This is a genomic window from Mesorhizobium sp. P2_A12 (assembly GCF_056405075.1).
In genome coordinates this window covers 731,779-846,063 of record NZ_JBFUCU010000001.1, presented here as the reverse complement: position 1 = coordinate 846,063, position 114,285 = coordinate 731,779, and the positions used below count along the sequence as shown (strand labels likewise).

General features: G+C 63.6%; 108 protein-coding genes (2 of these 108 cut by a window edge). 58 read left to right on the top strand and 50 right to left on the bottom strand.

Features of this window, described 5'->3' with window-relative positions; genetic code table 11:
- The 8 genes from AC1DZU_RS04010 to AC1DZU_RS03975 form a co-directional block, all read left to right on the top strand.
- A protein-coding gene (locus tag AC1DZU_RS04010; protein WP_477281927.1) for a formate dehydrogenase beta subunit crosses the window boundary here: on the top strand, positions 1–194 show its final stretch. Its footprint begins 1,363 nt before the window's first position; 194 of the gene's 1,557 nt are visible here — the last part of the coding sequence; the start codon falls outside the window, past its left edge; it ends in the stop codon at positions 192–194.
- A gap of 10 nt (positions 195–204) precedes the next feature.
- Complete coding sequence (gene fdhF, locus AC1DZU_RS04005) at positions 205–3,117, top strand: formate dehydrogenase subunit alpha (RefSeq protein WP_477281925.1); 2,913 nt, start codon at positions 205–207, stop codon at positions 3,115–3,117.
- Positions 3,118–3,119: 2 nt separating this feature from the next.
- The gene (gene fdhD / locus AC1DZU_RS04000; protein ID WP_477281923.1) at positions 3,120–3,950 is read left to right on the top strand and encodes a formate dehydrogenase accessory sulfurtransferase FdhD; all 831 of its coding nucleotides are present in this window, start codon (positions 3,120–3,122) and stop codon (positions 3,948–3,950) included.
- Positions 3,940–4,251 (top strand): formate dehydrogenase subunit delta, encoded by a 312-nt coding sequence (locus AC1DZU_RS03995; protein WP_457151683.1) that lies wholly within the window; start codon positions 3,940–3,942, stop codon positions 4,249–4,251. Before fdhD ends, AC1DZU_RS03995 begins: the two co-directional genes overlap by 11 nt.
- 111 nt (positions 4,252–4,362) lie before the next feature.
- On the top strand, positions 4,363–5,916 hold the full coding sequence (locus AC1DZU_RS03990; RefSeq protein WP_477281920.1) for an alpha/beta fold hydrolase: 1,554 nt from the start codon (positions 4,363–4,365) through the stop codon (positions 5,914–5,916).
- 109 nt (positions 5,917–6,025) lie between these two features.
- Positions 6,026–6,505, top strand: coding sequence for a carboxymuconolactone decarboxylase family protein (locus AC1DZU_RS03985; RefSeq protein ID WP_095082637.1), 480 nt, complete (start codon positions 6,026–6,028; stop codon positions 6,503–6,505).
- An 87-nt stretch (positions 6,506–6,592) separates the two neighbouring features.
- Positions 6,593–6,955 (top strand): nuclear transport factor 2 family protein, encoded by a 363-nt coding sequence (locus AC1DZU_RS03980; protein ID WP_477281917.1) that lies wholly within the window; start codon positions 6,593–6,595, stop codon positions 6,953–6,955.
- 7 nt (positions 6,956–6,962) lie between these two features.
- Positions 6,963–7,277, top strand: coding sequence for a hypothetical protein (locus tag AC1DZU_RS03975; protein ID WP_477281915.1), 315 nt, complete (start codon positions 6,963–6,965; stop codon positions 7,275–7,277).
- A 52-nt stretch (positions 7,278–7,329) separates the two neighbouring features.
- Here the strand turns inward: AC1DZU_RS03975 and AC1DZU_RS03970 are convergent, their stop codons facing one another.
- The 7 genes from AC1DZU_RS03970 to AC1DZU_RS03940 form a co-directional block, all read right to left on the bottom strand.
- Entirely contained in the window at positions 7,330–7,815 is a 486-nt protein-coding gene (locus tag AC1DZU_RS03970; RefSeq protein WP_477281913.1) for an ester cyclase, read from the bottom strand.
- A 38-nt stretch (positions 7,816–7,853) separates the two neighbouring features.
- Positions 7,854–9,281, bottom strand: coding sequence for a gamma-aminobutyraldehyde dehydrogenase (locus tag AC1DZU_RS03965; protein ID WP_477281911.1), 1,428 nt, complete (start codon positions 9,279–9,281; stop codon positions 7,854–7,856).
- 29 nt (positions 9,282–9,310) lie between these two features.
- On the bottom strand, positions 9,311–10,126 hold the full coding sequence (locus AC1DZU_RS03960; RefSeq protein ID WP_477281909.1) for an ABC transporter permease: 816 nt from the start codon (positions 10,124–10,126) through the stop codon (positions 9,311–9,313).
- Positions 10,116–11,084, bottom strand: coding sequence for an ABC transporter permease (locus AC1DZU_RS03955; RefSeq protein ID WP_457154419.1), 969 nt, complete (start codon positions 11,082–11,084; stop codon positions 10,116–10,118). The genes AC1DZU_RS03960 and AC1DZU_RS03955 overlap by 11 nt, the downstream gene beginning before the upstream one ends.
- Positions 11,081–12,091, bottom strand: a complete 1,011-nt coding sequence (locus tag AC1DZU_RS03950) for an ABC transporter ATP-binding protein (protein ID WP_477281907.1) — start codon at positions 12,089–12,091, stop codon at positions 11,081–11,083. Before AC1DZU_RS03950 ends, AC1DZU_RS03955 begins: the two co-directional genes overlap by 4 nt.
- 191 nt (positions 12,092–12,282) lie before the next feature.
- Complete coding sequence (locus AC1DZU_RS03945) at positions 12,283–13,437, bottom strand: ABC transporter substrate-binding protein (RefSeq protein WP_477281905.1); 1,155 nt, start codon at positions 13,435–13,437, stop codon at positions 12,283–12,285.
- A 216-nt stretch (positions 13,438–13,653) separates the two neighbouring features.
- Positions 13,654–14,544 (bottom strand): class I SAM-dependent methyltransferase, encoded by an 891-nt coding sequence (locus AC1DZU_RS03940; RefSeq protein ID WP_477281903.1) that lies wholly within the window; start codon positions 14,542–14,544, stop codon positions 13,654–13,656.
- Positions 14,545–14,575: 31 nt separating this feature from the next.
- Between AC1DZU_RS03940 and AC1DZU_RS03935 the strand changes: the two genes are divergently transcribed.
- On the top strand, positions 14,576–15,058 hold the full coding sequence (locus AC1DZU_RS03935) for a helix-turn-helix domain-containing protein (RefSeq protein WP_477281901.1): 483 nt from the start codon (positions 14,576–14,578) through the stop codon (positions 15,056–15,058).
- A gap of 4 nt (positions 15,059–15,062) precedes the next feature.
- Here the strand turns inward: AC1DZU_RS03935 and AC1DZU_RS03930 are convergent, their stop codons facing one another.
- A complete protein-coding gene (locus AC1DZU_RS03930) occupies positions 15,063–15,968 on the bottom strand; it encodes a LysR family transcriptional regulator (RefSeq protein WP_457154613.1) in 906 nt (301 codons plus the stop codon).
- Positions 15,969–16,068: 100 nt separating this feature from the next.
- On the opposite strand from AC1DZU_RS03930, the gene AC1DZU_RS03925 reads away from it, so the two are divergent.
- Entirely contained in the window at positions 16,069–16,371 is a 303-nt protein-coding gene (locus AC1DZU_RS03925; RefSeq protein ID WP_477281898.1) for an ATP-binding protein, read from the top strand.
- A gap of 78 nt (positions 16,372–16,449) precedes the next feature.
- Here AC1DZU_RS03925 and AC1DZU_RS03920 read toward each other — a convergent pair whose 3' ends face one another.
- The gene (locus tag AC1DZU_RS03920; protein WP_095082659.1) at positions 16,450–17,226 is read right to left on the bottom strand and encodes a DeoR/GlpR family DNA-binding transcription regulator; all 777 of its coding nucleotides are present in this window, start codon (positions 17,224–17,226) and stop codon (positions 16,450–16,452) included.
- Between the two features lie 430 nt (positions 17,227–17,656).
- Here AC1DZU_RS03920 and AC1DZU_RS03915 point away from each other — a divergent pair, with 430 nt between their 5' ends.
- Both AC1DZU_RS03915 and AC1DZU_RS03910 read left to right on the top strand, forming a co-directional pair.
- Positions 17,657–18,544: a phosphotransferase gene (locus tag AC1DZU_RS03915; protein ID WP_477281896.1), complete on the top strand. Its 888-nt coding sequence runs from the start codon at positions 17,657–17,659 to the stop codon at positions 18,542–18,544.
- On the top strand, positions 18,541–20,982 hold the full coding sequence (locus AC1DZU_RS03910; RefSeq protein ID WP_477281894.1) for a GcvT family protein: 2,442 nt from the start codon (positions 18,541–18,543) through the stop codon (positions 20,980–20,982). Before AC1DZU_RS03915 ends, AC1DZU_RS03910 begins: the two co-directional genes overlap by 4 nt.
- Before the next feature lie 7 nt (positions 20,983–20,989).
- Here AC1DZU_RS03910 and AC1DZU_RS03905 read toward each other — a convergent pair whose 3' ends face one another.
- Positions 20,990–21,664: a class I SAM-dependent DNA methyltransferase gene (locus AC1DZU_RS03905; protein WP_477281892.1), complete on the bottom strand. Its 675-nt coding sequence runs from the start codon at positions 21,662–21,664 to the stop codon at positions 20,990–20,992.
- A 69-nt stretch (positions 21,665–21,733) separates the two neighbouring features.
- Between AC1DZU_RS03905 and AC1DZU_RS03900 the strand changes: the two genes are divergently transcribed.
- Complete coding sequence (locus tag AC1DZU_RS03900) at positions 21,734–22,651, top strand: phosphotransferase (protein ID WP_477281890.1); 918 nt, start codon at positions 21,734–21,736, stop codon at positions 22,649–22,651.
- A gap of 5 nt (positions 22,652–22,656) precedes the next feature.
- Here the strand turns inward: AC1DZU_RS03900 and AC1DZU_RS03895 are convergent, their stop codons facing one another.
- The 3 genes from AC1DZU_RS03895 to ilvD all read right to left on the bottom strand — a co-directional run bounded on the left by AC1DZU_RS03895 (position 22,657) and on the right by ilvD (position 27,146).
- The gene (locus AC1DZU_RS03895; RefSeq protein ID WP_477281888.1) at positions 22,657–23,580 is read right to left on the bottom strand and encodes a DMT family transporter; all 924 of its coding nucleotides are present in this window, start codon (positions 23,578–23,580) and stop codon (positions 22,657–22,659) included.
- A 178-nt stretch (positions 23,581–23,758) separates the two neighbouring features.
- Positions 23,759–25,051 (bottom strand): amidohydrolase family protein, encoded by a 1,293-nt coding sequence (locus AC1DZU_RS03890; RefSeq protein ID WP_477281886.1) that lies wholly within the window; start codon positions 25,049–25,051, stop codon positions 23,759–23,761.
- A 250-nt stretch (positions 25,052–25,301) separates the two neighbouring features.
- The gene (ilvD, locus tag AC1DZU_RS03885; protein WP_477281884.1) at positions 25,302–27,146 is read right to left on the bottom strand and encodes a dihydroxy-acid dehydratase; all 1,845 of its coding nucleotides are present in this window, start codon (positions 27,144–27,146) and stop codon (positions 25,302–25,304) included.
- 197 nt (positions 27,147–27,343) lie between these two features.
- Here ilvD and AC1DZU_RS03880 point away from each other — a divergent pair, with 197 nt between their 5' ends.
- The 3 genes from AC1DZU_RS03880 to AC1DZU_RS03870 all read left to right on the top strand — a co-directional run bounded on the left by AC1DZU_RS03880 (position 27,344) and on the right by AC1DZU_RS03870 (position 28,799).
- A complete protein-coding gene (locus AC1DZU_RS03880; protein WP_477281882.1) occupies positions 27,344–27,688 on the top strand; it encodes an ArsR/SmtB family transcription factor in 345 nt (114 codons plus the stop codon).
- Between the two features lie 73 nt (positions 27,689–27,761).
- Positions 27,762–28,289 (top strand): SRPBCC family protein, encoded by a 528-nt coding sequence (locus tag AC1DZU_RS03875; RefSeq protein WP_477281880.1) that lies wholly within the window; start codon positions 27,762–27,764, stop codon positions 28,287–28,289.
- Between the two features lie 39 nt (positions 28,290–28,328).
- Positions 28,329–28,799: a VOC family protein gene (locus tag AC1DZU_RS03870; protein ID WP_477281878.1), complete on the top strand. Its 471-nt coding sequence runs from the start codon at positions 28,329–28,331 to the stop codon at positions 28,797–28,799.
- A 45-nt stretch (positions 28,800–28,844) separates the two neighbouring features.
- On the opposite strand, the gene AC1DZU_RS03865 is transcribed toward AC1DZU_RS03870, so the two are convergent.
- The 3 genes from AC1DZU_RS03865 to AC1DZU_RS03855 form a co-directional block, all read right to left on the bottom strand.
- The gene (locus AC1DZU_RS03865) at positions 28,845–30,437 is read right to left on the bottom strand and encodes a peptide chain release factor 3 (RefSeq protein ID WP_477281876.1); all 1,593 of its coding nucleotides are present in this window, start codon (positions 30,435–30,437) and stop codon (positions 28,845–28,847) included.
- A 99-nt stretch (positions 30,438–30,536) separates the two neighbouring features.
- Positions 30,537–31,466, bottom strand: coding sequence for a haloalkane dehalogenase (locus AC1DZU_RS03860; RefSeq protein ID WP_477281874.1), 930 nt, complete (start codon positions 31,464–31,466; stop codon positions 30,537–30,539).
- Positions 31,463–32,059 carry a TetR/AcrR family transcriptional regulator gene (locus tag AC1DZU_RS03855; protein WP_477281872.1) on the bottom strand — a complete coding sequence of 199 codons (597 nt, stop codon included), beginning with the start codon at positions 32,057–32,059 and terminating at the stop codon, positions 31,463–31,465. Before AC1DZU_RS03855 ends, AC1DZU_RS03860 begins: the two co-directional genes overlap by 4 nt.
- Before the next feature lie 120 nt (positions 32,060–32,179).
- Here AC1DZU_RS03855 and AC1DZU_RS03850 point away from each other — a divergent pair, with 120 nt between their 5' ends.
- On the top strand, positions 32,180–33,253 hold the full coding sequence (locus AC1DZU_RS03850) for an NAD(P)/FAD-dependent oxidoreductase (protein WP_477281870.1): 1,074 nt from the start codon (positions 32,180–32,182) through the stop codon (positions 33,251–33,253).
- Here AC1DZU_RS03850 and AC1DZU_RS03845 read toward each other — a convergent pair.
- The 3 genes from AC1DZU_RS03845 to AC1DZU_RS03835 form a co-directional block, all read right to left on the bottom strand.
- Positions 33,247–34,620 (bottom strand): amidase, encoded by a 1,374-nt coding sequence (locus tag AC1DZU_RS03845; RefSeq protein ID WP_477281868.1) that lies wholly within the window; start codon positions 34,618–34,620, stop codon positions 33,247–33,249. The two genes, AC1DZU_RS03850 and AC1DZU_RS03845, sit on opposite strands and share 7 nt — an antisense overlap.
- Before the next feature lie 206 nt (positions 34,621–34,826).
- A complete protein-coding gene (locus AC1DZU_RS03840) occupies positions 34,827–35,627 on the bottom strand; it encodes a class II glutamine amidotransferase (protein ID WP_477281867.1) in 801 nt (266 codons plus the stop codon).
- Between the two features lie 15 nt (positions 35,628–35,642).
- Positions 35,643–35,891, bottom strand: a complete 249-nt coding sequence (locus AC1DZU_RS03835) for a DUF6356 family protein (protein WP_477281865.1) — start codon at positions 35,889–35,891, stop codon at positions 35,643–35,645.
- A 115-nt stretch (positions 35,892–36,006) separates the two neighbouring features.
- Here AC1DZU_RS03835 and AC1DZU_RS03830 point away from each other — a divergent pair, with 115 nt between their 5' ends.
- The 6 genes from AC1DZU_RS03830 to AC1DZU_RS03805 all read left to right on the top strand — a co-directional run bounded on the left by AC1DZU_RS03830 (position 36,007) and on the right by AC1DZU_RS03805 (position 40,679).
- On the top strand, positions 36,007–36,477 hold the full coding sequence (locus tag AC1DZU_RS03830) for an Lrp/AsnC family transcriptional regulator (RefSeq protein ID WP_477282224.1): 471 nt from the start codon (positions 36,007–36,009) through the stop codon (positions 36,475–36,477).
- 129 nt (positions 36,478–36,606) lie between these two features.
- Positions 36,607–37,092 (top strand): dUTP diphosphatase, encoded by a 486-nt coding sequence (gene dut, locus AC1DZU_RS03825; protein ID WP_477225252.1) that lies wholly within the window; start codon positions 36,607–36,609, stop codon positions 37,090–37,092.
- Complete coding sequence (locus tag AC1DZU_RS03820; protein WP_477281862.1) at positions 37,092–37,757, top strand: HAD family hydrolase; 666 nt, start codon at positions 37,092–37,094, stop codon at positions 37,755–37,757. The genes dut and AC1DZU_RS03820 overlap by 1 nt, the downstream gene beginning before the upstream one ends.
- Positions 37,758–37,929: 172 nt before the next feature.
- The gene (locus AC1DZU_RS03815; protein ID WP_477281860.1) at positions 37,930–38,784 is read left to right on the top strand and encodes a hypothetical protein; all 855 of its coding nucleotides are present in this window, start codon (positions 37,930–37,932) and stop codon (positions 38,782–38,784) included.
- Between the two features lie 80 nt (positions 38,785–38,864).
- Positions 38,865–39,668, top strand: coding sequence for an isocitrate lyase/PEP mutase family protein (locus tag AC1DZU_RS03810; RefSeq protein ID WP_477281858.1), 804 nt, complete (start codon positions 38,865–38,867; stop codon positions 39,666–39,668).
- Between the two features lie 12 nt (positions 39,669–39,680).
- Positions 39,681–40,679, top strand: a complete 999-nt coding sequence (locus AC1DZU_RS03805; protein WP_477281856.1) for a proline racemase family protein — start codon at positions 39,681–39,683, stop codon at positions 40,677–40,679.
- 7 nt (positions 40,680–40,686) lie between these two features.
- On the opposite strand, the gene AC1DZU_RS03800 is transcribed toward AC1DZU_RS03805, so the two are convergent.
- Positions 40,687–41,397 carry a sulfate transporter family protein gene (locus tag AC1DZU_RS03800; protein WP_477281854.1) on the bottom strand — a complete coding sequence of 237 codons (711 nt, stop codon included), beginning with the start codon at positions 41,395–41,397 and terminating at the stop codon, positions 40,687–40,689.
- A gap of 135 nt (positions 41,398–41,532) precedes the next feature.
- Entirely contained in the window at positions 41,533–42,417 is an 885-nt protein-coding gene (locus AC1DZU_RS03795; RefSeq protein WP_477281852.1) for an EamA family transporter, read from the bottom strand.
- Positions 42,418–42,741: 324 nt separating this feature from the next.
- Here AC1DZU_RS03795 and AC1DZU_RS03790 point away from each other — a divergent pair, with 324 nt between their 5' ends.
- Entirely contained in the window at positions 42,742–43,734 is a 993-nt protein-coding gene (locus AC1DZU_RS03790) for an adenosine kinase (RefSeq protein ID WP_477281850.1), read from the top strand.
- Positions 43,735–44,074: 340 nt separating this feature from the next.
- Positions 44,075–44,788 (top strand): antitoxin Xre/MbcA/ParS-like domain-containing protein, encoded by a 714-nt coding sequence (locus AC1DZU_RS03785; RefSeq protein WP_477281848.1) that lies wholly within the window; start codon positions 44,075–44,077, stop codon positions 44,786–44,788.
- 11 nt (positions 44,789–44,799) lie between these two features.
- On the opposite strand, the gene AC1DZU_RS03780 is transcribed toward AC1DZU_RS03785, so the two are convergent.
- Complete coding sequence (locus AC1DZU_RS03780; protein WP_477281846.1) at positions 44,800–45,891, bottom strand: GGDEF domain-containing protein; 1,092 nt, start codon at positions 45,889–45,891, stop codon at positions 44,800–44,802.
- Between the two features lie 248 nt (positions 45,892–46,139).
- Positions 46,140–48,419 carry an NADP-dependent malic enzyme gene (locus AC1DZU_RS03775; protein ID WP_477281844.1) on the bottom strand — a complete coding sequence of 760 codons (2,280 nt, stop codon included), beginning with the start codon at positions 48,417–48,419 and terminating at the stop codon, positions 46,140–46,142.
- A gap of 213 nt (positions 48,420–48,632) precedes the next feature.
- On the opposite strand from AC1DZU_RS03775, the gene mutS reads away from it, so the two are divergent.
- Positions 48,633–51,362, top strand: coding sequence for a DNA mismatch repair protein MutS (gene mutS / locus AC1DZU_RS03770; protein WP_477281842.1), 2,730 nt, complete (start codon positions 48,633–48,635; stop codon positions 51,360–51,362).
- Here the strand turns inward: mutS and AC1DZU_RS03765 are convergent, their stop codons facing one another.
- From AC1DZU_RS03765 to AC1DZU_RS03755, 3 genes are all read right to left on the bottom strand, one after another.
- A complete protein-coding gene (locus AC1DZU_RS03765) occupies positions 51,363–52,208 on the bottom strand; it encodes an aldo/keto reductase (RefSeq protein ID WP_477281840.1) in 846 nt (281 codons plus the stop codon).
- Between the two features lie 92 nt (positions 52,209–52,300).
- Complete coding sequence (gene copM / locus AC1DZU_RS03760) at positions 52,301–52,693, bottom strand: CopM family metallochaperone (protein WP_477281838.1); 393 nt, start codon at positions 52,691–52,693, stop codon at positions 52,301–52,303.
- Positions 52,694–52,735: 42 nt separating this feature from the next.
- Positions 52,736–55,099: a heavy metal translocating P-type ATPase gene (locus tag AC1DZU_RS03755; protein ID WP_477281836.1), complete on the bottom strand. Its 2,364-nt coding sequence runs from the start codon at positions 55,097–55,099 to the stop codon at positions 52,736–52,738.
- Positions 55,100–55,183: 84 nt separating this feature from the next.
- Here AC1DZU_RS03755 and AC1DZU_RS03750 point away from each other — a divergent pair, with 84 nt between their 5' ends.
- The 6 genes from AC1DZU_RS03750 (at position 55,184) to AC1DZU_RS03725 (ending at position 63,185) form a co-directional block, all read left to right on the top strand.
- Complete coding sequence (locus AC1DZU_RS03750; RefSeq protein ID WP_477281834.1) at positions 55,184–56,152, top strand: glycosyltransferase family 25 protein; 969 nt, start codon at positions 55,184–55,186, stop codon at positions 56,150–56,152.
- Positions 56,153–56,185: 33 nt separating this feature from the next.
- On the top strand, positions 56,186–58,987 hold the full coding sequence (locus tag AC1DZU_RS03745; RefSeq protein WP_477281832.1) for a [protein-PII] uridylyltransferase: 2,802 nt from the start codon (positions 56,186–56,188) through the stop codon (positions 58,985–58,987).
- Between the two features lie 46 nt (positions 58,988–59,033).
- Positions 59,034–60,641, top strand: a complete 1,608-nt coding sequence (murJ, locus tag AC1DZU_RS03740; protein ID WP_477281830.1) for a murein biosynthesis integral membrane protein MurJ — start codon at positions 59,034–59,036, stop codon at positions 60,639–60,641.
- 118 nt (positions 60,642–60,759) lie between these two features.
- Complete coding sequence (gene trpS / locus AC1DZU_RS03735; RefSeq protein ID WP_477225234.1) at positions 60,760–61,827, top strand: tryptophan--tRNA ligase; 1,068 nt, start codon at positions 60,760–60,762, stop codon at positions 61,825–61,827.
- Between the two features lie 104 nt (positions 61,828–61,931).
- Positions 61,932–62,423 (top strand): universal stress protein, encoded by a 492-nt coding sequence (locus tag AC1DZU_RS03730; protein WP_184877188.1) that lies wholly within the window; start codon positions 61,932–61,934, stop codon positions 62,421–62,423.
- Positions 62,424–62,615: 192 nt separating this feature from the next.
- Positions 62,616–63,185: a NifU family protein gene (locus tag AC1DZU_RS03725; RefSeq protein WP_477218388.1), complete on the top strand. Its 570-nt coding sequence runs from the start codon at positions 62,616–62,618 to the stop codon at positions 63,183–63,185.
- A 196-nt stretch (positions 63,186–63,381) separates the two neighbouring features.
- On the opposite strand, the gene AC1DZU_RS03720 is transcribed toward AC1DZU_RS03725, so the two are convergent.
- Entirely contained in the window at positions 63,382–63,999 is a 618-nt protein-coding gene (locus AC1DZU_RS03720) for a L,D-transpeptidase (RefSeq protein ID WP_477281826.1), read from the bottom strand.
- Positions 64,000–64,212: 213 nt separating this feature from the next.
- On the opposite strand from AC1DZU_RS03720, the gene cueR reads away from it, so the two are divergent.
- Positions 64,213–64,635 (top strand): Cu(I)-responsive transcriptional regulator, encoded by a 423-nt coding sequence (gene cueR, locus AC1DZU_RS03715; protein ID WP_477281824.1) that lies wholly within the window; start codon positions 64,213–64,215, stop codon positions 64,633–64,635.
- Between the two features lie 99 nt (positions 64,636–64,734).
- On the top strand, positions 64,735–65,112 hold the full coding sequence (locus tag AC1DZU_RS03710) for a hypothetical protein (RefSeq protein WP_477281822.1): 378 nt from the start codon (positions 64,735–64,737) through the stop codon (positions 65,110–65,112).
- Between the two features lie 143 nt (positions 65,113–65,255).
- On the opposite strand, the gene AC1DZU_RS03705 is transcribed toward AC1DZU_RS03710, so the two are convergent.
- Positions 65,256–65,420, bottom strand: coding sequence for a hypothetical protein (locus AC1DZU_RS03705; protein WP_477281820.1), 165 nt, complete (start codon positions 65,418–65,420; stop codon positions 65,256–65,258).
- 271 nt (positions 65,421–65,691) lie between these two features.
- A complete protein-coding gene (locus AC1DZU_RS03700) occupies positions 65,692–66,258 on the bottom strand; it encodes an NADPH-dependent FMN reductase (RefSeq protein WP_477281818.1) in 567 nt (188 codons plus the stop codon).
- A gap of 356 nt (positions 66,259–66,614) precedes the next feature.
- Here AC1DZU_RS03700 and AC1DZU_RS03695 point away from each other — a divergent pair, with 356 nt between their 5' ends.
- On the top strand, positions 66,615–67,115 hold the full coding sequence (locus tag AC1DZU_RS03695) for an MmcB family DNA repair protein (protein ID WP_477281816.1): 501 nt from the start codon (positions 66,615–66,617) through the stop codon (positions 67,113–67,115).
- A 32-nt stretch (positions 67,116–67,147) separates the two neighbouring features.
- Here the strand turns inward: AC1DZU_RS03695 and nhaA are convergent, their stop codons facing one another.
- The 5 genes from nhaA to AC1DZU_RS03670 all read right to left on the bottom strand — a co-directional run bounded on the left by nhaA (position 67,148) and on the right by AC1DZU_RS03670 (position 74,364).
- On the bottom strand, positions 67,148–68,344 hold the full coding sequence (gene nhaA, locus AC1DZU_RS03690) for a Na+/H+ antiporter NhaA (RefSeq protein WP_477281814.1): 1,197 nt from the start codon (positions 68,342–68,344) through the stop codon (positions 67,148–67,150).
- Between the two features lie 233 nt (positions 68,345–68,577).
- On the bottom strand, positions 68,578–69,141 hold the full coding sequence (locus tag AC1DZU_RS03685; protein ID WP_095082767.1) for an ActR/PrrA/RegA family redox response regulator transcription factor: 564 nt from the start codon (positions 69,139–69,141) through the stop codon (positions 68,578–68,580).
- Between the two features lie 85 nt (positions 69,142–69,226).
- Positions 69,227–70,552 (bottom strand): ActS/PrrB/RegB family redox-sensitive histidine kinase, encoded by a 1,326-nt coding sequence (locus AC1DZU_RS03680; RefSeq protein ID WP_477281811.1) that lies wholly within the window; start codon positions 70,550–70,552, stop codon positions 69,227–69,229.
- Between the two features lie 411 nt (positions 70,553–70,963).
- On the bottom strand, positions 70,964–73,426 hold the full coding sequence (gene hrpB / locus AC1DZU_RS03675; RefSeq protein WP_477281809.1) for an ATP-dependent helicase HrpB: 2,463 nt from the start codon (positions 73,424–73,426) through the stop codon (positions 70,964–70,966).
- Between the two features lie 47 nt (positions 73,427–73,473).
- Positions 73,474–74,364 (bottom strand): DMT family transporter, encoded by an 891-nt coding sequence (locus AC1DZU_RS03670; protein WP_477281807.1) that lies wholly within the window; start codon positions 74,362–74,364, stop codon positions 73,474–73,476.
- Between the two features lie 28 nt (positions 74,365–74,392).
- Between AC1DZU_RS03670 and AC1DZU_RS03665 the strand changes: the two genes are divergently transcribed.
- The 14 genes from AC1DZU_RS03665 to dhaK all read left to right on the top strand — a co-directional run bounded on the left by AC1DZU_RS03665 (position 74,393) and on the right by dhaK (position 87,176).
- Positions 74,393–75,082 (top strand): PIG-L deacetylase family protein, encoded by a 690-nt coding sequence (locus AC1DZU_RS03665; RefSeq protein WP_477281805.1) that lies wholly within the window; start codon positions 74,393–74,395, stop codon positions 75,080–75,082.
- A 275-nt stretch (positions 75,083–75,357) separates the two neighbouring features.
- Positions 75,358–76,689: an ABC transporter substrate-binding protein gene (locus AC1DZU_RS03660; protein ID WP_477281803.1), complete on the top strand. Its 1,332-nt coding sequence runs from the start codon at positions 75,358–75,360 to the stop codon at positions 76,687–76,689.
- 108 nt (positions 76,690–76,797) lie between these two features.
- Positions 76,798–77,745, top strand: coding sequence for a carbohydrate ABC transporter permease (locus tag AC1DZU_RS03655; protein ID WP_184873362.1), 948 nt, complete (start codon positions 76,798–76,800; stop codon positions 77,743–77,745).
- Positions 77,742–78,692, top strand: coding sequence for a carbohydrate ABC transporter permease (locus AC1DZU_RS03650; protein ID WP_095082780.1), 951 nt, complete (start codon positions 77,742–77,744; stop codon positions 78,690–78,692). Before AC1DZU_RS03655 ends, AC1DZU_RS03650 begins: the two co-directional genes overlap by 4 nt.
- Positions 78,689–78,895 carry a hypothetical protein gene (locus tag AC1DZU_RS03645; RefSeq protein WP_457150034.1) on the top strand — a complete coding sequence of 69 codons (207 nt, stop codon included), beginning with the start codon at positions 78,689–78,691 and terminating at the stop codon, positions 78,893–78,895. Before AC1DZU_RS03650 ends, AC1DZU_RS03645 begins: the two co-directional genes overlap by 4 nt.
- 2 nt (positions 78,896–78,897) lie before the next feature.
- Positions 78,898–80,010, top strand: a complete 1,113-nt coding sequence (locus AC1DZU_RS03640; RefSeq protein ID WP_477281800.1) for an ABC transporter ATP-binding protein — start codon at positions 78,898–78,900, stop codon at positions 80,008–80,010.
- The gene (locus AC1DZU_RS03635; RefSeq protein WP_477281798.1) at positions 80,003–81,016 is read left to right on the top strand and encodes an ABC transporter ATP-binding protein; all 1,014 of its coding nucleotides are present in this window, start codon (positions 80,003–80,005) and stop codon (positions 81,014–81,016) included. Before AC1DZU_RS03640 ends, AC1DZU_RS03635 begins: the two co-directional genes overlap by 8 nt.
- A gap of 80 nt (positions 81,017–81,096) precedes the next feature.
- Positions 81,097–82,740: a dihydroxyacetone kinase subunit DhaK gene (locus AC1DZU_RS03630; protein ID WP_477281796.1), complete on the top strand. Its 1,644-nt coding sequence runs from the start codon at positions 81,097–81,099 to the stop codon at positions 82,738–82,740.
- A gap of 72 nt (positions 82,741–82,812) precedes the next feature.
- Positions 82,813–83,415 carry a dihydroxyacetone kinase subunit DhaL gene (gene dhaL / locus AC1DZU_RS03625; RefSeq protein WP_477281794.1) on the top strand — a complete coding sequence of 201 codons (603 nt, stop codon included), beginning with the start codon at positions 82,813–82,815 and terminating at the stop codon, positions 83,413–83,415.
- Positions 83,412–83,801: a dihydroxyacetone kinase phosphoryl donor subunit DhaM gene (gene dhaM, locus AC1DZU_RS03620; protein WP_184873275.1), complete on the top strand. Its 390-nt coding sequence runs from the start codon at positions 83,412–83,414 to the stop codon at positions 83,799–83,801. Before dhaL ends, dhaM begins: the two co-directional genes overlap by 4 nt.
- A 21-nt stretch (positions 83,802–83,822) precedes the next feature.
- Complete coding sequence (locus AC1DZU_RS03615; protein WP_477281789.1) at positions 83,823–84,125, top strand: HPr family phosphocarrier protein; 303 nt, start codon at positions 83,823–83,825, stop codon at positions 84,123–84,125.
- Positions 84,109–85,725, top strand: coding sequence for a phosphoenolpyruvate--protein phosphotransferase (ptsP, locus tag AC1DZU_RS03610; protein WP_477281787.1), 1,617 nt, complete (start codon positions 84,109–84,111; stop codon positions 85,723–85,725). Before AC1DZU_RS03615 ends, ptsP begins: the two co-directional genes overlap by 17 nt.
- Entirely contained in the window at positions 85,722–86,144 is a 423-nt protein-coding gene (locus tag AC1DZU_RS03605; protein WP_457150028.1) for a hypothetical protein, read from the top strand. The genes ptsP and AC1DZU_RS03605 overlap by 4 nt, the downstream gene beginning before the upstream one ends.
- A 45-nt stretch (positions 86,145–86,189) precedes the next feature.
- The gene (gene dhaK, locus AC1DZU_RS03600) at positions 86,190–87,176 is read left to right on the top strand and encodes a dihydroxyacetone kinase subunit DhaK (RefSeq protein ID WP_477281785.1); all 987 of its coding nucleotides are present in this window, start codon (positions 86,190–86,192) and stop codon (positions 87,174–87,176) included.
- A gap of 283 nt (positions 87,177–87,459) precedes the next feature.
- On the opposite strand, the gene AC1DZU_RS03595 is transcribed toward dhaK, so the two are convergent.
- Together AC1DZU_RS03595 and AC1DZU_RS03590 are read right to left on the bottom strand one after the other, a co-directional pair.
- A complete protein-coding gene (locus AC1DZU_RS03595) occupies positions 87,460–87,726 on the bottom strand; it encodes a DUF2259 domain-containing protein (RefSeq protein ID WP_477282222.1) in 267 nt (88 codons plus the stop codon).
- On the bottom strand, positions 87,696–88,274 hold the full coding sequence (locus tag AC1DZU_RS03590; protein WP_477281783.1) for a DUF2259 domain-containing protein: 579 nt from the start codon (positions 88,272–88,274) through the stop codon (positions 87,696–87,698). The genes AC1DZU_RS03595 and AC1DZU_RS03590 overlap by 31 nt, the downstream gene beginning before the upstream one ends.
- 113 nt (positions 88,275–88,387) lie before the next feature.
- Here AC1DZU_RS03590 and AC1DZU_RS03585 point away from each other — a divergent pair, with 113 nt between their 5' ends.
- Both AC1DZU_RS03585 and AC1DZU_RS03580 read left to right on the top strand, forming a co-directional pair.
- Positions 88,388–90,295 (top strand): propionyl-CoA synthetase, encoded by a 1,908-nt coding sequence (locus tag AC1DZU_RS03585; RefSeq protein WP_477281781.1) that lies wholly within the window; start codon positions 88,388–88,390, stop codon positions 90,293–90,295.
- Positions 90,296–90,386: 91 nt separating this feature from the next.
- A complete protein-coding gene (locus AC1DZU_RS03580) occupies positions 90,387–91,472 on the top strand; it encodes an acyltransferase family protein (protein WP_477281779.1) in 1,086 nt (361 codons plus the stop codon).
- A 250-nt stretch (positions 91,473–91,722) separates the two neighbouring features.
- On the opposite strand, the gene AC1DZU_RS03575 is transcribed toward AC1DZU_RS03580, so the two are convergent.
- The 6 genes from AC1DZU_RS03575 to AC1DZU_RS03550 all read right to left on the bottom strand — a co-directional run bounded on the left by AC1DZU_RS03575 (position 91,723) and on the right by AC1DZU_RS03550 (position 99,424).
- Positions 91,723–94,116 (bottom strand): polysaccharide biosynthesis tyrosine autokinase, encoded by a 2,394-nt coding sequence (locus AC1DZU_RS03575; protein WP_477281777.1) that lies wholly within the window; start codon positions 94,114–94,116, stop codon positions 91,723–91,725.
- Between the two features lie 235 nt (positions 94,117–94,351).
- Entirely contained in the window at positions 94,352–95,248 is an 897-nt protein-coding gene (locus AC1DZU_RS03570; RefSeq protein WP_095082814.1) for a UTP--glucose-1-phosphate uridylyltransferase, read from the bottom strand.
- A 74-nt stretch (positions 95,249–95,322) separates the two neighbouring features.
- Entirely contained in the window at positions 95,323–96,273 is a 951-nt protein-coding gene (locus AC1DZU_RS03565) for a glycosyltransferase family 2 protein (RefSeq protein ID WP_477281775.1), read from the bottom strand.
- Positions 96,263–97,213, bottom strand: a complete 951-nt coding sequence (locus tag AC1DZU_RS03560) for a glycosyltransferase family 2 protein (protein WP_477281773.1) — start codon at positions 97,211–97,213, stop codon at positions 96,263–96,265. The genes AC1DZU_RS03565 and AC1DZU_RS03560 overlap by 11 nt, the downstream gene beginning before the upstream one ends.
- Entirely contained in the window at positions 97,213–98,208 is a 996-nt protein-coding gene (locus tag AC1DZU_RS03555) for a glycosyltransferase family 2 protein (RefSeq protein ID WP_477281771.1), read from the bottom strand. Before AC1DZU_RS03555 ends, AC1DZU_RS03560 begins: the two co-directional genes overlap by 1 nt.
- A 25-nt stretch (positions 98,209–98,233) precedes the next feature.
- Complete coding sequence (locus AC1DZU_RS03550; RefSeq protein ID WP_477281770.1) at positions 98,234–99,424, bottom strand: glycosyltransferase; 1,191 nt, start codon at positions 99,422–99,424, stop codon at positions 98,234–98,236.
- A gap of 185 nt (positions 99,425–99,609) precedes the next feature.
- Here AC1DZU_RS03550 and AC1DZU_RS03545 point away from each other — a divergent pair, with 185 nt between their 5' ends.
- Both AC1DZU_RS03545 and AC1DZU_RS03540 read left to right on the top strand, forming a co-directional pair.
- Positions 99,610–101,106: a lipopolysaccharide biosynthesis protein gene (locus AC1DZU_RS03545; protein ID WP_477281769.1), complete on the top strand. Its 1,497-nt coding sequence runs from the start codon at positions 99,610–99,612 to the stop codon at positions 101,104–101,106.
- 51 nt (positions 101,107–101,157) lie between these two features.
- Entirely contained in the window at positions 101,158–102,180 is a 1,023-nt protein-coding gene (locus tag AC1DZU_RS03540; protein WP_477281768.1) for a phosphoribosyltransferase, read from the top strand.
- A 60-nt stretch (positions 102,181–102,240) separates the two neighbouring features.
- On the opposite strand, the gene AC1DZU_RS03535 is transcribed toward AC1DZU_RS03540, so the two are convergent.
- The 8 genes from AC1DZU_RS03535 to AC1DZU_RS03500 form a co-directional block, all read right to left on the bottom strand.
- Positions 102,241–103,320, bottom strand: a complete 1,080-nt coding sequence (locus AC1DZU_RS03535; protein ID WP_477281766.1) for a glycosyltransferase — start codon at positions 103,318–103,320, stop codon at positions 102,241–102,243.
- A gap of 66 nt (positions 103,321–103,386) precedes the next feature.
- Entirely contained in the window at positions 103,387–103,836 is a 450-nt protein-coding gene (locus tag AC1DZU_RS03530; protein ID WP_477281764.1) for a hypothetical protein, read from the bottom strand.
- A gap of 14 nt (positions 103,837–103,850) precedes the next feature.
- Positions 103,851–105,293 (bottom strand): GMC oxidoreductase, encoded by a 1,443-nt coding sequence (locus AC1DZU_RS03525; protein ID WP_477281762.1) that lies wholly within the window; start codon positions 105,291–105,293, stop codon positions 103,851–103,853.
- A gap of 67 nt (positions 105,294–105,360) precedes the next feature.
- Positions 105,361–106,692: a UDP-glucose dehydrogenase family protein gene (locus AC1DZU_RS03520; RefSeq protein WP_477281760.1), complete on the bottom strand. Its 1,332-nt coding sequence runs from the start codon at positions 106,690–106,692 to the stop codon at positions 105,361–105,363.
- A 67-nt stretch (positions 106,693–106,759) separates the two neighbouring features.
- Positions 106,760–107,623, bottom strand: a complete 864-nt coding sequence (gene exoK, locus AC1DZU_RS03515; RefSeq protein WP_477281758.1) for an endo-1,3-1,4-beta-glycanase ExoK — start codon at positions 107,621–107,623, stop codon at positions 106,760–106,762.
- 145 nt (positions 107,624–107,768) lie between these two features.
- Positions 107,769–108,170, bottom strand: coding sequence for a hypothetical protein (locus AC1DZU_RS03510; protein WP_477281756.1), 402 nt, complete (start codon positions 108,168–108,170; stop codon positions 107,769–107,771).
- 291 nt (positions 108,171–108,461) lie between these two features.
- A complete protein-coding gene (locus tag AC1DZU_RS03505) occupies positions 108,462–109,484 on the bottom strand; it encodes a glycosyltransferase (protein ID WP_477281754.1) in 1,023 nt (340 codons plus the stop codon).
- Between the two features lie 90 nt (positions 109,485–109,574).
- Entirely contained in the window at positions 109,575–110,705 is a 1,131-nt protein-coding gene (locus AC1DZU_RS03500) for a nucleotidyltransferase family protein (RefSeq protein ID WP_477281752.1), read from the bottom strand.
- Positions 110,706–111,222: 517 nt separating this feature from the next.
- Here AC1DZU_RS03500 and AC1DZU_RS03495 point away from each other — a divergent pair.
- The 5 genes from AC1DZU_RS03495 to AC1DZU_RS03475 all read left to right on the top strand — a co-directional run.
- Positions 111,223–111,375, top strand: coding sequence for a lasso peptide (locus AC1DZU_RS03495; RefSeq protein WP_095082854.1), 153 nt, complete (start codon positions 111,223–111,225; stop codon positions 111,373–111,375).
- Positions 111,376–111,507: 132 nt separating this feature from the next.
- A complete protein-coding gene (locus AC1DZU_RS03490) occupies positions 111,508–111,837 on the top strand; it encodes a PqqD family protein (RefSeq protein WP_477281750.1) in 330 nt (109 codons plus the stop codon).
- A 124-nt stretch (positions 111,838–111,961) separates the two neighbouring features.
- A complete protein-coding gene (locus AC1DZU_RS03485; protein WP_477281748.1) occupies positions 111,962–112,339 on the top strand; it encodes a lasso peptide biosynthesis B2 protein in 378 nt (125 codons plus the stop codon).
- On the top strand, positions 112,336–114,258 hold the full coding sequence (locus tag AC1DZU_RS03480; protein ID WP_477281746.1) for a lasso peptide isopeptide bond-forming cyclase: 1,923 nt from the start codon (positions 112,336–112,338) through the stop codon (positions 114,256–114,258). Before AC1DZU_RS03485 ends, AC1DZU_RS03480 begins: the two co-directional genes overlap by 4 nt.
- A protein-coding gene (locus AC1DZU_RS03475) for a phosphoenolpyruvate carboxykinase (ATP) (protein WP_477281744.1) crosses the window boundary here: on the top strand, positions 114,255–114,285 show its 5' end (the start). 971 nt of this gene lie beyond the right edge of the window; 31 of the gene's 1,002 nt are visible here — the first part of the coding sequence; the start codon lies at positions 114,255–114,257; the stop codon falls past the right edge of the window. Before AC1DZU_RS03480 ends, AC1DZU_RS03475 begins: the two co-directional genes overlap by 4 nt.

Genomic DNA, 114,285 nt, shown 5'->3' with positions numbered 1-114,285 from the left:
TCGAGACCATCGACAAGCTCGCCGCGGGCATCGAGCCGGAAAAGAACCTCGCTCTGGTCACCGACCTCTGCAACACGATGAAGTTCGGCTCGCTCTGTGCGCTGGGCGGCTTCACGCCTTACCCGGTCATGAGCTCGATCACCCATTTCCCCGACGACTTCAAGCCGGCGCCCGTGCGCGTGGCTGCTGAATAGGAGCTGGCAGATGAACATCAAGGCCGACTTCCCATCACTCGTCGAAGAGATCGACTACGGAACCCCGCAATCGAAGGCGCAGAAGCAGGTCACGCTGAGCGTAGACGGCCGCAGCATCACCGTGCCGGAAGGCACCTCGATCATGCGTGCCGCGATGGAAGGCGGGGTCGAGATCCCGAAGCTTTGCGCCACCGACATGCTGGACTCTTTCGGTTCATGTCGTGTCTGCCTTGTCGAGATCGAAGGGCGTGGCGGCACGCCAGCGTCCTGTACGACACCTGTCGGCGAAGGCATGGTGGTGCATACGCAGTCCGGGCGGCTTGACGCCATTCGCCGCGGCGTCATGGAGCTTTACGTCTCCGACCATCCGACCGGCTGGAACGAGACGGCCGGAACCGGCGCCAGCGAGTTTGACACGGTGGCGAAGTCGATCGGCTTGACCGAGAACCGCTACGGCATCGAGGGTCGCAACCACGTCAAGCAGGAAAACGGCGTGGCGCCCGGCCATGGCTCGCTGACGGTCGATTACATCGCACGCGACGAATCCAACCCCTATTTCACCTATGATCCCACGCAATGCATCGTCTGCTCGCGCTGCGTGAGGGCCTGCGAAGAGGTGCAGGGCACCTTCGCACTGACTATCGAAGGACGTGGTTTCGAATCCAGGGTTTCGGCGGGAATGCACGAGGCGTTCATCGATTCGGAATGCGTGTCCTGCGGCGCCTGCGTGCAGGCCTGTCCGACCGATGCGCTGCGCGAAAAAACGGTCCTTGCAAAAGGCCTGCCGGAGCGCTCGGTCGTCACCACCTGCGCCTATTGCGGCGTTGGCTGCTCGTTCAAGGCCGAAGCGAAGGATGACGAGGTCATTCGCATGATGCCCTACAAGGAGGGCAAGGCGAACCACGGTCATTCCTGTGTGAAGGGCCGTTTCGCTTACGGCTACGCCACCCACAAGGACCGCATCTTGTCGCCGATGATCCGCGAAAAGATCACCGACCCCTGGCGCGAGGTGAGTTGGGAGGAGGCTATCTCCCACACGGCCCAGGAATTCCGCCGTATCCAGTATCAGTACGGCCGCACCGCGATTGGCGGCATCACCTCGTCGCGCTGCACCAACGAGGAAACCTACCTCGTCCAGAAGATGGTGCGGCAGGGCTTCCGCAACAACAATGTCGACACCTGCGCGCGCGTCTGTCACTCGCCGACGGGCTACGGGCTCGGCCAGACCTATGGCACCTCGGCCGGCACGCAGGATTTCGACTCCGTCGACTACACAGACGTCGCCGTCATTATCGGTGCCAATCCCGTTTCGGCCCACCCGGTGTTCGCCTCGCGGCTGAAGAAGCGGCTGCGTCAGGGCGCCAAGCTGATCGTGCTCGATCCCCGTCGCACCGAGATGGTCAAGTCGACACATGTTGAAGCGGATTATCACCTGCCGCTGAAGCCCGGCACCAATGTGGCGGTGCTGACGGCGCTGGCGCATGTGATCGTCACCGAGGGTCTTTTCAACGAGGCCTTCATTCGCGAACGTTGCGACTGGGCGGAGTTCCAGGATTGGGCATCGTTCGTCGCCTTGCCGGAAAACAGCCCTGAAACCGTCGGCAAACTGTCCGGCGTCGATCCGGAGCTGATCCGCGGCGCGGCGCGTCTCTATGCTACTGGGGGCAACGGCGCGATCTATTACGGCCTCGGGGTGACGGAACACAGCCAGGGCTCAACCACGGTGATGGCGATCGCCAACCTCGCCATGGCCACCGGCAATATCGGCCGGCCGGGCGTCGGCGTGAACCCGCTGCGTGGCCAGAACAATGTGCAGGGCTCCTGCGACATGGGCTCGTTCCCGCACGAACTGCCGGGCTACCGTCATATCTCCGGCGAAGCCGTGCGCGACATCTATGAAAGCCTGTGGGGCGTGAAGCTGGACGACGAACCCGGCCTGCGCATCCCCAACATGCTGGACGCCGCCGTCGACGGCAGCTTCAAGGGCATCTACATCCAGGGCGAAGACATTCTGCAGTCCGATCCCGACACCAAGCATGTCGCCGCCGGTCTGGCTGCCATGGAATGTGTCGTCGTGCATGACCTCTTCCTCAACGAGACGGCGAACTACGCGCATGTCTTCCTGCCGGGCTCGACCTTCCTCGAGAAGGACGGCACCTTCACCAATGCCGAGCGTCGCATCAACATGGTGCGCAAGGTTCTGGAGCCGAAGGCGCGCTACGCCGATTGGGAAGCGACGCAGGAGCTTGCCCGGGCGATCGGGCTGGATTGGAACTACCAGCATCCCTCCGAGATCATGGACGAGATCGCCCAGACGACGCCGAGTTTCGCCGGCGTCTCCTTCGAGTTGCTCGACCGTGTCGGATCCGTGCAATGGCCCTGCAACGAGAAGGCACCGCTCGGCACCCCGATCATGCATATCGATGGTTTCGTGCGCGGCAAGGGCAAGTTCATCCGCACCGAATATGTGGCAACGGACGAAAGGACCGGCCCGCGCTTCCCGCTGCTGCTGACCACCGGCCGCATCCTGTCGCAGTACAATGTCGGCGCGCAGACCAGGCGCACCGACAACATCATGTGGCACAGCGAGGACCGGCTGGAGATCCACCCGCACGATGCGGAGAATCGTGGACTGCGCGACGGCGACTGGGTCCGGCTGACAAGCCGCTCAGGCGAGACCACGTTGCGCGCGCTTATCACCGACCGGGTGTCGCCCGGCGTGGTCTACACGACCTTCCATCATCCGGACACGCAGGCCAACGTCATCACCACCGACTTCTCCGACTGGGCGACCAACTGCCCGGAATACAAGGTGACGGCGGTGCAGGTCGGCGCCTCCAACGGCCCGTCGGAATGGCAGCGCGACTATGACGAACAGGCCAAGCAGAGCCGGCGCATCGCCTCGCTGCAAGCGGCGGAGTAGTCTTGAGCGAGCACCGCAAAGCCACGACGCAGGTCTCGCGGTTGGCGCGTCGCGCGAGCGGGACGACGGCTGCCAACCGGATGGTGCCGGAAGAGACGCCGGTGGCGTTCTCGTTTGCCGGCACCACCCATGCGGTGATGATGGCAAGCCCGGCCGATTTCGAGGATTTCGCGCTCGGCTTCTCGCTGACCGAAGGCATCATCGCCAAGCCTGACGAGATCGAAGCCATCGAGGTCGAGGATCATGGCGCCGGTATCGATATCCAGATCCGGTTGAAGGATAGCGCCAATACGCGCTTCGAAGCGCGGCGCAGACGACTGGCCGGCCCGGTTGGTTGCGGATTGTGCGGCATCGAATCGATCGAGGAAGCGATGCGTTCGGTCGACGCGGTCGGTTCGTCGACGCTTACATTTGATGCCGACGATATCGTCCGCTCGGTCAAGCTTTTGTCGAAAGTGCAACCACTGCACACGGAAACCGGAGCCGTGCACGCCGCCGGCTTCTATGTGCCGGGCAAGGGCATCGTCATGGCGCGTGAGGATGTCGGCCGCCACAATGCGCTCGACAAACTCGCAGGTGCGTTGGCGAAAGCCGGCATCGATGGCTCAACGGGCGCTGTGGTGGTGACATCGCGCGTTTCGGTCGAAATGGTGCAGAAGACGGCGGCTATCGGCGCCGCAATCATCATCGCCGTTTCGGCGCCGACCGCGCTCGCCATCCGCACTGCGGAGGCCGCAGGGATGACACTGGTTGCGCTGGTTCGCGGCGATGATTTCGATATTTTCACCCACCCCGACAGGGTGGTTTGCGGAGTTGCCAAGCATGTCGCATGACGAAGAACACATCATGAGCACCAGCGAGAAGCTGGTGCGCATGGCAAACCAGATCGCCGATTTTTTCCATTCCAAGCCTCGCGAGGAAGGCATTGCCGGCGTCGCCGAGCATATCAACAAGTTCTGGGAGCCGAGGATGCGGCGGCAGCTGTTCGATTTGCTGGATGGCGGCACCGAGAATTTCAACGAGTTGGTGGTCGCCGCCTCGGCCAAGATCAGGCGACCGATCACGCCGGCCGAGGCCGACCTCCGACTCGGGCTCGAGGCTTCCCCGGCCGACGTCGCCGCTTCGCAGAAATAGCGCCGAGGCACCGCGCCTTATTTCTTCCATCGCTAAAGTTTGAACTGCCGCGATCAGGCTGCTCTGCTATGGTTTGAGGACCAGAAGTCGTCAGGCCGGGGGCGGAACCTCGTGAGGCCGATCGAGACCCGATATGCCCGTAGCGGCGATGTGCGGATCGCCTATCAGGTGGTCGGGCAAGGATCGTTCGATCTCGTCTTCGTGCCCGGCTTCATTTCCAATCTCGACCTGCACTGGGAAGACGAAGGCTACAGCCGGCTGCTGAAGCGGCTTTCGGCGTTCTCGCGGCTGATCCTGTTCGACAAGCGCGGCACGGGACTGTCCGACCGTGTCGACGCGCACCACCTGCCCAGCCTCGAAACGCGCATGGACGATGTGCGTGCCGTGATGGACGCGACCGGCAGCGGCCGGGCGGCACTGCTTGGCGCCTCGGAAGGCGCGCCCATGGCGATGCTGTTCGCCGCCACCTATCCGGAAAGGACGCGGGCGCTGGCGCTCTATGGCGGCTATGCGCATTTCCACAAATGGGTGATGTCGCCGGAACGCCTCGAGGCCTTCATCGAGACGGCTGAAACGTCATGGGGCACGGGTGCTACCTTGCCCAGCTTCGCGCCCGGCCGGGTCGACGACCCGCATTTCACGCAATGGTGGGCGCGCTTCGAGCGTTTGTCGGCAAGCCCGACCGCAGCCGCGGCACTGGCGCGAATGAACGCCGGGATCGACGTGCGCGGCGTGCTGGCGGCAATCAGCGCGCCAACGCTGCTGATCCATCGCCGCAACGATGTGCGGGTCGATCCTGACGCCAGCCGCTTCCTGGCCAAGACCATCCCGAATGCGCGACTGGCGGAAATCCCCGGGCGCGACCATCCAATCTGGACCGGCGATGTCGATCGTGTGGCTGACCTGATCGAGGAATTCCTGACCGGCGCACGCGCCGTGGCGGAAGCAGAGCGCGTGCTTGCGGCGCTTTTGGTGACACGTATCCATGACACGGCGCGGCTCGGCGACCGCATGTGGAGCGAACGCAGCCAGCGCTTCCAGGAAACATGGCGAACCCTTGTCGGACGCCATGGCGGGCGCTGCGTGGATACGCATGGCGAAGTGATGATTTCACGTTTCGACGGACCGGGGCGGGCCTTGCGATGCGCGGCGGCGTTGCGCGACGCAGCGCAGGAAATCGGCGTCGCGAGCGCGCAGGGCGCGCATGTCGGCGAGATCGAGTTGCGCGGATCGCCGGAAGGGCTGACAGGTCGCGTGACGATGCAACTCGCTGCTCATGCCGGGCGCGGCGACATCCTGGCATCGCGGCTGGTCGCGGAGCTGGCGGCCGGCTCAGGGCTCCATTTCGCCGATGCTGGCCGCATCAGCATCGACGAACTGGACGAGCCGCTGGCGCTCGTGCTGGCGATGTCCGAACAGCATCTGGAACCGGCCTGCCGTCCCAAGGCCAGGGCGACGGAGCCGGCTTCGCTGACGGCGCGCGAGAGCGAGGTTGTGAGCCTGATTGCCGACGGCAAGAGCAATGCCGCGATTGCTGCCGAGCTCAGGCTGAGCGAGCACACGGTCAAGCGCCACGTCGCCAACATACTGCTCAAGCTCGACCTGCCCTCGCGGGCCGCGGCAGCTGCATTTTCCGCCAGGCACACTGGCCCGGACGGGCCATAGGAGCCATGGCGCTTTCGGGCGAAGCGGCACGAGGCCTGTAGGCGCTATCAATTCTCTCCATACGGGCCAGGCGGATGTTGCCGGGAAAGGCCCGCCAAGGGAGAATCAAATGCTGAAGTCAAACCGGACACTCGGATCGCTGGTGATTGCGGCAGGTGTTGGAGCGTTGTTCGCTATCGCTCCTGCAAAGGCCGAGGACGCGTCTGCGACGGCTGCCTACAAGGACATCCAGGCGACGCTCGGCTCGGTGCCGGACATGTTCAAGACCTTGCCGGATGTGGCCGTCGCCGGCGCCTGGGCCGAGATCAAGGGCGTGCAGCTCAACCCGAAGACCGCGCTCGACGGCAAGACCAAGGAACTGTTGGGGCTCGCCGTCGCAGCGCAGATCCCATGCCAATACTGCATCTATTTCCATACGGAGGCGGCCAAGCTCAACGGCGCCAGCGACGAGGAGATCAAGGAGGCGGTGGCGATGGCCGCGATCGTGCGCCACTGGTCGACGATGCTCAATGGCAGCCAGGTCGACCTCGCGACCTTCAAGAAGCAGACCGACGACGTGTTCGCAGCCGTCAAGGCCAAGTCGCAGTGAAAGAAATCCTGCAGGGCGATGAGCGCCCGGCAGCATCATGATCATCGACCGCCCGATCGCGAAGACGGGCATAAGGAGGATAATAAAATGCTGACCAAGACACAGACAGTAGACGGCACGGCGATCAAGAAGGCGATCGAAGGCCGTGATGGAAAGATGCTGTCGAGCTTCTATGCCGACGACGCGCTGGTGCGGGTGATCGATCGCAACAACCCGCCGAGCAGGCCGCGCGAGATCCGCGGGCGCGCAGCGATCAGCACGTTCTGGGACGACATCTGCAGCCGGGCGATGACCCACAAGGTCGATACCACGATCGCCGATGGCGACAGCCTCGCCTTCACCCAGGCCTGCACCTATCCGGACGGCACGAAAGTGTTCGCGGCAGCGATGCTGGAGATGAAGAACGGGCGGATCGCACGGCAGACCGTCGTGCAGGCCTGGGACGAGTGAGGCGTCCATGTTCAGCGCCAGATGGCAGATCGACGCCAAGTTCGGGCACAAGCAGACCGTGCTCGAACTGATGAAGAAATGGGAACGCGAGATCGGCTCGCAGGTCGGCCTCGCCGACCTGGAATTCCAGATCATGACCGGATCGATCGGCGCGCGGGAGGCGACGATCGAATCCCACCACAAGATCGAAAGCCTGGCCCAGCTGGAGGCGTTCTTCGCCAAGATAGGCAAGATCGACGCGCACGCCAAATGGGGCAAGGAGTTGGAGCCCTATGTCGTATCGGGCACCAGCCTGTGGAATATCTATCGCATCGTGGAGTAGTGGCCGACGCCCTTCTCCCCGGCAACGGGGAGAAGGGGAGCAGACGTAGCTGCTACATCAGACCAAGCTGCTTGTAGAAGCCGAGCGCATCGTAATAGTCGCTTTGGGTGGCGACCTTGCCGTCCTTGATCGAGAACATCGAGGCGCCGGTGAAGGAGAATTTCTTGCCTGTGGCGGCGGTGCCGTCGGCCCAGGCGCCGGTATTGGTGCCGGAAAACTCCCATTCGAACGAGACACGGTCGCCCTCTACGACGGGCGCGCCCTTCATCGTCCACACCGCGTCGGGGACTGCTTTCAGGAAATTGTCGATGACGCCGGTCTTGGCGGCCTCCTTGCCCTTGATCGGTTTGCCGACAGAAGCGTCGTAGTAGGTGACGTCGTCGGCGAAGTAGCCGGCCGCCTTGGCCGCGTCATGGGCGTTCCAGGCGGCGACATAGGCTTCGACCACCGATTGCGCGGTGTCGGCGGCAAAAGACGGCGCCGCGACGAAGAGCGCGGCGGCGACAGCTGCGGATGTCAGAAATTGGCGGCGATGCATGGTTCTTTCCTCCCTTGTTGATGGCTTCCTTCAGCGCGCTAGCCGTGAGCCACCATCACATGACGCACGGCGGTGTAGTCTTCCAGCGCATAGAGCGACATGTCCTTGCCGTAGCCGGATTGCTTCAACCCGCCATGCGGCATCTCGTTGGTCAGCATGAAGTGGGTGTTGATCCAGGTGCAGCCATATTGCAGGCGGGCAGCCGTCGCCATGGCGCGCGAGACATCCTTGGTCCACACGGATGACGCCAGGCCATAGTCACTGTCATTGGCCCAGTTTACCGCCTCGTCGACCTCGGAAAAACGGGTGACGGAGACGACCGGGCCGAATACCTCACGGCGCACGATCTCGTCTTCCTGCAGCGCGCCGGCAACGACGGTCGGCTGGTAGTAGAAGCCCGAGCCCTCGCCCGGCTTGCCGCCGGTGGTGATCTCGATGTGCTTCAGTTCCGAGGCGCGCTCGACGAAGCTCGAGACACGGTCGCGCTGGCGGCGCGAGATCAGCGGCCCGATCTCGTTTTCGGTGTCGTCGGGGCGATTGTACTTGATGGTCGAGACAGCCGAGGACAGATCGGCGACGAGCTTGTCGTAGATCTTCTTGCCGGCATAGATGCGGCATGCGGCGGTGCAGTCCTGGCCAGCATTGTAGTAGCCGAAGGCACGCAGGCCGTTGACCACCGCGCCGAGGTCGGCGTCATCGAAAACGATGACCGGCGCCTTGCCGCCGAGTTCGAGATGCGTGCGCTTGACCGACTTGGCGGCCGCCTGCAGCACCTTCTTGCCGGTGGCGACATCGCCGGTGATCGAGATCATGTTGACCTTGGGGTGATTGATCAGCGTGTTGCCGACGCTCTCGCCGCGGCCGAGCACGACATTGACGACGCCTTCCGGCAGGATTTCGGCAAGGATTCTTGCCAGCTTCAGTGCCGTCAGTGGCGTCTGCTCCGACGGCTTGAACACCACGGTGTTGCCGCCGGCGATCGCCGGCGCCAGCTTCCAGGCCATCATCATCAGCGGGTAATTCCAGGGTGCAATCGAGGCGACGATGCCGATGGCGTCGCGGCGTACCATCGAGGTGTGGCCGGGCAGATATTCGCCGGCGACCACGCCTGGCATCGAGCGAACGGCGCCGGCAAAGAAGCGGTAGCAATCGACGATCGCCGGGATCTCGTCATTCAGCACGGCGTTGATCGGCTTGCCGCAGTTGAGCGCCTCGAGCGTCGCGAACCCTTGGGCCTCGGCCTCGATGCGATCGGCGATTTTCAGGAGATAGCCGGAGCGCTGCGCCGGCGTTGTGCGCGACCACGAGACGAACGCTTGTTCGGCGGCCGTGACTGCCGCCTCGATCTGCGCCTGGCTGGCTTCGGGCAGGTTGAGAATAGTCGCCCCGGTCTTTGGATTGAGGATCGGCTCCTCGGTTTCGGTGCCCTTCTCGAATTTCGAGCCGATCAGCATCTGGGTGTCCATGGACGTCTCTCCCTTACGAATTCGTGGATTTACTTGCCCGAACCGGCGATCTGGTCGCCATCGCGGGTCAGGTAATAGGCGGCGAGGATCGGCAGCAGCGTCACCAGCACGACGACCATCGCGACGACATTGGTGACCGGGCGCTGGCGCGGTCGGATCAGCTCTTCCAGCATCCAGATCGGCAGTGTCTGCTGCTGGCCGGCGGTGAAGGTGGTGACGATGACCTCATCGAAGGACAGAGCGAAGGCCAGCATGCCACCGGCGAGCAGCGCGGTGGCGATGTTGGGCAGCACAACATGGCGGAAGGTCTGGAAACCGTCGGCACCGAGATCCATTGACGCCTCGATCATCGAACCCGAGGTGCGGCGGAAACGGGCCACGGCATTGTTGTAGACGACGACGACGCAGAAGGTGGCGTGGCCCAGCACGATCGTCCAGAACGAGAACGGAATGTCGGCCAGCGAAAAGGCCGAGCGCAGCGCGATGCCGGTGATGATGCCGGGCAGCGCGATCGGCAGGATGACCAGCAGCGAGATGGTTTCACGGCCGAAGAATTTGGTCCGCGACACTGCCGCCGAACAGAGCGTGCCGAGGACCAGCGCGATCGCGGTCGAGATCGCGGCAACCCTGACCGACAGCGACAGTGCCTGCCAGACATCGGGCCTGTTCCAGGTGACGGCGAACCATTGCGTGGTCAGGCCGGGCGGCGGCCAGACAAAACTCTTCTCCTCCGTCGTGAAGGCATAGACGAAGATCAGCAGGATCGGCAGATGCAGGAACAGCAGCCCGCAGGCGGCCGCCATCTTCAGGCTGAGCGGAGCCGACTGAGAACCATCAGAGCGCATCGAAGGCCCCCATGCGCTTGGCGCCCCAAAGGTAGAAGCCCATGATGACGATCGGCACGACGGTGAAGGCGGCGGCGAGCGGGATGTTGCCGGCGGTGCCTTGCTGGGAATAGACCGCCTGGCCGATGAACAGGCGCGAGGTGCCGATGATCTGCGGGATGATGTAATCGCCGAGCGTCAGCGAGAAGGTGAAGATCGATCCGGCGACGATGCCCGGCAGCGCCAGTGGGAACAGCACATTGCGAAAGGTCTGTCCCGGCGAAGCGCCCAAATCGGACGAAGCCTCGACCAGATTGCCCGGCACGCGCTCGAGCGCCGCCTGCACCGGCAGGATCATGAATGGCAGCCAGACATAGACGAAGACGATGAAGGTACCGGTGAACGACACCGACAGCGAATTGCCGCCGACGACCGGCAGCGACAGCCAGGCGTCAATCAGCCATTGCAGATGCAGCTTGCCGAACAGCCAGGTGAGGATGCCTTCCTTGGCCAGGATCAGCTTCCAGGCGTAGATCTTGACCAGATAGCTCGACCACAGCGGCAGCATGATGCCGAGATAGAACAGCGCCTTCCAGCGGCCACGGGCATAGCGCGCCGCGTAGTAGGCGATCGGAAAGGCGATGATCGCCGAGGCCAGCGTGACCAGCGCCGCCATCGTCACCGTGCGCAGGATGATGTCGAGATTGGCCGCCTGGAACAGGTCGCCATACGTCTTCAGAGTGAACTGGCGGTTGATGAGGCCGGAAAACTCGTCGATGGAGAAGAAGCTCTGCGCCAGCAGCGCGAACAGCGAGCCTATGTAAACGATGCCGAGCCACAGAACCGGCGGCAGCAGCATGAGGAGCAGCAGAACCTTGGGTCTGCGCCAGAAGAGATCCGATAGCGCGCCGCGCAAGCCACCGCTGCCCGGCAGGATGGCGGGCGCAGTGGCGCGCGGGATGGCGGCGTCGAGGCTCATACCGGCTCGTCCATCAGATGCAGGTGCTCGCGGTTGAAGGTGAGCACGACCGCCTCGCCTTCCACAGGCAGGGCGTTGCCGGCCGACACGATGGCGTGCAGCTTCAATCCGTCGGCATCGAGCGCGAGTTTTGTCGTGGCGCCGAGATAGTTGGTCGAGACGAGGCGAGCGGAAACGCCTTCGCCACTTGCCGCCCCCTTGGCCGTGCGGCCGACGCGAATGGATTCAGGCCGCAGGCTGCCCCAGCGATGCTGGCCGCAATAGCGCTGGACGAAATCGGGCGGCAGCACGTTGGAGGAACCGACGAAATCGGCGACAAAGCGGGTCTTCGGCCGCTGGTAGATATCCTCCGGCGTGCCGATCTGCATGATCTTGCCGTCATTGAAGACGGCGACGCGGTCGGCCATCGACAGCGCCTCGCCCTGGTCGTGAGTGACGAAGACGAAGGTGATGCCGAGCACTTTCTGCAGCGACTTCAGCTCCTCCTGCATGTTCTCGCGCAGCTTGAGGTCGAGGGCGCCGAGCGGCTCGTCGAGCAGCAGCACCTTGGGCTGGTTGACCAGCGCACGGGCGAGCGCGACGCGCTGGCGCTGGCCGCCGGAAAGCTGGCCGGGGCGGCGGGCGCCATAGCCCGGCAGCCGCACCAGCGACAGCGCCTCTTCAGCCGCCTTGTGCCGTTCCGCCTTGCCGATGCCCTTGACCATGAGGCCATAGGCAACATTGTCGAGCACGCTCAGATGCGGGAACAGCGCGTAATCCTGGAACACGGTGTTGACGTTGCGGCGATAGGGCGGCACGCCCTCGGCGCGTTCGCCGAAGATCGAGATCGAGCCCGAGGTCGGCTGCTCGAAGCCGGCGATGAGGCGCAGGCACGTGGTCTTGCCGGAACCGGACGGCCCGAGCATGGCGAAGAACTCGCCCGGCGCGATATCGAGATCGACCGCGTCGACGGCGCGAATGCTGCCGAAATGGCGCGAGGCTTTCTGGAAGGAAACGGCGGTGGTCATGGGTTGTCCTGATCTGTCAGGCTCATCAAAATCAAGCGGCTGCACTGCCCCTCATCCGCCTGCCGGCACCTTCTCCCCGTATAGTGACGGGGAGAAGAAAGCGCTCCAACGCTGGCGACCCCCTTCTCCCCGTTCTTCACGGGGAGAGGGTAAGGGTGAGGGGCAGCGCCGAGCTCAGCAAAGAGGCGAAATCACCTCCCGCCGATGACGCCGATATAGTCCGACACCCAGCGGTAATAGGGCACGCACTGGTCGTTCTCGGTGGCGCATTTCGACACCGGCGTCTTCCAGAACTTGATCTTGTCGAAATTGTCGTAGCCGTTGGTCTTGCAGCCTTCGTCGGTCAACAGCTCGTTGCCCTTGCAGGCGGCGGGCACGACCGGCAGCGAACCGAACCAGGCCGAGACATCGCCCTGCACTTTCGGCGACAAGGAATGTTCCATCCACATATAAGCGCAGTTCGGATTGGCGGAGTCGGCCTCCATCATGGTGGTGTCGGCCCAGCCGGTGACGCCTTCTTCCGGCACGGTCGACGCGACCGGTTTCTTGGCGGCGACCAGCGCATTGACCTGATACGGCCACGAGCCGGAAGCAACGACGCCTTCGTTCTGGAAATCGTCGACCTGGATGGCGGCGTCATGCCAGTAGCGGCCGACCAGCGTGCGCTGGACGCGCAACAACTCGAGCGCTGCCTTGTACTGGTCCTCGTTCAGTTCGTAGGGATCCTTGATGCCGAGCTCCGGCTTATGGAACATCAGATAGTTGGCGGCATCGGCGATATGGATTGGCCCGTCATAGGCCTGGACGCGGCCCTTGTTGGACTTGCCGTCCGGCAGCTTCATTTCCTCGAAGACGATGTTCCAGCTCTTGGGCGCTTCCTTGAACACCTCGGTGTTGTACATCAGGACGTTCGGACCCCACTGGTAGGGAACGCCGTAGTGGACGCCGCCGACGGTGAACCACGGGGCGTCCTTGAGGCGTTCGTCGACCGTCTTCCAGCTCGGGATGAGATCGGTGTTGATCGGCTGCACGCGCTTGCCGGCAACGAGGCGCAGCGACGCATCGCCTGAAGCGGTAACGAGGTCGAAGCCGCCCTCGTTCATCAGCGAGACCATCTCGTCGGAGGTGTTGGCGGTCTTGACGTTGACCTTGCAGCCGGTTTCCTTCTCGAAGGAGGTCACCCAGTCATAACCCTTGTCGGTTTCGCCGCGTTCGATGTAGCCCGGCCAGGCAACGATGTTGACCTGACCTTCGCCCTTGCCAATTTCCTTGACCTGGGCGACGGCCTGACCGGAGAAGGTCAGCGCCACCGTCAAAACAGTGCATGACTTCAGGAATGAATTCATCATCGATCTCCCATTTTGGCGCCTGACCCCGAAAGCCGGTTTCGGTCTTCGCTAGGGGTCACGCGCGGACTGAAAAACTGTCAGTTCGTGCGTTGGACTTGATGTCGCTCTGGTGGCGACTTTGGTCCCTAGACCGAAAGTGCTTTGAAAATTCCGGTTTCGCAAATTCATTTATCAGAAAGGCGATATCGGTTTTTCCGATAGATCGATGCCCCTTCAAGCCAACGCCGTCACCAGCCAGCAGGCGGCGTTGAAGCGAGCCTCACCATCCTCCACGAAAGGCGCGAACGCAGCAGGCAACACCGCGGTGATTTTTTCGGCCGTTGCCCGGTCAACCTCACGTAACGCGGCGCCGACCGGCCCTAATCGGGTGACAAACGTCATCAGATCATCTTCGGCGATCTGACACGGGACATCCACCTGTTCGACTTCGATTGACGACCAGCCGCTCGCTTCAAGAATACGCTTCACCTTGGCGGCGTTGGCAAAGGCAAACTGCCCCGGCGCATCGGGGTCCGGCGCGGGTGCGGGCGGCAGGAAAGGCGCAGCCGCTCGCGCGGCGGTCGTCATGAAATCATTCTCGGCCGGACTGCGCCAAGCAACAAAGGTGAGTTTGCCACCGCGGCTTGCGGCCTGTCTTATGTTGGCGAACGCAGCCACGGGATCATCGAAGAACATGACACCAAAACGCGAGACAACAGCGTCGAAGTTCCCGACTTCGAACGCATACGTCTGGGCATCGCCCACTTCAAAACTTGCGTTTGCTACCTCTTCTGCCCCCTTGCGTTTCGTCGCCAAGGCGACAAGCGGCTGTGAGATGTCGAGCCCAACACAACGTCCGTCGTTGCCCACGCGGCGCGCCATCGCCAGAGTCGTGGCGCCGGCGCCGCAGCCGATGTCCAGGACATTGCCCCCTTCCCCGGGATAGCCGGCATCGACTACCAGCCGCTCGAACGGCGCCATTACCTGGTCGAGGATCGGTTGCATCTCAACCCAGGCCTTTCCGCTGGCATCGTTCCAGAGCGCGGCTTGCCGTGTGTTTGGCTGCGCGGATTGCGGCATGACGGACCTCGCTTTTCTGTTGCTCTCACCGATCGTCGCGAGCACTTTACGAGTTCAAGCCGACTTGAGGTCAAGCATGAAAGATATGGACATTGCCGAAGTGTCGCGCCGCACCGGCGTACCCGCCTCGACGCTTCGCTACTATGAGGAGAAGGGCCTCATCGCCTCAATCGGCCGTCGCGGCCTGCGCCGCTTGTTCGACCCGGCCGTCCTGGAACGGCTCGCCTTGATCTCGCTTGGACGCGCCGGTGGATTCGCACTGGACGAGATTTCCGCGATGCTGAGGCCCGACGGCCTGCCGAAAATGGATCGAGGGCGCCTGGATGCCAAGGCGGACGAACTGGACCGCACCATCCAGCGCCTGACCGCGATCCGAGAGGCTTTGCGTCACGCCGCCCGATGTCCGGCCGCCCGGCCGATGGAGTGTCCGACGTTCCGCCGCGCCGTCAGGCTTGCCGGCGCTGGCCGCTTCGAGGTTGCTCCGATCGGGTCGTTCAAGGCGGAGGCGGTTTCCGTCACAAGGCGCAAGCGCGAGACTGGAGACGTCAGGCTGGAGTAGGCCACTAGCGGCGGACCGTGCGCTGTGACTGGGCGAGGCCTATAAAATCGCGTGCCGCCTGCGGCAGGCCGGACCCGCGGCGCCACACCATGCCGACCTGGACCACCGGCAAGGAGCCGGAAATATCGCGCGATTCGATGCGGTCGCCTTCCAGCGACCAGGGCCGGTAGACGAGGTCGGGCAGCAGCGCCACGCCGGCGCCGGTGGCAACGAGACTGCGCACGGCTTCCACCGAACGGGTGCGGAAGGCGACATGCGGCTTGGCGCCGATCGCCGTCAGCAGCTTGCCGGTGTTCTCCTCGATCTCGTCGACTGTCAGCATGATCAGCGGCTCGAAGGCGATGTCGCCAATGCTGATGATGTCGGCGCCGGCGAGCGGGTGGCCGAGCGGCAGCCAGAGGCGATAGGCCGAGACCTCGAGGATTTCCGACTGCAGTGCCGTGCGGTCGCGCAGGTTGGAGGTGACCATGACGGCGATGTCGAGCTTGCCGCCGATCAAGAGATGTTCGAGATAGTCGCCATTGTCTTCGATGGCCGAGACCTCGACGCCGGGATAGGCGCGGCGGTAGCGGGCAAGAAGGTCCGACAGCACGTAGCCGGCGACCATCGAGGTGACGCCGAGTTGCAGCCGGCCGCCCGCGGCTGCCTGTTCGCCGGAGAAGGAGCGGCGTGCATCCGAAACGTCGGCAAGGATTTTCGTCGCATGGCGCAGGAACTGGTGGCCCTTGTGGGTGATGTTCAGGCCGCGCGGATGGCGTTCGAACAGTTCGACCCCGAGATCGCTTTCGAGTTCCTTGATCGCTTCGGTGACCGAGGATTGCGAGATCGAGAGGTTCTGCGCGGCACCCGACACCGTGCCTTGCTCGGCGACGGCGATGAAGAACTGCAACTGGCGGATGGTGAAGGCCATGGCCGGACTAAACACCGGCGCGCAAGGGAAGGAAAGCCGACGGCAGAGCTTATCCCGAGACTGGTGACTGGTGCCGCGGGCTCAGCCTCGCGCCCGCCTGATGCGCCGTCATTGTCGACCTCGCGCCGATGGCGTTTTCGGCAGGGTGCGAGATGTCGTTCGAGCCGACGAGAGAGACAGTTTTCGTCATCGGGGTGCGGGACGAAGGCGGCGGCGTGGCACCGGGCGAGCGGGAGCGCATCTTCGACCCTTCTACCGGCCGCGCCCGCACGATCATGGCGCCGGGCTTGGCCTCAACCTGGTGCAGGAAATCATGCAATTGCACGGCGGGCGGATCGAGATCCTCGACGGCAGACCGAGCGGCGCCTATTTCCGTATGACTTTTCGGACTCTGCCGGCATAGGCATTTCCGCAGGCGGCCACCGCGCCGCCGGCGCGTTTGAGATCCAATTGCTGGTGTTCGGCCAGACTCTTGCGGATCTTAGAATCCGGCTGCGTCGCCGGCTATGCTGAGCCGAGCGCCGGCTTGCGAGAGGGCGGCGGCAATGTCGCGCGACGGCGACCGGTCGGTGGCGAGTTCGGAAAACCCGTCGAGGCCGCAGACTTGGACCAAGCCCAGGCGGCCGAACTTGGTGTGATCGGTGACGACGAGCGAACGCTGGCCCCGCGACAGCACCATGCGGGCGAACTCGGCTTCTTCCAGATCGTAGTCCATGACGCCCATCACCGCATCGACTGCGCCGGTGGAGATGATGGCATGGCTGACCGAGAAACGGCTGACGAAGTCGATGGCCGAGGCCCCGAAGGCAGCGCCTGAATCGCTGCGCAATTCGCCGCCGGCCATGTAGACCTTGTTGCCGTTGACGGTGGCCAGCGTGCGGGCGATGTCCGACGAGTTGGTGACGACCGTCAGGCGCCGGTGGCCGAGCAGCTCACGGGCCAGGAACGAGGTTGTCGTGCCGGTGTCGAGCATGATCGATTCACCGTCGCGGATGGTGGCGGCCACCATGCGGGCAATGATCCGCTTGGCATCTGCATTCTCGCGCATGCGCCGTTCGAATGGCGCTTCGCCGATCATTGACGGCAGGCCGATGGCGCCATGCATCTTGAGGACGGAGCCGTCGCCGGTGAGTGGCTTGACGTCACGGCGCACGGTCTCGAGTGAAACGCCCAGCCGGTCGGCCAGGCTGGCGATGGTGACGGTCCCCTCTTCCTGCAGCAGCCGCAGGATCTCGCCGTGTCGTTTTGAATGAACCATTTGGGTTTCCCGGACTTAGCCCTTTTGCCCGATTCTAAGCTAATTCGAGCGGTTTTAAAGGAATTGCCTGTGCTTTCGGGCAAAATACCCAAAAAAAGTCACAACTTTTTGTTGACAGGCAGGCAACCTTGGCGTGAAATTGAGTTATCAAACACGGGTTTCGGAGCTGCAACGGGAGGGTGATGGCAGAGCCGCAACTCACTGACCAGGCAGTTTTGAACGTGTCTGGCGCAAGGAATTTTCAGATCCGCGGGGGCGGATGCCGGGGTCAAAAACCTGGCGAAGGGGCTCGTCGGTGCGGTGCGGGATACCGATCCTGGCGTCTCGCACCGACGAGGTTTTTTCGTTTCTCCTCGCTGTCGTTGGGCTGTCCGTGGCGCCCTTGTCGACACTCAGCAAAGTCGACGCTCAGCAAACCAGGGATGATTCCGTGATTGCCGAAGACCGCATCCGCGCCCTGCCCTGCTGGACCGGCAGCATCGAGATTGCGCCGCTGCCGGGAGGCCTGAGCAACGCCAATTATGTAGTCAAGGACGCGGCTGGAAAGCACGTCGTGCGCTTCGGCAGGGACTATCCGTTCCATCATGTCTTTCGCGAGCGTGAGGTGATGACCGCACGCGCGGCGCATGCCGCCGGTTTCGCGCCAGCCGTTCTGCATGCCGAACCGGGCATCCTGGTGACGGAATACCTTGGTGCGAAAACCTATCTTGCACAGGACGTGCGCGCCAATCTTGGTCGTGTCGCAGCCCTGATGCGCGGCTTCCACCGGGAGATGCCCAATCACGTCTCCGGCGCCGGCTTCATGTTCTGGGTGTTCCACGTCATTCGCGACTATGCGCGCACGCTTGAAGAAGGCGGCAGCCGCAAGCGCAGCGAATTGCCGCGTCTGCTGACGCTGGCCGACGAGCTGGAGCGTGCGCAGAAATTGCTGCCGATCGTCTTCGGCCACAATGATCTTTTGCCGGCTAATATTCTCGACGACGGCAGTAGGCTGTGGCTGATCGACTTCGAATACGCCGGCTTCAACACTGCGATGTTCGACCTTGCCGGCGTCGCCTCGAATGCCGGCATGAGCGACGAGGAATCCTTCGCCTTCCTGACCGCCTATTTCATGAAGGAACCGGACCAGGCGATCCGCCGCTCGCACGCGGCCATGCAATGCGCCTCGCTGCTGCGCGAGGCGATGTGGAGCATGGTGTCCGAACTCTACCTCGACGCGCCCGGCATCGACTACGTCGCCTACACCGAGGAGAACCTGACGCGGCTCGAAGCCGCGCTCGATAATTACAGAACGAAGTACGGGATACAGAAATCATGACATTGCCCAGCCAGGCCGCGATCGTCGTCATTGGCGGCGGCATCATCGGCTGTTCGACGGCCTATCATTTGGCGCGTGACCACAAGGCGGACGTGGTGCTGCTCGAACAGGGCAAGCTGACCTCGGGCTCGACCTGGCATGCCGCGGGCCTTGTCGGGCAATTGCGCTCGTCGGCCTCGATCACCCGCGTGCTCAAATATTCCGTCGACCTCTACAAAGGGCTGGAGGCCGAAACCGGCCTTGCCACCGGCTGGAAGATGACCGGCTGCCTGCGCCTCGCCACCAATGCCGACCGCTGGACCGAGTACAAGAGGCTGGCGACGACAGCGAAAAGCTTTGGCATGGACATGCAATTGCTGTCGCCGGCGGAGGTCAAATCCATGTGGCCGCTCCTGGAAACCGGCGATCTCGTCGGCGCCTCCTGGCTGCCGACCGATGGCCAGGCGAGCCCTTCGGATATCACGCAGTCGCTGGCGAAAGGTGCGCGCATGCATGGCGCCAAACTGTTCGAGGATGTGCGCGTCACCGGCTTCGAGATGAGGGACGGCCGCATCGCGATGGTGAAGACCAGCAAGGGCGACATCGCCTGCGACAAGGTGGTCAACTGCGCCGGGCAATGGGCGCGGCAGGTTGGCGCGATGGCTGGCATCAACGTGCCGCTGCAGCCGGTGAAGCACCAGTACATCATCACCGAGAAGATCGACGGACTGGCGACCGACGCGCCGACCATCCGCGACCCGGACCGGCGCACCTATTTCAAGGAGGAGGTCGGCGGGCTGGTGATGGGCGGTTACGAGCCCAACCCGCAGGCCTGGACGACCGGGGATGTGCCTGACGATTGGGAGTTCCGGCTCTTCGACGACGATTACGACCATTTCGAACAGCACATGCGCCAAGCGATGGCGCGCGTGCCGGCACTCGAAACCGTCGGCGTCAAGCAGATGATAAACGGGCCGGAGAGCTTTACGCCGGACGGCAATTTCATTCTCGGCGCGGCGCCCGAATGCGCCAACATGTTCGTCGGCGCCGGCTTCAACGCCTTCGGCATCGCCTCGGGTGGCGGGGCCGGCTGGGTGCTGGCGCAGTGGGTGGTCGACGGCGAAGCGCCGCTCGACCTGTGGGTTGTCGACATCAGACGCTTTTCCAACCTGCACCGCGACCGGCAATGGGTCTGCGACCGCACGCTGGAAGCCTATGGCAAGCACTATACGATCGGCTTCCCGCATGAGGAGTACGCCAGCGGGCGGCCGCGCATCGTCTCACCACTTTACAACAGGCTGAAACAGCAGCGCGCCGTGTTCGGCTCGAAGCTTGGCTGGGAAAGGCCGAACTGGTTCGCACCCGACGGCGTCGAGCCGCAGGATGTCTATTCGATGGGTCGCCAGAACTGGTTTGCGGCAGTCGGCGACGAGCACCGGCACGTGCGCGAGAAGGTCGGCATCTTCGATCAATCCTCCTTTGCCAAATACGAATTGAGCGGACCTGACGCGCTGAAGGCGCTGGACTGGATCTGCGCCAACGACGTCAGCAAACCGGTCGGCCGGCTGACCTACACGCAGCTTCTCAACACGCGCGGCGGCATCGAGGCGGACCTGACCGTGGCGCGGCTGGCCGAGGAGAAATTCTACATCGTCACCGGCACCGGGTTCCGCACGCATGATTCCTCATGGATCGGCGACCATATCGGCGAAGGGCTCGATGCCACGCTTGTCGATGTCACCGAGGATTTCGGCACGCTGTCGCTGATGGGGCCTCGGGCCCGCGACGTGCTTTCTGCCGTGACTGAAGCGGACGTGTCAAACACCAGGTTCCCGTTCGGCCATGTGCGCGAGATTGCCATTGCCGGCCACACAATTCGGGCGCTGCGCGTCACCTATGTCGGCGAGCTCGGCTGGGAACTGCATGTGCCGATCGCGGCGACAGGCGAAGTCTTCGATGCACTGATGGCGGCAGGCCAGCAGCATGACATCCGCCCGGTCGGCTATCGCGCCCTGGAATCGCTGCGGCTGGAAAAGGGTTATCGCGCCTGGGGCTCCGACATCACGCCCAACGACACGCCGCAGGAAGCCGGCTTGGGTTGGGCGGTCAAGCTGCGCAAGAACACCGATTTCGTTGGACGTCGCGCGCTCGAGAAGACCAGCGGCGCGGCACTGAAGAAACGCTTTGCCGGCTTCACTGTCGTTGACCCAGAGATCGTGCTGCTCGGCCGCGAGACCATCCTGCGCAATGGCGAGCCGGTCGGCTATCTCACCAGCGGTGGCTATGGTTACACGGTGAGCCAGAACATCGGCTACGGCTATGTGCGCAACGCCGACGGGGTGAGCGACGATTTTCTCGCCTCGGGCGACTATGAACTGGTCGTGGCGATGGAGCGGACGCCGGCCCAAATCCATCTCGAGCCGATGTACGATCCGACAGCCGCCCGGGTAAAAATGTAGAACAGCGTCAAAGCGTCGATCGGGTGACGCGCAGGGCGAGACCACGGCTCGGCACGGTGTCGGCCTCGCCCGGCATGGAGACGTAAGGACGCGTTTCCTCGATGCGAGTGACGAGGCCTTGCGCTTCGAGTTCGGCGATGCGCGCGGCAAAGCCGGCTTCCCACAGCGTGTTCTTGACCGTCAGCACGATGATACCACCCGGCCGGCAGATGCGGATCAGCTCGTCCAGCCCTTCGGCGCCGACATGGCCGGAGGTGAAGACGCCGGCCGAAATGATGCCGGCATAGGCATCGTCGGCAAACGGCAGCTTGCCGCCGAGCGCCAGGCAATGCAGCGCCGAATAGACCCCCTTGCGGGCGGCCTGGGCCAGCATGCCTTCCGAAATGTCGAGCGCCTCGACCAAGGGGTAGCCTGTTATATCAAGCCATTCGCCGATGAGCCCGGTGCCGGCTCCCGCATCGAGCAGCGGTGCGGCACCGCGCGGCAGATGGCGGGCCAGCAAGGCAAGGCAGATCGTCGGATGGCGATAGCCGGCGGCCGACATGTCGGCGTCATAGGTCTGCGACCAGCGGTCATAGAGTGCCGCGACGTCCTCTGGCCGTTTCGCCGCGTAGGCCGCAGCAAGCGGGCCCCGATGTTTGCTGTGCGCCACTTTTGTCCTATCCACCAATCGGTCTTGCATCGCATGATAGCCAAAGCACGAAAATTGTGGAACCGTCGCCGCGACAAATAACAGCGTGGGGGCGCAGGCATGGTGACAGACGAAGCGCGTGCGGCACTTGCCGACATTTCCTTGGCCACCATTCCCATGCTGGCCGGCTACACCGGGCCGCTCGAACGGCTCGGCGGCCTAACCAATCTGGTCTTCAAGGCTGGCGAGTTCTGCCTGCGCATTCCCGGCAAGGGCACCGAGGAATACATCAACCGCGCCAACGAAGCGGTGGCGGCGCGCGAAGCTGCAAAGGCGGGGGTCAGTCCAGAGGTGCTACATGTCGATCCCGCCACCGGGGTCATGGTGACGCGCTTCATCGCTGGCGCGGAGACGATGTCGCCGGAGAAATTCAAGGTCCGGCCCGGCAGTCCGGCGCGGGCCGGCGAGGCTTTCCGCAAGCTGCACCATTCTGGCGCGGTGTTCCCCTTCCGCTTCGAACTGTTTGCGATGATCGACGACTATCTCAAGGTGCTGTCGACCAAGGACGTCGCCCTGCCCACCGGCTATCACGATGTTGTGCGCGAGGCCGGGAGCGTGCGCTCGGCGCTGGCCGCCCATCCCTTGCCTCTCGCCGCCTGCCATTGCGATCCGCTGTGCGAGAACTTTCTCGATGCCGGCGACAGGATGTGGATCGTCGACTGGGAATATTCGGGCATGAACGATCCGCTCTGGGATCTCGGCGACCTCAGCGTGGAAGGCAAATTCGATACGGCGCAGGACGAAGAGATGATGCGCGCCTATTTTGGCGGCGAGGCCAGAGCGGCCGAGCGCGGGCGAATCGTCATCTACAAGGCGATGTGCGACCTGTTGTGGACATTGTGGGGACTGATCCAGCTTGCCAACAGCAATCCGGTCGACGACTTCCGCGCCTATGCCGACGGGCGTTTCGCGCGCTGCAAGGCGTTGATGGAGACGCCGGAGTTTGCACGACACCTGGCGGCGATCCGCCTGGGTTAGGAAACCTAATTGACGCCCTTTGGCACGTTTTCGGGCGGCACCGTGGTGTCGACCACTTTCTGGCGGTGGAAAATGAACAGGCCGGCGAGAACGACGATGCCTGAGCCGATCAGGATACGCGGGCCGGGAACGTCACCGAAGAACACCAGCCCGAACACCACCGCCCACAGGAGCAGCGTGTAATGCAGCGGCGCCAGCGTCGAGGCCGGGGCCAGCTTGAGCGCCCTGGTGATCATCAGATGCGCGCCGCATGAAACGATGCCGAGCAGCAGCATGGCGCCGAAATCGAGCGCCGACGGCGTCTGCCAGGCGCCGACGGTTAGCACGCCGCCGACCACCATCGTGCCGATGGTCTGCCATGTCACCAGATTGGTGTCGCTGGTGCCGCGCAGCCGCCGGTTGAGAATGATGGCGAAGGCGAAGGCAATGCTGCCGGCGAGCGCGAAGCTCGACGACAGCGAGAACGCCGCCGAGGATGGTTTCAGCATGATCAGCACGCCGCAGAAGCCGAGCAGGATCGCCATCCAGCGGCGCCAGCCGACCTTCTCGCCAAGCAACAAATGCGAGAGTGCCGCGACATAGATCGGTCCGGCCATGTAGAAGCTCATCACGTCGGCAAGCGGCAGGTAGACGACGGCGGCATAGAACAGTGCCGTGTCGAGCGTTGTCATCACCACGCGCAGCAGCTGCAGCTCCAGGCGCTCCATGTGAAACAGCTTGGCCGTGCCCTGGTGGGCGATCATCGGGCCAAGCACGAAGAACGCGCCGATGGAACGGATCAGCACCACCTGGCCGACCGAGAAGCTGGCGACCAGCCACTTGCCCATGGCGTCGTTCAGCGCAAACAGGAAATCGCCGGCCAGCATCAGCAGGATGCCGGCCAGAAGCACGTTCCTGATTGTGGAATTCTGCGCCACGGGCTGCGTCATGCCGATCCCGATTCCTCCCTAGAGCATGATGCCGAAAAGTGTGAAGCGGTTTTCGGACGACATCATGCTCTATCTCTTTGATTTAGAGCCGCGTCGTAGACCGAAGCGGCTCCTTTGACGAGGAGAAATCCGGAAATCCGCAAGGCCACAACCGGGAATCGGCTGGGTCTGGCCTGTTCTATCTGGCCTGATGCGGCGTCCGGTGCCTGCGGTTCACGAGGCCGGGCCTGCCCGGAATGGACAGCCTGGTGTCCTGCTTCGACCGCTGCGCCACCACCTTGCCCCTGGCGATGACGCACAGGCGTTCGGCGCGCAGGCGCAGGGCTTCGATCGGATTGCCGGCATCCAGGATGACCAGGCTGGCGCGCTTGCCGACCGCCAGGCCGAGATGGTCGAGCCCCATGATCGACGCGTTGACATTGGTGACCATGTCGAAGCAGCGGGCCATGTCGGCCGGGCTGGACATCTGGGCGACGTGCAGGCCCATGAAGGCGACGTCGAGCATGTCGGCGGTGCCGAGCGAATACCAGGGATCGAGCACGCAATCCTGGCCCCAGCCGACGCGGATGCCCAGCGCCTGCATCTCCTTCACCCGGGTCATACCCCGGCGCTTGGGGAAGGTGTCGTGGCGGCCCTGCAGCATGATGTTGATCAGCGGATTGGGGATCGCCGAAACACCCGCCTCGGCGATCAGCGGCAGCAATTTCGAGACATAGTAATTGTCCATCGAATGCATCGAGGTGAGATGCGAGCCGGCGACCTTGCCCTGCAGACCCAGACGCTGCGTCTCATAGGCAAGCTGCTCGATATGGCGCGACAGCGGGTCATCGGTCTCGTCGCAATGCAGGTCGACCATCAGGCCGCGCCCTGCCGCGATCTCGCACAGCTCAGTCACCGAGCGCGTTCCGTCGGCCATGGTGCGCTCGAAATGCGGGATGCCGCCGACAATGTCGACGCCCATGTCGAGCGCGCGGATGGTGTTGTCGCGTGCCCTCGGCGAGCGATAAAACCCGTCCTGAGGAAAGGCGACCAATTGCAGGTCGATATACGGGGCGATCGTCTTCTTGACCTCGAGCAGCGCCTCGACCGCCAGCAGCCTGTCATCGCAGACATCGACATGGGTGCGGATGGCAAGCAGACCCATCGACACCGCCCAGTCGCAGTAGGCAAGCGCGCGGTCGCGCACCGCTTCATGCGTCAACAGCGGCTTCAACTCGCCCCACAGCGAGATGCCTTCGAGCAGGGTGCCCGACGCGTTGATGCGCGGGATGCCGTAGGAGAGCGTTGCATCCATGTGGAAATGCGGGTCGACGAAGGGCGGCGAGACCAGATTGCCACTGGCATCGATCGCCGTGCCGGCGGTGACACCGAGCTTCGGCTCGATCGCCGCGATCGTCTCGCCGACGATGCCGATGTCGGCGACCCTGCCATCAGGCAGCGTGCCCCCGCGAACGATAAGGTCGAAATCCATCCGTCGTCATCCCGCTTGAAGAATCAGCATCCTATCGTGGCGGCAAAAAATCTGCAGCGCTTGTGCCGCCCCTGATCCGCCTGCCGGCACCTTTTGCCTATACCGGGAGAAAGATGCTGCGACCTCGTCGCTCTTTGTCAACGCCTACAATTGGCGAATCGTTGGTGCCGGCCCCTTTCTCCCCGTCACTATACGGGGAGAAATGTCCGGCAGGACAATGAGGGGTAGCGCCACGCTGATGGAATTCAGCCTACTCCGGCACGAACCTGACCGCCCCCTTGGCCGCGCTGGTCGCCATCGCGGCGTAGGCGCGCAAGGCTGTGGTCACCTTGCGCTTGCGCTTTTCCTCGGGCTTCCAGGCAGCAATTCCCTTGGCCTCCATCGCCGCCCGGCGATCGGTGAGTTCAGCATCGCTGACGGCAAGGCGGATGGTCCGGTTCGGGATGTCAATCTCGACCGTATCGCCCTCCTGCACAAGGCCGATCAGACCGCCCTCGGCGGCTTCCGGCGAGACATGGCCGATCGACAGGCCGGAGGTGCCACCGGAGAAGCGGCCGTCGGTGACCAGCGCGCAGGCCTTGCCCAGCCCCTTCGACTTCAGATAGCTGGTCGGGTAGAGCATTTCCTGCATGCCGGGGCCGCCGCGCGGCCCCTCATAGCGGATGACGACCACATCACCGGCCTTGATCTCGTTGGCCAGGATCGCCTTGACGCTGGCGTCCTGGCTTTCGAACACGCGGGCCGGACCGGTGAACTTCAGGATCGATTCGTCGACGCCGGCGGTCTTCACGATGCAGCCGTCGAGCGCCAGATTGCCCTTCAACACTGCAAGGCCGCCATCTTTGGAGAAGGGGTGCTGGACGGAGCGGATAACGCCTTTCTCGCGGTCGAGGTCGAGGTCGTCCCAGCGGCGGTCCTGGCTGAAGGCAACCTGAGTCGGCACGCCGCCAGGCGCGGCGAGGAAGAAATCGCGCACGCTTTGGCTGGTCGAGCGCGAAATATCCCAATGGTCGAGCGCTTCACCCAGCGTGCGTGTGTGCACGGTCGGCAGATCGCGATTGATCAAGCCGGCATTGTCGAGCTGGCCGAGGATCGCCATGATGCCGCCGGCGCGGTGGACGTCTTCCATGTGCACATCCGCCTTGGCGGGAGCCACCTTGCATAGCACCGGCACCTTGCGTGACAGCGCGTCGATGTCATCCTGATCGAAGTTGATCTCGCCTTCATGCGCGGCGGCCAGGATGTGCAGCACGGTGTTGGTCGAGCCGCCCATGGCGATGTCGAGCGTCATGGCGTTTTCGAAGGCACCCTTCGAGGCGATGTTGCGCGGCAACGCGGCTTCATCGTCCTGCTCGTAGTAGCGCCGGGCGAGATCGACGATCAGGTGGCCGGCTTCGACGAACAGGCGCTTGCGGTCGGCATGCGTGGCCAGCGTCGAGCCGTTGCCCGGCAGTGACAGGCCAAGCGCCTCGGTCAAACAATTCATCGAATTGGCGGTGAACATGCCCGAGCAGGAACCGCAGGTCGGGCAGGCCGAACGTTCGATGACCTTGACGTCCTCGTCGGAAATCATGTCGTCGGCGGCCGCCACCATGGCGTCGACCAGGTCGAGCGCCTGCGTCTTGCCGGCCAGCACCACCTTGCCGGCTTCCATCGGCCCGCCGGAAACGAAGACGGTCGGGATGTTGAGGCGTAAGCTGGCCATCAGCATGCCGGGCGTGATCTTGTCGCAATTGGAGATGCAGACCATGGCGTCGGCGCAGTGCGCGTTGACCATGTATTCGACGGAATCGGCGATGAGCTCGCGCGACGGCAGCGAATAGAGCATGCCGTCATGGCCCATGGCGATGCCGTCATCGACGGCGATGGTGTTGAATTCCTTGGCGACGCCGCCGGCCTTCTCGATCTCGCGCGCGACCAGTTGGCCGAGGTCCTTCAGATGGACATGGCCCGGCACGAACTGGGTGAAGGAGTTGACCACCGCGATGATCGGTTTGCCGAAATCGGAATCCTTCATGCCGGTGGCGCGCCAGAGGCCGCGGGCGCCGGCCATGTTACGGCCATGGGTGGTGGTGCGGGAACGATAGGCAGGCATGAATTTTCCTTGGCTGGCTTGCTGCGCTCCATGCGGAGCGTGGCCGCGCTGAATTCGGACCGCAGGCCTTATAGACGCGCAAGCCTGGTCTGGCCACAATTTTGCAATGCGCCACGAAATCCGGATGTGCGGTTGACGAGCGGCGTTTGCCTGTATATAGCCAATCAGGTATATACCCATTTGGCTATGGATACCCGATGAACCAGCTGGACGCCACTTTTGCCGCACTCGCCGATCCGACGCGCCGCGCCATTCTTGCCCGGCTCATCCAGGGCGAAGCATCCGTGATGGAACTCGCCGAGCCTTTCGCGATGAGCCAGCCCTCGATTTCCAAGCACCTCAAGGTGCTGGAAAACGCCGGACTGATTTCACGCGGCCGCGACGCACAGCGCCGGCCGTGCCGGCTCGAAGCAAAACCGCTGGCAGAGGCCAATGACTGGCTGGAGCGTTATCGAAAGATCTGGGAAGGCAACTTCCAGCGCCTCGACGCGTTGCTCGGCGCGATGAAGGCCGAGAAAGTCCCCGACAGTACCGACCAATAGCCCGAAAACATCGCGGCCTGTGTCGGATCACCGGCCTGCCGCACGTCCTTTGGCAAACATGAGGAGGAACATCATGAGCACCACAACCTTGCCCGGTTCGACCGTCGCCACACTGACGGTGACCACGCCCAGCGACCGCGAGGTCCAGATCACCCGCATCTTCGATGCGTCGCGGCCGATGGTCTTCGACTGCTGGACGATACCCGAGTTGCTGAAGGGCTGGCTGCACGGCCCCGATGGCTGGCGGCTGGCGGTCTGCGAAATCGACCTCAGGGTTGGCGGCGCCACACGCTACGTCTGGCAGCACCGCGATGGCCGCAGCATGGGCATGAGCGGCGCCTATCGAGAAATCGTGCGTCCAGCCAGGATCGTCGCCACCGAATTGTTCGACGAAGACTGGACCGGTGGCGAAACCGTCGGGACGGTGGTCTTCACCGAACAGGGTGGGAAGACGCTGCTGACGCAGGCGGTGCTCTACGCTTCGCAAGCGGCCCGCGACGGCGCGCTCGGCACCGGCATGACCCGCGGCATGGCCGAGAGCTATGCCCAGCTCGACGCTTATCTCGCTTCACTTCAGGACGCTGCCAAAGGCGCCGCCTGACGCTTCCTTCATCCCCAAGAGAAAACGAGGAGAAAGACCATGCAAAAGATCACCACTTTCCTTTGGTTCGACGGACAGGCCGAGGAAGCCATGAACCATTACATGTCCATCTTCAAGAATTCGAAGGAGCTGAGCGTGACGCGTTGGCCCAAGGGGCATGCTGATGAGGGCAAGGTGCTGGTGGCCTCGTTCGAACTCGACGGCGTCCCGTTCCTGGCGCTCAACGGCGGACCACAATACAAGTTCACTGAGGCGATCTCACTGTCGATCGACTGCAAGACGCAGGACGAAGTCGATCATTTCTGGACCAGTCTCACAGAGGGTGGCGGCGAACCAGGACCCTGTGGCTGGCTGAAGGACAAGTTCGGTGTTTCCTGGCAGGTCGTGCCGGAACAACTGCCGCGCCTGCTGCAGGATCCGGACCGGGCCAAGGCCGGCCGGGCGATGAATGCTATGATGCAGATGGACAAGATCGACATCGCCAAGATCGAAGAAGCGGCGAAGGGGTGAGCGGGCTTCCCCTTCTCCCACAGGGGGAGAAGGCAAGATGGCGCTTCAAGCCGCCTTGTCGCGAACCTGATAGCCCTTGATCGTGGCGAAGCGGATCGCCTTCCAGCGTTCCGCTTCGTAGTTCAGCGAGAACGCGTGCTGGGCGAGGAACACCGGATCATTGTCGAGGTCGCGGGCGATGTCGCCGCGATGGGCTTCGATGAAACGTAAAACCTCGGCCTTGTCCTCGGCCGATATCCAGCGGCAGACCGAAAAGCGTGACATCTCGAACTCGACCGGGAGCGTGTATTCGAAGTTCAGCCGCTCCTTCAGGACGTCGAGCTGCAGGGCGCCGACGACGCCGACGATGGCCGGCGAGCCATCCTCGGGCGAGAACAATTGCACGACGCCCTCCTCGGCCATCTGGTGCAGCGCTTCCTTCAGCTTCTTGGCCTTCATCGCGTCACCCAAGCGGACGCGGCGCAGGATTTCCGGGGCGAAGTTGGGCACCCCTCGGAACAGGATCTCCTCGCCCTCGGTCAGCGTATCGCCGATGCGCAGCGTTCCGTGGTTGGGGATGCCGACGACGTCGCCGGCAAACGCCTCGTCGGCGGTGACGCGGGTGCGGGCAAAGAAGAATTGCGGCGCCGACAGGCTCATCGGCTTTCCGGTGCGCACCAGCTTGGCCTTCATGCCGCGCTCGAGCTTGCCCGAGCAGACGCGGACGAAGGCGATGCGGTCGCGGTGGTTGGGATCCATGTTGGCCTGGATCTTGAAGACGAAGGACGTCATCTTGTCCTCGGTCGCCTCGACCTTGCGGGCATCGGCCTCCTGCGCGCGCGGCGGCGGCCCAAAGGCGCCAAGCGCCTCGATCAGGTCGCGGACGCCATAATTGCGCAGCGCCGAGCCGAAATAGACCGGTGTCAGATGGCCCTCGCGAAAGGCGTCGATGTCGAGCGGACGGCAGGCCTCGCGCGCCAGTTCCAGCTCCTCGATGAAGGCCTCGCGCTCGTTCTCCGGCAACAGGCCGGCAACGCGGTTGGAATCGGGACCGTTGACCGGCGTGCGCTCCTTCTCGTCGTCACCCTTGCGCACCGCATTCAGCGCCAGGTGATAGGTGCCGGAAAATGTCTTGCCGCGACCGATCGGCCAGGTGATCGGTGCTGTATCCAGCGCCAGCTTCTGTTCGATCTCGTCCAAAATCTCAAACGGATCGCGGCTTTCGCGGTCCATCTTGTTGACGAAAGTGATGATCGGGATGTCGCGCAGCCGGCAGACCTCGAACAGTTTCAGCGTGCGCGGCTCGATGCCCTTGGCGGCGTCGATGACCATGACCGCGCTGTCGACCGCCGACAGCGTGCGATAGGTGTCGTCGGCGAAATCCTCGTGGCCGGGCGTGTCGAGCAGGTTGAAGACATTGTCCTCATATTCGAACGTCATCACCGAAGTGACGACCGAAATGCCGCGCTCGCGCTCGATCTTCATCCAGTCGGAGCGGGTCTGGATCCTATCCTTCTTGGCCTTGACCTCGCCGGCAAGCTGAATGGCGCCGCCGAACAGCAGCAGCTTTTCGGTGAGCGTGGTCTTGCCGGCGTCCGGGTGCGCGATGATTGCGAAGGTGCGGCGGCGCGCCACTTCTTCTTCTATTGCTTCAGGCATTGTTCAGGATTTCCGTGTGACAGGCCGGGCTTCTAGCAGCGCAGTGCCGGGCTGTCGACCGGTCCGGCGGCGCTGACGCCGCCGGTTGCCGTGGCTCGCTCAGGCCAACTCGTTCATCTGGCCCGCCTGAACGATCTCCGTAAGCCAGCCAGCAATGGCCTCGCCTATCGCGTCGGCATGATCCTCCTGCAGATAGTGCGCGCCGGGTCCGAGATTGATGAACCGGCAGTTCTTCAACCCGGCGGCGAATTCGCGTGCGGCTTGCGGCGAAACAAGCGCACCTGGATCGCCCGCGAACAGCAGTTTCGGATAGGTGGAAAGCCGCAGCGCCCGATGGTCATGCTCGCTGATGGCGGCAACGTCGGCAGGCTGGCCCTCGATCGGCAATTCCCTGGGCAGGCGCAGCACCGGCTTGCGCGATCGCGGTGTCGGGAACGGCGCCCGGTAAGCCGTCATCTCTTCGTCGCTCATTGTGCGCAACACCGAGGCCGGCAGCACTTTTTCGACGAAGACATTGTCTTCCAGAACCAGCTTTTCGCCGATATCAGGCGTGCGCAGCGCCTTGAAAAGCTCGCGGGCCTGCGGACGCTGGTGAAAATCCTCCCAGCGCTCGAAGGGCCGGATGAATTCCATGAAGGCGAGGCCGAGAATGTTGCGCGGCCGCCGCGCCGCGAGATGGAAGGCAAGTGCCGTGCCCCAGTCCTGCGCGACAACCACCATTTCCCTGATGTCGAGCGCATCGAGGAAGGCGTCGAGATAGCGCACGTGATCGAAGAAGCGATAGTCGATATCGGGCTTGCCGGACTGGCCGTAACCGATCAGGTCCGGTGCGATGCAGCGACCTAGGGGCGCGACATGCGGGATGATGTTGCGCCAGATGTGGGATGAGGTCGGATTGCCATGAAGGAACAGCACGGTCGGGCCGGCCGCGCCGGCCTCGACATAGGACATGGTCGAATCGAGCACGGCGATTTCCTCGCGCCGCAATGCGGTGGAGCCGGCTTGCGGCTTGTCGGCGTTCAAACTCATTGGGTCGGCTCCTTTGCAAAGACTGTGCTGAAGATGATTTGCTTGAAGCGCTCGAGCGGCGCCGGGCGGCGCTCGACCTTCATGCGCAGCATGGCGCCTTGCCAGGACGACAGCAGGAAGTCGGCGAGGTCGTCGGCATCAAAAGCTCGGGTGATGTCACCGGCCGCCTGCCCCTCGGCAATGCAGGCCGCGAATGGCTGGCGCCAACGCTCAAAGATGGCGACGAGCCGTAGGCGCAGCGGTTCGCTGTGCACCGCGGTTTCGAGGCTGAGATTGCCGATCATGCAACCGCGCGCCCAGTCATGCGCTTCGAGCTTCGAGGTGATGACATCGAGGTAGCGGCGCAGCCTGCCGACGGGCGGCGTCCCGTCCTGCGCAAGGGCTGCTTCGACCAGGCCGCTGACATAGGCGAAATAGCGGTCGAGCACCTCGCCGGCGAATTCCTCCTTGGACGCGAAATGGTTGGTGAACGAACCCGGCCGCGCATCGGCCGCGGCAACGATGTCGCGTACGCCGGCAGCGGCATAGCCTGAATTCCAGATGGTCCGGAAACCAGCGTCCAGGAGTTTTTCGCGGAGTGATTGTCTAGCCATGGCGGAATAATACGTACGTACGTATTGATGTCAAGCGGCATATTCCGCAGCGCTTGATGTTGGCAAGCGGCCACCGAGATGGCACTTGGACCCTCGGGATCACCAAACAGAGGAGCAAGCATGACCGTGGCGAAACAGGTGATTGTCATCGGCGCCGGCATCATCGGTGCCTCCATCGCCTGGCATCTGACCAAGGCAGGGGCACAGGTGACGGTCATTGCCGACAGCGCCGCCGGCGGCGTCGCAACACCGAATTCGTTTGCCTGGATAAATGCAAGCTGGGGCACCCCGGAGCCGTATTTCCGGCTGCGGACCCGCGCGATGGCCGAATGGACGCGGCTGGCGCGGGACCTACCTGAAATTCCGCTCAGTTGGTGCGGCGGCCTGTGCTGGGACCTGTCGGCGGCTGCAATGGAAACCTACGCCGCCCAGCACTCCGCCTGGGGCTACGGCATCAAGCGCGTCGACCGCGCTGGCGTGGCGCGCATCGAGCCCAATCTCGCCGAACTCCCGGACGTCGCCTTGCATGTCGCAGAAGAGGGTGTCGCCGAGCCGGTGGCCTCCACCAAGGCGCTGCTGGCGGACGCGGAACGGCGCGGCGCGCGGATCATCTTCAGCACGGTGACGGCGCTGGTCCAGACCGGCGGCCAGATCACCGGCATTGATACATCGCATGGCCTGATGGCCGCCGACGAGGTGGTGATCGCGGCCGGCGTCGGCTCACCGGCTATCGCCGCGACAGCCGGGATCAACCTGCCGATCGAGACGCCGCCCGGGTTGATCGTCCATTCGCGGCCTTATACAAAACTGCTCAACGGGCTGGTGCTGGCCGAGCGGCTGCACATGCGCCAGACGGCGGAGGGCCGCATCATCGCCGGCTCGGATTTTGGCGGCGCCGACCCGGGCATGGATGCCGAAGTCACCGCCCGCGACCTGTTTGCGGCCCTGAAAGCCATGCTGCGCGGCGGTGACAGACTGGAGCTGGATTTCCACACCGTCGGCTACCGGCCGACGCCGATCGACGGTTTTCCGATCATCGGCCGCGCCGAGGGCATGGACGGCCTCTATGTCGCCGTCATGCATTCAGGCATCACGCTGGCGCCGGCCGTCGGCCTGTTCGCCACCCGCGAAATCCTCGACGGCGAGCGCGACCCGTTGCTGGCGCCCTACAGGTTGTCGCGCTTCGCTCAATAGCCGGGCGGACGGCGAAAGCCGCCGGTCAATGGCTCGATTGCCTTGGCGACGCCGAGCAGCCGCGACTCCGACCAGCGCTTGCCGACCAGTTGCAAGCCGATCGGCAAGCCGTCGCTGTCCTGTCCGCACGGCAGCGAAAGTGCCGGATGGCCGCTGTAGTTGAACAGGGCGCCATAGGCCGGCAGCATCCAGTAGCTCTGCTGCTTGCCGTCGACCTGGATCGGCGAGCCCGGCGTGCAATGCGGGAAGGCCGTGGTCATCGCGACCGGGCAAAGCAGCGCATCCCAGTTTTCGAAGAACTGGTCCCAGGCGAGAATGGATTTTTCGCGGCGGGCGACTGCCTCGAACCAGCGCGAGACCGGTGTCGGTTCTTCCGGCAGCTCCGGCTGCGCAGCCTCCATCATCATGCCGATCAGTGCGCCGCCTTGCGCGAGATCGTCGTGCAGATCGAGCTTGGGCAGTTTCGCTTCCTCGACGATCGCCCCTGCCGATTGCAGCTGCCTTGCGAGACTTTCGACCGCGGCGCGGATCTCGCCGGCCACCGGAAACCCTGGAAAGGACGGTGCGAAGGCAATGCGCAATGTCTTGGGGTCGAGCTTCGGCATGCCCTCGACCGGCACCGCCGTAAGATCGGTGTCGCTTCCATCGGGGCCGGCAATGATTTGGTAGATCAAGGCCAGATCGTTCGCGCTGCGCGCCAGCGGGCCAAGACATGACATCAGCCGCACGCTGCGCGCGCCACCTCCCGGATCGGGGAAGGCGCCGGCCAGCGAGACGCGGTGCTCGGTCGGTTTGAGCCCATAGACACCGCAGAAAGCGGCCGGCAGCCGGATCGAATCCTGCATGTCGGAGCCGACCTCGAACGGTGTCATCCCTGAACAAAGCGCTGCCGCCGCGCCGCCGCTGGAGCCGCCCGCGGTGCGCTGTAGGTTCCACGGATTGCCGGTGCGGCCGAACAACGGATTGTCCGACTGCCAGTCTCCCAGCATGGTCGCGACATTGGTCTTGGCCATTAGCACGCCGCCGGCTGCCTTCAGCCTGGCAACGACCGGGCTGTCCTGCTTGGCGACATAATCGGCGAAGGCAGGAAAGCCGACTGTGGTCTTCATGCCTGCCGTTTTGTGCATGTCCTTCAGTGTGAACGGGACGCCATGCAACGGCCCAAGCGCCTCGCCGCGCGCCAGTGCTGCGTCGGCTTTTCTTGCGCGCTGGCGGGCGCACTCCTGGTCGAGCGAGATGACGGCGTTGACCGTCCCATTGTGGCTTTCGATCTGCACCAGATGGGCGTCGAGCGCCTCCACTGCGGAGACTTTTCGAGTGGCGATCGCGGCGGCCAGTGCGACGGTTGAGGAAAAGACGATGTCCAAGATCACTGCTCCGGCTTGGCTGCGCGTGTCCGGTCTAGATGGCGGACAGCGGCACGACTTCAAGCTGAGTTGAGCATTTGAGTTCGGACTGCACTTGATCGGAATTGCACCGCGGGGGGGAGATGTCCGGCAGGTCAGAGGGGGGCGCGAAGGAACGCGAGGTTGCCGCAAAATTGGAAAGCCGGCAAAATTGGAAAGCCGAAAGCCTACACGGCCAGTGCCAGCTTCGCGTTGGCCGGAGCAAACGGACGGATGGCGATACCATCCCTGGTCATGGTGACGAAGCTCGATGGCGGGATCGCCTGCCAGTCGCCGCCCTCGCGATCGAACGGCTCGGAAACAATGCAGCGGCCGCCGCCTTTGCGGAAAACGGAGGTGTAGAGCGTCGGGGCGTGGGCGTCGGTGGCGTAGCGAACCGCGTGCAGCGCCTGGCCGTCGGAGAAGGCGGCGGTGAGTTTCAGCGCCGGCTCGAGGCCGGCCCGGCGCGAGGCTTCAAGCACGCGGCTGGTGGCGCGCGAGACGGCGCCTTGCGGATCGGTGGCCAATCCTTCGTCGATCATCAGCAGGAAAAACAATTCGGAATCGGTGGTGCCTTCGCGCTGGTCGAAGACGGCGTCGGACAGCGAGTTTTCCAGCGCCCGGCGGATCTTCTCGAAGCCGCCGATCTGGCCGTTGTGCATGAACGACCAGCGCTCCGAAATGAACGGATGGCAGTTCATGCGGCTGGTGGCGCCGCCGGTCGAGGCCCGCACATGCGCCAGGAACAGGCCCGACCTGATCTGCCGGCACAGGCTCTTCAGATTGGGGTCGGACCAAGCCGGCAGGATGTCGCGGTAGTGACCCGGCTCCGGCCGGTCGCCATACCAGGCAAGGCCGAAGCCGTCGCCATTGGTCGGCGATTTCGCTTCCTGGGCGCAATGGCTCTGGGCAATCAACGAGTGACAGGGCGCCGTGAGGATGTCTTCGAGAAAGACCGCTTCACCGAGATAGGCCGCCCACCGGCACATCGCTTATGTCGTCCTCTAGGCACGATCCATGAGAGCCGCTGGCTCCTTGGTCCCGTGCGAGCCCCTGTTGTGTGTCCGCTCGTAAAGCTCGCGGACGATTCGGCTGGCGGTAGTCTCGAACAGAAATGGCAAGAAAGCGTGAACGAGCGCGGCACCCGCCGCCATCAGCAACCGCGACGAGAACCAGGCGGCAAAGGCCATATGGCCGAAATAGGTTTCGCCGACCTTGGACGGATGAGAGGTGAATATCTTTGCGAGCGACATGCTGTTCCCCTTTCAGCGCTTGGTGTTCCTGATGTGAGTATCTTGACACGCTTCGCTGGTTCATCGGTCTCAAAATGTCCTTGTATTTGGCCACTCCATGGGACAAATATCCCACATGGCGCTGGAAATCGACGAAATCGACCGAAAATTGCTCACCGAACTGCAACGCGACGGCACGCTGTCGGTCGACCAGCTGTCGGAACGGGTGGCCTTGTCGCGCAATGCCTGCTGGCGTCGGGTGAAGCGGCTTGAGGAGGATGGCGTCATCATCGGCCGCGTGGCGCTGGTCGATGCCGAAAAGCTCGGGCTTGGCCTCTCGGTGTTCATCCTGATCCGCACGTCCAACCACGACCCGGACTGGCTGCAGAAGTTCCGGGCGGCGGTGACCGGCTTTCCCGAGATCATCGGCGTCTATCGCATGTCGGGCGACCTCGACTATGTGCTGCGCGCCCGGGTCGCCGACGTGAAGGCCTATGACCGGCTCTACCAGCGGCTGATCGCCAAGGTGGCGCTGTCGGACGTTTCGGCCTCCTTCGTGATGGAGGAGATCAAGGAGACCACCGTGGTTCCAATGGAACTGCGCTAGGTCTGCTCGGATTCAGGTGATCCCGGACTGACCTGGATGCCGAGGCCATAGTGATGCCCGAAAGAAAGCCGTTGATAGCGCTAGACCTGAGTTGACTGAATCGCCGTTCGCGCCGATAGGATCGATTTTATGCGCGCAGCCCTTCAAAATCCCTCCGTCATCGGTCCGACCGTCGGCTTCGTCAGGTTGCCGCATGGTGAAGGACTTCCCCTCCCCGCCTATGAAAGCCCCGGCGCGGCCGGCATGGATCTGCGCGCCGCGGTGCCCGACGACCGGCCGCTGCTGATCCTGCCTGGAAAACGCGCACTGGTGCCGACCGGGCTGATCCTGGAAATTCCCGAAGGCATGGAAGGCCAGGTCCGGCCACGCTCCGGCCTTGCTTTCAAACATGGTCTTACCGTCCTCAACACGCCCGGCACCATCGACAGCGACTATCGCGGCGAGGTGAAGGTGCTGCTGATCAATCTCGGCGACGAGGATTTCGCGGTGACGCGCGGCATGCGCATCGCCCAGATCGTTTTCGCGGCGGTGACGCAGGCGGCCGTGGAAGAGCGCAGCCTGGCTGGCGGCACGGCGCGTGGTTCGGGCGGGTTCGGATCGACCGGCACCGCCTGATGCCTGAACTCCTGCCGAAACTCGTTATCTTCGACTGCGACGGGATCCTGGTCGATACCGAGAACCTCGCCAATCGACACCTCGCCGAATGGCTGAATGCTGCAGGCTATCCGACGAGCTTCGAATATTGCCGCAAGAATTTCTCCGGCCGCAGCATGGCGTCGGTGCAAAAACAGATCGAAGAGGAAACCAGCGTCAGACTCGGCGCCGATTTCGTCGACCGCTGGAATGCCGGCCTGCCGGACCTGTTCGCCCACGGGGTCGAGGCGATCCCTTACGTCCGCGAGTTTGTCGAAGCCGTGCGCTCAGCCGGCATCGCCTATTGCGTCGCCACCTCGGCCAGGGTGTCGAAGATGCACATCACGCTCGGCCAGACCGGGCTGTTGTCGCTGTTCGAACACGCGATGTTCAGCTCGACCATGGTCGCGCGCGGCAAGCCATTCCCCGACCTGTTCCTGCATGCGGCCAGGACGATGGGCTTCGCGCCCGCCGACTGCGTCGTCATCGAGGACAGCGTCGCCGGCACGCAAGCCGGCATTGCCGCCGGCATGCGGGTGTTTTCCTATCATGGCGACCCCTATTCCGACCGCGACGGCCTGATCCAGGCCGGCGGCATCCTGTTCAACGACATGCGCGAGCTTGCCGGGCTGGTGCCGATCCACTGACCTGACCTTCAGCGCACGGCTGTACGCCTCGATTGGCCGTGCTAGAGCCTGTTCCATCCCGATAGAGTCGGGATGGGCTCTATCTGTTTGTTTGAGCATGATCTTTGCCGAAAACCTGGTTCCACTTTTCGGGATCATACTCTAGCGTGGCGCCGCCAATTCGGAGCCACGTATGAAATTCCCTCTGCTTCGCTTCATCCTCGCCTTGACGCTGCTGCCATTTCTCTGGACAGCCGCCGGCGCGCAAGCCGTCAGCTTCCCGGAACTCGGCAGCGCGCTGCCCGGCCACAAGGATATCACCTATCTCGACCTGGCGAGGATGGTCATCCCGGATCTGGCAGTGGACAAGGACGGCTTCTACAAGGGTGGGCTGCCGATCGACATGCGCCACATCGAGGGACCGGACAGCGGCGGTTCGCCGCCCGAGACATCCGGCTTTTCCAATGCCGCGGTGCTGGCCATCAAGGCTGGCGGGAACGACCGGGTGACGATGCTGTTCGACCTCGGCGATTCTCCGGACAGTGCCGAAGGCTATGCGGTGCTGGCGCTGTACGATACTTCGGCCAAGCCAAAGCTGCTCGACGCTGTCAATGTCGCGGTCGACCGTGGCACCTATTTCCGCGAACCCGGCAAGCTTTCCGTCAGCGCCAACGATGACATCCTCATCACCATGAGCGCGCATTTCAATTCGAACCAGAACTATGTGGCCACGCCGCTGATCATGGTCCGCGGCGACAAATTCGAACTGATCGACATGATCTATGCGTTCGATGAAAACCTGTGCAGCTACAGTCGCAAGCAGGACGTGGCCTTCCAGACCATCGCCGACGGCCAGCCTTATACCGCCATCAAGGTGACGGTGACCGATGCGACAGTGCCGAACGGTGAAAGCTGCGATGACGCGCCGCCCGCGGCTGCGTCGCAGGACATTTCCGTCACCTATCACTGGGACACCAAGGCCTCGCACTACGCCAAGGATTCCGACGCGCTGGAAAAATTGGCAGGAGAGAACGCCAAACGCTTCTGAACCAATGGCATTCGTTTGCCCGGCCAGGGAGGGCAGGATAAAATCCTCTCCGCCGCGCCGCACATGATGGGGGAATTACCATGGACAAGGGCAAGATCTTTCGTGACCTGCATGCCTCGACCTTCGTCATGCCCAATCCCTGGGATGTCGGCACGACGAAGCTGCTGGATTCTTTCGGCTTCAAGGCGCTGGCGACGACCAGCGCCGGCTTTGCCTTTTCGCGTGGGCTGCCGGACGGCGCCGTGACCTTCGAGGCGATGATCCATCATTGCCGCGACGTGACCGCGGCAACCAGCCTGCCGGTCTCGGCCGACCTCGAGAGAGGCAAGGGCGACAGTGCAGAGCGTGCCGCCGAAACTATCTTCGCGGCGGAAGCGGCAGGCCTTGCCGGCTGCTCGATCGAGGACCACACCGGCGATCCGGACAAGCCTATCTATGATTTCTCGCACGCCGTCGAGCGCGTCGCTGCGGCCGTGGAGGCGGCGCGGGCGTTGAAGCGCGATTTCGTCTTCACCGCTCGGGCCGAGAACTTTCTGTGGGGCAAGTCCGATCTCGACGACACCATCAAGCGACTGCAGGCCTTCGAGAAGGCCGGCGCCGACGTGCTCTATGCGCCAGGCATCGCCGATATCGAGACGGTCCGCACGATCTGCTCGGCGGTCAGCAAGCCTGTCAACGTCATGGCGAGGCCGGGCTTCACCGTCGCCGATCTCGCCACTGCCGGCGTCAAACGCATTTCGCTTGGGCCATGGCTGACCAATTTCGCTTATGGCATGCTGGAGACGGCGGCACGCGAGATCCAGCAGGACGGCACGTTCGGCTTCACCCGCGCCGCCATGCCGTTCGGCAAATTGCAGGCCTTGTTCGGCAAATCCCCAGATTAAGAGGCCTGTCGCATGACGCTGACTGTCGTCGACATGCATACGGGCGGCGAGCCGCTCAGGATCGTCACCGGCGGCTATCCGGATATCCCGAAGGGCACCATCCTGGAAAAGCGCGCCTATGTGCGCGACCATCTCGATCATTTGCGCAAGATTTTGATGTTCGAGCCGCGCGGCCATTATGACATGTATGGCGCCTTGCTGGTCGAGCCGGACCTGCCCGGCGCCGATCTCGCCGTGCTGTTCATGCACAATGAAGGCTATTCGACCATGTGCGGCCACGCCATCGTCGCGCTCGGCCGCTACGCCGTCGACGAAGGGCTGGTGACGAAACGCGAGCCGATGACGACCGTCAACATCGAGGCGCCATGCGGATTGATTGTCGCTGCGGTGGAGGTCACGGATGGCAAAGCCGGTGCGGTGTCGTTCGAAAGCGTTCCGGCATTCCTGTTCGCCGGCCGGCAGACGATCGAGTTGCCGGGCTATGGCTCGATCGGCTTCGACATCGCCTATGGCGGCGCCTTCTACGCACTGGCCGACTGTCACCAGTTCGGTCTGGAATTCGGCCGCGACCGGGTGCGCGATTTCGTCGATGCGGCGACGGCGCTGACCAACAGGCTCAAGGCCGAATTGCCGCTGTCGCATCCCGACCATGCCGACCTTGCTTTCCTTTACGGCACAATCCTGACCGATGGCCGCGACGCGTTTTCCGGCGACGCGACCAAAAACATCTGCGTCTTTGCCGAGGCCGAGGTCGACCGCTCGCCGACCGGCTCCGGCGTCACCGCCCGGCTGGCGGCCATGCATGCCAAGGGCGAGATCGACATCGGGCAGACGCGCACCTTCGAAAGCATCGCCGGCTCGCGCTTTTCCGGGGCCGTGGCGCGGACGGCGAAGGCTGGCCCGCACGAAGCAATCATCGCCCGCGTCGGTGGCCGCGCCTACTATTCCGGGCGAGCGGAATTCATCGTCGAAGCCGACGATGAGTTGGGGCGCGGATTCCTGTTGCGCTGAACAGAACTCACCCCCGCGAGACGCGAGACGCTTCCCGTCCGCTGATCGCCTTGTGCAGATGCACCATCATGGCGGCGGCAAAAAGCGGCGTCACCAGGTTGAGTAGCGGCACGGCGAGGAAGGCTGATATGACCAGCCCGGCGAGGAACACCGTGCCGGCATAGTGCCTGCGCAAGGCCCTGGCCTCTTCTTCCGGGCGAAAGCGCATGGCGGCGAATTCGAAGAACTCACGCCCGAGCAGATAGCCGTTGACGATGAAGAAGGCGGCAATGTTGACGCCCGGCACCAGGAGTAGCAGCAGGGCGACGATGTTGCCGAGGATGACGACGCCCAAGAACCTGGCTGACAAGACCAGCGAGCGCAGCGCCGGCATGGCGCGTCCGGCCGGGTCGCCGGGATAGTCGGTGCGTTCGACGACTTCCGCGATGTCGTCGAGGAAAAGGCCGGCGACAATCGCCGTGACCGGGGCGATGAGCAACGCCATGCCGAAGGCAAGAGCGATGGCGGCGATGATGCCGCCCAGCCAGCCGGCCCAGGACGGCATGCCGGGCAACAGCGTTTGGAGCCACGGCAGGGCCAGCCATTCGACAAGGCTGGTGAGGCCGAACCATAAGGCCACCAACGCCAGCAAGGTCAGCCCGAGTGTCTTGATGAACACCGAACGGAATTCAGGCGAGAACAGCTGGCCGGCGGCGGCTCGGGCGGCGTCAGAGATCACGGTGCTTCCAACCTCACGTCGAACGGATCGTCCGGAGATAGGCGGCGCGCCCGCCCGCCACAAGCGCAGGGGTCTCCCTTTGTTTTGAGGCAAGTTCCGGGCGGAAAACCGCTTCACACTTTTCCTGGAGCTGCTTTATCGCGCGAGCGCCGGCTTTCGAACCGGGATGGTCATGGCTGCGACGCCTGCGACGACAAAACCCATTCCCAGCCATGCCGTCGGGCCGAGGCTTTCGCCGAGGAAGACGGCGCCGATGCCGACGCCGATCGGCACGCGCAGATAGGCTTGCGAGGTGGTGCCGACCGAGCCCAGCGTGTGGATGAGGCGGAAATAGATGACGAAGGCCAGCGCGGTCGAAAACACCGACAGGCCGAGCAAGGCCAGGATCGACGCCGTCGATGGCGCGAGCGTCCATGGCTGGTCGACCATCAGGCTGAGCGGCAGCAGGATGATGGCGCCGCACAGCATCGAACCGGCGGCGGGCAGCATCGGGTCGAGGCCCTTGAAGCCACGGCCGAAGATCGCCGCACCGGCGTAGCAGATCGTCGCCGCGACGATTGCCAACTGGGCCGAGAGCTCATGACCGAGACCACCCAGCGCCTCGGTGCCGATGATGAGGCAGATGCCGGCAATGCCGGCGCCGACGCCAATCAGTTTGCGCAACGTGACCGGCTCGTGGCGGGTGATGAGCGCGGTCAGCAGGAAGGTGAAGATCGGCGAGGTTGCGTTGAGGATGGTGGCGAGGCCAGCATCAACGGAGCGCTCGGCGGCTGCGATCAGGGTGAACGGCACGACGCTGTTGAGGCATGCCTGGAAGGCGAAGCGGCGCCAGCTTGCCGCATCGCCCGGCATGGCAAGCCCGCGCCAGCGGATGATGGCGAACAGGATACCACCCGCGATCAGTGTGCGGGCGGCAATGAAGGTGACCGGCGGGATCGTCTCGACGCCGATCTTGATGAAGGTGTAGGAGGCGCCCCAAAGCACCGCCAGCACGGCGAGCAGCGCCAGGTCGGCGGTCATATCGTTGCTTGTCGGCTTGGACGTTGTCGGCATTTTCTTTGGAGGCATGGGGCTGGCTCGGCTTCGAAAAAAGATCGGCTGAGCCAGCCTTGTAAGCGGCCGCGCGATGAAATGCTTCGGCCACGGTCGAATTGTCATAGCGCCTCGTCGCGGAGACGCACCCCGGTTTGCAAGAAACCGCGGCTCCTCGCCTTCCTCGACACGGGAATGGTCATCGCCGTCACGCCGGCAACGACAGAAAATCGGTTGCCAATTTTCGGAGTCTTGCTGTAGACCCGCCCGGGCATGGCAAGAAGCCGGCTCGGGTTTTTGGCGGAGACATTGATGCCGGATTATGACGTGCTTTGCATCGGCAATGCCATTGTCGACATCATCGCCCAGTGCGACGAGGACTTCCTCGAGACCAACGGCATCATCAAGGGCGCGATGAACCTCATCGACACCCAGCGCGCCGAACTGCTCTACAGCCGCATGGGCCCGGCCATCGAAGCGTCTGGCGGCAGCGCCGGCAACACGGCGGCCGGCGTCGCCAGCTTCGGCGGCCGCGCCGCCTTCTTCGGCAAGGTTTCGAACGATGCGCTGGGCCAAATCTACGCGCACGACATCCATGCGCAGGGCGTCGCCTTCGACACCAAGCCGCTCAAGGGCGAGCCGCCGACGGCACGCTCGATGATCTTCGTCACCCCCGACGGCGAGCGCTCGATGAACACCTATCTCGGCGCCGCCATCGAACTCGGGCCGGAGGATGTCGAGGCTGACAAGGCTTCCGGCGCCAAGGTCACCTATTTCGAGGGCTATCTGTGGGACCCGCCGCGGGCCAAGGAAGCGATCCGGCAGACGGCGAAGCTGGCGCACGCGGCAGGCCGCGAAGTGTCGATGACACTCTCGGATTCGTTCTGCGTCGACCGCTACCGCGACGAGTTCCTCGACCTGATGCGGTCGGGCACCGTCGACATCGTCTTTGCCAACAGCCACGAGATCAAGTCGCTCTACCAGACATCGTCATTCGACGAGGCGCTGGCACAGATTCGCAAGGATTGCCGGATCGCCGCCGTGACCCGCTCGGAAAAAGGCTCGGTCATCGTGCGCGGCGACGAGACCGTGGTCATCCAGGCGACCGCGATCAAGGAACTGGTCGACACGACCGGCGCCGGCGACCTCTATGCGGCCGGTTTCCTGCATGGCTACACACAAGGCCGCGACCTCAAGGCCTGCGGCGACCTTGGCTCGCTGGCGGCCGGATTGGTGATCCAGCAGATCGGCCCGCGCCCGCGCCAGAACCTGCGCCGCGAGGCTGAACAGGCTGGGTTGCTGTAGGGCTGAAAGTCGCGCTTGTACCGCAAGTAGCCGGGTCGAGCTCGGCCCTTCGCAGGCTCAGGGCGTTCGAAGCTCGAAAAGCCAAGCAATTGGCTTTTCGTCCGCTGCGCGGACCGCTTCTCACCGTCGCGCGGTTGTCATACATCCCTCCTACATGCAATCGAGGCGACTTGGGACTGACATTTCGGGACGCCTGCAGTCAGTTGGGGTGTCACAAAATGCAAGACAGCATGCTGTCGGGCCGCTGCATCTGCTGCCGCCGCGATCTCCGCTCTCCGCTCTAGCCGTTCAACAACCGGCCGCAGCTGTGGGAGGAGCGCCCGGCCCAAGAGACAGATGTATGAACAGATTTCAAATCCAGGCAACCGGCATCAAGCAGGACGACTTCGCGGAGATGGTCGCGGAGGACGTCGAACGTGCGCTTGCCCACTATGACGAGGCCATCAACAGACCCACCATGGTCTCGGTCGGCAAGATCGCCGGCAGCATAGCTTCCGCTGTCACCTTGCTGTCGCCGAAGCATCAGCGTGCCATCGACGCCATCCATGCCGACCTTCCCGGCCTTGCATCGAAATTCGTACGCGCGCTGGCGGCGGAAGCCGCGCGCCGCAGCGAGGCGGGCACAGGCGGCGCGACTGGGCTGCCGCCGGCATCCCCCGTGGATATCGATGGACCTGCTTCCCCACCGCCGCGCGCCGACGACCTCGAATCGATGCTGATCGAGGACTGGGCCGGGCGCGTCGCCGGTTCGACCTATCTGGAAGAGAACATGCGCATCGCCCGCTCGACCCTGCATCGCTGGCAACGGCGGGGTGAGGTCATCGCCCTGCGCAAGGGCGGCCGCAAGCATGTCTTCCCGCTGGCGCAGTTCGTCGACGGCAGGCCGGTCGCGGGCATCCATGACGTGCTGTCCCTGATCAGCAATCCCAGGCTGGCCTGGTTGTGGCTGACACGCCCCTCGGCGCAGCTCGACGGCCGCATTCCGATCGACCTGCTGCGGCAGGATCAAATCGAGGAGGTCGTCGAGGCCGCGCGCGTTTTCGCTCCGGGTTGATGCCTTTCAGCCTAGGCAGTCTTGCGGATTGAGGGACGAGGCCCGGACGATGGCTGTTGCGGCACCATCTCGTTGGCGGTGACCAACCGGTTGCGGCCACTCTTTTTTCCGATGTACATCAGCCGGTCGGCGAGCGCGACCAGCGCTTCGGAATCGGCGGCTTCCGCCGGATACATGGCCACGCCAACGGTGCAGCCGACCTGAATGGCGCCATTCGGCGTGGGAACCTTGATCTGCAGCCTTTCCAGGATGCGTTCGGCAACGCGCACGGCCTTGTGCTGTGCCAGGTCGGCGGCGCCCGAGAACAGGAAGGCGAACTCGTCACCGCCAAGGCGGGCGACGAAATCGGCACTGCGAAGGATCGAGCGAAGCTGGCTCGAGACGCGCTGCAGCAGCGCATCGCCTGCCTCATGGCCGAGCGTGTCGTTGACTTCCTTGAAGCGGTCGAGGTCGATGAACAGAAGACCGGCCGCCTCACCGGTGGCGCCGCAACGGGCGACCACCGATTTGAGTTCGTTGTGGAAGGCACGCCGGTTGGGCAGGTCCGTCAACAGATCGTGGTTGGCTGAATGGTCGCTCTGCTGCTTGGCCAGTTCGATCTCGCGCTTTTGCGCGGATAGCTCCTCGTTGGCGGTCTTCAGATCCAGCAACAGTTGGGAGTTGAGGTCCTCGACAACCTTGCGGTCGCTGATGTCGACGACGAAGCCTTCCAGGAATTCGAGTTCGCCGGCGTCGTCCCAGACACCGCCGCCGATCTCGCGGACCCAAAGCGGTTCGCCGGCCCTCGGCACGATGCGATAGTCGACGTTCCAGTTGCAGCGCGCTTCGAGCGCGGCGTCGACGGCGGCATAGACCGAGGCGAGGTCGTCCGGGTGGATGGCCGAGACGTAGTCGCGCACGGCGTTGTGCACGAAATCCGTGGGCGGATAGCCGCTGACGGTGAGAACGCCGTCGCTGATGTAGAGCATGGTGTAGGACGCATCGTTGCGGCAGCGGTAGAGATAGCCGTCCATCCGGCCGGTGATGCTGAGCAGCGCGTCCAGGCGCTCGTCGTGATAGGCCCCCTGGCCGACCACGGTTGCGGGAATCGTATCGTGCTTCACGGCTGCAAATCCATGATTGTCACCACCCCGGTCTGTCCAAAATGCCCCTCTGGCACATCGATGACAGCTCCCTGGTATAACAACCGGATATTATCAATATCTTATGGATCGCAGCGATTTTCCCATAAATTCGGCTTGAATCGCGGGGTTCCTGCGATTGCACACATTCAGGTGGAGTGGTGCGGCCCTCGACCAGGGCCTCGGCCTAGCATCACTCGAAACGCGTTCGCGGGGCTTTCGTCCGCCGCTCAAGCCCCCGCAGTATATGCCGCGATCGCCGCCATGTTGACGATGTCCGAATCCTTGGCGTTCAGCGAGACGATCTGCACCGGCTTGTTCAGCCCGACCAGCAGCGGGCCGATCACCGTCGAGCCGCCGAGTTCCTGCAGCATCTTGGTCGAGATCGAGGCCGAGTGGAACGCCGGCATGATCAGGACATTGGCCGGGCCGGTCAGCCGGATGAACGGATACTGCGCCATGGCCCGCGCATTGAGCGCGACGTCGGCGGCCATTTCGCCGTCATACTCGAAATCGACGCGGCGCTTGTCGAGGATGCGCACGGCTTCCTGGACGCGCTCGGAGCGCTCGCCCTGCGGATGGCCGAAGGTCGAATAGGCGAGCATGGCAAGCCTCGGCTCGTAGCCCATGCGGCGGGCGAAGCCTGCCGCCTCCTCGGCGATGTCGGCGATCTGCTCGGCGTTCGGCATGTCGTGCACGGCGGTGTCGGCGACCAGCACGGTCCTGCCCCGCGCCAGCACGATCGACACGCCGATGACGCGGTGGCCGGGCTTGGCGTCGATGACGCGGCGGATGTCGTCGAGTGCCGTCGAATAGTTGCGGGTTACACCCGTGACGATGCCATCGGCGTCGCCCAGCGCCACCATGCAGGCGGCGAAGTGGTTGCGGTCGTTGTTGATCAGCCGCTGGCAGTCGCGAAACAGGAAGCCTTTGCGCTGCATGCGCTCGTAGAGATAGTCGGTGTAGATGCCGTTGCGGCGCGACAGCCGGGCATTGATGATCTCGATGCCTTGCTTGTTGAGGTCGATGCCGGCGTGCTTGGCGTTCTCCTTGATGACGTCGTCGCGGCCGAGCAGGATGGCGGTGCCGAGCCGCTGGTTCACGTAGGAGACGGCGGCGCGCATCACCTGCTCCTCCTCGCCCTCGGCAAAGACGATGCGCTTGGGCTGGCGGCGGACACGATCGTAGATACGCTGCAAGGTCGAGGCGATCGGATCGCGGCGGGCGGACAGCTCCTGCGCGTAGCGGTCGAGATCGAGGATCGGCTTGCGGGCAACGCCGGAGTCCATCGCTGCCTTGGCCACCGCAAGCGGGATGGCCGAGATCAGGCGCGGGTCGAACGGCACCGGAATGATGTAGTTGGGGCCGAATTTCGGCCGGTTGCCCTGATAGGCGGCGGCGACGTCATCGGGCACGTCCTTGCGCGCCAGTTCGGCAAGCGCACGGGCAGCGGCGATCTTCATGTCGTCATTGATGGTGGTGGCCCGCACATCCAGCGCGCCACGGAAGATGTAGGGGAAGCCGAGCACGTTGTTGACCTGGTTCGGATAGTCCGACCGGCCCGTGGCCATGATGGCGTCGGTGCGGATTTCGGCGACTTCCTCCGGCGTGATTTCCGGGTCGGGATTGGCCATGGCGAAGATGATCGGGTTCTTGGCCATCGACTGCACCATGGCGGGGGTCAGCGCGCCCTTGGCGGAGAGGCCGAGGAAAACGTCGGCGCCGTCGAGCGCCTCGGCGAGGCTGCGCGCCTCGGTCTTGACCGCATGCGCCGACTTCCACTGGTTCATGCCTTCGGTGCGCCCCTGGAAGACGACGCCCTTGGTGTCGCACAGGATGATGTTGTCGGGGGAAAACCCCATCGCCTTCATCAGCTCGATGCAGGCGATGCCGGCGGCACCCGCCCCATTGCAGACCATCTTCGTCGTCTTCATATCGCGGCCGGTGATCTCCAGCGCGTTGATCAGGCCGGCGGCCGAGATGATGGCAGTGCCGTGCTGGTCGTCATGGAACACCGGAATGTCCATCAGTTCGCGCAGGCGCTGCTCGATGATGAAGCACTCCGGCGCCTTGATGTCTTCAAGGTTGATGCCGCCGAAGGAGGGGCCGAGGAAGCGCACGCAATTGATGAACTCGTCGGCGTCCTCGGTGTCGACCTCGAGGTCGATGGAATCGACATCGGCGAAGCGCTTGAACAGCACCGCCTTGCCTTCCATGACCGGCTTGGAGGCCAACGCGCCGAGATTGCCGAGGCCAAGGATGGCGGTGCCGTTGGAGATGACGGCGACCATGTTGCCGCGAGTCGTGTAGTCGAAGGCGCGGCTGGGATCCTCGGCGATGGCCAGAACGGGAACCGCGACGCCCGGCGAATAGGCGAGGCTCAGATCGCGCTGCGTCGCCATTGGCTTGGTGGCGACAACCTCCAGCTTGCCGGGGCGGCCCATGGCGTGGAATTCGAGCGCTTCCTGCGCACTGACGGACGGACCGTTGTTCTCGGTTTTCTTGGCCATGATGCTTTTGATTTCCTCGCCGGTGCAGCACCTCGTTAGGGCGGGTGCTTTGTGAGGTTCCGAATTAAGACCACGCACTGCCGCGTGTAAACCGCCAGAGTTCGGGAATCGCGCTGGTGCTGGCGATTGCGGGCATCTGGCCGGATCGGTCGTCCCCTGTTTTTCGAGGCGCCGGCATTAAACCGCGCGACCACATCTGCTAGCGTGCCGCCCATGAACATGCATAGCCCGAACGAGCCGGACGCCCCCGAGGCGATCACGCCCTTGCCGACAGCCGCTGCCGCCGTCACGCCGATGATGGAGCAGTTCATCGAGATCAAGGCGGCGAACCCGGATTCGCTGCTGTTCTACCGCATGGGCGATTTCTACGAGCTGTTCTTCGACGACGCCGAGAAGGCGAGCCGGGCGCTGGGCATCGTCCTGACCAAGCGCGGCAAGCACCAGGGCCACGACATCCCAATGTGCGGCGTGCCGGTGCATGCCGCCGACGATTATCTGCAGAAGCTGATCGGCCAGGGTTTTCGCGTCGCCGTCTGCGAGCAGATCGAGGATGCGGCAGAGGCGAAGAAGCGCGGCGGCAAATCGGTGGTGCGCCGCGACGTGGTGCGGCTGGTGACGCCGGGCACCATCACCGAGGACAAATTGCTGGCGCCGTCGGAATCGAGTTTCCTGATGGCGCTGGGAAGGGTGAAAGGTGGGGCGGACCACTCCTTTGCTTTGGCCTGGATCGACATTTCGACCGGGGCGTTCCGCGTCGCCGAGACCACCGCCGACCGGCTGCTCGCCGACATCTTCCGTGTCGATCCGCGCGAGCTGATCGTTGCCGAGCCGGTGTTCTACGATGCGGAACTGAAACCGGTGTTCGACGTGCTCGGCCGCGTTGCCAATCCGCAGCCGCCCTCGCTGTTCGATTCGGCCTCGGCCACGGGTCGCATCGCCCGCTTCTTCGACGTGGCGACGCCGGACAGCTTTGGCGCGTTTTCGCGCGCCGAATTGTCGGCGATCTCGGGCGCCATCGCCTATGTCGAGAAGACGCAGAAGGCCGAGCGCCCGCCGCTGTCGCGACCGGAGCGCGAGGAGCAGGGCTCGACCCTTTTCATCGATCCGGCGACGCGCGGCAATCTGGAACTGCTGCGCACGCTGTCAGGCAGCCGCGAGGGTTCGCTGTTCAAGGCGATCGACCGCACGGTGACCGGCGGCGGCGCAAGGCTGCTGGCCGACCGGCTGATGGCGCCGTTGACCGATCCGGCTGCGATCGGCGCCAGGCTGGACTCGGTGTCGTTCTTCCGTTCGGAGACGCGGCTTTGCCAGGCAGTGCGGGCAAGCCTGAAGAGCGTCGCCGACATGCCGCGCGCTTTGTCCCGGCTGGCGCTCAACCGCGGCGGCCCGCGCGACCTCGGCGCGTTGCGCGCCGGTTTCGAGGCGGCAGGGGCGATCGCCGGGATCTTCGGCGAGATTACCCTGCCCCAGCAACTCACGGCGGCGCTGGGCGCCATCCAGGCGCTGCCCAGGGCGCTTACGCAGCACCTGACGCAGGCGCTTGGCGATGAACTGCCGCTGCTCAAGCGTGACGGCGGCTTCGTTCGCGGCGGCTACCATGCCGAGCTCGACGAGATGCGGGCGCTGCGCGACGAATCGCGAAAAGTCATCGCCGGTCTGGAGCGCTCGCTGATCGACGAGACCGGCATCCGCTCGCTGAAGATCCGGCACAACAATGTGCTTGGCTACTATATCGAAGTGACCGCCAACCATCATGCGGTGATGACCGGCAGCGACGGCGCCAAGGCGCGCTTCATCCATCGCCAGACCATGGCCAATGCCATGCGCTTCACGACGACCGAACTCGCCGAACTGGAGACCAAGATCGCCAATGCCGCCGACCGGGCACTCGGCATCGAGCTTGCCGCCTTCGACGCGCTGACGGCGGAAGCGGTCGGCGAAGCGGAAAAGATCCGCGCCGGCGCCGATGCGCTGGCCGTGCTCGACGTGTCGGCGGCGCTCGCTCTGCTGTCCGAAAGCGAAGCCTGGTGCCGGCCGGTGGTGGATTCGAGCCTCGCCTTCGAAATTTCGGGCGGCCGGCATCCGGTGGTCGAGCAGGCGCTGCGCCGCTCCGGCGAAGGCCCGTTCGTTGCCAATGATTGCGACCTGTCGCCGGAGGGCAGTGCCAAGAATGGCGCGATCTGGCTTTTGACCGGCCCCAACATGGGCGGTAAGTCGACGTTCCTGCGGCAGAACGCGCTGATCGCCATCCTGGCGCAAACCGGCTCGTTCGTGCCGGCGGCGTCAGCCCATATCGGCGTCGTCGACCGGCTGTTCTCGCGTGTCGGCGCCTCGGATGATCTGGCGCGCGGCCGCTCGACCTTCATGGTCGAGATGGTCGAGACGGCGGCGATCCTCAACCAAGCCGGCGAGCGGGCGCTGGTGATCCTTGACGAGATCGGCCGCGGCACCGCTACGTTCGACGGCCTGTCGATCGCCTGGGCGGCGGTGGAATACCTGCACGAGAAGAACCGCTGCCGAGCGATCTTCGCCACCCATTTCCACGAAATGACCTCGCTGGCCGGCAAGCTGGCGCGGCTGCACAACGTCACCATGCGGGTCAAGGAATGGGAAAACGACGTCGTCTTCCTGCACGAGGTCGGCAAGGGTGCTGCCGACCGTTCCTATGGCGTGCAGGTGGCGCGGCTGGCCGGATTGCCGGAAGCGGTAGTCGACCGGGCCAAGGAAGTGCTGCACCAACTCGAAGAGGGCGAGGTTTCGGGCAAGACCAACCGTCTGGTCGACGACCTGCCGCTGTTTTCGGTGGCGGTGAAGCGCGAGGCGCCTAAGCCGGTGAAGAGCGACGTGCTGGGCGCCGCACTCGGCGACATCAACCCCGACGAGATGACGCCACGCGAGGCGCTTGAGGCGCTGTATCGGCTGAAGGTGCTGGCGGGAAAGTAGTCAAATCATCTCCAGACCGCGCTTGCGGGTCGGAGGCGGAAAGGCGCGGTCGAGTTCGGCGATGTCCTGCGTCGTCAGTTCGATGTCGAGCGCTGCAAAATTCTGGCGGACATGCTGCTGGCTGCTGGCCTTGGGAATGGCGATGACGCCCTCCTGGTGCATCACCCAGGCCAGGGCTATCTGCGCCGGGGTCGCATTGTGGCGGGCGGCGACGACGTCGAGCCTGGTATTGCGCGCCAGCGCGCCCTGCTCGACCGGCGAATAGGCCATCAAGGGGATGCCGCGCTGGCGGCTCCAGGGTGCCAGGTCAAATTCGAGGCCACGCCGGACCAGGTTATAGAGCACCTGGTTGGTCTGGACGTTGCCGCCGTCGGGCAAGCCGACCAGTTCTTCCATCTCGTCGGTGTCGAAGTTGCTGACGCCCCAGTGGCGGATCTTGCCCGCCGCTTTCAGCGCCTCGAAGGCCGCGACGGTTTCGGCCAGCGGCACGCTGCCCGGCCAATGCAGCAGATAGAGATCGATCCGGTCGGTGCGCAGGCGCTTCAGGCTGTTTTCGCAGGCGCGCTGCACGCCGGCGCGCGAAGCGTTTGACGGCAGCACTTTCGAAACCAGGAAGGTTTCGTCGCGGCGCCCGGCGATGGCCTCGGCGACTACCTCCTCGGCACCGCCGCTGGCATACATTTCGGCGGTATCGATGAGCGTGATGCCAAGGTCGAGGCCAAGCTTGAGGGCGTTGACCTCATCGGCGCGGCGACGGATATCCTCGCCCATTTTCCACGTGCCCTGACCAAGCACCTGAACGGCTTCGCCGGAAGGCAGCGTGGTGGTTCTGATCGTCGATGGCATGGCGGCGGGCTCCAGTTGAGGTCCTGATCGCTTGACAGGCTCGGCGGGAATCCAGAAGAGATTTCTCGCCGGATCCTGCTTCGCGAAAAGGCTTACTTCACCGGATGGGCTGCGAGCCAGCCCTGCATCTGCTTGATCTCGGCTTCCTGCGCGGCGATGACCCCCTCGGCCAGCTTGCGAATCTCCGGGTCCTTGCCGTTGGCAAGCTCTACCTTGGCCATGTCGATAGCGCCCTGATGGTGCGGGATCATGCCACGGACGAAATCGGCATCGGCATTGCCGGTATATTGCAACGCCATCATGTCGGCATGCATCTTGTCCATCGCCGCCTTGTAGCCTTCGCTCGAAGGGCCGGTCGCATCCGTCGACATGCCAGCCATGTCGTGTTTCATCTCTTCGCTCTGCGCCGGAACGCTTTCGAGGAAGACGGCAAGCAGCATTCCGGCAGCCATCAGCAAAAGGACGAGTTTTTTAGCCAAGGTCATTAATGGTCTCCTGTTGAGTGGTTTCGTATTTGGGGGCTTTGCTCAGAGTTTCAACGCCCGCAGCCGCAATGCGTTGGATATCACCGACACCGAGGACAGGCTCATCGCCGCCGCCGCCAGCATCGGCGACAAAAGCGTGCCGGTGAGCGGATAGAGCACACCTGCGGCGACGGGTACGCCGAGCACGTTGTAGAGGAAGGCGAAGAACAGGTTCTGGCGGATGTTGCGGATCGTCGCCTGCGCCAGGGTACGCGCCCGCACGATGCCGTTGAGGTCGCCCTTGACCAGCGTGATGCCAGCACTTTCGACGGCGACATCGGCGCCGGTGCCCATGGCGATGCCGACATCGGCGGCGGCAAGGGCGGGGGCGTCGTTGACGCCGTCGCCGGCCATGGCGACACCTTTGCTCCTGGCGCGCAATTCCTCGACGAGGGCTGCCTTCTGTTCCGGCAACAGGCCGGCGCGAACTTCGTCGATGCCGAGGCTCCTGGCGATCGCTTTTGCCGTGCGTTCATTGTCGCCGGTCGCCATGACGATCCTCAGGCCGCTGTCATGCAGCGCCCGGATCGCCTCGGCGGTGGTTGCCTTGACCGGATCGGCGACAGCGACGATGCCGGCCAGCTTGTCGCCGACGGCAACGAACATCACGGTCCTGCCTTCGGTCTGCAGCGTTTCGGACCTGGCGGAGACGGACGCGGTGTCGATGCCGAGATCGGTCATCATCGCCGCATTGCCGAGCGCGACCTTGTTTCCCGACAGGGTGCCGGAAACGCCCTTGCCGGTGACGGCCTCGAAGCCGCTGGCGTTGGCGATCTCCAGGCCGCGCGTACCGGCGCCTTCGACGATGGCTTCGGCGAGCGGATGCTCCGAGCCCTTTTCCAGGCCGGCAGCAAGGGCCAGCAATTCGTCTTCGGAAAAGCCATTTGCGGCAACGACATCGGTCAGTTTCGGCCGGCCTTCGGTCAGCGTGCCCGTCTTGTCGACGATCAGCGTGTCGACGGAGGCGAAGCGTTCGAGCGCGGCGGCTTCCTTGATCAGCACGCCGGCATGGGCACCCCGACCGGTGGCGGTCATGATCGACATCGGCGTGGCGAGGCCGAGCGCGCAGGGGCAAGCGATGATCAGCACCGACACCGCCGAGACGATGGCGAAGATCAGGCTGGGTTCGGGGCCAAGGACAGCCCAGCCGACGAAGGCCGCGATCGCGACCAGCACCACTGCCGGGACAAAGTAGAAGGAAACGCGATCGGCCAGCCCCTGGATAGGGGCGCGCGAGCGCTGCGCCCTGGCGACGAGTTCGACGATGCGCGCCAGCGTGGTCTCGGCGCCGATCCGCTCGGCGCGCAGGATCAGCGAGCCGTTTTTATTGAGCGTACCGGCGGTGAGGGTATCGCCTTCGACCTTTTCGACCGGCAACGGTTCGCCTGTGATCATCGATTCGTCGAGGGAGGAACGACCTTCCATCACGGTGCCGTCGACCGGCACGGCGTCACCGGGACGGATGCGCAGGCGATCACCCACCTTGACCGCATCGAGCGGCACGTCGCTTTCGGAACCGTCGGTACCGATCAGCCGCGCGGTCTTCGGCGCGAGATCAAGCAAAGCGCGGATTGCCGACCCGGTCTTTTCACGGGCCTGCAATTCCAGCACCTGGCCGAGGAAGACCAGCGCGACGATGACGGCGGCGGCCTCGAAATAGACCGGCACCGCGCCGCCATGGCCACGGAACTGATGTGGAAAAATGCCCGGGAACAGTGTGGCTGCGACGCTGTAGAGATAGGCCGCGCCGACGCCGAGCGAGATCAGCGTCCACATGTTGGGGCTGCGGATGACGAGCGAATCCCAGCCGCGATGGAAGAAGGGCAGCGCCGCCCACAATACGACGGGGCTGGCCAATGCCAGTTCCAGCCAGACCATCGTGCGTTCGTCGACAAATGCCTCGAACGTCAGGCCGAGCATCGGCGCCATGGCGATGAACAGCAACGGCAGCGAGAGCGCGGCACTGACCCAGAATCGCCTGGAGAAATCGACCAGCTCGAGATTTGGTCCTTCATCACCAGTGGGCACGCCCATCGGCTCCAGCGCCATGCCGCATTTCGGGCAGGAGCCGGGCTTATCGCGGATGATTTCGGGATGCATCGGACAGGTGTATTGCGTGCCCTTGGGCATCGGCTGCGGTGCAGCCTTGCCGCCGAGATATTTTTGCGGTTCCGCCTCGAATTTCGCCTTGCAGCCGGCCGAGCAGAAGTAGAAGTCCCGAGCTTGATGACGGACAGAGTGCTTGGCCGTCGCAGGGTCGACGGTCATGCCGCAGACAGGATCCCGCACCACGGCCGCCTCCCCGGCTGCAGCTTTCGCCGCGCAGCAGCCGTCATGCGCGTGATGATGATGTTCTGAATGCGTCATTCAAAATGCCTCGATGCCTCGTCTTGATGCGGAGGTAGTGCTTCCAGTAACTGGAAGGTCAAGGGCATAATTTTCTTTTTCCGTGTGTCGTCGCCGGCGCCGGGCCACCATCAAAGAAAGTCGGATGCGCGGCGGCTTCTTGTGCTATGGAGCCGCCGATTGACAATCCAAGCGCATCCGAATGCATCGATTCCATTTCCAATGAAGTGCCTGGTCATAAACCTCGACCGGTCCCAGGACCGGCTCGCGCATGTGACGTCGGAGTTTGCCCGTATCGACGTTGACTTCGAACGCGTCGCGGCGGTCGACGCCCAGGGCCGATCCGACCTCCCGCAAACACCGATGCGGCTCAATCCGCTGACACAGTTGCGTCTGACCAACACCGAGATCGCCTGTTTCCTCAGCCACAAGGCCTGCTGGGCAAGGATCGCCGATGGCGACGATGCCTATGGCGTGATTTTTGAAGACGATGTCATCTTTTCAGAAAATGCCGGCGCGATGCTTGCCGACGCCAGTTGGATCCCGGCTGATGCCGAGATCGTCAAGCTGGAGACGTTCTTCAAGAAGACCCGGCTGGCATGGCGGCGCTCTCCGGCCGGCCACGGCTTTTCCACGTCCAGACTGCACGGAGCTCACGTCGGCGCTGCCGGCTACATACTGTCGCGGCAGGCGGCGCGCGATCTCATCGACGGCACCGCGGAGCTCAGCAGTCCCGTCGACCAAGTCATTTTCAATCCAAGATTCGCCCCTTCCCCCGGCGCGGCGATCTATCAGCTGATTCCGGCGCTGTGCGCGCAGGAGCGCTTCTTGCGGACCGCCGCACTGCCGAGCCTGCTTCTTGAGGAACGTCGGGACCAGTGGCTTGCCGGCATCCAATCCGGATCGCGCACGACCAAGACGCTGCCGATGAGAATCGGGGCCGAGGCCAGGAAATTGCTGGGGAGGATCGTCGACTTCTGCCTCCTTAAGCAGAGAAACAGGTTCATAGCGTTCTATCGCCACGGCGAACGTGTCCGTCCTGCCCATACCCACAACCGCGAAAAGGCGCTATAGACGCCGCCGAAAAGGCGAGACCAACCGGACCCTATGGCGAAAATCTCCCTGAAGCTCGACGAACTGATCGACGGCGAAGCCTTGCGCCGCGAGATGACGGCGCTGACCGCGGCCACCGCCGGGGACGGCTCCGGACAGGCCGCGCGCAGTGGTGTGCTTCAGCTTCTCAAGGGGCGGTTGGCGGACGGACGCGCCATTGCCGAACGCATGCTGAGGGACGACGGCAGTGGGCGTGCCTGTGCGGCGCGGCTGTCGCATCTCATGGACGAGATCATCCGGGCGCTTTACGATTTCGCCGTCACGCATGTCTACCGGGTCAAGAATCCATCCTCGGCGGAGCGCATGGCCGTCGTCGCCGTCGGCGGCTATGGCCGCGGCACGCTGGCGCCTGGCTCCGACATCGACCTCCTGTTCCTGCTGCCCTACAAGCAGACGCCATGGGGCGAGCAGACGGTCGAGTACATGCTCTACATGCTGTGGGATCTGGGCTTGAAGGTTGGCCACGCCACCCGCAACATCGACGAATGCCTGCGCCTGTCGCGCACCGACGTCACCATCCGGACCTCGATCCTCGAGGCGCGGTTCCTGTGGGGCGAGCTCAAGCTCTATGACGAGCTGATGCTGCGCTTCGACCATGAGGTGGTGCGCACGACCGGCCCCGAATATGTCCAGGCCAAGCTTGCCGAACGCGACGATCGCCATGCCAAGGCCGGCGAAAGCCGCTATCTCGTCGAGCCCAACGTCAAGGACGGCAAGGGCGGCCTACGCGACCTGCAGACGCTGTTCTGGATCGGCAAGTACTTCTACCGCGTGCGCACCGGCGAGGAGCTGGTCGACAAGGGCGTCTTCACCGAGGGCGAATATCGCGAATTCCAGAAGGCCGAGGATTTCCTGTGGGCGGTGCGCTGCCACATGCATTTCCTCACCGGCAAGGCCGAAGAACGGCTGCATTTCGACATCCAGCGCGAGATCGCCGAGCGGCTCGGCTACACCAGCCATCCCGGCCTGTCGGCGGTCGAGCGCTTCATGAAGCACTATTTCCTCGTCGCAAAGGATGTCGGCGACCTGACCCGCATCTTCTGCGCCGCGCTCGAGGAAGAGCAGGCCAAGCACGTGCCGGGCTTCAACCGCATCTTCCTCACCTTCTCGCGGCGCAAGCGCAAGCTTGCCGGCACCTCGGACTTCATTGTCGACAACCACCGCATCAACATCGCCGACGACCAGGTGTTCGAGCGCGATCCGGTCAATCTTTTGAGATTGTTCTGGTTCGCCGACAAGCACGGTCTGGAGTTCCATCCCGATGCGCTGAAGCTGCTGACCCGCTCGCTCGGCCTGGTCAACAAGTCGCTGCGGCGAGACGAGGAGGCCAACCGGCTGTTCCTCGACATCCTGACCTCGGACCGCAATGCCGAACTCAATCTGCGGCGCATGAACGAGGCGGGGCTGCTCGGCAAGCTGATCCCGGATTTCGGCAAGATCGTCGCCATGATGCAGTTCTCGATGTACCACCACTATACGGTGGACGAGCACCTGATCCGCTGCATCGGCGTGCTGGCCGAGATCGAGCGCGGCGACGGCGAGAAGGTCCATCCCCTGTCGCACACGCTGATGCCGGGCCTGAAGAAGAGCCGCGAGGCGCTCTATGTCGCCGTGCTGCTGCACGACATCGCCAAAGGCAGGCCGGAGGATCATTCCGAGGCTGGGGCCAGGATCGCCCGGCGCATCTGCCCGCATATGGGGCTGTCACCAGCCGACACGGAAACCGTCGCCTGGCTGGTCGAGAACCACCTCGCGATGTCGATGACGGCGCAGACCCGCGACCTCAACGATCGCAAGACCATCGAGGATTTCGCCGCGATCGTGCAATCGGTCGAGCGGCTGAAGCTGCTTTTGATCCTCACCGTCTGTGACATCAGGGGCGTCGGACCCGGTGTCTGGAACGGCTGGAAAGGCCAGCTGCTGCGCACGCTATACTATGAGACCGAACTGCTTTTGACCGGCGGCTTTTCGGAAGTGTCGCGCGCGCAGCGGACGGCGGCGGCGCGCGAACGTCTGGCCGAGGCGCTCGCCAACTGGCCGGACAAGGCCCGCAAGCGCTATGTCGCCCTGCACTACGAGAACTACCTTTTGACCGTCGATCTCGCCGATCAGTTGCGCCATGCCGAATTCATCCGCGAAGCGGACGCTTCGGGCAACAAGCTCGCCACCATGGTCAAGACCCACCAGTTCGAGGCGGTGACCGAAATCACCGTGCTGGCGCAGGACCATCCCCGCCTGCTCTCGGTCATCGCCGGGGCCTGCGCCGGAGCTGGTGGCAACATCGTCGACGCGCAGATCTTCACCACGTCGGACGGCCGCGCCCTGGACACCATCCTGATCTCAAGGGAATTCGACCGCGACGAGGACGAGCGCCGGCGCGCCGAGCGCGTCGGCCGGCTGATCGAGGACGTGCTGTCGGGCAAGAGCTGGCTGCCGGAGATGATCGAGAAGCGGACCAAGCCGCGGCGTGGCGCCAAGGTGTTCAAGATCCCGCCGCGCGCCGAAATCCGTAACGCATTGTCGAACCGTTTTTCGGTCATCGAGGTCGAGGGCCTGGATCGGCCTGGCCTGCTGTCGGAGATCACCGGAACGCTATCCGACCTGTCGCTCGACATCGCATCGGCCCACATCACCACCTTCGGCGAGAAGGTCATCGACACCTTCTACGTCACCGACCTCACCGGCCAGAAGATCGACAACCCGGCCCGCATCGCCACCATCCGCAACCGGCTGATGGCGGCGCTTGAAGGCGTCGCGCCAGAGCGTGGCGGCAAGGCCAAGGCCGCCGCCGAGTGACAGCGACCATCACTTTGTCCCAATTCCGCAGGCAGTTCCCAAAAGCATGAGCCTCGTCAAGAAATTCGCAACGGTCGCTTCCGGCACGCTGATGAGCCGCGCGCTCGGCTTCGGGCGCGAGATGCTGATGGCGGCAGCGCTGGGCACCGGACCTGTCGCCGACGCCTTCAACGCCGCCTTCCAGTTTCCCAACACCTTTCGCCGGTTGTTCGCCGAGGGCGCCTTCAACGCCGCCTTCGTGCCGCTGTTCGCCAAGGAGATCGAGACGCACGGCACCGAAGGCGCCAAGCGCTTCTCGGAGGAGGTGTTCGGCGTCTTGTTCACGGCGCTGCTAGCGCTAACCATCGTCATGGAACTGTCGATGCCGCTGATCGTGCGCTACCTGGTGGCGCCGGGTTTTGCCGGCATACCGGGAAAATTCGACACCACGGTGACGTTGGCGACGATCATGTTCCCCTATCTGATCTGCATGTCGCTGGGCGCCATGATGGCGGGGATGCTGAATTCACTGCGCCGCTATTTCGCAGCGGCGGTGGCGCCGGTGTTCCTCAACATCATCCTGATCGGCGTGCTCGCCTATGCCTGGTACAAGGGCTCCGACGCCCTCGCCGTCGGCTACGGACTGTCCTGGGGCGTGCTGGCCGCCGGACTGGTGCAACTGGCGATCGTCTGGGTGGCGGTGCGCCATGCCGGCATCTCGATCGGCTTCCGGCGTCCGAAAATGACGCCCGCGGTCAAGCGGCTGCTGATCCTGGCGCTGCCGGCGGCGATCACCGGCGGCATCACCCAGATCAACCAGCTGATCGGCACGGCGATCGCCTCGGCGCAGAACAGCGCGGTGTCCTCGCTCGCCTATGCCGACCGCATCTACCAGTTGCCGCTCGGCGTGGTCGGCGTGGCGGTGGCGATCGTGCTGTTGCCCGAACTGTCGCGGGCGCTGAAGTCGGGCAACCTGATCGAGGCGGCCAATCTGCAGAACCGCTCGGTCGAGTTCACGCTGTTCCTCACCTTGCCGGCAGCCGCGGCACTGTGGGTAATGTCGGAGCCGATCGTGCGGCTGGTCTATGAGCGCGGCGCCTTTGCCGCCAACAACTCGACGCCGACGGTGGCGGCGATCCTGGCGATCTTCGGCCTCGGCCTGCCGGCCTTCGTGCTGATCAAGGCGTTCACCCCAGGCTATTTCGCCCGCGAGGACACCCGCACGCCGATGATGTTCGCCGCCATCTCGGTGGCGGTGAACGTCACCACGGCGCTGACACTGTTTCCGGAAATGGGCGCGCCCGGCATCGCCGTCGCCTCGGCCGTCGCCGGCTGGGTCAACGCGCTGATGCTGCTCGGCGTCTTGATCAGGCGTGGCCATTGGGGCCGCGACGTGCCGCTGATGAAACGCATTCCGCGGCTGGTGCTGTCGGCGATCGTGATGGGCACGGCACTTTACTTTGCCGAACACTGGTTCGCCATCAGGCTCGGCCGGGGTGCGCCGCTGGTCGTCAAGGCGACGACGCTTCTGGCGCTCGTCGCCGGCGGGGCGCTGCTCTACTTCATCACGGCCTTCGCCACCGGCGGCGCCGATTTCGGCATGATCCGGCGCAACGTCAAGCGTGGATCGGGGAAGGCGACGCCACCGGTGGCGAAGACCGACCCTGACGAATAGACCGGACAACTCGGCGGCAAAACCGGCCTTGATCGGATCGTCATGTTCGTCCATAAGCGCGCCGTCGCAAGACTTTCGCCGCGCGCGAAACGGCCCTCCACAAGCCAAGGGAACAACCATGACCGCCTTCAAGCCACTCGTCTTTTCCGGCGTCCAGCCGACCGGCAATCTGCATCTCGGCAATTATCTCGGCGCCATCAAGAAATTCGTCGCCCTGCAGGAAACCTCCGACTGCATCTATTGCGTCGTCGACCTGCATTCGCTGACCGCACAGCTCGTCTATGACGACCTCGCCGACCAGACGCGGTCGATAACCGCGGCGTTCCTGGCCTCGGGCATCGACCCGAAGAAGCACATCGTCTTCAACCAGTCGCGGGTCATGCAGCATGCAGAACTCGCCTGGATCTTCAATTGCGTGGCGCGCATCGGCTGGATGAACCGCATGACGCAGTTCAAGGACAAGGCCGGCAAGGACCGCGAGAACGCTTCGCTCGGCCTGCTTGCCTATCCGAGCCTGATGGCTGCCGACATTTTGCTCTATCGCGCCACCCACGTCCCGGTGGGCGAGGACCAGAAGCAGCACCTGGAGCTGACCCGCGACATCGCGCAGAAGTTCAACAACGACTTTTCGGATCGCATCGCGGCCCTTGGCGTCGGCGTCGAGATGCAGGTCGGCGAGGAGACCGTGAACGGCTATTTCCCGCTGACCGAGCCGGTGATCGGCGGGCCGGCGGCGCGCATCATGTCGCTGCGCGACGGCTCGAAGAAGATGTCGAAGTCGGATCCGTCGGACCTGTCGCGCATCAACCTGACCGACGATGCCGATGCGATCTCGAAGAAGATCCGCAAGGCCAAGACCGACCCGGAAGCGTTGCCGAGCGAGCTGGACGGGCTGGCCAGCCGGCCCGAGGCGGAAAACCTGGTCGGCATCTATGCGGGTCTCGCCGATATGTCGAAGGCAGACGTGCTGAAAGAGTTCGCCGGCCAGCAGTTTTCGGTGTTCAAGCCGGCGCTGGCCGACCTTGCGGTGGAGAAGCTGGCGCCGATCGCCAGCGAGATGCGCCGCATTTCCGACGATCGCGCCTATGTCGACGCGGTGCTGAGGGATGGCGGCGAGCGTGCCGGCGTGCTGGCCGAAGCGACGATGAAGACGGTGCGCGACATCATCGGGCTGCTGCAGAGCTGATCCCAACATCGGGTGCACTGCACCACACTGGCATAAGGCCGGCGGCTTGCCGCCGGTCTGCGGCAGTGGCAGATTGCGGCCGCAATGACACCGAGTAAGTAGACATGGTCTCCAAACGCCTCAGCCGCGAAGCCGGCCATCGCCGCAAGTTCCTGGCGATCATCGACGACACGCCGGAATGCGAGCGCGCCGTCGCCTACGCCTCGAAGCGGGCGCAGAGCACAAGCGGCACGCTGGTGCTGCTCTATGTCATCGAGCCGGACGATTTCCAGCACTGGCTGGGTGTCGAGAAGATCATGCGCGAGGAGGCAAATGCCACGGCGCGCGCCGCGCTTGACGGTTATGCCAACAAGGTACGCCAGAAGCTTGGCATCGAGCCGGAGATGGTGGTGCGCGAAGGCAAGCCGACCGAAGAGATCCACAAACTGATCGAGGAGGACCAGGACATCGCCATCCTGGTGCTGGCCGCCGGCGCCGGCAAGGAAGGTCCCGGACCGCTGGTCGGCGCCGTGGCCGGCAAGGGTGCCGCCTTCCCGATCCCGGTGACAGTGGTGCCGCAGAACCTGTCGGACGAGGAGATCGACAGCCTCGCCTGAGGTGTGCTGGTATTCGGGTGATGCCGGCCTGCAAACGGCCAGACCTGAATCGCACCTCAAAGCGCATCGCAAGTCGCAAAAACATTCCGCCAGCCAGCCGTTCTGGCGATGCGTTTCGCTTGAATGTCCAGCCAATAGAGCCTATTTAGAACTATTCCAAACTGGTTGCCCGAAACGGGCACGGAGACGGCCATGTTTATCCAGACCGAATCGACGCCAAATCCGGCGACGCTGAAATTCCTGCCCGGCAAGGAAGTGCTTCTGGAAGGCACCGCCGATTTCCGCGATGCCGACAGCGCAGCCACCGCGTCGCCGCTGGCTGGCCGGCTGTTCGAGATTCCCGGCGTTACCGGTGTTTTCTTCGGCTACGATTTCATCACCGTGACCAAGGACGGCCCCGACTGGCAGCATTTGAAGCCGGCGATTCTGGGCGCCATCATGGAGCATTTCATGTCCGGCGCGCCGGTCATGGCCAAGGCCGGCCCCGCCGCCGAGACCAGCCTGACGGGTGAGTTCTACGACAAGGCCGACGAGGAACTCGTCATCACCATCAAGGAACTGCTCGACACGCGGGTGCGTCCGGCGGTCGCCCAGGACGGCGGCGACATCACCTTCCGCGGCTTCGAGAACGGCACGGTGTTCCTGCACATGAAGGGCGCCTGCGCCGGCTGCCCGTCTTCGACGGCGACGCTGAAGCACGGTATCCAGAATCTTCTGCGCCACTTCGTGCCGGAAGTGCAGCAGGTCGAGCAGGTTTCCTGATCGCCCCGCTGGCTTCTTTGCCGGCAAACAGATTCAATCAAGCGCAAAAAACGGGCGCAAAAAACAAAAAACCGGGCCGAATTGCCCGGTTTTCTGTTTGGGACGTCCGTTGTTGCCTAGACGGTCCGCGCATGAATGGCGTCTGTATCTGACCATGATTTTGCCGAAAACCGGTACCGGTTTTCGGGATCATGGCCTAAAGAACTATGACCTTGGCGCCCACCGAAGTGCGGTCGTAAAGGTCAATAATGTCCTGGTTCATCAGGCGGATGCAGCCTGACGACATTGCCTTGCCAATCGAATTCCATTCCGGGCTGCCATGCAGGCGATAGCCCGAGTCACCGCCCTTGTTGAACAGGTACATGGCGCGGGCGCCAAGCGGGTTCTTCAGGCCCGGCTCCATGCCACCGGCAAACTTCGCCAGCTCCGGCTGGCGGCGGATCATCTGCGAAGGCGGCGTCCAGGTCGGCCATTCGCGCTTCAGCGCGATATGGGCGGTGCCGTGCCATTCGAAGCCCTCGCGGCCGACGCCGATGCCGTAGCGAATAGCCCGGCCGTCACCCTCGATAAAATAGAGGAACTTGTTCTGCGTATCGACGATGATGGTGCCCGGCCTTTCCAAGCTGTCGTAGTTCACCTCTTGCCGATGATACCTCATCGGCACCTTCTCGATCGGGACGCGCGGCAGCTGGTAACCGGCATCGGTCACCGCACCATAGTCGTTGGAGAAAATCTGCATGCCGATGCTGCTGCAACCGGCGATAGCAGTGGAAAGCGCCAATGCGGCGGCGATTGCAAACGACTTCATGCGCATAAGACGCCCCAACTCAGCGGCACGAGTCGGCCGCTTTCCTTGCATCATTCATGCTGGCATTTTCTTTGCTTGCCAAGCGCCCGATGCCTATATGCAGGGGCTTACATGCTGGTAGGCGCATTACTATGGCATTTCGGCAACAGGCCTCACAGGATTGTGAAGCAAAATCAATGGCCCCGTCCGTAAGCCCATTAAAAATCAAGGAAAATCGTCATGAATGTCGGTGACGCCGCCCACCATTCAGGCCTGCCGGCCAAAACCATCCGCTACTATGAAGAGATCGGCCTGATCGCCCCTGCGCGTGCCGCCAACGGCTACCGCGACTATTCCGGTGACGACATCCACCGGCTGGCCTTTCTGCGCCGCGCGCGCAACCTCGGCTTTTCCATCGACGACTGCCGCCAGTTGATGGCGCTCTACAAGGATCGGAGCCGCGCCAGCCACGACGTGCGCGAGATCGCCGCCGCCCATGTCAGGGCGATCGAGGAAAAGGTGCGCGAATTGCAGTCGATGCGTTCGACCCTGCAGACGCTGATCCACGCCTGCCACGGCGACGACCGGCCGGACTGCCCGATCCTGGATGACATGGCGGGGGCTGCGCTGCCCGGCGGCAAGGATGCTTCGACGGCCGCATAGGCGCTATGCGTCCAGCGGGAGCATCATTTGGAAACCAGTAGGATTTGCCGTAACATTAACCGGGGCTAATGCACATCTGCTTGGTCGGAAGGGACCTGAGTGGGGAAGTTCCTGGCAGGCCTGTTGGCCGCGACGCTGGTCGCGTCGGCAGGACGATGCTGGTCCAAGGACAAGTTGCCTTACAGGCCGATCTTCGAAGAAAAAGTGAGAATGGCCAGCGCCCTGCGGTATTCCGATATCCTGGGCCAGGAATGCATGCACGGGCGCCGGTATCCGCGGAACAAGATCAAGAACGGCTTCAAAAGGCACTACGAGGAAATGCGACTGCAGTTGGTCGCCGAAGGGTACACCATCGTGCCCGATGTGGCCGGGAACAACTCAGCCAGGGCGCTGTCCGAGATGGAATTCGACGCCAGGCGGCGGCTTGGGATCGCGCCCCAATTTGGCTGTTTTCGAGCATACTGGCTGGATGATTGAGCCTGCTCTCAATTGGCCCACAGAGTCCGGCTGTCAGTCGTCCGAGCGCGCCATGCTGGTACGGCGCGGCATGCAGCGGCTTTTGATGGATGGGCGGGTGGGCATCCCCAAGATAGCCCCAGCCGCGCCGGTCATCCGGCGTATCAAGTCGATTCGCGCGGACGATCTCTTTGTTTTTCGAGGAACTGATTGGCGTGTTCCGCCCAATCGTCCGCCGTGATCTTATGTTCCTGAACAGACTTTCCAAAGGCCTCGCGCAGAGCGTCAAGGTCGAAGGCCCACAGTTGTTCGCCTTCGTTGCTGTTCAATGTCGCGTCACCCGTCCCCATGGAAGCGACGATAAGCTCCACAAGTTCAGGCTTTCAAGGACCGATGCCTGACTTCTTTTGGGTGCATCCGGGTTAGATCACAAGATCGGCGTTCTCGCTCATTGGACGCCCCTAGCTTAGCGGTTGTGCTTCATACCAGCGGGCCAACCAATCCAGAACGCCCATCCAGATAAGCTACCGGACCGGTATCGGCATGGAAAGGAGGGCATTTCGCAAGGCTAGGGCTTACGGCCGCGCGGTGTCCTGTGACCTATGTGGACAGAGCGGTATAGACCCGAGTGATGAAGCCGTGGAATTGCATCATGTAGTCGCGCAGGAACTCCTCGGTCCCGGCGTCGGTGACCTCGCCTTCATCGGTGATCAGACCGGGTTTGAACTGGATGTAAGCCTCGATCGAGTTCATCTGCGGGGAGTTGCAGAAGCCAAGAACGCCGCGAAGGCTTTGCTGCGCCAGCGCGGTGCCGATCGAACCCGGCGAGGTGCCGATGACCGCCGACGGTTTTCGGGTGAACGAGTTATGGCCGTAGGGTCGGCTGGCCCAGTCGATCGCGTTCTTCAGCCCACCTGGGATTGAGCGGTTGTATTCGGGCGTGACGAACAACACGGCTTCGATCCCGGCGAGCGCTTCCTTGAATGCCTTTGCCGGCGGAGGGAAATCAGCGTCGTAGTCGTAGCTGTACAGCGGCAGATCCTTGAACGGGATTTCGGCCATCGAGAGTTCGGCTGGCGCCAAGTTCACGAGCGCCTTGGCCAGCTTCCGGTTGATTGAGCCCTTGGCGAGGCTGCCAATGAGATAACCGACTTTGTACGCGGTCATGGGAATACCTCCCCGGGAGAAAGCCAGTATGCGGCTGGCAGCGCAGTCCTGAAGGGTACACCCCTGGGCCGATCAATGCACGCGTATCGTGGGCAGCGACGGCCCTACGGCTGGGTAGCGCGTGTCTGGGACTTCAGTCTTAGTTGAGATATCGCTAATGTGCCTATAACTTGGGCAGTGCGGGGGACGATCCCAAAAGCCTGATCCCGCAGTGGCCGGTGCGGCCTACCCCAACACCAAGCACCCCGACCGTACCGGCCACTCCCATAGGGCCGGGCGAATTGGCTAGGCCGACGTTCATCGTCGCCCCCAACAAACAGGTTCAAACCGTGAACAAAATCTGACATGGTGCCGCCATGCCAATTATCTCGCCGATTCTGCAAAATCCGCTTGTCGACGGCCGCCAGTCTGAGCGCGCGATGCTGGTGCGGCGCGGCGTGCAGCGGCTTTTGATGGAAATGGGCGCGCATGTGCTGCCCGAACTGTCGCTGGCCACCGGCCGCCGTGCCGACCTCGTCGCGCTGACGCGGCAGGGCGACATCTGGATCATCGAGATCAAGTCCTCGGTCGAGGATTTCAGGGTCGACCGCAAATGGCCCGACTACCGGCTGCATTCCGACCGCTTCTTCTTCGCCACCCATCCCGGCGTGCCCTCGGAGATCTTTCCCGAGGAGTGCGGCTTCATCCTCTCCGACGGCTACGGCGCCGAAATCCTTCGCGATGCGCCGGAGCACCGCATGGCGGCGGCGACGCGCAAGGCGCTGATGCTGCGGATCGCGCGAGCCGGCGCCTCGCGGCTGCTGGCGGCTGAGCTTGCCGGCGTGTCGGTGCCGGCGCTGGAGGGGGAGAGCGAGTAGTTCGCAAAACCCAGGAAATGCGGGGGCCAGCCCTATTCTTCGCTCTCTTCCACCCCACTCGCCGCCGGCGCCATCAACAACACGGCGGCGCCGAGGAGGGCGGCGATGAAGGAGCCGGCGAGGATGCCGACCTTGACCGCGTCCTGGAGTGCCGCGTCGCTGGCGAAGGCGAGCAGGCCGATGAACAGGCTCATGGTGAAGCCGATGCCGCACAGCAGCGAGATGCCGATCAAGTGCGACCAGCCGGCATGCGCCGGCAGGTCGGCGAGGCCAAAGCGGATGGCAAGTGCCGAGGAGCCGAAGACGCCGACCAGCTTGCCGACGACGAGGCCGGCGGCGACACCGAGCGTCAACGGCTCGACCAGCGCGCCAAAGCTCAGGCCGGCGAGCGAAACGCCGGCATTGGCAAAGCCGAAGACCGGGATGACGACAAAGGGCACGATCCTGTGCAGGCCGTGCTCGAGCCGGTGCAGCGGCGAATGGTCGAGATCGTGGCCGATCCCGGCGGAGCGTTCGAGTGGAATGGTCAACGCCAGCGCCACGCCGGCAAGCGTGGCATGGACGCCCGATTTCAGCACCAGCACCCACAGGATGGCGCCGAGCACGAGATAGGGCAGCAGCGTCATCACCCGCATGCGGTTGAGCACGACGAGCACGGCAATGACGGCGAAGGCGGCACCAAGATAAGCTGACGACAGGCCGCTGCTGTAGAAGATGGCGATGATGATGACGGCGCCGAGATCATCGATGATGGCAAGCGCGGTGAGGAACACCTTCAGCGAGGCCGGCACACGGCTGCCGAGCAGCGACAGCACGCCGAGCGCGAAGGCGATGTCGGTGGCGGTCGGGATCGCCCAGCCGGAGAGGGCCGCCGCATTGTTGCGGTTGATCACAACGTAGACGAGTGCTGGAACCAACATGCCGCCGGCTGCGGCGATGCCGGGCAGGACGCGGCGCGGCCAGGTCGAGAGCTGTCCGTCCAGCACCTCGCGCTTGATCTCTAGGCCGACGAGCAGGAAGAACACCGCCATCAGCCCGTCATTGACCCAGTGCGAGACGCTGAGCGGGCCGAGATAGGCGTGGAGAGCGGAGAAATAGGTTTCGGAGAGCGGCGAGTTGGCAACGATCAGGGCCAGTGCGGCCGCCGCCATCAGGACGATGCCGCCGGCCGCCTCGCTATCGAGAAATTCGCGGAAGACGGAAACCGGCCGCTGCTTCAAATCCTGCATGTCGCCTCCGTCATGCCGCCCGCCAGGCATTGTTCGCGATGATGCTCAAACTGCAGTTGCCGGGCAAGCATCGAACTCTGTCTCAGCGTCTCAGAGACTGTTTCGAAATTCGTTCTGGTGAGTCATATGATGGTGGTTTCGAGAACCGTAGCGCAGCGGACATTGGTCCGTGAGCAACGGAAGCGCAGAAAACGCCATCAGACGGCCGCCAGAGCGGATTTCCAAACAGTCTCTCAGCGCGGCGCGCGCTTGGCCAATATCCGCTGCAAGGTGCGGCGATGCATGTTGAGCCGGCGCGCGGTCTCGGAGACATTGCGCTCGCACATTTCATAGACGCGCTGGATATGCTCCCAGCGCACACGATCGGCCGACATCGGGTTTTCCGGAGGCGCCGCACGCTCGCCGGCCGTGCGGGTGAGTGCGGCGAAGATGTCGTCGGCATCGGCCGGCTTGGAGAGGTAATCGACGGCGCCGAGCTTCACCGCCGTCACCGCGGTGGCGATGTTGCCGTAGCCGGTCAGGATGATGGTGCGGGAATCATCGCGCTTCTCGCGGATCGCGGCAACCACGTCGAGACCGTTGCCGTCGCCGAGCCGCATGTCGACCACGGCATAGGCCGGCGGGTTGGCGCGCGCCTTGCCGACCGCCTCCTCGACGCTCTCGGCCGTCTCGACCACAAAGCCCCTGGTTTCCATGGCGCGAGCCAGTCGGGTGAGGAACGGCTTGTCGTCATCGACGATGAGCAGCGAGGTGTCCTCGCCTTCAACCATTGCGCCAATATTTTCGTCGCCTGTCATGGTCTCAAAATTCCTGCTGCCTTAATTTTACGCAGATATAGTTCCTGAGCCTCATTGTCCAATTCTTCGAACCCTTGCAAGGCGCTCAGGCGGTGTCGAACATACTGGCCGAGGTGATTTCCGGATTGAGGAACACCCCGCGCGGCCACGATATCTGTACCACGGCGCCCTCGCCAAGGCCGCTCGAATTGCGGAAATCGAGCGTCGCGCCGGAGCGTTCGAGCAAAGTCTTGGCGATGAACAGGCCCAGCCCCAGGCCGCCGCCGGCTTCCGTGCCCTGGCGCGTCGACATATAGGGCTCGCCGATACGGTCGATGATCTCGGCCGGAAAGCCCGGCCCGTCATCGATGATCGAGAAGGCCACAGCGGTGTCGTCCCAGCTCCAGCTCACGGTGACGCTCTTGCGGGCGAAATCGACGGCGTTCTCGACCAGATTGCCGAGGCCGTAGATGACGCCCGGATTGCGGCGCCCGACCGGCTCGGGGCCGATGCGCTCGCCGGGGCGAAGCTTGATCGAGATGCCGAAGTCGCGATGCGGGGCGGTGACCTCCTCGACCAGCGAGGTCAAAGGCAACCGGGAAAGATGCGCCTCACCCTCGGACGACAGGCTGGTCAGGCGCTTGAGGATCTCGCGGCAGCGCTCGCTCTGCGAGCGCAGCAGCCTGACGTCTTCGCCGTATTTGGGATCGTTGCCGAGCGCCTTTTCCATCTCCTTGACGACAAGGGTGATGGTGGCGAGCGGCGTGCCAAGCTCGTGCGCGGCGGCCGCCGCCAGCCCGTCGAGCGCCGACAGGTGCTGCTCGCGCTGCAGCACCAGCTCGGTGGCGGCAAGCGCATTGGCCAGAAGCCGCGCTTCGGCGGCCACCCGGAAGGCGTATATGGCGGTGAAGGCGATCGAGGACAGCACCGCCATCCAGATGCCGGCGACATAGATGAACGGCATCTCCAACGGCGCGCCTTCATGCCAGGGCAGCGGCAGATGGACAAAGACCAGCAAGGTCGCCGCCGTCATCACCAGTCCGCCCAGAATGGCGGTCAGGCGCAGGGGCAGCGATGTCGCCGAAATGACGACGGGCACGGTCATCAGCAGCGAGAACGGGTTGGTGAGGCCGCCGGTCATGTAAAGCAGGCCGGCAAGCTGCAGGCTGTCGAAGATGAGGATGCCGAAGGCCGCGAGCGGGGTGAGGCGATGCGCGGCGGGAAAGCGAAAGGCGAGAAACAGGTTCATCCAGGCCGAACAGGCAATCAGGGCGAAGCAGAGGCTGACCGGCAGCGGAAACTTCAAGCCATAGGCGACGACGAGCACCGTCACGCTCTGACCGACGATGGCAAGCCAGCGCAGCCTGATCAGCGTGTTGAGGCGCAGTCTCTGGCTCTGCTGGAAATCGGGCGAACGAAAAACGTTGATCATGGTGATGGATTACAGCCGCTGGCCGGTGAACGCTAGTAGCGCTGCATCGGGGCATTCGCGGGTTGGAGGCCTTGTTGACCGCCGAGATTTCATGGTTCGTTTTTCAGTGGACCGTCATGAGGATTCGGGATTGGCCGAAGCTTCTCAACTTCGTCATCCACGGGCGGAGCGGGAGCGAAGCGGACGTGGAGACCCGAGGATCAATGCTGGAATCTTGCCAGAGGGCGTAGCGGGGCAGAATTCTGCACCGCGGCAGCGCTCGAACGTCGGGGCATGGATCCTCGGGTCTGCGCTGCGTCGCTACGCTCCTTGCTCCGCCCGTGGATGACGAAGCGAGGAGCGTTTGTGCCAATCGCCAAGGCATGCAGTCCGTCGCCGCACGCGATTCATCAAAAGTGCTGCGTCGGGGACCTACGTCCCGCGCGGCTTGGCGCGGGCCGTTGCGGCGGCGAGCAGCGGATTTTCCGGCCAGACATGCTTGGGATAGCGGCCGCGCATGTCGGCGCGCACATCGGCCCAGGAGCCGCGCCAGAAGCCGGGCAGGTCGCGCGTCGTCTGGATCGGCCGGTGCGCCGGCGACAGCAGTTCGAGCGTCAGCGGCACGGTGCCATTGGCGATGGCAGGATGGCGGTCGAGGCCGAACAGTTCCTGCACACGCACCGCCAGCACCGGCCATTCGCCGTCATAGCGGATCGGCACATGGCTGCCCGACGGAGCGTCGAAATGGGTTGGAGCCAGCGTGTCGATCCTGCGCTGCAAGTCGTGCGGCACGAGCGTGGCCAGCCCGGCCAAAACCACGCCCGGATCGATGGCGGCAAAGGATGCCGCGCCGGACAGGAACGGCAGCAGCCAGTCGTCTAGGCGTTCGATGAGGGCGGCATCCGCCATGTCAGGCCACGGCGCTCCGAGGCCGCGATGCAGCCAGGAGAGCCGTTGGCGCAGCGTTTGCGCCTCCTTGCCCCAGGTCAGCAGCGACAGCCCATGCTCGCGCAAGGCATCGAGGATGGCGCGATCGGCGTCGGCGCCGGTTGGCGGCGGCAGCATGCGCTCGGAAAGGGTGATGGCGCCAAGGCGCACGGTCTCGCGCACACGCACGGCGCGCTTGTCGCGGTCGAAGCTCGTTTGCCTGCCTGTTTCGATCCTGTCGGCAAGGGCAGCGCGGACATCGTCCTCGCCGATTGCCGCCGCTGCCGTGATGCGCGCATTCTGCGCCTTGCCTTGCAGGTCGGCAACAACGAGAAACGGCTCGCCGGCCAGCGGGTCGGCAGCGTCGAGCATGGCGCCGGAACCATTGGCCAGCACGAAACGGCCGCGCTCGCCGCGCGCCTTGGCAACGCGGTCGGGCCAGGCGTGGACGAGGAGGAGCCCGGCAGAAACCGTCCCGCCGTTCTTCGCGCCGCCGGCCTGTCTCGCCAGCCGTTCGGCAAGCTGGCGCGCGGCCGTTGCGCGCGGCGATCGCTCAGAGCGAAAGCGCATCAGCCGTCGCTCCAGATCGGCGCCGTCGCCGCCAAGCCCGCGTTCCGTCAGCAGCACGGCAAGCAAGGCCGCCTCGTCGGCATGGCCGCTCCTGGCTGCCTCGGCGACCATATGCGCGAGCCGCACCGGCAGCGCGAGCTTGCGCATCGCCATGCCCGCGTCCGTCAGGCGGCCGGCCTCGTCGACGGCATCGAGCGCGCGCAGCAGCAGCCTTGCCTCGTTGAGCGCCGGAGCGGGCGGCGGATCAAGGAAGGCCAGGCTCATGGGATCGGCGACGCCGAAAGCGGCGCAGTCGAGCAACAGGCCGGACAGATCGGCTTCGAGGATTTCCGGTGGCGTGAAGGCGGGGAGCGCCGCCGTCTGCTCAGCACGCCACAACCGCATGGCGACGCCCGGCTGCGTGCGCCCGGCACGGCCGGCGCGCTGGTCGGCGGACGCCTTGCTGACACGCACGGTTTCCAGCCGGGTGAGGCCGCTGGCCGGCTCGTAGCGTGGCAGCCGCGACAGGCCGGAATCGATGACGACGCGCACGCCGTCGATGGTGATGGAAGTCTCGGCGATGGAGGTGGCCAGCACCACCTTGCGGCGGCCGGCAGGGGCCGGCTTGATCGCCGCATCCTGCGCCTTGCCGTCGAGCATGCCGTAGAGCGGCACGATATCGGTGTCGGCGCCAACCTTGCCGGCCAGCCGCTCGGCGGTGCGTTCGATCTCGCGCTGGCCGGGCAGGAAGGCCAGCACACTGCCACTCTCGTCGGCAAGCGCGGAGCGGATCGCCTTGGCCATGGCGTCCTCGATGGCAACGCCTGCCGGACGCTCGTCATAGCGGATGTCGACGGGGAAGGCGCGGCCCTGGCTCTCGATCATCGGCGCGCCCGACAGCAGTGTCGCGACGCGCGCGCCGTCGAGCGTCGCCGACATCACCAGCACCCGCAGATCCGGCCGCAGCGCGCCCTGCACGTCGAGCGCAAGCGCCAGGCCGAAATCGCCATCGAGCGAGCGCTCGTGGAATTCGTCGAAGATCACCGCCGAGATGCCGGGCAGTTCGGGGTCGTCGAGGATCATGCGCGCCAGCACGCCTTCGGTGACGACCAATATCCTGGTCTTGGCCGAGGTGCGGTTCTCCATGCGCATGGCGTAGCCGACGGTGGCGCCAGGCTCCTCGCCGAACAATTCGGCCATGCGGCGGGCGGCGGCGCGGGCCGCGAGCCGGCGCGGTTCGAGCAGAACGATCTTGCCGGTCCCCAGCCAGGGCGCATCGAGCAGCGCCAGCGGCACCAGCGTCGTCTTACCGGCGCCAGGCGGCGCCACCAGCACGGCGCTGTTGCGTTCGGCCAGCGCTTCACTCAGCGCCGGCAGCACGGCGGATACGGGAAGCTCCGGCAAGGGTTTCGTGGTCATCGCGTCCGCATATCAGCGGTCGCGGTCGCCGTGCAACCGTGACAGGTTCAAAGCCGGGTGCGGGAAAACGGGTTCCAGCGCACAGTTCCGAGGCGCGCTTCCTCGCGCACCATGGTCAGCAGGCCGGAGCCGCCGACGACCGCGAGGCCGACCAGCGACAGCCAGTCGGGATATTCCTGGAAGAACAGCGCACCGAGGATCACCGCCCAGACGATCTGCGAATAATGCGTCGGTGCGATCCGGTTGGCAGGCGCATACTTGACCGCCAGCAACTGCAGCAACTGCCCGCAAGCGGTGAAAGCACCCGCCATCACCAGCCACACCAACTGCCGGCCGTCCGGAACGGTGAATGAGGTGGCGGCGGCCCCAACGCCATTGAACAACAGGCCGTAGCCGATCAGGACACCCAGCATGGTCGTGCGCTTTTCCTGCTGTGCCAGCGAGCGCATCAGGATGACGCTGGCGGCGGCGAGGAAGGCAACGCCGAAGGCGGCAAGGTGGCCGAGATTGAGCTCGCGAAACCCCGGTCGCACCACCAGCATGACGCCGGCAAAACCGGCGACCACCGCCAGCCATCGCCATGGACCGACCTTCTCCTTGAGCACGACGGTGGAGAGGATGGTGACGCAGAGCGGCGCCAGAAAGACCAGCGCATAGACTTCCGCCAGCGGAATGGTGGTGAAGGCGTAGACGCTGAGCACGCCGGACGCGATGCCCGCCCAGGCGCGCGCCTGCACCGCCCAGGGCCGGCTGGTGCGCCAGAAATCACGCCAGCGCTCGCCCGCCGGCCGCGTGAAGAAGAGAAAGAAGCCGGCAAACAGCGTCGTGAAAAATCCGATCTCGAAGACCGTGAACTGGCCGCCGAGGCTTTTGACAACGGCATCGCTGCCCGAATAGCTTGCATAGGCGATCAGGGCGAGCAGGATACCGTTCGTCACGTTTTTTGATTTCCGGGGAGAGAGTGGCTTGAAGATATTGGCGCTCGGTGCGCATCCGGACGACATCGAGATCTTCATGTTCGGTACGATGGCCGCCTATGCCGCGCAAGGCGCAGAACTCACTTTTGCCATAGCCACCGATGGGGCCAAGGGCGGCAAGGGCGATCCCGGCGCGCTTGCCCGGGCGCGGCGCAAGGAGGCGAGCCAAGCGGCAGACCTGCTTGGGGCCACGCCACGCTTTCTCGACTTCCCGGATGGCGCGCTGGTGGCCGACGCCGCACTGATCGCGACGCTGAAAGCGCTGATCGGCGAGGTCGGCCCGGACCTGGCGATCACCCATGCGCCGAACGACTATCACGGCGACCATCGCGCGCTGTCGGACGGCGTGCGCATCGCGGCTTCGTTCGCGGTGCCGGTGCTGCATGCCGACACGCTCGGCGGCACCGGTTTTTCGCCGACGCATTATGTCGATATTTCCGCGCATGCCGACGTCAAGGCCAAGGCGATCCGCATGCATCAGTCGCAGGATCCCGAGCGCTTCGTCGACGGCGCGCGAACGCAGAACCTATTTCGTTCAGGCCAGTGCAACGGCGCGCAGGGTTCACTGGCCGAAGCCTTCCGCTTCGAGCCTGTGTTTCCCTTCGCCGACATCCGCGCGCTGCTGCCGCTGGCACCGGCGATCCGGCCGGTCGTGGTGAGCACCAAACGGATCGACTGAGCGTCGAGACGACCTTCAGGTCTGGCTAGACTTGGCCTGCACGGCCTCGACCATCCGATCCGCGATCCATGTTTTCCCAACGTTTTCAGACATCGCCGCGAGTATGCTGCGGCGCAGCAACGAATTCGCTTGCGTTGTTTAGTAAAAATTGCATCACTAAACAAATTACTAAACATCTGCAGCGCTGCCGCGCCGCCATGTTTGGGCCCCTGAGGAGAGGGGTTTGGAGCTCTTGAAACCGTCATCCGGACGCGTTTCGCAAATGGGAGGAAGGCATGAAATCGAGCTTGAAAATGGCGTTGGGACTGGCCTCGGCGATTACAGCGTCGACAGCCGTCTCGAATGTCGCGCACGCTGAAGACCTGACGCTGTGCTGGGCCGCCTGGGACCCGGCGAACGCACTTGTCGAACTGTCCAAGGATTTTACCAAGGAAACCGGCATCGGCATGAAATTCGAGTTCGTGCCGTGGACCAACTATGCCGATCGTTTCCTCAACGAGTTGAACTCGCACGGCAAGCTGTGCGACCTGATCATCGGCGACAGCCAGTGGATCGGCGGCGCCGCCGAGAACGGCCACTACGTCAAGCTGAACGATTTCTTCGACAAGGAGAAGATCAGCATGGACGACTTCGTGCCGGCGACCGTCGTCGGCTATTCGGAATGGCCGAAGAACACGCCGAATTACTGGGCGCTGCCGGCCATGGGCGACGTCGTCGGCTGGACCTACCGCAAGGACTGGTTCTCCAAGCCGGAGCTGCAGAAGGAATTCAAGGAGAAGTACGGCTGGGATCTCGGCCCGCCCACCACCTTCGACCAGTTGAAGCAGATCGCCGAATTCTTCCAGAAGCGGCAGATCGACGGCAAGACCGTCTATGGCGCCTCGATCTACACCGAGCGCGGCTCGGAAGGCATCACCATGGGCGCCATGGACGTGCTCTACAGCTACGGCTTCCAGTACGAGAACCCGAAGAAGCCCTACGAAATGGAAGGCTTCGTGAATTCCGACAAGTCGGTGAAGGGGCTGGAGTTCTACAAGGCGCTCTATGATTGCTGCACCCCTCCGGGCGCCTCGAACAGCTATATGGGCGAAGGCGTCGATGCCTTCAAATCCGGCCAAGTGGCGATGCACATGAACTTCGCCTTCACATGGCCAGGCCTGCAGAAGGACGAGAATGTCGGCGGCGACAAGATCGGTTACTTCGTCAACCCCAAAGGGCCTGATGGCGACCAGTTCGCCCAGCTCGGCGGCCAGGGCATCTCCGTGGTGTCCTATTCCGACAAGCAGGAATCGGCACTGAAATACATCAAGTGGTTCGCCAACAAGGATGTGCAGGCCAAGTGGTGGTCGCTCGGCGGCTACTCCTGCCTAAACGCCGTGGTCAAGGATCCGAAGTTCCCGGCCAGCCAGCCCTATGCGCAGACCTTCCTCGACTCGATGGCCATCGTGAAGGATTTCTGGGCCGAGCCCAGCTATGCCCCTCTCCTGCAAGCGTCGCAGAAGCGCTTCCATGACTATGTTGTCGCCGGCCAGGGTTCGGCCAAGGATGCCCTCGACGGCCTAGTCAAGGACTGGACACAGGTCTTCCAGGACGACGGCAAGATGTAACCGGCTCCTCCCGAGCTAGGCCCAGGCGTCCCGTGCCACCTTGGCACGGGACGCAGTTCAGATAAATTCATGACAGAGACGACCCAAGTGACCGAAGCAGGACTGACCATGCTCAATCGGACTGCGGAGAACGTTGCCCGGGCGACCCCGGAACCGTTGGCCCGCAAGGTTCGGGGCATCAGCGACAAGGGCCTCGCCTGGCTGTTCATTTCGCCGACGATCCTGTTGCTGCTCGCCATCAACATCTTCCCGCTGTTCTGGGCGATCTATCTGTCGTTCACCAATTTTCGGGCCAACCGCCCGAACGAGGTGGTGAAGAATCTCGGCTTTGCCAATTACCAGCGCATCCTCGCCGACAAGGACATCTGGATCGCCATGCAAACCACGGCGCATTTCGTGTTCTGGACCATCCTGCTGCAGACGCTGATCGGCTTCACGCTGGCCTGGCTGATCGACAGGAAGTTCCGCGGCCACGCGTTCTGGACGACGCTCATCCTGGTTCCGATGATGCTGTCGCCGGCGGTGGTCGGGAATTTCTGGCGCTTCCTCTACGAGCCGCAGATCGGCCTGTTCGCCTATGCCATTTCCTTCGTCACCGGCATCCCACCGACAAACATCCAGATGCTCTCCAACGTGTCGCTGGCGCCATGGTCGATCATCATCGTCGACACCTGGATGTGGACGCCCTACGTGATGCTGATCTGTCTCGCCGGGCTGCGCTCGATCCCCGAATACATCTATGAGGCGGCCGAGGTCGACCGCGCCTCCAACTGGCGGCAGTTCTGGTCGATCACGCTGCCGATGGCACTGCCCTTCATCATGCTGGCGGTGCTGTTTCGCGGCATCGAGAACTTCAAGATGTTCGACATGGTCAATCTGCTCACCGGCGGCGGGCCGGGCTCCACCACCGAGGTCGCCTCGATCACGCTCAAGCGTCAGGCCTTCGAAAGCTGGCGGACGGGCTATTCCTCGGCCTTCGCCATCATCCTGTTCGTCGCGGTATTTGGTCTCGCCAACATCTACGTCAAGGCGCTCAACAAGGTGAAGCAGAGATGAGCCTGACCACTGCCCACTCGGTCGTCGCACCCTCGGCAAATTCGAAGCGCATCGCGGGCGCGATCATCATCGCCTACGCGCTGATCTCGATCGTGCCGCTGCTGTGGATCTTCGCCACCAGCTTCAAGACGCCGCCGGATTCGATCGCCTACCCGCCGAAACTCCTGTTCCAGCCGAGCCTCGAGGGCTACTGCAACCTGTTCACGACGCGCACCCGGCAAACGCCGGAATACATCAACTCGCTGGGACCGGCGACGGGCTTCTGCGACGAGACCACGCGCAAGCGCAACATGGTGATCGCCGGCCCGTCCAACTTCCTGCCGCGCTTCGTCAATTCGTTGATCATCGCCTTCGGCTCGACCTTCTGCGCTGTCTTCCTCGGAACGCTGTCGGCCTATGGTTTCTCGCGCTTCAAGGTGCCGCTCGCCGACGATCTCCTGTTCTTCATCCTGTCGACGCGCATGATGCCGCCGATCGCCGTCGCGATTCCCATCTACCTGATGTACCGCGAGCTTGGCCTGTCCGACACCGCGCTCGGTATGATCCTGCTCTATACGGCGGTCAATGTCTCGCTGGCGGTCTGGCTCTTGAAAGGCTTCATCGACGAGATCCCGCGCGAATACGAGGAGGCGGCGATGATCGACGGCTATACGCGGCTGCAGGCCTTCTGGCGCACCGTGCTGCCGCAAGCGACCACCGGCATTGCCGCCACCGCCATCTTCTGCCTGATCTTTGCCTGGAACGAATATGCCTTCGCTGCCCTTTTGACCTCGGGCACGGCGCAGACCGCGCCGCCCTTCATCCCGACCATCATCGGCGAGGGCGGCCAGGACTGGCCGGCGGTGGCGGCCGGCACGACCATCTTCCTGGTGCCGATCCTGGTCTTCACCATCCTGCTTCGCAAGCAATTGCTGCGCGGCATCACCTTCGGCGCGGTGCGCAAATGAGCCTGACCAGCCCTCAGAAACGCAAATCGCGCTGGCCGGTCTGGGCCAGGCGCGGGCTGATGGAAAACATCGCTACGGTGCTGATCGCCCTCGGCTTCCTGATGCTGTTCCAGCCTTTCGCGCTGTCGCTCTACACCTATTCCTTCATCACCATGCTCGCCGGCACCGTGATGTTCATCATCGTCTCGAAGTTCCCGGAATAGCCATGGCCGAAATTCGCGTTCAGCACCTGAGAAAGGCCTTCGGCGATTTCGTCGCCGTGCAGGATTCCAACTTCGTCGTCGAGGATGGCGAGTTCTTCGTCATGCTCGGACCGTCGGGCTGCGGCAAGACGACAACGCTGCGCATGATCGCCGGGCTCGAACTGCCAACCGGCGGCCAGATCCTGCTCGGCGGCGACGACGTCACCATGCTGCGGGCGCGCGAGCGCGACATCGCTTTCGTCTTCCAGCTTTTCGCGCTCTATCCGCACATGAACGTGCGCAAGAACATCGGCTTCCCGCTGCTGGCGCAAGGCATGCCGTCAGCCGAGATCCGCCAGCGCGTCGAAGAGACGGCCAAGCTTCTGCGCATCGACCATCTGCTGAACAAATCCGTCTCCGGCCTTGCCGGCGGCGACCGCCAGCGGGTGGCGCTCGGCCGCGCCATCGTGCGGCGGCCAAAATGCTTCCTGATGGACGAGCCGCTGGGGACCCTTGACACCGAGTTCCGCGATTTGATGGTCCATGAATTGCGCGAACTGCACAACCGCATCCACGCCACCACCGTCTATGTCACGCACGACCAGATGGAAGCGATGTCGATGGCCGACAAGATCGCGGTGATGAACCATGGCGTCATCGAACAGTTCGGCACGCCGCGCGAGATCTACGACCGGCCGGCGACCATGTTCGTCGCCGACTTCATCGGCTCGCCGCCGATGAATTTCCTGGGCTTCGGCGGCGGACTGGCGAAGGGCGCCAAGGAAATCATCGTCCAGGGTGCGAAGGTCGCGGTGCCGGAAGTGCGCGAGGATATCGCCCCGGCCGACATGGCGCTCGGCATCCGTCCGGAACACATCCGCTTCGACGACAACTCCAAGCTGCGTGGCGCGATCTATGGCACCGAATATCTCGGCACCACGCAGATCGTCGCGGTGGAGACGGCGGACGGCATCATCAAGGCCCGCGTGCCGGCCGAAATCCGGCTCTCGACCGGCGACCATGTCGGCCTGACGCTGAGCAGCGCGCGGCTGTCGGTGTTCGAGAAAGGATCGGGCCGCGCGGTGAGAACCGCGATCCACGATGCCGCCTCGGAGCGGAGGGCACAGCATGGCTGACGTGCACATCAAGAATGTGAGCAAGAGTTTTGGCGACCATGTCGCCGTCAACGGTCTCGATCTCTCCATCGCCGATGGTGAGTTCGTCGTGCTGCTCGGGCCGACCGGCGCCGGCAAGACGACGACGCTGCGGCTGATCGCCGGGCTGGAGCGGCCGGATGCCGGCACCATCGAAATCGGCGGCCACAATGCCACGTCGCTGTCGCCGGCCGAGCGCGACACCGCCTTCGTGTTCCAGCAATACTCGCTCTATCCGCATCTGTCGGTGTTCGACAACCTTGCCTTCCCGCTGCGCTCGCCGGCACGAAGGATGCCGGAAGAGCAGATTCGCCGCCGGGTCGAGGAAGTGGCGAAGATGGTGCGCATCCACCACAAGCTCGCCAACCGCTCGACCAAGCTGTCGGGCGGCGAAATGCAGCGCGTCGCCATCGGCCGCGCGCTGGTGCGCAAGCCTTCCATCTATCTGATGGACGAGCCGCTGTCGTCGCTCGATGCCAAGTTGCGGGCGGATCTCAGGCTCGAACTGAAACGCATCCAGGCCGAACTCGGCGCTACCATGCTCTATGTCACGCATGACCAGATCGAGGCTATGACGATGGCCGACCGCATCGGCATCCTTGCCGACGGCGTGCTGGTGCAGATCGGCTCGCCCCGTACGATCTATTCGGAGCCGGCAAACCTGCATGTCGCGGCCAGGCTCGGCCAGCCGGCGATCAATCTATTGCCAACCGGACTGCTGCCCGATGGCGGCGCACCGGCCGGCACCAAGACCATCGGCGCGCGCACCGAACATCTGTCGATCGAGAAGGCCGCGAACGGCCATGCCGACGGCGTCGTTGACTGGGTCGAGCATCTCGGCGACCAGAACCACCTGCATGTGACGGTGGGGACCCGGAAGCTGGTGACGCTGACCGATCCCGAAACGGATCTGGGGCAAGGCGACAGGGTGGTGATACGCTACCGCTCGCCGCTCTATTTTGGTGCCGACGGACAAAGGCTGATGTGAACGGTTTTCGGGGTTTCCCTGCCAAGGGTTCGACACCAACTTCTGATTGACGATTGCGAATACAGGACTGGACGAATTCGATGAAGCACTTTTTCAATCGCAGGGAAACGATCGTCACCGAGGCGCTGGACGGCCTCTTGCGGACCATCGGCGCCGGCGACCTCGCGCGCCTCGACGGCTATCCCGAGATCAAGGTCGTCCTGCGCGCCGACTGGGACAAGACGAAGGTAAGCGTCGTCTCCGGCGGCGGCGCCGGGCACGAGCCGTCACATGCCGGCTTCGTCGGCAAGGGCATGCTGACAGCGGCGGTTTCGGGCGAGATTTTTGCCTCGCCAAGCGTCGAAGCGGTGCTGGCGGCCATACGCGCGGTCACCAGCCCGGCCGGCTGCCTGCTGATCGTCAAGAACTACACCGGCGACCGCCTCAATTTCGGCCTGGCGGCGGAGAAGGCGCGCGCCGAAGGCTTTCGCGTCGAGATGGTGATCGTCGCCGACGATATCGCGCTCCCCGACATCGCCCAGCCGCGCGGCGTTGCCGGCACCTTGTTCGTGCACAAGATATCAGGCCATCTGTCGGAAACCGGCCACGATCTGGCTGATATCGCGGCGGCCGCGCGAGCCGCGGCGAAGGACATTGTGTCACTCGGCATGTCGCTGTCGTCCTGCTCGATCCCGGGCCAGCCGCATGAAGACAGATTTGGCGAAAATGACGGCGAGCTCGGCCTCGGCATTCATGGTGAGCCGGGCGTCGAGCGGATCGCCGTGCAAAGCGCCGACAGGCTGGTCGCGATCATGGCGGAGCGGCTTGCGGCGCGGCTCGATCCAGCAGGCAGCCATGCCTTGCTGATCAACAATCTCGGCTCCGTGCCGCCGCTCGAAATGTCGCTTGTCGCCAATGCGGTGCTTGCCTCGCCGCTGGCCAAAACCATCAAGCTGACGATCGGCCCCGGACCGCTGATGACGGCGCTCAACATGAACGGCTTCTCGCTGTCGCTGATCCGGCTCGACGCCGTACGCGAGAAAGCCCTGCTGGCGCCGGTTGGTCCGCACGCCTGGATGCTGGCAAAGCCCGTTGTATCGCCCTCTGTCGCGCCCATCGTGAAACCAGCTGCTGAAGGCGCGGCGCGCAAACCCAGCCAGGATGCTCGCACCCGACGGCTTGTCGTCACCATCTGCGAAAGGCTGATCGCGCTCGAAGGCACTTTGAACGGACTGGACGCCAAGGCGGGAGACGGCGACACCGGTTCGACGGTGGCGACAGGCGCGCGCAGTGTGCTGGAGAGGCTTGATACGCTGCCGCTTGCCGATCCTGCGGCCACCCTTGGCTCGGTGGGCGACATTCTGAGCGCGTCCATGGGCGGCTCCAGCGGGGTGCTGCTGTCGATCTTCTTCACCGCGGCGGCGCAGGCCCTGGACGGCGGCGCCAGCGTGGCCAAGGCGCTGCTTGCCGGTCTCGAACGGATGACTTTCTATGGCGGCGCGGAGGTCGGCGACCGCACCATGATCGATGCCCTCGAGCCAGCCCTGAAAGCACTCGACGCCGGCGGCCTGGAGGAAGCGGCAACAGCGGCTCAACGCGGTGCCGAGGCCACGTCCACCATGGACAGGGCGAAAGCCGGGCGGTCCGCGTATGTCGGCAGCAAGCTGCAAGGCGTGGTCGACCCCGGCGCCTATGCCGTGGCCGAGGTCTTTGCAGCCGCAGCCGCGCTGCTTGCAGCGGCCTGACGCATGCTTCAGTTGTCGAATGAAAATTCTTTCGCTACTGCCAGCAAGGTGGGAACCAGGAATTTGGCAGACATGGCGGCGTTGAACCTTTCCAGGCTGATCGTGGCGGCCGCGGATACAATCGCCGCTCACGCAGAGGAGTTGACGGCGCTGGACCAGGCGATCGGCGACGGCGACCACGGGCTGAACATGAAGCGCGGCTTCGAGGCCGTGCGCAGCGAGGCCGAGGCGTTTGCTGCCAAGCCGCTGCCCGAGGCACTCAAGGCGATCGGCACCAAGCTGGTGATGACGGTCGGCGGCGCTTCGGGCCCGCTGTTCGGCACCTTGTTCATGGCGCTCGGCAAGGAGATTTCCGCCGCGCCCGATCGCGCCAATCTGACCCTGGCTTTCGGCAAGGCCATCGAGGCCGTGGCGGCGCGGGGCAAGTCACAGGTCGGGCAGAAGACGATGCTCGACGTGCTGCAGCCTGTGCATGAGGCGCTGCTGCAGGGAAAGACGGCGGCGCAAATTGCCGATAGCGCCGACACGGCCGCCGAAGCAACCGTGCCGATGAAGGCCCTGCGTGGCCGCGCCTCGTTCCTTGGCGACCGCTCGATCGGCCATATGGATGCCGGCGCGCGTTCAACCGCGCTTCTGGTGCGGACAGTGGCGGAAACCGTCGGGGAAAGCGCATGAGCAATGTCGGCATCGTCATCGTTTCGCATTCGCCGCTGGTCGCCGAGGGCACGGCCGACATGGTGCGGCAGATGGTGGGCGACGAAGTGCCGCTTGCATGGTGCGGCGGAAACGGCCATGGCGGTCTCGGCACCAATGTCGAGGCGATCATGAGCGCCATCGACAGGGCCTGGTCGGAAGCCGGCGTCGCCATCCTGGTCGATCTCGGCGGCGCCGAGACCAACAGCGAAATGGCGGTGGAGATGATCGGCGAGCCGCGTGCGCAGAAGATCATCGTCTGCAACGCGCCGATCGTCGAAGGCGCGGTGATGGCGGCGACCGAGGCGTCCGGCGGCGCCTCGCTGCGCGAAGTGGTGGCGACGGCGCACGAATTGTCGCCGTCGTGAACGAACGGGAACTTTAAAGACATGTCCGCAGCCGCCGAAGCGACCGTTCTGATCACCCACGAGGTGGGTCTGCATGCGCGTCCTTCGGTGAAGTTCACCAAGCTGGCCAAGACCTTCGCCGCCGAGGTGGAAATAGCACTGGCCGCCAACGGGCCATGGTTCGACGCCAAGAGCATCGTCAAGGTGATGGCCACCAAAGCGCCGAAGGGCACGGTGCTGCATATCCGCGCCAGCGGCGACGGCGCCAATGATGCGGTCGACGCGCTGGTCGAACTGGTGCGGCGCGATTTCGACGAAGGCGCGGACCATGTCCGAACCGCTTAGGCTGCAAGGCATTTCGGCGTCGGCCGGTTATGCCGAGGGACCGCTGTTCGATCTCGACCAGATTGCCATTGCCTATGCCTGCAAGGAAAATGCCGCCGACGAGAAGGCTGCGCTCGAGACCGCAATCGATGTCGCGACGGGCCGTCTCGCTGGATTGATCAATATCGCTGACGGTGACGCCGCCGACATCCTCGAATTTCAGATCGCCATGCTGGAGGACGACGCGTTGAGCGGCCCGGCTTTTGCTGCGATTGCCTCTGGACACCCCGCCGATACGGCATGGCGACAGGCGCTGGATGTGGAAATCGCTGGCTACGAGACCTCGGATCAAGACTATTTCCGCGCCCGAGCGGCCGACATACGCGACATCAGGGACCAGGTGCTGCGCGCGCTGACCGAGGATGGCGGGGTTCAAGCACCATCCGGCGCCATCCTCTACGGCGAGGACATCGCGCCGACGCGCTTTCTCGAAACCGACTGGAGTGGCGGTGGCGGCATCGCGCTGAAGGCGGGCAGCACGGCGAGCCATGTCGCCATGCTGGCGCGCTCGCGCGGCGTACCCATGGTTGTGGGGCTTGGGGAGGTGGATCTTGGCAACGCGCCCGCCAATCTTGCCTGCATCGCGCTGCTCGATGCCGAACATGGCGGCATCGTGCTGTCGCCTTCCAAGGCCGAAATCGACGCCTTTCGCCAATCGTCGTCGTTGTTCTCGGCGCGCCGCGACCGGGCCGGGGTTTTTCTGGCACGGCCGGCGGTGACCAGGACCGGCATAGCGGTGCGGGTGCAGGTCAACATCGCTGACCCGTCCGACGTCGACGGCATCGACATCGCCACCTGCGACGGCGTCGGCCTGATGCGCACCGAATTCCTGTTCGGCAAGACGTTGCCCGATGAGGAAACGCAGTATCGCGCCTATCGCAAGGTGCTGGAATGGGCCGGCGACAAGCCGGTGACGATCCGCACCGTCGATGCCGGCGGCGACAAGCCAGTGCCCGGCTTCACCGTCGAGGAAGGCAATCCGTTCCTCGGCCTGCGCGGCATCAGGCTGTCGCTGGCGCGGCCGGAAGTGTTTCGTGTACAAATCCGGGCGTTGCTGCGCGCCGCCGTCCACGGCAGTCTGAAAGTGATGTTCCCGATGATCGCCATTGTGGAGGAATACAGACAGGCAGCGGCGATGTTCGCCGAAGAGCAGGCAGAGCTTGCCGCGCGCGGCATTGCGCAAAAGATGCCGCCGCTCGGCATCATGGTCGAGGTGCCGTCGGTGGCGATCGCGCCCGAGGCCTTTACCGAGGTCGCCTTCTTCTCGATCGGCTCCAACGACCTGACCCAATATGTCATGGCAGCCGCCCGCGACAACGCTCTGGTGGCGCACCTGAATTCGGTCCGTCATCCAGCCGTGCTGCGGCTGATCGCTGCGGTGACCGCGTTTGGCCTGCGCGAAGAAATCCCGGTCAGCCTGTGCGGCGACGCGGGCGGTGACCCCGCTGCGATCCCGTCGCTGCTCGAGGCCGGCCTGCGCGCTCTGTCCGTCGCTCCGGCGCAACTCGCCATGGCCAAGGCGGCGATCGCGGACGTTTCTATCCAGGCGCGGCCGGCATGATCGACAAGATACCTGAAGCCGGTTCCGAAGAGGCGATCCGCGCCTATAAGACGATCCTGTCGCATGTCATCGACCAGCGACCGTCCGGCATGCGCCAGCGGCTTGCCGATGCGCTTGGCAAGCACCGCAGCTTCGTCACGCAGATCTCCAGCCCGGCCTATTCGATCCCGATTCCGTCAAAGCATTTGCCTTCGATCTTTTCGGTCTGCCATTTCAGCCCGGCCGAGCGCGATCAGTTTCTTGCCGCCTACCATCAGGCGCATCCGGGAAAAATGTCTGTCGCGGCAGGCATGCGCAAGACACGGCATGTTTCACTCATCGTGCCCGATTTCGGCGACGACAAGCAGAACGCAGCGCTCGATCGGGCAGTGAATGATTTTATCCAGAAGATCACCAGCATCACCGGCAAGGGTGGCTGATCCGTCAGAGCGGTTCAACAAGGCCCATTTCGGGAGGAGACGGCCGTGAAGAAATTTATGAATTCGGTGGACACGGTGCTGACCGAAAGCCTCGACGGCTTCGTTGCCGCCCATGCCGACATTCTGGTGCTTGGCGAGGAGCATAAATTCGTCCGCCGCAAGACCTTGCGGCCGGGCAAAGTGGCGCTGATCTCCGGCGGTGGCTCCGGCCACGAGCCGCTGCACGGCGGCTTTGTCGGTCACGGCATGCTCGACGCCGCCTGCCCCGGCCAGGTGTTCACCTCGCCGACGCCGGACCAGATGCTGGCGGCGGCGGAGGCCGTCGACACCGGCGCCGGCTGCCTGTTCATCGTCAAGAATTATGAGGGCGATGTGATGAACTTCGAGATGGCGGCTGAAATGTCGGAAGGCGTCATGCAAATCGTCACCAATGACGATGTCGCCGTCGAGAATTCGTCCTACACGACTGGCCGGCGTGGCGTCGCCGGCACGCTGGTGGTCGAAAAGATCGTCGGCGCGGCGGCCGAGCATGGCCTGGCGCTGGCGCCGCTGAAGGCGTTGGGCGAACGCGTCAACGCTGCTACCCGCTCGATGGGCGTGGCGCTGACCAGTTGCACCGTGCCGGCCGCCGGCAAGCCGACTTTCGACATCGGCGACGGCGAGATGGAGTTCGGCGTCGGCATCCATGGCGAGCCTGGAAGGCGACGCGACACCTTGAAAAGCGCCGATGCGATCGCACAAGAGATTTGTACCGCGATCCTTGGCGATCTCGGCGACGGAGCCAAGGGCCCGGCGCTGCTGTTCGTCAACGGTTTTGGCGGCACGCCGTTGATGGAGCTCTATCTCATGTACAACAGCGCGCGGCGGATTTTCGGCAGGCATGGCGTGACGGTGACCCGTTCGCTGGTCGGCTCCTATGTCACCTCACTCGACATGGCCGGCTGCTCGATCACGCTGACCATGCTCGACGCGGAAACGACCGCGTTCTGGGATGCGCCGGTGCACACCGCTGCGCTGCGCTGGGGCATGTAGTCTTGCTGCCAGGCCGGCAGCGGGAACGCGCCCGCCGCCGGCTTCCAGCAGGTATCGTCCCAGAAATAGTCTTCTTCGCGATGCGGGAGCGCCCGACCCGTCCGGGCCGGACCGTTGCTTTTCTTCCCCTAAGTAAGGTAAAGACTCCTCGGGAGTTGTGGAGAGAGCGTATGCGTTACAATTGGGAACGGGCTCCGACGAGCTTCGAACGTCACAGAAAAGCCCTGGCGACAGCCATTTTGATCTTCGGTGGCATCGGCCTCATGCTTGTGGCTTTGCCGATCTAGAGCAATCGACTTTGTCTGCGCGGCTGGCCGGTCACCGCAATGAAGCGGCGGTCGCGGCCCTCGAAGCCCTGGCTGAAGCGCTGCACCAGCACGACAATCACGGCCGGCTTGCCGGCAGGGGTGAATTCGTAGGATTCCGAAAGGCTGTAGGAGGTCGGGCAGTTCCTCGAACCCGGCACGGCCTTGTCCTCGTGCAGGACCTTGAACGGCTTGCCGTCCTGCCCTTGTAGCGTCAGCCGGAAGCCGAGCGCCTTGCCCGATATGTCGCCTTGCTGCGTGGCATCGAAACTCGCTGAACAGTCTGTGGTGCTGCTGGCCAGGATCTGGTCGAGCTGGATGGTCGAAATGTCGAGTTGGTCATGGAGCGGCGAAAGCCATTTCTGCGACACCTGCTCGAGGCGGGAATGTCATTGTAGGCAACCATCTCATCGGGAAAGGTGAACTTGTCGGAAGCCGTCTGCTCGCCGCGCGATGCGATGGTATATTTGGCAAGGATGGGCGCCGCCTTAGCGGCGGCCTGTGCCCTTGCCTGTTCGAGGGTCAGTGTCGCCTCCTCGGACTCGTCGACGACGAGGATCGGCTTGCCGCCAACGAAGGCGTCGGTACGGGTGTCGATGATGTCGATCTGCGAATAGCCGGAGTTCGAAGCGCCTGCGTCGAGCGTTCCAAATTGCTCGAAGGCGAAATAGTTGCCGTCGGGCGAAAAGCCGATGATGCGCCGTGCCGCGGCATCGCCAGCCCAGGCGGCGGACGCGACCGTCAATGACAGTGACGCCAGCACGGCCGCTCCAATCCGATATCGCAATTTCATCGCAGCTTGCCCCCAAGCGCTAGGTCGATGCCGGCTACACAATGGCGCACATTTGCGGCCAAGGTTAGAGCGCGCTATCTGGTGTAAGAAATACATTCCTGGGGAGGTGTTGGATGGCTTCACGTTATCACGAGGTCTATGACGGCTGGAAAGGCGATCCGGAAAAGTTCTGGGCCGAGGCGGCTAACGCCATCGACTGGTATTCGCCCTATGACAAGGTGTTCGATGCCACGGCCGGCGTCTATGGCCGCTGGTTTACCGGCGCCACCTGCAACACCTGCTACAACGCCGTCGACCGTCACGTCGCCGGCGGACGTGCCGAGCAGATCGCGCTGATCCATGACAGCGCCATCACCGGAACGATCAAGAAGTTCACCTATGCCGAGCTGAAGCGCGAGGTGGTCGCGCTGACCTCGGTGCTGAAGAACCGCGGCATCGGCAAGGGCGACCGCGTCATCATCTACATGCCGATGGTGCCGGAGGCTGCCTTTGCCATGCTGGCCTGCGCCCGCATTGGCGCCGTGCATTCGGTCGTCTTCGGCGGCTTTGCCTCGCATGAGCTTGCCACCCGCATCGACGACGCCAAGCCGAAGCTGATCATTTCGGCCTCCTGCGGACTGGAGCCGGGTCGCGTCGTTGCCTACAAGCCACTGCTCGACAGAGCGATCGAGATTTCCCGCCACAAGCCGGACGGCTGCCTGATCCTGCAGCGCGACCAATTGCGCTGCGAATTGAAGGAGCATTTCGACATCGACTATGCCGATGCCGTCGCCCGGGAACGGGCAGCCGGCGCCAATGTCGACTGCGTTCCGGTGCTTGCCACCGACCCGCTCTACATCATCTACACATCGGGCACGACCGGCCAGCCCAAGGGCATCGTGCGCGACAACGGCGGCCATATGGTCGCGCTGAAATGGACGATGGAAAACGAGTTCGGCGTCAAGCCGGGCGAGGTGTTCTGGGCAGCCTCCGATGTCGGCTGGGTGGTCGGCCATTCGTACATCGTCTATGGGCCGCTGCTGCATGGCTGCACCAGCGTGTTGTTCGAAGGCAAGCCGATCGGCACGCCCGATGCCGGCACCTACTGGCGGGTGATATCAGAGCATGGCGTCGTCGCGCTGTTCACCGCGCCGACCGCTTTTCGGGCCATCAAGGGGCAGGATCCGAAGGGCGAGTTCATTCCGAAATACGACCTGTCGAAATTCCGCACGCTGTTCCTCGCCGGCGAGCGCGCCGACCCCGAAACCATCAAATGGGCGGAGCAGAAGCTCAACGTGCCGGTGGTCGACCATTGGTGGCAGACCGAGACCGGCTCGCCGATGACGATCAATCCCGCCGGCCTCGGCCTGTTGCCGGTGAAATATGGCTCGCCCGGCGTGCCGATGCCAGGCTACGACATTCGCGTGCTTGACGATGCCGGCCACGAAGTGCCGCGCGGCACGCTGGGCAATGTGGTGGTCAAGCTGCCGCTGCCGGCCGGCTGCCTGCCGACGCTATGGAATGCCGATGCGCGGTTCCGCCAAGCCTATCTCGACGAGTTCCCCGGCTTCTACAAGACGGCGGATGCCGGCATGGTCGACGAAGACGGCTATCTCTACGTCATGGCCCGCACCGACGACATCATCAATGTCGCCGGCCACCGGTTGTCGACCGGCGCCATGGAGGAAGTGCTTTCCGCCCATCCCGATGTCGCCGAATGCGCCGTCATCGGCATCGCCGATACCATGAAGGGCCAGGTGCCGCTTGGCTTCGTGGTTCTGAATGCCGGCGTTTCGCGCGAAACCGGTGCCATCGAGAGCGAAGTGGTCGGCCTGGTGCGCGAACGCATCGGCCCGGTCGCCGCCTTCAAGACGGTGGTGACGATCAAGCGCCTGCCCAAGACACGTTCGGGCAAGATCCTGCGCGGAACCATGCAGAAGATCGCCGACAAGGAAGAATGGACGATGCCGGCGACCATCGACGATCCGCTGATTCTCGACGAAATCACCGCCGCCCTGAAGGAGCGTGGGATCGGCGTCTAGCAAATCGTCGCGGTCGGCGCCGCAATCTTTTGTTGTGCGATGCAGCAATCCACCTTACATCCTTGACCGGGGGGCCATCCGGCGAGGCGGTATGGCTCAGCAGAAGAAAATCACATTTGGCGGCGTCGACATCCTGCGGTTCCTCGCCGCCGTCATGGTCATGGTCTACCACTACGGCTTCTGGGTGTGGGCGTTTCCGGACGGTGTTTCGGCACGCGCCACGGGCGGCATTGCCGCGCAACCGGCGATAGGCGCCTGGGTCGAATCCGGCTGGATCGGCGTTCAGATCTTCTTCGTCATCAGCGGCTTCGTTATCGCCTTCAGCGCCGAGACATCGACGCCGCTGCGGTTTTTCGAAGCAAGGGTGAAGCGACTGGCGCCGGCGGTCTGGATCTGCGCGCCCGTCACCGCGGTCGTGCTTTTGATCGTCGGCCTGAGCTGGCCGACCGATGCGGTCGACAGGCTGGTTCGCACCGGCCTGTTCGTTCCCTACGCACCCTGGGTGGACAGCGTCTACTGGACGCTCGGCATCGAGATCGCCTTCTATGCCATCGTCTGGACCTTGCTGCGGCTTGGCCGCTTCCATCAGATGGAATGGGTGGCGATTGCCATCGGCATGGTCAGCACGCTTTTCTGGTGCCTCTATTACCCGCTCGGCTGGGCCGACCTTGCCGAGGCACGCACGCTCGACCTTTTGCTGGTGCATCACGGCGTTTTCTTCGCGACCGGCGTCATGTTGTGGCTGATGCGCTTCAAGGCGGTGACGACGGCTCGCCTTGCCTTCTGGGCCCTGTTCCTGGGCGGCGGCGTGCTGCAGATCGCCAGTTCGGTCGACGTTCACATCCTGAAGGTCGGGCGAGAGATGCCGTTCGCGCCGCCGATCCTCATCTTCCTCGCCGCGGTCGCACTGATGGCGTGGTCGCTTCGGCTCGACCTCGCCTGGAGCGGCTGGCGCCGGATCGGCCTGATGACCTATCCGCTCTACCTCCTGCATGACGTCGTCGGCGCGGCCCTGCTCGGTGTCCTGGTTCGCGCGGGTCTGCCGCATCTCTTCTCGATGGTGATCGTCGGCGCGACAATGATCGCGGCAAGCTGGCTGGTGGCGACCGAGGCCGAACCACGCATCCGGCTGCTGCTCGACCACACCGTTTTTCGCTATCGGCTCAAGGTGGCGTAGTCGCGACTGTTCATCCGCGGGTCTCCGAGGCCCGGCTCGGCACTGCGGCCTTCCAGAGCGGAGGCCAACTGCCACAGGAATCGCCGGACCCGCGAAGAAGGTTGACCCATGTGCCTCTGGAGGCTGACCTGCTCCTAATGCATCACCCAAAGCGCGCGGCGTTCGGGGCATGCATAAAGCAAAGATTCAGGGCGCGTCGACCGACCCTGTTTCAACGCAATGCGCTTTAAGAAGGCCTACTCGAGCAACGTCAGACCGTTGCCTTTGCCTTGCTGCGCACTTCCGACTTTTCCAGATAGTAGGTCGAGTATTTGTCGAAGAATTTCTCGGAGCCGCCGAACGATCCGTATTTGGCCAGCTTCTTCAGATCGACCTTGTTCAGCACCGCCCCGATGATCTTGTTGGCAACATAGGGTTCGGATTCCAGCATCGACCTCACCATCGCGCGGGGCGTGCGCCCCCATTCGGTGACGAGCACAAACCCGTCAACCAGCGGCGCGAATGCCTTGGCATCGACCACCGGTCCGAGCGGCGGCAGATCGACGACGATGTATTCGAAGGTTTCCTTGGCGTTATCGATGAAGCGCCGCATCCCGGCCGAAGAGAGAAGTTCGCTGGTGTGCGAGAAGTGACCGCGCGACACGGCCGGGATGATGGCCAGCTTCGTCTGCCGGTCGATCTTGCCAACGGACTGCCACGCCTGGCCGTTGACCACGGCTTCCATCAAACCTTGCTCGGCTTCCATGCCGAGACCACGGCTGAGGCCGGGGTTGCGCAGGTCGCCGTCGATGAGCAGCGTCTTGGCGCCGTTGGCGGCAAGCAATCCGGCGAGATTTGCCGCGACCGTCGACTTACCCTCGCCGGGAAGCACCGAGACGATGCCGATAACGCGGCTGCCTTGCCCTTCCATCACGACGTCGAAGGCGATCTTGGCGCTGCGCAGCGTTTCGGAGAACATCGACGCAGGCGAATCGATGCTCACCCGCATGCGCGCCCGCCTTTCGGCGGACGACAGCGATCTGGCGGTCTTGTCATCCACCTGGGTATCGCCCGGCTTTTCTTCCTTGCTCAGCTTGCCGCCGATCGTCGGCAGATAGCCGAGGAATTTCAGCCCGACACGGTCGCGCACCTCCTCGCCGGTCCTGAAGAAACGTTCGTTGAATTCATTCAGGCCGCCGAAGCCGGCGCCCATCAGCGTGCCAAGCACCAGCGAAAGTCCAATCACGATGATCGTGCGCGGGCTTGACGCGGTGAGCGGCATCGAGGCGTCCGAGATGATGCGGATCTTGCCGACCGGGAAGGATTGCTGCTGCGCGGCTTCCTCGTAGCGGCCGAGGAATGTCTGATAGAGCGTGGTGAGCGCCGTCGCCTGCTGATCGAGTTCCCGCAGCTTGACCTGCGTCTGGTTGTCGACGGAACTCTTGCCTTGCGCGGCCGCGACATTGGCCCTGAGCGCGGTCTCGCGCGCCAGCGCCACTTCATATTCGTTGCGATAGCTTTCGGTCAGCTGCTTCAGTTCGCCGAAGATCTGCGTCGATATGTCGGCCTTCTCCTTGGCAAGCGCCAACGCCTGCGGATGCTGGGCGCCAAAATTCGCCTCGACGTCCTGCAGCCGCTTGGAGACTGTGAGGTAACGGGTCTTGAGCGCCGCGATGACCGAGCTGCTCGGCTGGTCGCTTGATATGGCGGCATCCTTGAAAGCGTTGTCGGAGCCGCTTTCGACAATCGCCTTGTACTGCTGGTAGCGGGCACTGGCGCGTGCGGTGTCGGCCTGCGCGACGATGAGCTGGGCGTTGAGATCGGAGAGTTGCTTGTCGCTCATCAGCTGGCCGTCGCTGTTGGCGGCCAGGCCATGTTCGGCCCTGAACTTCTCGACCGCGAGCGATGCCGCCTGCGAGCTCTCGCGCAATTCCGTCAATCGTCCCTGCAGCCAGACCGCCGCCCGCTCGGTGGCGTCGAAGCTGGCATCGAGCTGATCGGCGAGATAGGCATCGGCATAGGCTTTGGTGATCGCATGGGCGAGCGCCGGATCCGTCGACTGATAGCCGAGGGCGATGACGTAGCTTCGCCCGGTGCGCTCCGCCCGCACCTCGTTCTGCAGCTTGAGAATCGCGTAGTCGCGACGGGACGTGGCGATCAGGGCATCGCGGGTGGCGGGGTCGAGCTTGCTGATGTCACCGACGCCCGGCATGACGGGGCTGGGGCGAACATACTGGATCAGGCCCCGGATCAGACCGACGCCCCTTGCCAGAGCCGATACAGGCGGATTCAGGAAGGCATCGTTCTGGTCGAGCTTCAGCTTGTCGACGACCACGGCGGCAAGCCGCGTCGAGGTCAGGATCTCGATCTGGCTCAGGATGGCGGAATCGGTCTGCATGGTTGTCGACGCCGCCGAGATGTCATCGACGATCTTGTTCAACCCCTCGTCGATCAGCACGCTTGAGACCGACTGATATTGGGGCGGCGTGGTCTGCAGATAGAGCAGGCCCAGAAAGAGACCGATGACGGCGCACACGGCAACCACCTTGGCTTGCCGTGCGGCCATGCCAAGCAGCCGCTCGATGTCGATGAAGTCTTCGCCGTCTCCTGCGTCCGAATTCGGCAATGGCATCCTCTTGTCGAGAGGAAAGTTGGCGTAATTCATCTTCGATCCAATTCCAGAGCCTGTTCCATCCCGATGATTGGGATGGGGATCCATTTCAGCGTTTGAGCATGATCTTTTCCGAAAACCGGTAGTCATTTTTCGGGATCATGCCGGGGCTTGCACAGCCGCGAAGATCGGGAGCATTGCGCAATAAAACGCAAACTTCGTGCCAGGCGGCGCGGGAGCTATCGCCCCGCGTCGCCAGCCATCTGTAAATGCTCCCGAAACATGGGCATTATGCGGCTTCTTCCTGGCGTTCATGCGACCGGACGAACTCCTGAAGCATCTCGAAAATCGGGCCCTTCATGTCGTCGCGCGCCAGCGCGAAGGCGATGTTGGCCTGGATGAACCCTTCCTTGGAACCGCAGTCGAACATGCGGCCCTTGAAAGGCTGGGCGAAGAACGCCTGGTCCCGCGACAGCCGGACCATGGCGTCCGTCAACTGGATCTCGTTGCCGGCGCCGCGCTGTTGATTGCCCAGAAGCGCGAAAATCTCGGGCTGCAGGATGTAGCGGCCGTTGATGTAGAAGTTCGACGGCGCGTTGGCCGGCGCCGGCTTTTCGACCATCGCCGTCACCTCGAAGCCGCCGCCGATATCGGCGCCACGGCCGACGATGCCGTATTTGTTGGTCTCGGTCGGATCGCAGCGCTCGACGGCGATCACGTTGCCGCCGGTTTCAGCATAGAGGTCGACGATCTCGGCCAGGCATCCGCGGCCACCGAACGACACCATGTCCGGCAACAGCAAGGCGAAGGGCTCGTTGCCGATGACTTCGCGCGCGCACCAGACGGCATGGCCGAGGCCTTGCGGCGACTGCTGGCGGATGAAGGAGGTGGCGCCGGCCACCGGCAGCATGCTTTCGAGCGCCTCCAGCTGGGTCTTCTTGCCGGTCTGCTCCAGGGTTCCGATCAATTCCGGATGCAGGTCGAAATAGTCCTCGATGACCGCCTTGTTGCGGCCGGTGACGAACACAATGTGCTCGATGCCCGCCTCGAAGGCCTCGTCCACCGCATATTGCACGACAGGCCTGTCGACGACGGGGAGCATTTCCTTCGGCATCGACTTGGTCGCCGGCAGGAACCTTGTTCCAAGTCCTGCCACCGGTATCACGGCCTTCCTGATTTTCTTCATCGCAAATTCCTTCTGAGGAGATCGACTTCAGTCCATTCACAAGCCACGAAAAATCCCTTCATGTGCCTGCATCTTCACCTCCCCACCCCAACGGCAAACTGTGCCGCTACTCTTCGCAACCGCACGGCGATCGGCATGCCCATATGCCTGACCGCCGCCGGGTCGCTGAGCGCAGTCCGGATCGCCTTGAGCGGGGACCGCGCCTTGATGTGCTGAACCATAGACAGGAACGATGCGGCCTTGCGCAGGCTGCGGCTGCGCCGGGCGAACGCGACTTGCGCGGCCTCGTCCATCGAATGGGTTTGAGCGAACACGGCATCTGCCTTGCGCATCGCTTCGACGTGGTGAAGCTCGAGCACGCGGGAGATGGAGCCTCTGCGGATATGATAGGCATAGCCGATCGCCGGCTCGACCACGCATTTGCCGCCCTTGGCCAAGGCGTTGGCGAGCAGGATGTAGTCTTCGCCGATGCTCAGTTTTTCATCATAGCGAAGCTCGTTTTCGTCCAGGAACGCACGCTGGAAGATCGGCTTGAGGTAGCCGAGGTTGAACTTCGATTCGAAAACGACGTTGCCGGCGATGTAGCTGGCCAGCGAGATTTCGCTCAAATCCTCCAGATAGCGCGTCGGAAACATCGCGTCCTCGACGACACCGTCCTCGCGAATGACCTGCAAATTGTCGACGGCGATCTCGGCGCCCGCCTTTTCGGCACGAGCGATCATGGCCGCGATGCGGTCGGGAAAAACGGCGTCGTCGGAATCGAGAACCGCGATCCATCTGCCGCGGGCGACATCGAGCCCGGCATTCCTGGCGCCGCCGGGACCGCGATTGTTGGCCAGGGCGACGACGCGAACGATATCTTGCGGATAGGCCCGCGCCACATCGAGCGTCGCGTCCCGCGACTTGTCGTCGACGACGATGATTTCGACGCTGACGTTTTTCTGCGCGATGGCGCTGGCGATCGCCCGGTCGAGGGTCGCCTCGGCGTTATAGGCGGCTATGACAAAGCTGACGTCAGGCTGCACGCTTGCCCCCTTCCTGCGGCGAAGGCTGGCCGTAGAGGCGGATTTCGCGGATGCCGACAAGGCCGCTGACGACACCGACATGCATAATGCCGCGCAGCACGCTGCGGTTCCTTCGAACCGGGCTGATGACGACCGGAAGCGCAGAGGCGAAGCAATAGATGGCCTTTGCCGACGCCAGGCCGACCTGCTTGACCAGGGCGATGCCGCGCGCGTTGCGCCCCAGAAGATGCCCGTGCGTCTGCCCGACGCGGAAGCGTCGGCGCCCGAGCCAGTCGAATGCCGCCCTCAAGCGTGGCACCACCTCGTCAACCCAGGCGTCAGGCGAAAAGACGATGCGGCCGCCCGCTTTGTGCATCTGGTCGAAGAACTCGGTGTCCTCGCCGCCGGTCTGGCCGCGCGCCAGGCTGAAGCGGCGGCCACGCAGGCTGTCCGACCCCATGCGGAGCAGAACGTTGCAGGTGTAGCCGGTCTGGATCTCGCCGCGCACCCATACCGGCAAGGTCGAATGGAAATCGCCGCGCTGCATCCAGTCTGGCGCATCCGGACGATAACGCGCCCGGACCGGGCCGAGCACGGCGGCTGCACCGCTCGCTTGCGCCGTCGCGACCAGTTCGGCGAGCCAGCGCGGCGTGGCCGTCTCGTCGTCGTCGATGAAAGCGACGAAATCCGCCGTGCTGGCGTCGAGGCAAGCGTTGCGGGCAATCGAAATATTGCGCGCCGGGCAATGCTGATAGCGGACTGGCACCGTCAATTCCCGCGACAGCACCGTCACCAGCTCCCGGGCGGTCGGCGTGTCGTCATTGTCGGCGACGATGATGCTGATAGCGAACCCGGCCGGCATCTGCATGGCGTCGAGCGAACGCAGCGTGTCGGCCAGTTCCGGCCGCCGGAACGTGCAGACGCCGATGTCGATGCTGAACTTCTTGGCCTGCGCCGCCATCACGCCACCCCGCGCCGCGACCCGAGGCCGAGAAGCTGAAGCCAGAAGCCGATCGACCAACCAAGATGCATGACCATCGCCGAGACGCCGGCCAGCGCGATGTCGGCATTGCGCTGGCGGATGGCCGTCCACAGGCCGTAACCCTGGCACACCGAGGCCCACAGCAGCAGCGGCACCGCCGCCAGCCAGTGCACGAATGAGAGCGCCGCCAGCAGCACGACTGGAAACACCAGGAGTGGCACGATCTGACGGATCTTCGGGATGACGCGGTGCTTCAGCACATTCTTGGCGCGGCCGCGACCATAGCCGAGATACTGGAAATAGAGGCCGCTGAGCGAGGTGCGCGGGTAGTAGATCATATGCGTCTTGCCGCTCATCCAGATCTTGTAGCCGGCCTGTCTCAGCCTGTAGTCGAGCTCGGCATCCTCGTTGTGGCTGAACGTCTCGTCATAGCCGCCGACAGAACCGAACGCCGATATCCTAATCAGCGCGTGATGGCCGTGATCGACCCACTCTCCGGCGGAACGGTGCCGGTGCTTGGAGCCGCCGGTGCCGAGCTTGGAATTCTGTGCAGCCGCGGCCGCCTTCTGCACGGTGCTGCTGCCGCTGGTCAGCATCGAAACGACAACCGAATCCGCTCCGGTGGCCAATGCCTCCTCAACCAGCCGGTCGCAATAGTCGTCGGGATAGCCGCCATGCGCATCGATGCGGATGAGATAGTCGGCACCTTCGCCGAAGGTGCCGACGGCGAGATTTATCGCCGCGCTTTGGATGCGCCGTTCGTTGTGAAGCAGGATAACGCGCGGATCCTTGCTTGCGATGTCCTTGACGATAGCCAGCGTGCCGTCGGTGCTGCCGCCGTCGGTGACGATGATCCTGGCGCAAAGCCTTGCCGCGGCGGGGCGCAGTTGATCGAGCAGCACACCGATATGGGCCGCTTCGTTCAGGCACGGAATAACGATCAGGCTGGATGAAGGTTTTTTAGTCTGCGTCATCAGCCTCTGTCCATGTTCAGTCATCCTACGCCAATGCCTCGGCTGCAAACGAACCGGATACGGCGGTCAGGCTGCGTAGCCGCTCGACAAGCGCCCGACAATCGCTGCGGTCGTAGCTCCAGGTCCTCGGGTTGCGGGCACGAACATGCGCCTTCAACCTGGCGAAACGATGCTCATCCATCTTGCCAAGCGTCGCTTCGAGCGCCCCCGGCGAAGCCTCCGGCAAGAGAATGCCGATATCCTGCTCGCTGAGGAACCGCCCGGTTTCGGTGTCGCCCATCGAGATCGGCACCGCGCCGAAGCGGCAGCCTTCGTAAAGACGGTTGGGCAGCAGCCATTCGGAATTCTGTCCCGCTTCGAAGAAATCGATCGCCCAGGAAAAATGGACGTCGCCATAGATCGACGCCATGTCCTCCGGATTGCGATAGGGCCCGCCAAACGAGAGCCACGGCTCTGATTCGACGAAAGCATGGAAATCCGAGAATTCGGACAGGGCCGGACGGCCGCGCAGCACGACCTCGAAGCGTCCCTCCATCCGGCGGGAGAAATCGGCCAGCAGTTCGAGCGAGCGGCGGCAGCGCAGTGCGCCGAACCAGCCGATTCGCCATGGCGGTCCGACGGGACTCTCAACCGCCTCAGGGCTAACGGGCGCTTCAGGGCTGCCGGGCAAAATCGCGGCTGCCTCGAAATACTTGTTCTCGACCAGTTCGATCGGCGCCGCGACCTGGCCGAATGGCTTGAAATAATTGGCGATGAAGGCAGGCGAACTGGTCACCAGCAGCTTCACGTCCCTGGCCAGGAAGCGTTCGACGGCGCGCAACGCCTTGCCCAGGACATCTTTGCGAAGCACAAGGCGATGAATGTCGAGGCACTCGTATACGATCGGAACCAATGCACCGAAGGCGGATCTGGCGCGACGGGCAAGCGCCAGCATTTCCAGGTTGCGCGCGATGATGAGATTGGGCCTGGGCGTGTCGCCAAGCCTGGAGCCGATCGAGAACGCGGCCTTGGCGATCGCCGCGAGCCGCTGGCCGAATCGCCCGTCACGCGTCGCGCCAAGGTCGATCGGCCGCAATCCCTCGATATCCGCAATCGGATTTGTGGTGCGACGGAAGCCGGCCAATGTGACCTCGGCCCCACCTGCCCTGAGCATTATGATCCTCCGGCGCACGGCCGGATCGGAGACGTCGTGCACAAGGTACAAGACATGCAGCATGAAAACTCGACCGCTGTTGGCCCACCCAAGGAGAGCCTAGTACAGCTCTTGCTGCATCGCAACATTTTTGGCGCGACGATCCACGTTTTCTGTTGCACTGCAAAATTATTGCCGTAGTTTGTCGTTGGCGGCGGTGGTGGATTTTTCGGGCTCAGAAATCCGCACAAAAGTCAGGAATCCTGAATTTGGAAGCCAATGCATTCGATCCGCCGGAAGGCTCCCTGCGCAAATCCGTTGGGCGCGGCGCGGTTGTCACGGCCATGGCGCAATCGGTGCGGGTCGCGACACAGATCATATCCGTCATCGTGCTATCGCGGCTTTTGTCGCCGCAGGACTTCGGCGTCGTGGCGATGTGCGCGCCGGTGCTGGCCTTCATCGCGCTGTTCCAGGATTTCGGCCTGACCCAGGCGACAATCCAGAAGAGCGGGATCCGGCATGAGGAGGTGAACTACCTCTTCTGGATCAATGTGGCCGTCAGCGCGATTCTGGCCTGCGTGCTCGCAGGTGCCGCCCCTCTGGTCGCCGCTTTCTACGGCGAGCCGCGCGTGGCTGGCCTGGTGGCGGCGTTCGGGCTGCAGATCATGGCCTATGGGCTGGGCGCCCAGCACCTGGCGCTTTTGACGCGCCGCATGCAATTCGGCCGGCTGGCCATCATCGACGTCGTCAGTGCCATTGCGGGGCTCGCGGTATCGATCGCCTGGACTTTCATCGACCGCTCCTATTGGGCACTGTTTGCCGGCACGCTGACCGGTTCCGTGCTGCCGACGCTCTGCTACTGGACAAGCTCGCGCTGGCGTCCCGGCCTGCCGCGCAAGGTCGCCGGAATCAGCGAATTGATCCATTTCGGCGCCGGCATCACCGGCTTCAACTTCGCCAATTTCTTTGCCCGCAACCTCGACAATGTCCTGATCGGCAAATACTGGGGCGAAGCCCAACTCGGCCTTTATGACCGCGCCTATAAGCTGCTTTTGTTTCCGCTGAGCCAGATCACCAATCCGTTGTCGAAGGTGATGGTTCCGGCGCTGTCCAGGCTGAAAGACGAGCCGGACCGCTACCGCAGCGCCTATCTGCGCGTCATGCCGCTGATCCTGCTGGTGGCACTTCCCGGCGTCGCCTTCGCCACCGCGATGTCGGACGTGCTGATCCCCTTCGTGCTCGGCGAGCAGTGGCGCGCGAGCGCAGACATTTTTCTGGCGCTCGGCTTTGCCGGGCTGCTGCAGCCGCTGAACAATCCGGCGGGATGGCTTTTCGTTAGCCAGGGCCGCTCCGGCGATTTCATGCGCTGGGGCATCATAACGGCCGTGACGTCGGTGCTGGCCTTCGCACTCGGCCTGCCCTATGGCGCGCTGGGCGTGGCGATTGCCTATGCGATCAGCGAGTATCTGAGGACGCCATTCCTGTGGCTCTATGTCGGCAAGAGCGGTCCGCTGCAGGCGCACCACGTGCTTCGCGCGGCAACGCCGTTCGTGCTTGGCGCCCATCTGGCGCTCGCCGCCATCTGGTTCATCAAGCCGCTGTTGCCGCAGCAGCATGTCATTGGCTTGGCCAGCGGCGCCGTTCTCGCCTATCTAATCACCATCGTCGTCGCGTTGGCATTCGCATCCGGCCGCGAAGCCCTGCGCGAGGCCTTGAAGATGCTGCCGGCAAGGCTGCCCGCGGCAGCACCACGCGAGGCGCAATAGTTGCGCGACCTCAACAGGTACGGACATTCAATGCAGGACCAGGTCTGACCCATGCACTACCGATCGATTTCCGACATGAACGACGCCATCGTCAAGGGCCTGCACCGGCTGCCGCGCGACATCGACCTGGTCGTCGGCGTTCCCAGAAGCGGTGTGCTCGCGGCGACGCTGGTGAGCCTGGCGGCAAACATTCCGATGACCGATCTGGACAGCTTCCTGGCCGGGCGGATCTACACGTCGGGCATCACCAAGCGCCGGGCGGCACTCGACCGCAAGGTCTCCGAAATGCGCAAGGTGCTGGTGATCGACGACAGCGTCGCCGGCGGCAACGCCATGCGCGACGCGCGCTCCCGTATTCATGCTGCCGGCATCGAGGCCGACTTCACCTTTGCCGCAGTGTTCGGCCTGCAGCCGCAGCACCAGGAGACCGATGTCGTCTTCGAGGTCGTGCCGCATCCGCGCATGTTCCAGTGGAACTTCATGCATCACAAATTCCTGGCGCAATGCTGCGTCGACATTGACGGCGTGCTGTGCCTGGATCCGACCGAAGCCGAAAACGACGATGGCCCGGCCTATGAGAAATTCCTCAGCGAGGCGCGGCCTCTCCATGTTGCGACCCACAAGATCGGCTGGCTGGTCACCAGCCGGCTGGAGAAATATCGCGCGCTGACCGAAGCTTGGCTCGCCAAGCACGAGATCAAATACGACCAGTTGATCATGCTCGATCTGCCGAGCAAGGCGGAGCGGCAGAGGCTTGGTGCGCATGGCAGTTTCAAGGCCGATTTCTACCGCAAATCCAATGCCATCCTGTTCATCGAAAGCGAGCACGAGCAGGCGCTGAGGATCACCGAACTGTCCGGTAAGCCGGTGCTGTGCGTCGAAACGCATATGGTGAGTTTTCCCGAAGCGCTGTCGCTGCCGGCACTTGGCCAGGCGGCCCGCAACCTGCCGGCAAGGCTGCGCCAGATCAACTCGCAAGAGGGCCGCAAGAGCGCCGCCAAGACTCTTGCCCGCGCCCTGCTCGGCGCCCGCGGTTACGAGACGCTGAAGAGCCGGGTCAAGCGCCCGGCCTGATCCGCACGACGCTACGAGGCTTACCGCGAGTTGCTCCGCGGCTGGCGCCGCGAGCCCGGGTTAAGCGGCTTGCCGCGCGCGCTGCTGTATCGCCCTGTCCACTATCGAGAAGAAGGTAATAAACTGGCGGTCGGGTTCCAGTTCGGGCCGCCCGGCGAAGCTGCGCGCGAGGCCCGAGACCCGGTCATATTCCTGGCTGTCGTTCCACAGCCGCCTGACGGCCGCGACCCAGTCGGCGAGCGGTGCATCGTAGTCGAGCACCACACCGCCCGAGCCGATCGCCTCGGGCAGACCGCCGCGCCGCGAGCCGACGACCGGGATTCCGCTGCAATGGGCTTCCGACGCGACGCGGCCCCAGGCCTCCTCCCATTTGCTGGGAGCAAGCAGGATCTTGGTGCGGCCGTAGACCGTCTTCATGTCGCTGGTGCGGCTCTCCAGCACGACATTGCCCAAAGGCGCGATCGTCTGTTCGATCCGCGCCCGATGATCGTCTTCCAGCTTCCAGCTTTCAACGAACAGGAACGGTATCTCGGGGCAGGCGCCTGCAATACGCACCGCAAGCTCAAAACCCTTTTCCTCATAGGGATTGATCAGCGTGACAAACTGGCCCGTCGTCGGCGTGCTGTAATGCGCCGGATTGATGGTCGGCGGGATCACCGTCGCGTTGATGTCGAACTCGTTCTTATAGGTGCGCGCGGTGAACTCGGAATTGGCGATGTAAAGCGCGGAACGCAGCTCGCGCAGATCGCCGCCCAGTTCATGGAATTCGACATTTCGGAGATAGACGACCAAAGGCACGCCCTCCGCCTGCAGCGCCTTGCCGATCGGAACCGATTTGTGACACTGGACGACGGCCACGTCCGGCTTCAGCCTGTCGACGGCAAAGGCCGCCGCTTCCCAGGGAAACCAGGCCCGCATCACCGGATAGCCGGGGTAGCTGTCGACGACCGCCGGCTGCCGCAGCAGCTTCATCTTGGCGCGCGCCTTCAAGCCGAAGACACCGTCGCCGAACAGGGCGGCCAGCACCGCGGCTTCATGGCCATGTTCGATCAACTGTTCGGCCAGATGGTGGGTGCTCGACTGAACGCCGCCGCTGAACTCGGGTGGATAGCCGCTGCCACCTGCAAAAAGGACTTTCATGGGATCGGGCTCCTTGTCGCATATCGTATTTCGTTTCGAGGCACCGGCGGCGCCTCGCTTTCGACGTCAGGCGAGTTTCGGCGGCTCCAGATTCGCGAACGGATTGGTACAGGATTGCCAGCCGGTAAATCGGATCGGGTCATTGGCCGAACTGCGCCATGCGTAGTCCGTCAACATATGGAATTCGGCGATGACCCAGCGATCAAATTGGATCAGATCTTCCCGCTTCTCCTGGGGCAGGAGGCGGCGGACGGCGCCCAATTTGAGCTCCTCGACCAGGGTGACGGCGTCGCTAAGCTTGTCACTGGGAAATATCCACGGGTTCCGGTTGCGGAACTCCAGCACGAACTGCTGCAGATGCTCGATGCGGATGTTGAGCCTGCCGAGGTATTTTTCGAGGGTGACGCGCACCAGGTCCTCATCGGAAAACGAGCTGACGGCGGCAAAGGCAACGCCCGTCGACACCACCCCACCGGCCACGATGGCCAAGGCCGAGCGTCTGGAAACTTCGATCATCCGATGCCCTCCTCTCACGCCATGCGGCTCGCCGCCCTCAGGGAGAGGGCCGCGGCGGTCAGGCTCGGGTTGGCGCAGGAACAGCTCGGATAGGTGCTGGTGCCGACGACAACCAGGTTTCTCAACTGGTGGTGGATCATGTCGCTGTCGATGACCGAATCGGCCGGGCCGGTTCCCATCCTCAAGGTGCCCTGGACGTGCGATTCGGTTGGCCGGATGCCGCGATCAAATAGCTTTTCGACCGGCAGCGGAGCCAGAAGGTCAGGCAATTTCTCCAGCGCGCGGGCCATGCCCTTGACCGCGTAGTCCGACGGCGCCTTAAAGCTGACGAAGGCGTTGTCGTCTTCGTCGAGGGTGACGAAATTTTCGTGGTCGAGCAGGTTTTCGGTGACCACCACGAGCGGCAGCGCCTGGCGCAGCCGCCCCTTTTCGGCGCGCATTCCGTGCTGCCAGCGGTTCTCGAAATAGACCAGTGCCGCCGCATGCTCGGATCTGTGCGGACCGTCATAGAGGCCGAAGTTCAGGCCGGTGGTGATGGTGCTGCCGTCGAAATTGTCGACACCGTCGAGATAGACCTCGAAATTCCAGCCGTAGGATTCGTGCAGGCCGCGGCCGACGAATTCGCCGCCCAGGCCGGACCGCAGCATAATCGCCGCGCTCTGGATGGCATTGGCGCCGAGAATGAAAAGGTCGCCGCTGACCTGGTATTCCTTGCCGTCACGCATGAACGTGACCGAGCGGACCGTGCCACCGACGTGATCGAGCCGCCGCACCTCCGCACCGAGGCAAACCGAAATGTCGGGATGCTCGAAGACATGCATCAAGCCGTTGTTGACGGTAAACTTGGCGTCGACCGGACACAGCCAGCAGCGCAGGTTGGCACAGCACGAGGTGCGTTGCGCGGTCGGCACACGTGCCCGAGCCGTCGGCATGACGAAATGCTGGCCGGGCTGCGCCGCCTTCATCATCCGGTCCGGCGTCGACATGCGATGCGGCGGTTGCGGGAACGGCTTCGAGCGTGGCAGCATCGCCGCCATGTCGGGATCGCCCGAGATCGACATGATGTCTTCGGCGTCGCAGTAGAACGGCTCGACATCGTCATAGCTGATCGGCCAGTCATTGCCGATGCCGTAGGTGCTTTTCAGCCTGAAGTCATTGGGATGGAACCTTGGTGTCTGCGCGAACCAGCAGTTCGTTCCGCCACCCAGTCCGATGGTGTAATTCCATGGCTTGTCGGAATTGGTCTTGTAGGTCGTCTCGTCGTCAATGTCGGTGTTAGCATTCTGCTGGAGCTGCCATTCATGGGTGTTGTGCCGGCCCCATTCGAGCACCAGGACGCGTGCCTTTCGACGCTTGGCGAACTCATGCAGGAAGAAGGCCGAGCCGAAGCCGGAACCGATCGCGACGACATCGAAATGATCGCTGGTGATTTGCTCGGGCTTTACGTCCAGCACCATCAGCCACAACTCCTTACCGCGCCGCGCACGCCCGCCGGATTCCGCCTCCGGCTCTTCGCTCCCGGCCTCATGCCGCCATTCTGCCGATCGAGTGATATTCGATGCCGTGGCGGGCGATGACCTTGGGGTCATAGAGGTTGCGGCCATCGAAGATGATTGGCGTGGTCAGCGCATCCTTCATCGCGTCGAAGGACGGCGCGCGGAAACTCTTCCATTCGGTGGCGATCAGCAGGGCATCGGCGCCGCGCAGCGCGGCTTCCTTGGTGCCGCACAACAACAGGTCGTCGCGCAGCCCGTAGATATGCTGGCATTCCTGCATCGCCTCGGGGTCATAGGCCTGCACTTTGGCGCCGGCGTTCCACAGCGCCTCCATCAGCGTGCGAGCGGGCGCCTCGCGCATGTCGTCGGTGTTGGGCTTGAAGGCCAGCCCCCACAGCGCAAAGGTCTTGCCCTTGAGATTGCCCTTGAAATAACGGTTCACCTTGTCGAACAGGACGGATTTCTGTTCGTTGTTGCGCTCCTCGACAGCGCGCAGCAGCTTGGCGTCGAACTTGACGCCTTCGGCGGTCTTGATCAGCGCGCGCACATCCTTGGGGAAGCACGAGCCGCCATAACCAAGCCCGGGATAGATGAAGTGATAGCCGATGCGCGGATCGCTGCCGATGCCCTTGCGGACCTCCTCGATGTCGGCGCCGAGCTGCTCGGCCAGGTTGGCCATCTCGTTCATGAAGCTGATCTTGGTCGCCAGCATGCAATTGGCGGCGTATTTGGTGAATTCGGCGCTGCGCACGTCCATCACGATCATCTTCTCGTGGTTGCGGTTGAAGGGAGCGTAGAGCTCGCGCATCACCGCTTCGGTGCCTTCGCTGTCGGTGCCGACGATGATGCGGTCGGGCTTCATGCAATCGGCAACCGCGGAACCCTCCTTGAGGAATTCCGGATTCGAAGCGACGTCGAAGGACAGGTCCTCGCGCCCTCTTTTCTTCAGCGTCTCGGCGATCCTGGCTTTTACCTTCTCGCAGGTGCCGACCGGCACGGTCGACTTGCCGACGATGATCTTGGGGGTGTCCATCTCACGACCGATGGTCTCGGCGACGGCCAACACATATTTGAGATCGGCCGAACCGTCCTCGCCCGGCGGCGTGCCGACCGCGATCATCTGGATTTCACCGTGCCTGACCGCGGCCGCCGCATCGGTGGTGAACTTGATGCGGCCAGCGGCGTGGTTCTCCTTGACGAGGTTTTCGAGCCCCGGCTCGAAAATCGGAACGAACCCCTGGTTGAGCCGCTCGACCTTGTTGGCATCGATGTCGACGCACAGCACCTGGTGCCCGACTTCGGCAAGCACCGCTGCCTGCACGAGACCGACATAGCCAATTCCAAAGACCGTCAAATTCATTCGATTTCATTCCCATGCAAGGCAGCGGACCGCTCTCGGCCCGGCCAGTTCAAATCGACTTTCCCAACTACTTTATGCTGCATGCCAGCGATTCTGGAAACTGACAGGGCTCGCCCAAGGCCGTGAACGCAACGCGATCGATCTGCAGCGTGAGCTTGCGGCCTGGATCGGCGAACGCTCCCATCCAACCGGTCATCTTGTCGCTGCCCCAAAGGCTGAAGAATATCTTCTGGGCATGCATCGGCAGTTTCGCCGGATCGGTGATCGTGTTGACCAGTTGGCCGTTAACATACCAGCGCAAGCTATCCTTCTGCCAGACGAAGGCGTAGTCGTTGAAGGCCTTGTCGGTGCCGCCCGCCACGTCGACCAGCTTCTCATTGTTGCCCTTGCCGGCGATGTAGGCGTTGACCTGCACCTTGGAGGTGTCCTTGGTCAGGACCTCGAAGTCGATCTCATCCCAGGGCTGCTTGTCGGACGGTCCGATATAGGAGAAGAAAGCCGCATTGAGACCGGAGCCGGTGTCGGTCTTTATCCGCGCCTCATAGGTGCCGTAGCCGAAGCGCTGCTTGGTCTGGATCTCGCCGCAGGCGTAGTCGCGGTCCTTCAGCTTCTGCTTTTCGAAGCCGAGCGACAGCACGCCGTCGGAAAGCGCGACCAGGCCTTTCGACCAGGTGCAGTTTTGATGACTGCCATTCGACCAACCGTCGGAAACATACCAGCGTTCGCGATTGAAGCTGGTGAAATCATCGACGAATGACGGCGACGACTGAATATCCTGGGCATGGGCAGGGGCCGTCACCAAGCTCCCGAGAGCGGCGAGCAGCAACGCGCTGATCGCACTTAACTGCCTGAGGCCGGCTTGTCTGGCCTGGCGTGTGAACGGCGTTCCGCCGGTTGCGATGGTGGACATAGTCTTCGGATTCGAATTCATACCAAACTCACCTTTGTGCTGTGCATCCCCAACCCAAAGTCGACGTTCGAACCACTTCCTGAACGGGCCAACCTTGACCTCCTGCTTGACCCTCCCCTGTCCTGCCTCGCATCAAATCTGTTGCAACAATTCCGGACCCTCACTTTCAACCTCTGCCGGCGCCCGCAGGTCTGGTGTACTCGGCAGTGGTGGCCGAATCGGACGCTGTATTCTCGTCGAAGACCGTATCCAGCGAATGACGGAGTTCTCTCATCATGCCGTTCTGGCGCGACAGCTCCGCGATGCGGCGTTCGCAATTCAGGATCGACTTCGTCAGCGCGCTGACTTCGGACGACCGACGGTCGGAGGTGGAGCCGTTCTCCATCGCTTCGACCAGGAAAGCGGCGTTGGTCGCCTTCGTCCGATAGCGATTCTCCAACCCCACTCTCTCGGCCTCGATCTCGGCCGCGATCTGCTCAAACAGCTTTGCCAGGCGATCAAGACGTGAACCATCGGTCTGCCGGTCGCGGGCCGGATCCCTGGATCTGAAACCGAATATCGAAGCCATGAACTTAGATTCCTGTTATCGCCGGCCAACGGGCCGGGCTTCTGGCCGATCCCCGCAGCCGGGGCTCAAAAAAACTCATACTGCTCTGTCCTGCTCCCCTGAGGGAGAGACATCAGACCAATCCGATCGGGGGCCAGTTCGGCTGGTCGTCCAATTTGCTGCACCGCAACATAGACTGCCATCGTCTGGGCCGCGAGGCAACCGCCCAGTTCGTAAACTCATAAATCCGACCGAAATGGTTTGCGCGATGAGCTTGTCGCCGGCGGGTCAACCCGGACGAAACGGACAGTTTCACCGCTCCTTGCCGGTGCTGGTGCCGGCCATCAAAAAACGCAATGGCGGCACGTGCTTGTGCCTGGACACGAGGCCGACGCGGCGAAACAGCGCCTCGAGCTTGTCGGACGCCACGCCCTGGACGATGGGGACGAGGTTGGATTGGCTGGCAAATGCGTAGGCCGCTGCCGATGCCAGCCCGTGCTCGGCCTTGACGTCGAGGAAATTGCGCAGCCGGTATTTGTCGCGCACGTGCCGCTCGTGCCGTCTCAGCACCGCTTTCGAGCCTTCCGGCAGACTGTCGATCGCCAGCAGCGCCAGATCGGCATCGGCCAGACGCTTCAGGTCCTGCGTCTTGTGGCGGCCGCTGAGCGAATCGGCGCGGACGATGGCGCCGTAGCCACACGAGCGGATGACCTTGAAGCGCGCCCCGCAGGCGACCGCGCGGGCGTAGAGTTCATAGTCCTCGCCGAGCCGCAGGCTCTCGTCATAACGCAACCCATGGCGATCGAGGAAGGCGCGGCTGATCACCGGCTTGAGGAAGCCCAGTTCGCCCCTTTGCACGCTGCGCCTGGATATATTGCCCTCGACGAAGCGCTCGAAATCGAGGAATTCCGGCTCCGCGGCAAATTGCGGGGCGACGATTTTCGTCGCGTCGCCGGTCGCATCATCCCTGATAAGCATGATGTTGTCCGCCGCGAAATCCCAGTCAGCGACGGCAAACAGGTTGCGAAACCGGCCTTCGAGGAAAAAATCGTCGGCGTCGAGAATGCTGATGAACGGCGATCTCGAACTGGCGATCGCGGCGTTGCGAGCGTAGGAGGGGCCGCGATTGACATCGAGGCGCATCACCGCAAGCCGGCCGCTGCCGTCGTCGGCGGATCGCGCGGCGGCCGCGGTGTCGTCGGTGGATGCGTCGTCGACGACGACGACTTCCGCCACTTCCGGTTCGCGCAACGCGGACGCGATGGCGACGGCGATTGTCGCGGCCGCGTTTTTGGCCGCGATAATCACGCAGACCTGGGATTTCGTCATCGACATGGATTAGCCTCTCGTACAGGTGATACCGATTTGTGTTCGCCCCGTACCCATTCGATGCCCGATTGCCATCAGCGCCAAATCTGTGTTCATTCAACGACCGCCCGGCCGTTCGAAGATGCGGCGGCTGATATCGGCGGACGCCGCCCAGCCGGCTTCCGCCAGATAGCGGACCGGCGCGCGGCCGCACAGTTCCCACAGCACCGTTCGCCGCTGCGGCCACCGAAGCGACGACAGCCACGGCGCCATGACCATGCTGAGCAGGTCCTCGTTGCCGATGCGTGACAGGATGCGCGTCGCACGCTCCGACAGCAGCGTGCCGGCACCGCCGAGCAGTACATCGGCTGCGCGTATACCAAGCAGCAGCGTATCGTCCAGCCCCTGCGCCACCGCGGCGTCGAGCACAAGCCGCTGGTCCGTCTCGTCGAGGCGGCCGGCGCTGGCGCGCACGTCACAGACATAGCCCGCGCAGGGTTCCCGGTTGAACAGCGCCTTGGCGACGCTGATGCAGGACAAAAGCAGCGTATCGGGGGCCGAGGTGAACGGCACCGTGGCACCGGCGATTTCGACCTGTCGCTTTCGCCGCAGAAACCCGTCCGCGTCGCGCGGGCTGGGCGAGCCGGGCTGCTGGAGGCGGTAGTGGAGATCGACAGTGGACGGTCTCGGTCCGTCGCCGCGCGTCATATGCTGTTCGCCGAGGAAGCGAACCCACCAGACGGAGCGCGACTTGCCGGCGACCTCATAGCCGATCGAGCGCAGCGCATCCCGCGCCTTGAAATAGCCGACCGGCGAGACCAGAATGTCGACATCGCCCGAGGGCTTCATGAAGTGGTCGTCGTAGAGAAGCTGCTGCTGGAACGGACCCTTCAGAAAGACGAAATCGATCCGGCTTTCGCGCAGCACCTCATGGATCGCCATGGAGTCCATGATGCAGGACGCGTTCATCGAAACCGTCCTCCTGCGGTAGCTGTCCAGCCAATGGAAAAGCTCGGGCGGTCTGTCACTGACAGGCGCGCGTGACAGGGCCTTGAGGACGAACGTCGCGACCTTGTTCAGCCTGGCGATGTCGGCAACATTGGCACCGCCAGGGCCGGGCATCGATACGTCGCCCGTGGTGGCTCCTGCCCCGGCGAAATACAACCGCAGGCAGGCCCGCACATAGGCAACCTCGTCGGCACAGTCGGCGGCGCGCAGTCGTTCATAGGAACCATCCGGCAAGGCCATTTAGCCACAGTCTCCCAAAAAAGCGATTTGCGCGGCGCGTATGCTGCAAGTGCGAAGCAAGCATCACCAAAATCCTTGATGGCGTAAAGCCTTTCCTTTTGCAGTGCAGAATTTTGCAACCTGAGCGATTACCGACACTTCTGAAAGGATGATCAAAACCGCTGTCGAAATACCGCCCTTGCCAGGGTGTTTTCAGCTGGCCTCACCATGGATTTGCCGACTGAATTTACCCTATTAGGGATGCCTAAAATAAAGGCGCTTCGCAAATGTTTTATTCAAACAAAATCAAATGCTTAAAGAATCGACATCGACATGGTCGCCAAACATAGGGAATCGGGTTAGAAGACGTCATATTTTAGGCATGACCCACACATAAGGTGACGTGCGCAACCCGTAATTGATTAATGCCTGGTAAATCAGGCTTGACTCATAAATGCTGCCATGCAGCTATTGCGGTGCAGCATGCAAGTGCTGACGGCACTCGACAAGCCGTTTCCAGTCCTTATTGGAGAGTAAAATGGAACAGAATGTTGAAAAGCAAGAATACGAGACGCCAAGCCTGACGGTGCATGGTTCGATCGAAACCATCACCCAGGGCGGCGGCGGCAGCACGGCGATCGACGCATCTTTTCCCGCGCATACGCCGATCGGCGACCTGACGTTTTCCTGAAGCCTATCGCAACCACTCCAGAGTGACGACGTTGGGGCTCTGGGTCTGAAAAATAAGAGAGTCGGGGGCACTGCCTCCGACTCCCCTTTCATTGCCTGGAACTGCGAAGCGTAGTGTAAGCGAGGTTTTGGGATGAACTGGAAACAATCCGGCCAGGAGTTGGCCGCCCAAGTTTTGGCCGATTACAATCGTGTCAGTGCGACCAAGGATGCCGTGGCTTGCGAGTTCGGCGATGGCCTGGCGCTGCTCAATCTGAAATCCAACATCTATTACAGCCTGAACGGCGTCGGCGCCTTCATCTGGGATTTGATCCAGGAGCCCAGGTCGATCGCGGAGATCCGCAGTGCGGTGCTTGCGCGCTACAAGGTCGACCCGGAGCGCTGCCAGGCCGACGTCGAGGCACTGCTGAGGGGCCTGGCCGATAACGGGCTTGCGAGGCTTGATCATGAGGAACTTGTCTAAGCAGGTTCCGCATAAGGCCATGGTTTTGCGGCAGGAACCCGCGACCGAAAGGAGCCCCAGACAGAGAAAGCGCCGGCAAGGCCGGCGAAGCCTGTTTGGGATTCTCTCCCTGAGCGGCTGGGAAATGATCTTCCTCGGCCGCTGCCTGCTGGTGGTCGCGGCGGTTCGGCTGGGGCTGACACTGTTGTCCTACAACCGTGTTCGCAGCCTGGTGACGCGGCTTGACGCGCGACAATGCGCCAGCATGGGCGAACTGCGGCGCGTTGCCTGGGGGGTTGCCGCCGCGGCCCGTTTCGTCCCTTACGCCACGTGCCTGACCCAGGCGCTTTCGGGTCAATACATGCTTGCTCGACAGGGCAATGCCTCGAAGATACGCATCGGCATCGAACGCGGCACGGGCGAGCAACTCAAGGCGCATGCCTGGCTGGTCAGCGACAATCATATCGTGCTTGGCGGATCGATCGACGGTTTCGCCCATCTGGTCGACCACGGCAGCCGATGAGCGGCGTGGCCGGAATCCTGCTTCGACAGGGGCACCCCCCAGCGGTCGCGGCGGCCGATATTCAGCAGATGCTGGCGCGCATGCGCCATCGCGGCCCCGACGGAAATTCGTGGTGGCTGGACACCGGCATCGCGCTTGGCCACGCCTGGCTCAACACCACCGATGAAGCTGGCCCCGGTCCGCTGACGATGGCCGACGGCAAGCTCGCCATCACCGCCGATTGCCGGCTGGACAACCGCGACGAGTTGCTGGCCAGGCTGGGCATCCGCGACAGATCGGTCGCCGATGCGACCTTGCTGATGCGGGCCTATCTGCGTTGGGGCGAAGCCTGCCCCGTGCATCTGCAAGGCGATTTCGCCTTCGCCATTTGGGATGCCGAGCGGCAGCTGCTGTTTTGCGCGCGAGACCATTTCGGGGTCAAGTCGTTCTACTATCATGCGGCGGATCGGCTTTTTGCCTTTGCCTCGGAGATCGGGCCGATCCTTGGCGTCGAGGGGGTCGGCAGACATGTCAGCGAGCACCAGATCTCGGGGTTTCTGGCCGGGCTTCCCGATGACCCGCAGGCGACACCCTACAGCGACATCTTCAGCTTGCCGGCGCGCCACAGCCTAACCGTCACCGGCCAACAGGTGGTGCTGCGCCGTTACTGGCAGATCGAGCCGTCGGCCCGATCGATGCGGTCGGATGCGCCTGAGGAATTCGCCCATCTGTTCTCGCAATCGGTGCGCAACCGCATGCGCGGAACCTCCGCGGTCGGCGCGATGCTAAGCGGTGGCCTTGATTCCTCCTCGATCGCGTGTGTCGCCGGCCTGCAAAACGCCGCCGGGCGCAAGCCGAGGCTGCCCACCTTCTCGCTGATTTTCGAGACGGGCTCGTCGATGGACGAGCGCCCGTTCATCGATGCCGTGCTGGATCAGCAGAAGGTCGACGCAACGCTGATTCCAGTCGGCAACTATGCGCCATTCGCCGAGTTCGAACGGGTGCTGGAAGAGCAGGAAGGAACGTTCCTGGCGCCGGGCCTGACGCTGACCCGCGGCATCTACCGGACTGCCGGCGCCAAGGGCATCAAGGTGCTGCTGGACGGCCATGGCGGCGACGAGGTCGTTTCACAAGGACATGGCTATCTGCACGAACTTGCCAATGCCGGCAGATGGATGGATTTGTGGCGTGAGGTCCGCAGCGCCTCCGACACCTATGGCGACAGCACGCTGGGCCTGTATCTCCAGTTCCTGACCCTCTACGGGCCGGCCTGGCGGATCGCTAAGCTGAGACACCTGGCAAACCGCGTCCTGAACAGGGTACGCAAGCCGGCGCAGGCGCCGCGCGGCCGAGGCTGGCGCGACCTGATCAATCCGGACCTGGCCAGGCGCACCGAGCTTGTGGACCGATTTCACCGAGCCGGATATATGCCGCCCGGCGTCCAGGCCAGCGACGCCTTGAGCCATCGCTGGATCCTGTCGAACGGTTATGTCCCGCATGCTTTCGAGGTTCTCGACAAGGCCGCGGCCAATTTCGGCGTCGAGCCGCGCTATCCGTTCTGGGACAAGCCGCTGGTCGAGTTCTGCCTGGGCCTGCCCGGCGAGGAAAAGCTCAGCCACGGCTTCGGCCGCTATGTGCTGCGCCGCGCCATGGAAGGCGTGCTGCCGGCAGCGGTTCAGTGGCGGCGCGACAAGATCGACTTCACCGCCAATCTCGTCAACGGCATGCTGCGCAACCACCGCGACCTCTTGGAACAGCTGCTGATCTCGGATGCGAGCCGCATTGCGCCCTACGTCAATCTGCCCCAGGTGAGTGCTGCCTATGCGCGGCTGCTGCGCCAGCCCGATCGACCGGCGCCTTTGGATGTCCAGTATGTCTGGCGCTCGGCATCGCTGTCGCTCTGGCTGCGGCAGCTCCAGCACAGCGGGAGCCCCGCATGATGGCGCGAAACGAGTTTCTTGCCGCAT

Coding starts and splice junctions, on each gene's coding strand:
- fdhF (WP_477281925.1), top strand. CDS start 205: ATGAACATCAAGGCCGACTTCCCATCACTCGTCGAAGAGATCGACTAC.
- AC1DZU_RS03995 (WP_457151683.1), top strand. CDS start 3,940: ATGTCGCATGACGAAGAACACATCATGAGCACCAGCGAGAAGCTGGTG.
- AC1DZU_RS03985 (WP_095082637.1), top strand. CDS start 6,026: ATGCTGAAGTCAAACCGGACACTCGGATCGCTGGTGATTGCGGCAGGT.
- AC1DZU_RS03980 (WP_477281917.1), top strand. CDS start 6,593: ATGCTGACCAAGACACAGACAGTAGACGGCACGGCGATCAAGAAGGCG.
- AC1DZU_RS03975 (WP_477281915.1), top strand. CDS start 6,963: ATGTTCAGCGCCAGATGGCAGATCGACGCCAAGTTCGGGCACAAGCAG.
- AC1DZU_RS03970 (WP_477281913.1), bottom strand. CDS start 7,815: ATGCATCGCCGCCAATTTCTGACATCCGCAGCTGTCGCCGCCGCGCTC.
- AC1DZU_RS03965 (WP_477281911.1), bottom strand. CDS start 9,281: ATGGACACCCAGATGCTGATCGGCTCGAAATTCGAGAAGGGCACCGAA.
- AC1DZU_RS03960 (WP_477281909.1), bottom strand. CDS start 10,126: ATGCGCTCTGATGGTTCTCAGTCGGCTCCGCTCAGCCTGAAGATGGCG.
- AC1DZU_RS03955 (WP_457154419.1), bottom strand. CDS start 11,084: ATGAGCCTCGACGCCGCCATCCCGCGCGCCACTGCGCCCGCCATCCTG.
- AC1DZU_RS03950 (WP_477281907.1), bottom strand. CDS start 12,091: ATGACCACCGCCGTTTCCTTCCAGAAAGCCTCGCGCCATTTCGGCAGC.
- AC1DZU_RS03945 (WP_477281905.1), bottom strand. CDS start 13,437: ATGAATTCATTCCTGAAGTCATGCACTGTTTTGACGGTGGCGCTGACC.
- AC1DZU_RS03935 (WP_477281901.1), top strand. CDS start 14,576: ATGAAAGATATGGACATTGCCGAAGTGTCGCGCCGCACCGGCGTACCC.
- AC1DZU_RS03930 (WP_457154613.1), bottom strand. CDS start 15,968: ATGGCCTTCACCATCCGCCAGTTGCAGTTCTTCATCGCCGTCGCCGAG.
- AC1DZU_RS03925 (WP_477281898.1), top strand. CDS start 16,069: ATGCGCCGTCATTGTCGACCTCGCGCCGATGGCGTTTTCGGCAGGGTG.
- AC1DZU_RS03920 (WP_095082659.1), bottom strand. CDS start 17,226: ATGGTTCATTCAAAACGACACGGCGAGATCCTGCGGCTGCTGCAGGAA.
- AC1DZU_RS03910 (WP_477281894.1), top strand. CDS start 18,541: ATGACATTGCCCAGCCAGGCCGCGATCGTCGTCATTGGCGGCGGCATC.
- AC1DZU_RS03905 (WP_477281892.1), bottom strand. CDS start 21,664: ATGCAAGACCGATTGGTGGATAGGACAAAAGTGGCGCACAGCAAACAT.
- AC1DZU_RS03900 (WP_477281890.1), top strand. CDS start 21,734: ATGGTGACAGACGAAGCGCGTGCGGCACTTGCCGACATTTCCTTGGCC.
- AC1DZU_RS03895 (WP_477281888.1), bottom strand. CDS start 23,580: ATGACGCAGCCCGTGGCGCAGAATTCCACAATCAGGAACGTGCTTCTG.
- AC1DZU_RS03890 (WP_477281886.1), bottom strand. CDS start 25,051: ATGGATTTCGACCTTATCGTTCGCGGGGGCACGCTGCCTGATGGCAGG.
- ilvD (WP_477281884.1), bottom strand. CDS start 27,146: ATGCCTGCCTATCGTTCCCGCACCACCACCCATGGCCGTAACATGGCC.
- AC1DZU_RS03880 (WP_477281882.1), top strand. CDS start 27,344: ATGAACCAGCTGGACGCCACTTTTGCCGCACTCGCCGATCCGACGCGC.
- AC1DZU_RS03875 (WP_477281880.1), top strand. CDS start 27,762: ATGAGCACCACAACCTTGCCCGGTTCGACCGTCGCCACACTGACGGTG.
- AC1DZU_RS03870 (WP_477281878.1), top strand. CDS start 28,329: ATGCAAAAGATCACCACTTTCCTTTGGTTCGACGGACAGGCCGAGGAA.
- AC1DZU_RS03865 (WP_477281876.1), bottom strand. CDS start 30,437: ATGCCTGAAGCAATAGAAGAAGAAGTGGCGCGCCGCCGCACCTTCGCA.
- AC1DZU_RS03860 (WP_477281874.1), bottom strand. CDS start 31,466: ATGAGTTTGAACGCCGACAAGCCGCAAGCCGGCTCCACCGCATTGCGG.
- AC1DZU_RS03855 (WP_477281872.1), bottom strand. CDS start 32,059: ATGGCTAGACAATCACTCCGCGAAAAACTCCTGGACGCTGGTTTCCGG.
- AC1DZU_RS03850 (WP_477281870.1), top strand. CDS start 32,180: ATGACCGTGGCGAAACAGGTGATTGTCATCGGCGCCGGCATCATCGGT.
- AC1DZU_RS03840 (WP_477281867.1), bottom strand. CDS start 35,627: ATGTGCCGGTGGGCGGCCTATCTCGGTGAAGCGGTCTTTCTCGAAGAC.
- AC1DZU_RS03835 (WP_477281865.1), bottom strand. CDS start 35,891: ATGTCGCTCGCAAAGATATTCACCTCTCATCCGTCCAAGGTCGGCGAA.
- AC1DZU_RS03830 (WP_477282224.1), top strand. CDS start 36,007: ATGGCGCTGGAAATCGACGAAATCGACCGAAAATTGCTCACCGAACTG.
- dut (WP_477225252.1), top strand. CDS start 36,607: ATGCGCGCAGCCCTTCAAAATCCCTCCGTCATCGGTCCGACCGTCGGC.
- AC1DZU_RS03820 (WP_477281862.1), top strand. CDS start 37,092: ATGCCTGAACTCCTGCCGAAACTCGTTATCTTCGACTGCGACGGGATC.
- AC1DZU_RS03815 (WP_477281860.1), top strand. CDS start 37,930: ATGAAATTCCCTCTGCTTCGCTTCATCCTCGCCTTGACGCTGCTGCCA.
- AC1DZU_RS03810 (WP_477281858.1), top strand. CDS start 38,865: ATGGACAAGGGCAAGATCTTTCGTGACCTGCATGCCTCGACCTTCGTC.
- AC1DZU_RS03805 (WP_477281856.1), top strand. CDS start 39,681: ATGACGCTGACTGTCGTCGACATGCATACGGGCGGCGAGCCGCTCAGG.
- AC1DZU_RS03795 (WP_477281852.1), bottom strand. CDS start 42,417: ATGACCGCCGACCTGGCGCTGCTCGCCGTGCTGGCGGTGCTTTGGGGC.
- AC1DZU_RS03790 (WP_477281850.1), top strand. CDS start 42,742: ATGCCGGATTATGACGTGCTTTGCATCGGCAATGCCATTGTCGACATC.
- AC1DZU_RS03785 (WP_477281848.1), top strand. CDS start 44,075: ATGAACAGATTTCAAATCCAGGCAACCGGCATCAAGCAGGACGACTTC.
- AC1DZU_RS03775 (WP_477281844.1), bottom strand. CDS start 48,419: ATGGCCAAGAAAACCGAGAACAACGGTCCGTCCGTCAGTGCGCAGGAA.
- mutS (WP_477281842.1), top strand. CDS start 48,633: ATGAACATGCATAGCCCGAACGAGCCGGACGCCCCCGAGGCGATCACG.
- AC1DZU_RS03765 (WP_477281840.1), bottom strand. CDS start 52,208: ATGCCATCGACGATCAGAACCACCACGCTGCCTTCCGGCGAAGCCGTT.
- copM (WP_477281838.1), bottom strand. CDS start 52,693: ATGACCTTGGCTAAAAAACTCGTCCTTTTGCTGATGGCTGCCGGAATG.
- AC1DZU_RS03755 (WP_477281836.1), bottom strand. CDS start 55,099: ATGACGCATTCAGAACATCATCATCACGCGCATGACGGCTGCTGCGCG.
- AC1DZU_RS03745 (WP_477281832.1), top strand. CDS start 56,186: ATGGCGAAAATCTCCCTGAAGCTCGACGAACTGATCGACGGCGAAGCC.
- murJ (WP_477281830.1), top strand. CDS start 59,034: ATGAGCCTCGTCAAGAAATTCGCAACGGTCGCTTCCGGCACGCTGATG.
- trpS (WP_477225234.1), top strand. CDS start 60,760: ATGACCGCCTTCAAGCCACTCGTCTTTTCCGGCGTCCAGCCGACCGGC.
- AC1DZU_RS03730 (WP_184877188.1), top strand. CDS start 61,932: ATGGTCTCCAAACGCCTCAGCCGCGAAGCCGGCCATCGCCGCAAGTTC.
- AC1DZU_RS03725 (WP_477218388.1), top strand. CDS start 62,616: ATGTTTATCCAGACCGAATCGACGCCAAATCCGGCGACGCTGAAATTC.
- AC1DZU_RS03720 (WP_477281826.1), bottom strand. CDS start 63,999: ATGCGCATGAAGTCGTTTGCAATCGCCGCCGCATTGGCGCTTTCCACT.
- cueR (WP_477281824.1), top strand. CDS start 64,213: ATGAATGTCGGTGACGCCGCCCACCATTCAGGCCTGCCGGCCAAAACC.
- AC1DZU_RS03700 (WP_477281818.1), bottom strand. CDS start 66,258: ATGACCGCGTACAAAGTCGGTTATCTCATTGGCAGCCTCGCCAAGGGC.
- AC1DZU_RS03695 (WP_477281816.1), top strand. CDS start 66,615: ATGCCAATTATCTCGCCGATTCTGCAAAATCCGCTTGTCGACGGCCGC.
- nhaA (WP_477281814.1), bottom strand. CDS start 68,344: ATGCAGGATTTGAAGCAGCGGCCGGTTTCCGTCTTCCGCGAATTTCTC.
- AC1DZU_RS03685 (WP_095082767.1), bottom strand. CDS start 69,141: ATGACAGGCGACGAAAATATTGGCGCAATGGTTGAAGGCGAGGACACC.
- AC1DZU_RS03680 (WP_477281811.1), bottom strand. CDS start 70,552: ATGATCAACGTTTTTCGTTCGCCCGATTTCCAGCAGAGCCAGAGACTG.
- hrpB (WP_477281809.1), bottom strand. CDS start 73,426: ATGACCACGAAACCCTTGCCGGAGCTTCCCGTATCCGCCGTGCTGCCG.
- AC1DZU_RS03660 (WP_477281803.1), top strand. CDS start 75,358: ATGAAATCGAGCTTGAAAATGGCGTTGGGACTGGCCTCGGCGATTACA.
- AC1DZU_RS03655 (WP_184873362.1), top strand. CDS start 76,798: ATGCTCAATCGGACTGCGGAGAACGTTGCCCGGGCGACCCCGGAACCG.
- AC1DZU_RS03650 (WP_095082780.1), top strand. CDS start 77,742: ATGAGCCTGACCACTGCCCACTCGGTCGTCGCACCCTCGGCAAATTCG.
- AC1DZU_RS03645 (WP_457150034.1), top strand. CDS start 78,689: ATGAGCCTGACCAGCCCTCAGAAACGCAAATCGCGCTGGCCGGTCTGG.
- AC1DZU_RS03640 (WP_477281800.1), top strand. CDS start 78,898: ATGGCCGAAATTCGCGTTCAGCACCTGAGAAAGGCCTTCGGCGATTTC.
- AC1DZU_RS03635 (WP_477281798.1), top strand. CDS start 80,003: ATGGCTGACGTGCACATCAAGAATGTGAGCAAGAGTTTTGGCGACCAT.
- AC1DZU_RS03630 (WP_477281796.1), top strand. CDS start 81,097: ATGAAGCACTTTTTCAATCGCAGGGAAACGATCGTCACCGAGGCGCTG.
- dhaL (WP_477281794.1), top strand. CDS start 82,813: ATGGCGGCGTTGAACCTTTCCAGGCTGATCGTGGCGGCCGCGGATACA.
- dhaM (WP_184873275.1), top strand. CDS start 83,412: ATGAGCAATGTCGGCATCGTCATCGTTTCGCATTCGCCGCTGGTCGCC.
- AC1DZU_RS03615 (WP_477281789.1), top strand. CDS start 83,823: ATGTCCGCAGCCGCCGAAGCGACCGTTCTGATCACCCACGAGGTGGGT.
- ptsP (WP_477281787.1), top strand. CDS start 84,109: ATGTCCGAACCGCTTAGGCTGCAAGGCATTTCGGCGTCGGCCGGTTAT.
- AC1DZU_RS03605 (WP_457150028.1), top strand. CDS start 85,722: ATGATCGACAAGATACCTGAAGCCGGTTCCGAAGAGGCGATCCGCGCC.
- AC1DZU_RS03590 (WP_477281783.1), bottom strand. CDS start 88,274: ATGAAATTGCGATATCGGATTGGAGCGGCCGTGCTGGCGTCACTGTCA.
- AC1DZU_RS03585 (WP_477281781.1), top strand. CDS start 88,388: ATGGCTTCACGTTATCACGAGGTCTATGACGGCTGGAAAGGCGATCCG.
- AC1DZU_RS03580 (WP_477281779.1), top strand. CDS start 90,387: ATGGCTCAGCAGAAGAAAATCACATTTGGCGGCGTCGACATCCTGCGG.
- AC1DZU_RS03575 (WP_477281777.1), bottom strand. CDS start 94,116: ATGAATTACGCCAACTTTCCTCTCGACAAGAGGATGCCATTGCCGAAT.
- AC1DZU_RS03570 (WP_095082814.1), bottom strand. CDS start 95,248: ATGAAGAAAATCAGGAAGGCCGTGATACCGGTGGCAGGACTTGGAACA.
- AC1DZU_RS03560 (WP_477281773.1), bottom strand. CDS start 97,213: ATGGCGGCGCAGGCCAAGAAGTTCAGCATCGACATCGGCGTCTGCACG.
- AC1DZU_RS03555 (WP_477281771.1), bottom strand. CDS start 98,208: ATGACGCAGACTAAAAAACCTTCATCCAGCCTGATCGTTATTCCGTGC.
- AC1DZU_RS03550 (WP_477281770.1), bottom strand. CDS start 99,424: ATGCTGCATGTCTTGTACCTTGTGCACGACGTCTCCGATCCGGCCGTG.
- AC1DZU_RS03540 (WP_477281768.1), top strand. CDS start 101,158: ATGCACTACCGATCGATTTCCGACATGAACGACGCCATCGTCAAGGGC.
- AC1DZU_RS03535 (WP_477281766.1), bottom strand. CDS start 103,320: ATGAAAGTCCTTTTTGCAGGTGGCAGCGGCTATCCACCCGAGTTCAGC.
- AC1DZU_RS03530 (WP_477281764.1), bottom strand. CDS start 103,836: ATGATCGAAGTTTCCAGACGCTCGGCCTTGGCCATCGTGGCCGGTGGG.
- AC1DZU_RS03525 (WP_477281762.1), bottom strand. CDS start 105,293: ATGGTGCTGGACGTAAAGCCCGAGCAAATCACCAGCGATCATTTCGAT.
- AC1DZU_RS03520 (WP_477281760.1), bottom strand. CDS start 106,692: ATGAATTTGACGGTCTTTGGAATTGGCTATGTCGGTCTCGTGCAGGCA.
- exoK (WP_477281758.1), bottom strand. CDS start 107,623: ATGAATTCGAATCCGAAGACTATGTCCACCATCGCAACCGGCGGAACG.
- AC1DZU_RS03510 (WP_477281756.1), bottom strand. CDS start 108,170: ATGGCTTCGATATTCGGTTTCAGATCCAGGGATCCGGCCCGCGACCGG.
- AC1DZU_RS03505 (WP_477281754.1), bottom strand. CDS start 109,484: ATGTCGATGACGAAATCCCAGGTCTGCGTGATTATCGCGGCCAAAAAC.
- AC1DZU_RS03500 (WP_477281752.1), bottom strand. CDS start 110,705: ATGGCCTTGCCGGATGGTTCCTATGAACGACTGCGCGCCGCCGACTGT.
- AC1DZU_RS03495 (WP_095082854.1), top strand. CDS start 111,223: ATGGAACAGAATGTTGAAAAGCAAGAATACGAGACGCCAAGCCTGACG.
- AC1DZU_RS03490 (WP_477281750.1), top strand. CDS start 111,508: ATGAACTGGAAACAATCCGGCCAGGAGTTGGCCGCCCAAGTTTTGGCC.
- AC1DZU_RS03485 (WP_477281748.1), top strand. CDS start 111,962: ATGATCTTCCTCGGCCGCTGCCTGCTGGTGGTCGCGGCGGTTCGGCTG.
- AC1DZU_RS03480 (WP_477281746.1), top strand. CDS start 112,336: ATGAGCGGCGTGGCCGGAATCCTGCTTCGACAGGGGCACCCCCCAGCG.